This is a genomic window from Martinezella dioscoreae (genome assembly GCF_009176305.1).
Lineage (GTDB): Bacteria > Pseudomonadota > Alphaproteobacteria > Rhizobiales > Rhizobiaceae > Rhizobium > Rhizobium dioscoreae.
On record NZ_BLAJ01000003.1, the window covers coordinates 1,012,637 to 1,104,264 of the forward strand.

Below are 91,628 nucleotides of genomic sequence, written 5' to 3' on the forward strand. Positions count from 1 at the left end.
CCATTCCTTCTCCGGCATGATCGTCACCGAAGCCGGTGTGCATCCGAAGGTTTCCGCGCTCGTCTATGTCGCCGCCCGCGCACCGGATGCCGGCGAAGACTATACGGCGCTCGCCAAGACATATCCGACACCGCCGGCATCAGCCGGCATCGTCTTTGATGGCGACGAAGGACGGCTGACCGAGGAAGCGTTCCTGCGCGACTTCGCCGGCGACTTGCCTAAGGCCAAGGCCGAGGTGCTCTATGCCGTGCAGCAGCCCTTCCAGAAGGCGCTTCTGTCCGGCAAGACCACGCAGGCCGCCTGGCGCAGCAAGCCCAGCTGGTATGCGGTTTCCACCGAAGACAGGACGATCAATCCGGATCTGGAACGCTTCATGGCCAAGCGGATGGGCGCGACGACGATCGAGATGAAGGCCAGCCATCTCTCGTTGATCTCGCATCCCGATACAATCGCCCATCTGATCCTGGAAGCTGCTGGGCATTGACCGGTTCGCCGGCCTTAGCCTCTTCCCGCAAATTCCACCTGCTCCGCCGTGACCGCTGCGGCCGCCGCCTTGGCGGCCACACGCAGCCAATCGGCATTGCGCGCATCGACATCGGCCAGAATACCGGGAACGAGCGAAGCATCGTTGGCGTGACAATTGGCGATTTCAAACCCCATCAGATTGAGCATGTCAGGCGACAGCAGCACCTCGGCATCACCGTCGACTTCGATCTTGCGGCTGTTGGGCGAGAGCCGGCGCACCAGCAAGCCTCCGTCCACCTGATAGCGCGGATCGGGTGAGCGCGCCCGCCCGCCGGCGATAATACCCGTCCGGATCGTTCTGTCCGACGGATCGTGCTTCAGCGACCAGCCGGATTGCAGAAGCGCCTTGACCTCGCGCAATACCGGGCCGCCGCGCCATTCGACATAGGCGATGAAGCGCGGACGGCCCAGGCTGCCGGTGCCGGCCAGACGCGGTTTCGGCTCGAATGTCGTCGCTGGTTCGGGCAATGCCTTGCGCAGTGCCTTGAGGTAGCGGTCCGCCACGGGATCCGTCGCCGGCGGCAGGTTGCGGTATTTCTCCCAAAAGGCCTTGCGCTCGGCATTCGGCAGCAAGACGGCATTGCGCAGCCATTTGTAATCGCGCTCGAGAATGACGGGAGACGGCTCGCGCAGTCCGCGGCGATAGCCGGCGAGGATGCTGTCGGCAACAACACGCAGCGTCGGGCCGTCCTCGCCGCGCGCCAGCATGGCACTCGTGGCAAGGCGCACGAGATCGAGCGCATAGGGCATGACGGCCGCCTCGTCGAAATCATTGGCGCCCCAGACGAGGCGGCCTTCTTCATCGCGCCAGGTGCCGAAATTTTCCAGATGCGTATCGCCGATCGCCAGCAATTGCGGCGCGCTCTTGAGCTCGGGGCAGACGTCGAGGATGGTTTCCGCCCAACGCCAATAGGTGCCGCGCAGGAAGGAGAAGCTGTCGGCCTTCATCAGCTTGTGCTTCTTTGCCAGACCCGCCTCGACCAGATCGGCGCCGAGCTGCGCCCGCATCCAGGTCTCGTAGGCATCCACCGATTGCCGGATCGTCGTCATCTGCGCCCTCGCCACAAGCATCATCGCTTCGATAGCATGGCGATCCGATCGTGGAAATTCGATGTCGGGAGTGGAGGCTGGAACGCCTCCGCTTTTCCACCGGATAACCCTTGTCCAAACCGCCTCCCCGTGCCAATTTCGCACCCGCGAAAGGGGACGGCATGACAGGCGCAGACGACACGGGGACCATCGGCGATTTTCGGAGCCGTATCAGGACCAGCTTCGAGCGGCAGGCCGCCATGGCGACAATCGGCGCAGAGCTGACGCGCGTCGAGCACGGAACGGTCGAGATCGAGCTGCCCTTCGATATCAAGCTGACGCAGCAGCATGGCATATTGCACGCCGGCATCATCGCCGCGGCGCTGGATTCGGCCTGCGGCTTTGCCGCCTATAGCGTCATCGACCCTTCCGCATCGATCCTGACGATCGAATTCAAGATCAATCTGATGTCGCCGGGGCGCGGCGAGCGCTTCCTGTTTCGCGGCGATGTCACCAAGCCCGGCACGACGATCATCGTCGCCGACGGTCGCGGCTATGCCATCGGCGATGGGCCAGCCAAGCTGATCGCCTCGATGACGGGAACGATGATGGTCATCCGGGGCAGAGAGGGAATTAGCGGATGAAATTCGAACTGAAGCGGGTATCGGGCAAATCGATCCTGTTCGTCATGGCGGCCGAGGCCGAGTATGGCCCGTTCCTGCGCTCGCGCATCGATCCGCTGATGACCGGCGTCGGGCCGGTGGAGGCGGCCATCGCGCTTACCCGCGCCTTCGCGCAGCTCGAAGCCCAGGGCGATCTTCCCGATCTCGTGGTGTCGCTCGGCTCGGCTGGTTCCGCCAGGCTGGAACAGACGGAAGTCTACCAAGTCACCTCGGTTTCCTACCGCGACATGGATGCCTCGCCGCTCGGCTTCGAGAAAGGCCGTACGCCCTTTCTCGATCTGCCCGCGACGATCGAACTGCCGCTGCGCATCCCGACCATTGCGGAGGGCAGCCTTTCGACCGGCGCCAATATCGTCTCCGGCGCGGAGGCCTATGAGCGCATCGGCACCGACATGGTCGACATGGAAACCTTCGCGGTGCTGCGCGCCTGCCAGACCTATGGCCTGCCGCTGATCGGCCTGCGGGGCATTTCCGACGGGAAGGTCGATCTGCAGCACATTTCCGACTGGACGGAATATCTGCATGTGATCGACCGCAAACTCTCCTATGCCGTCGACGGCCTGTTTACGGCGCTGGAAGACGGCGTATTCTGGTTCTGAGGGGCCAGAAACTAAGCGAAGTAAGGACAATCGGGACAATAAAATCGGCTCTCGCGTGATTTGCCCGATTGCCAGGGAAAGCGCTTTTCATTAAAGGCTCGTCATGACCCAGACAGCACATCCCGATACCGTTCTCATCGTCGATTTTGGCAGCCAGGTGACGCAGCTCATCGCACGGCGTGTGCGCGAAGCGGGCGTCTACTGCGAAATCGTTCCCTTCCAATCCGCCGAAGCCGGCTTCAAGCGGCTGCAGCCGAAGGCCGTGATCCTGTCGGGCAGTCCGGCCTCGACCGTGGACGAAGGCTCGCCGCGGGCGCCGCAGATCATCTTCGACAGCGGCATCCCGGTCTTCGGCATCTGCTACGGCCAGCAGACCATGTGCATGCAGCTCGGCGGCAAGGTCGAGAGCGGCCATCACCGTGAATTCGGCCGCGCCTTCCTGGAAGTTGACAAGGATTGCGCTCTCTTCGAAGGATTGTGGTCCAACGGTTCGCGCCATCAGGTCTGGATGAGCCACGGCGACCGCGTCACCGCGCTGCCGGAAGGTTTCGAAGTGGTCGCGACGTCCTCGAATGCGCCTTACGCCTTTATCGCCGACGAGAAGCGCAAATATTACGGCGTGCAGTTCCATCCGGAAGTCGTGCATACGCCCGATGGCGCCAAGCTGATCGGCAACTTCATCCACAATATCGCCGGCATCAAGGGCGACTGGTCGATGTCGGCCTATCGCGCCAAGGCGGTTCAGGCGATCCGCGATCAGGTCGGCGACAAGCGCGTCATCTGCGCTCTTTCCGGTGGTGTCGATTCCTCCGTTGCCGCGCTGCTGATCCACGAAGCAGTCGGCGACCAGCTGACCTGCATTCTCGTCGATCACGGCCTGATGCGCAAGGACGAGGCGGCAAACGTCGTCGCCATGTTCCGCGAGCACTACAACCTGCATTTGATCCATGTCGATGCTTCCGACCGCTTCATCGGCGAGCTCGAGGGTGTTTCCGACCCCGAAACCAAGCGCAAGATCATCGGCCGCCTCTTCATCGAGACCTTCGAGGATGAGGCCAAGAAGCTCGGCGGTGCCGATTTCCTTGGCCAGGGCACGCTCTATCCCGACGTCATCGAGAGCGTTTCCTTCACCGGCGGTCCCTCGGTCACCATCAAGTCGCACCACAATGTGGGCGGCCTGCCGGAGCGCATGAAGATGCAGCTCGTCGAGCCGCTGCGCGAACTCTTCAAGGACGAAGTGCGCGTGCTCGGCAAAGAGCTCGGCCTGCCCGACAGCTTCATCGGCCGCCATCCCTTCCCCGGTCCCGGCCTCGCAATTCGCTGCCCCGGCGGCATCACCCGCGAGAAGCTGGAAATCCTGCGCGAAGCCGATGCCATCTATCTCGACGAGATCCGCAAGGCCGGCCTCTACGACGCCATCTGGCAGGCCTTCGCCGTACTCTTGCCGGTCCAGACCGTGGGCGTCATGGGCGACGGCCGCACCTACGAATTCGTCTGCGCGCTGCGCGCCGTCACCTCCGTCGACGGCATGACGGCGGATTTCTATCACTACGACATGGAATTCCTCGGCCGCGCCGCGACCCGCATCATCAACGAAGTCCGCGGCATCAACCGCGTGGTCTACGACGTCACTTCGAAGCCGCCCGGCACGATCGAGTGGGAGTGACGGGGGATACAGCCGGATAGTTTTGGCTATTGTAGCGTAAGTTGCTCCGTCGGTAGCACGGAATAGCAATTGAGCGACAGCCAGGCCCTTCGCTAACCTTTTGACGCAGGCGCGCACCGGCTGGATTTCTCTTCAACGTTACAATTGCGCCGGCTACGTTTGGGACCTTGGAGGTCAATCGGCTTCTGGCTGTGAGCGACGAGTAAGCTGCCAATCGTCCGAGTTACCGGCAGCCTCAGTGATCCTCACTTCGCTCCAGCCCGTGGAAGGCTAGCTTTAGCAGGCGCTCGCTGCGTGCTGTGCCTTCCGCTGTAGGCGGTAGTTGGGTGAGCAAGGCGAGCAACTGCAGAAAGTCCTCGGCATCGACCGGCTTCGAAACTTCGCCCGCATCGACGCAAGCGTCCATCAGAAGCCTGACGGCGTCGACCATGGGCCAATAGGTTTCCCGGAAGTCCTGGTCGGTCATAGCGGCCCGCAGCATATCCGCGACACCCTGCTTCTTGCGGCCGTAATCGACGAACCGCTCCGCCCATCTTCGGAAGGCTTCGAGTGGCTTGAACGCCTCGAGGAGCGATGGTGCGAGGCTCACCAGCTCGTCGATACTATCGCGATAGATGCCGAGGACGAGCGATTCCCGGGTCGGGAAGTGGCGGTACAGCGTGCCCTGCCCCACGCCCGCCGCCTTGGCGATGGAATGCAGCGAGGCCGCTGGATCGATTGCAAGGGCGTCTCGTGCGACAGCCAGGATGCGGTCGCGATTGGTGCGGGCGTCGGCGCGACGCTTATGGGTTTGGGTCATGAGCCTTGACTAAACGGACAATTGTCCATATCCATATCGAGAAATCGGACATATGTCCGTTTCTATACGGTGGAGGCGTTTATGCAATATGTAAAGCTCGGCAATTCGGGACTCGACGTGTCGCCCGTCTGCATCGGTTGCATGGGGTTCGGCGATCCGGCCAAGGGCCATCCGGCCTGGTCAGTGGAAGAAAGCTCGAGCCGGGAGTTGATCCATCACGCCCTCAGGACCGGGATCAACTTCTTCGACACAGCCAACATGTACTCTACCGGCACAAGCGAGGAATTCCTCGGGCGCGCGATCAAGGGTTTCGTGAACAGAGATGCCATCGTCATCGCCACCAAGGTTGCGGGCGCGACACGCAATGGCCCCAATGCGATCGGGCTATCGCGCAAGGCCATCATGGCTGAACTTGATCACAGCCTGCGGCGGCTCGGCACGGACTATATCGATCTCTACCAGATACACCGCCGCGACCAGCTGACCCCGTGGGAGGAAACGCTCGAAGCGCTTCACGACGCAGTGAAAGCAGGCAAGGTACGCTATCTCGGCGCCTCGTCGATGAAGGCGTGGGAGTTTGCCAAAGCGTTGCACACCCAGAAGTCCAACGGCTGGATGCGCTTCATCTCTATGCAGCACAATTACAATCTGGTCGCGCGCGAAGAAGAACGCGAGATGATCCCGCTCTGTGCCGATGAGGGTGTGTCGACCCTGATCTACAGTCCGCTCGCGCGCGGGAAATTGGCCCGCCCATGGGGGATGACGACGACGCGGACGGAGACCGAACCGTCCGGCGCTCAGCAAAACCCGGATACGGCGGCCAGCGATCGGGCAATCGTCGAGGCGGTAAACGCCATCGCCGCGGAACGTGATGTCGGCGCCGCCGAGATTTCCCTGGCGTGGTTACGTCGAAATCGCGTGGTCGCCGCGCCGATCGTGGGCGCACTGAAGACCAAGTGTTGGTTTCCACGCGGAACTGAGCCGGTTTTTCCACCGAGAAGTGAGCCACCTTTGAATATGGTTTTCTGATCAGGCTTTGGTCAAGGGATTGGTTTTTTCTCCTCTCTTTTGGGCTGCTGCGGCCGAGCTGGCTTTGAAGCGGAAGCTGTCGTTTCCGGTTTCCAGGATATGACAACGGTGGGTCAGGCGGTCGAGGAGAGCGGTTGTCATCTTGGCATCACCGAAGACCGAGGCCCATTCGCTGAAGCTAAGATTGGTGGTGATGACGACGCTGGTGCGCTCGTAGAGCTTGCTCAATAGATGGAAGAGCAGCGCTCCGCCGGAGGCGCTGAACGGGAGGTATCCCAACTCGTCCAGGATGAGCAGATCGAGGCGAACGAGGGTCTCGGCGATCTGGCCCGCCTTGCCTTTGGCTTTCTCCTGCTCGAGCGCATTGACCAGTTCGATTGTGGAGAAGAAGCGGACCTTTCGGCGATGATGCTCGATCGCCTGAACGCCAAGAGCCGTCGCCACATGTGTTTTTCCTGTGCCCGGCCCGCCGACGAGAACGATATTCTGCGCCCCGTCCATGAACTCGCATCGGTGCAATTGGCGCACGGTCGCCTCGTTGATCTCGCTGGCGGCGAAGTCGAAGCCTGAGATGTCCTTGTAGGCCGGGAAGCGAGCAGCTTTCATGTGATAGGCGATGGAGCGAACCTCGCGCTCGGCCATCTCGGCCTTCAGCAACTGGGACAGAATGGGCACGGCCGCATCAAAAGCTGGAGCCCCTTGCTCGATCAGGTCCGTGACGGCCTGGGCCATGCCATACATCTTCAGGCTACGCAGCATGATGACGACGGCCGCACTGGCAGGATCATGACGCATGGCGACCTCCTGCGATCCGGAGACGCAGACCATCATAGCGTTCGACATTCGCCTTGGGTTCGTGAAGCAGGGCCAGCGCCTGTGGCGTGTCGATATCGGGACCGTCGGTCGTCTTGCCGTCGATCAGCCGGTGCAGCAGGTTCAGCACATGCGTTTTCGTTGCCACGCCCGCATCCAGGGCAAATTCCACGGCTCTGACAACGACCTGCTCATCGTGATGAAGGACAAGAGCGAGGATATCGGCCATCTCACGATCACCGCCGGGGCGGCGAAGCATCTGGTCCTGCAGTTGTCGGAAGGCCAACGGCAATTCCACAAAGGGTGCACCGTTGCGAAGGGCACCGGGCTTGCGCTGGATGACGGCAAGATAGTGTCGCCAGTCGTAAATCGTTCGTGGCGGTTTGTCGTGGCTGCGTTCTATGATCCGCGGATGTTCGCAGAGGATATTGCCTTCGGCTGCCACGACCAGTCGCTCCGGATAAATCCGCAGGCTGACAGGCCGGTTCGCAAATGATGCAGGTACACTGTAACGATTACGCTCGAAGGTGATCAGGCATGTCGGCGAGACGCGCTTGCTCTGCTCGACGAAGCCGTCAAACGCGGCAGGCAGCGCCATCAATACCGGGCGTTCTGTCGACCAGACGTCCGCGATCGTACCCGGCAAGGTGCCATGCGCTGTCTCGCGCCACAGGTCCTGGCAATGCTGTTCCAGCCAGGCATTTAATGTCGCCAAATCCGGAAAGTCCGGCATCTGCTGCCACAGACGAGGTCGGGCATCCTGGACGTTCTTCTCGACCTGACCCTTCTCCCAACCCGCTGCGGGATTGCAAAACTCAGGCGCAAAGACGTAGTGGTTCGTCATCGCCAGGAAACGGATATTGACCTGCCGTTCTTTGCCACGGCCGACGCGATCGACCGCCGTCTTCATGTTATCGTAAATGCCGCGACCAGGCACACCACCGAACACCCGGAACCCGTGCCAGTGGGCGTCGAAGAGCATCTCGTGCGTTTGCAGCAGGTAAGCCCTGATCAGAAACGCCCGGCTGTGCGACAACTTGATATGGGCGACCTGCAGCTTCGTGCGTTCGCCGCCTATCACAGCATAGTCTTCACTCCAGTCGAACTGGAATGCTTCGCCCGGACGGAAAGACAGAGGAACGAATATGCCGCGGCCCGCTGTCTGCTGCTCAGTCCGCCAGTCACGGGCGAACGCGGCGACCCGACCATAGGAGCCGGTAAAGCCGAGAGCCGTCAGATCAGCATGAAGCTGCTTCAGCGTTCGGCGCTGCTTGCGCGACTTCCCGGCCTCAGTCTTCAGCCAGCCCGCCAGTTTGTCGGCAAAAGGATCGAGCTTGCTCGGTCGTTCCGGTACCGCAAACTTCGGCTCGATCATGCCGGCGCTCAAATACTTCGCGATCGTATTGCGTGACAATCCGGTTCGTCGGCTGATCTCGCGCACCGACAACTTCTCGCGCAGTGCCATCCGACGGATGATGTTTAAAAGTCCCATGTGGATCACTCCGTTGCCCCTGTCGCTCACCGCGTTGGGGGAAGGTTCACATGGCTCAATTCTCAATGGAAATTATGCGCCTAATCGGCTCAGTTCCGCGTGGAAACCAACAGACCAAGCACATAGACGATGCCGTGGCTTCGCTGTCGGTCGTGTTGAGCGACGAGGAGGCGGAGCGGCTTGAGAAGGCTTACACGGCCCGCCTGGATCAGCAGGGGGTATCTATCCCGGCTTTGTTGCATCGCTCCATCGAGGCATCGACTGGCTTCAAAAGGGATGCTCCTCTCGTTTAGGTCCGTCCGCTCCTGGTCCCCTGTATTTGTGCACGATGCCGAAAAGTATGAGGGGATTTCGGACGACATCACGCTCTACTTCTTTGGTTCTGGAACGGATTTCAGATTTTAGGTCGGCTCGACCTAAAATCATCCGGCTCTAGGTGCGCGTGCGCCTGGAACGGTGGCTGGCTCGGGACAATTGCTATCGAGGGCACATGTTCACGACGGGGCTTGGCGCTCCCGCGCGGCGAACGTCTTGGGCGAGACGCCGACAAATCGGGTGAAGGCGGTGCTAAAGGCGCTTGGTGACAGGAAGCCTATGGCGAGCCCGATCTCGCCAATAGTTTTGTCACCGCGACGCAACGCATCCTTCGCAACGGCCATGCGCCAGTGCTGAAGATAGCCGATCGGCGCCATGCCGACCACGCTGCGGAACCGGCTCGAAAGGCTGGATCGGGAAACACCGCAGAGCCGCGCCAAGTCTGCCAGCGTCCAGTCTTTCGCGGCGTCTTCGTGCAGTGCCGTCAGCGCCCGGGCTGTCACGGGGTCATTCAATCCGGCGAGCAAGCCCCTGTGCTCCCGGGTTGCGTCAGGGACGGCGCCGCGAAGAATCTCGACAAATGTCAATTCCATCAAGCGCGTAATGACGAAGTCGCTACCGGCTCTCGGTTGCGATGACTCCGACAGGTTCAAGCTCAGCAAACTGCGAACACGCCAAGAGGAGACGTCATCACGCATGACATGGACAAAGGATGGCATGAGCCAAGTGAGGAGGCCCTCATTCGCCGTATCGAAGACGAACCGCCCGCCACGTAATACCACAGGCGCTTCCGAGCCTGCACCCATCCTCAGAAGCGTTTTACCTGTGGCTGCGACCATCGCCTCGCTGTCCTGAGCGACAGCTTGCGCGTCCGAGGCAAGGACAAAGCTCTTGTCGGTTCTGATGAGGACGAAGTCGCCTTCCTGCAGCAGGAGCGGTTCCTTGTCGGCTCGGATCAGCTGGCAGGCGCCGCGCTCCAGCCAGCAGAACAGCAGGTCGTCCCGATTGCGGAACGACACGGCCCATCGGCCATAGCCCTCGATCCCGCCCCAGAGCGTGGCGCGTGGGCGAAGCAAATGGATGAGGTCGAGAAAAGGATCCAAATTTCGGCCGATTGATAAATTAATATGGCAGATACATTATCGATCGAATGATTAGATCGAAGTAGTCTTTCCTTCAAGAGGCGGGCCGCACTCAACGGATAACCCATCCACATCTGCGAAAGGAAAAGTCATGTTGCATAACAAGCGGGTCGCGATCCTTGGCGGATCTCGTGGTATCGGCTTTGCGGTGGCTCAAGGAGCCGTCCATGAAGGGGCTCATGTTATCATCGCTTCCAGCCAACAAGAGAATGTCGCGGGCGCCATCACGCGTTTACCGGAAGGAACCGCCACAGGTGCGGTCGTCGATGTAAGGTCGATGGAGTCCCTCTCGGCATTCTTCACGACGCTCGGCGCGTTCGACCACCTGGTCTTCACTGCCGGCGAGCCTTTGCCGTTCGGCAAGCCCGTCGCCGAAATCGATCTGGCGGCTGCACGCAGCTTTTTTGAATTGCGCTATTGGGGTGCGGTCGCTGCCGTGAAGGCGGCACAGCCACACATGCGCGATGGCGGGTCCATCGTGTTGACGAGCGGAACCTCGGCCCGGCGGCCGCCGGCAGGTTTTGCCTTCGCGGCAAGCATTTGCGGCGCAATCGAATCCCTGACCCGCGCGCTTGCCCTCGATCTCGCGCCTCTGCGCGTCAATGTTGTGACGCCCGGGATGGTCGCCACCGATCTGTGGTCCGGAGTCCCATCCGATGCGCGGGAGCAAATCTTCCGCTCGACGGCCGGCAAACTGCCCGTGGGACGTATCGGCGAGCCGTCGGATATCGCTGAAGCATACCTGTCGTTCATGCGCAATGCCTATGTCACCGGCCAATCCGTAATCGTGGATGGCGGTGCCGTGCTCGTCTAGAGCCTTTTGTTTTTAGCAATACCGGGAGCAGCAATCGTTCTCCCCGTGCCAGGCCGACAACGTCATCGTGGCCCGTTCCAATGACCAGCGCAATACTGGTGCCAGCGGGCTGGCTTGATACTTCGTCAAGGGTGGCGGCTATACGACATCTCACGCCGACGGAGAAGCTGTTCATCGCGCGCTTCCGAGGCATGGAAAGAAGGAGGAAACCATACCTTCTCCTGAAAAGCCCGAACGCTAATTCCGCCGATCGGGCTCTTCTGCACCATAGGCTTGGACTGGTGACCTTACTTCACGGTGATGCTCAGGCCACTGAGATCGGCGTTGACCTGCAGGCCGACCTGCCTGCCTGTCAGTTCGAGCTGGGCGCCCTTGTCATTGGTCATGACGATCATCTGAGCACCCTTGCCGATCGCGCCGCCGCCGCCGGCGGCACCGTAGACACCGCCTACATCGCGGGCGCGGCGAATATTGCGCACTGTGCCCTGGAAATAGGTCTTGGAGGCACCAAAGGCGAGGCCGCCCGATATGCCGCCGATCGAAATGGGATATTTGCGGCCATGGAAGGTCAGTGTGCCCTCGCCTCCGGAGCCGCCGACGAAGAAAGCCGCCTTATAGACAGAAAAGCGGATCGTGCCGCTATCGGCATGCGCGACGCCGGCAAAGCCGATCCCCGCGGCAGCAATAGCGGCAACCGCAACCGAACGAAATCCAGATGAAATCCTCATATTAAGACACTCCTCAAAAGCGCCGCTTACCCAGCCGGCCGGTCACGACGTCAGCGCCGTGTCAAAGTCAGAGATAAACGGTCTCGCACGACCTTTAGTTCCAAAACACATTAAAACAAAGCGTTAGAATACATCCAGACAACCGAATGGAAATGAGGAGATGGTAGCGCTGAATGAAACAGATCAGCGCGGTGTATCAGATGCAATGGCGCCCTTGCAACCGCAGTCGAGACCTCGCATCCTGGCCCGCAGCACCTGGTAACTTCAATACAATCCGGTTCAAGCCGGTCAACGCCTCCGACATCAGCGCTTTTTCGGCTCGCGTGTTCGTTTGTCATCGATGCGTCTTTGTGTTTTGCTGATAGCGCCCGAATGGCTTTTTACGTGATCGATAAAAGCACGCAGCTTCGGCATCATTTGATGGCGGTTGGGATAGTATAGAAACACTCCCGGCGCCAACGGCGCGAATGACTCCAGAACCTGCACGAGCTTGCCTGCTTTCATCAGGCTCAGGGCAATCGGCTCAGGCACTTGTGCAAGTCCCATATCCTCCCCGGCCGCACCAAGAATGGTGGGAAAATCACGAGCAATCAGCGGGCCTGAGACGATTGCCTCGATCGGCCTGTTGCCATCGACAAAGGACCATGGTGCGATCGACGCGTCCGAGCGGCGCATGCGCAAACAGGCGTGCTGGCGCAGATCATCGATACGTTCGGGCCTTCCCCGCCGGCGAAGATACTCGGGGGTACCAACGACCACCAGCGGAAAGGGCGGGGTAAGCCGAACCGCAACCATGTCAGCGGCAATGAACTGCCCCAGCCGGATGCCGGCGTCAAATCCCTCGGCAGCGATATCGACCAGATCTGCGCTTGCGGCGATCTCCACCTCGACCTGAGGATAAGCTTGGCAGAAGGATGCGATCAGCGGCTCCAGCAGGATTGGCATCACTGCCCGCGGTACGGTGAGGCGCAGCAGTCCCGCAGGCCGCTGCCCAAGGTCACGCGCGACCTCGCTTGCCGCGACAAGCTCCTCGAAAGCAGGCTTTGCGCGCAAGTGAAATCGTTCGCCGGCTTCGCTCAGGCTGACACTGCGCGTCGTGCGAATAAAAAGTGCGGCGCCGACGCGCGCCTCAAGTGAGCGTACCGCCTGGCTGATTGCCGATGGCGTTACCCCCAGCTCGGCCGCTGCTTTGCGAAAACTACGATGCTGGGCGACGCTCAGAAAGGCTTCCACGCCATCGAGTGCACCCTGCCTGACTGTGAAGTTCTGCTTCATAACTCGTCGACATTATCGAGAATAGTCGCTCATGGAAAGTGGCCTTATACGTGAGTTGCAAATCGGGAGCATCGCAAACGCCAAGCCCGAACGTTTGTGACGTCCCGGCTCTGCAACCTCTTCCTGGTCTTTACTCTCACAGGAGCTACTTCCATGAACGATCACGCAACCCCTGCTCAAGCGCAAGCCGTCTCACCCGTAGTCACCGGAGTGATGGTCATCCTCACCGTGAAGGCGGGCGTCACACGCGAGCGGGTGATGGCTATCATGCCAGATGAAATCCGGCGGACCGCGCAGCTCTATCTCGATGGAAAAATACGCGAATGGTATTCGCGAGGCGATGGCCGGGGAGCCGTGTTCCTGCTGGATTCGAGAGATGTCGCCGACGCTCACGCAATCATGGAAGGCTTGCCGTTGGCCAAGCAAAATCTCATGGATCACGAATATATCGCGATCGGTCCGCTTTTGCCGCTCCGCCTGCTCTTGGCCAATGCCTAAACGCCCGAAGGCAGCGAAATACACTTATTGATTTCGATGCCGTCAGACCAGAAAGATAAACACGAAGGAAACCGAGATGCCACCGGAACTCAATCTCCCATTCGTTCTAAGTGTCGCCGGCGCCTTCCTGACAAGTTCGGTGATAGCCTATGTCTATGTCTGGCCAGCGCTTCGCACAATGCGGCGTTATGAGGCTCTAAGACTTCTTGCTGCTTTCCATGCGTTCCGGTTCTTGGGGATGAATTTTCTGGTATCCGGATTCGTATCTCCGCAGTTGAGCTCGGATTTTGCCAACAAGGTCGGATGGGGCGATCTCATCTCGGCTATACTCGCGCTCGCTTCCATGGCCGCCCTTTCCTGGCGGTCGCCGATCGCCATTCCGGCTGTCTGGATATTCAACATTTGGGGAACTCTGGATCTTCTGAATGCCTATTACATGGGCGTAACGAAAATCGGAAATCCCGGTCTCTTCGGCGCAGGCATTTATATACCGACGCTTTACGTGCCGCTGCTCCTTGTCAGTCACGTTCTCGCCTTCATCGTCCTATTGCGGATGAGATCACCAGATCAAGTGATATGACGCAGCGGCGATAACGCGTTAGGCTAGGATTTGGCTCCGATCTCCGAAAAAGAATTGCGGATATCAATGAAGCATAAGGATGGTGACTGACGCCTTGAAACCACTATCAACTTAGAGCAACAACAAACAACCTTTCCCTCGATGGAATGCAAAGTCGAACCAGCATGTACACCGTCAAAGAATTCTCCGGCCGAAAAGTCGTTATCGGCGATGACGACGGTCCCCTCCTCGCCAGCGAAAGGGATGTGAATGACTGGGTCAGCGCTGCATGGGACGCTGAAGCACAGCTGGTGGTCGTTCCGACATCACGGCTGAGCCAGGAGTTTTTCCGGCTCTCAACCCGCATTGCCGGCGCAATCATCCAGAAATTCGTCAACTATCGTTCGCAGCTCGTCATTCTCGGCGACGTCTCCGGATGGATCGCGAGCAGTAATGCCCTGCGCGATTTCGTGTATGAATCCAATAGGGGTCGCGAGGTCTGGTTTCTGCCCGATCTGGATGCGCTTGCGGAGCGCCTGCAGCAGAATGCCCAAAGCTAACTCAAAGGTCTGCCTTTATGGAAGTAACGCTTTCTCCGCCGCGACTTGAGACCGAACGGCTTATCCTGACGGGACATACGGTCGATGATTTCGAGCCGCTTGCGGGCATGTGGAGCGATCCTCTGGTCGTGAGGCATATTTTCGGCAATGTGGTCTCCACTTCCAGGGAGTCGTGGATGCGGATGCTGTCCTATCATGGTCTGTGGCCGCTGCTCGGGCATGGCTATTGGGCAATCCGCGAAAAATCCTCCGGCCGCTACGTCGGCGATCTCGGCTTTGCCGACTTTCACAGGGTGATGGAACCGCCAATCAGGGGTATTCCGGAGGCCGGCTGGGCACTGGCCGCGTGGGCGCATGGCAAAGGCTTTGCGACGGAAGCCCTGGCGGCCGCCGTCGCCTGGCTCGACCAGCAGCCGCGATTTGATCGCAGCGTCTGCCTGATCTCGCCCGACAATGCGGCCTCGATCCGTGTTGCCGAAAAAGCCGGCTATGGCGATCCGAAGCCAATGCGCCTCAATGACAAGCAGACACTGTTGTTCTCCCGCGCCCGTCAGCCGAAGGAATAGGGGGCGGGCAGCTTTAGCCGCACACCCGGATCGACTGGCTCAAAACGCCAGCGACTGCTGCACCGGCTTCGGCGGCGCCAGCTGAACGCCTTCCAGCTCCAGCATGCGAGCCTTGGAGTTGGAGCCGCCCGGCGCGGAAAAGCCGCCGATCTTGCCGCCAGCCGCCAGAACGCGATGGCAGGGAATGATCAGCGCCACCGGGTTCTTCGCCATGGCCTGCCCGACATCGCGCGCGGCTTCCGGCCCTGCTCCAAGCTGCTTGGCCAATGTGCCGTAGGTCGTCGTATGGCCCCAAGCGACCTGACGGGCGGCATCGTAGATCTGTCTGAAGAAGGCGTCCTGCTCGCCGAGATCGAGCGTGACGTCGGAAAAGTCGATCTCCTCACCGGCAAAATAGCGTTTCACCTTGGCGACCACTCCCGCAATCTCCGTGCTCGGCGCGCCGGGCTGCGCGTTCGGCAAACGCCGCAGAAGCAGGCGTTCGGTCGCGCCCGCATCCTTGGTCGGCAATTGAAAGCGCAGCACGCCGACATCATTCCAGGCGATGCCGCAGAAGCCGCCGGCGGTTTCGAAAATCAGATAATTTTGCCTTGTCTCGTTCATGACGAAAGCTCCCGTGTTTCCACTTGTCATCAAAATCGTCCTCGGGAGCCTCGAATTCAACCCGATTCTTGCAAAGATCGGGAATTGCCACCGTTTTGACGGCCGCCGAGCGGATTCAGGGCGATTGACAGAACGGGATCAATATCCGCCGCCAGTCGGAGGCGCGTTCAGCGTCATGCCGCCGCCGGAATTGTGATCTCCCGACGTAGAGCAAGCGGAAATGCTGAGCCCGATGAGGACGAGAAATACGGCTGAAAAGATGGCCCTGGTAAACATAGACGGTCATTCCTTGTTGGAGAGAATGGAGAGCAAGCCTCGCTTGGAATGAACAGATCAGACAGGACTTTTATTCGATCGCATTTTTGAAACGAGGATGTCGGTATTCTGATTTATGAATCTGCCATTTGTTCTCGTTTTGTTCTTGAAATCCTTGTCGTTGAGTCATATGCTTTAGAGATCAGGGAAAAAGGAGGCAAAGCCAAGCCGGTTTTGAATGAAGCCATCCAGCACATCGATCAATTATCATTTGATCTCGGCAAACCGCCAATTAATCGCAAGGACAAAAGCCCGCCAAAACGTCGGCAAGCTCTCTACTTTGCGGCGTTGCCGGACCCGGAAATCGCTAAATTGGCTGCAGAAATGACCGTCGACCAAAGTCGGCGAAATGGATTGATGCGCACAGCCAGAAAGCATGATCTCTACCATGCCACCATCTATCCCATCGACATTGTCTCTCGCTCCCAGGAGGAAGCCACCTTCGCTGCGTTAGAGGCCGGGTCAACCATCTGCTTAAAATCGTTTCCCCTGACATTCGATCGGGCAGGCACATTCGGCAACGGCAACAACCGTCAATATGTACTCTGGTGTAGGGAGGGAAACGAGGGGCTAACGACACTCCGTCGGGAATTGGATACTGCAATGCAAAGTATGGGCTTTGAAAGCGGCATATCCACTTCGTTCCAACCCCACATGACGCTGTTTTATTGCAACCACATTCTTCCCGAAGTGATTTTGGAAGAGCCGATTGCTTGGACAGTCAAAACGTTCACGCTGGTCAACAGCTTTCAGGGCGACGGCGAGCATGGCCATGTCTGGCACTGGCCATTGCTCTGAATCTGGCGCTTACGGTTTCGGAACAGGTTCAACTGCCGCCATCACCGCGGCCACGGCATCATCGACGCTGAAGCTGCAGCGCTTGTCGACGTCGACCATGCCCGCGACCGTCATGAGATCGCGAACGCGGTCATGCACACGGGCGAACTGGACGCGGAGGCCGGCTCGCTGCATCGCGCTGTCGAATTCCATCAAGGCGTCCATTGCCGTACTGTCGATATCGGAGCTTTCTTCCAGGCTGAGAATAGCTGCCTGCAACCCTGCTTCGTTGCGGCTGCCAGACAATATCTCGCCGAAGATCGTATCGGCATTGCCGAAAAACAGGGTTTCGCCGGGGCGCCAGATGGCAATGCCCGGTATCTCGGACGCATCGTCATGCCTACTGACATCGACGAAGTCATGGCCGTTGTTGAGCCGCCCCAAACGGGCGACATGCGGCGAGGCCAGACGATGCATCATGGCGGCAAGCGAGAGCGCGATCGCCAGCAGCATGCCATTGAGAACGCCGAAGGCGAGCACGCCGACAGCGGCACCCACTGCCACGTAGAAATCGCGATGCAGGCGGCGCAGGCGCAGAATGGGGCTGGGATCGAGCGCATGCGTAAGGGCCGCGATCACGACGGCGGCGAGCACCGGTTCTGGCAGAAGCGCCACCAATGGTTCCGCACAGGCAATCAGGATCGCCAGGCCGATTGCAGCGAAAACGGTCGTCGCCCGCGTCTTCGCGCCAGCCGCCTCACTGGCAAAACCAGCGGAAAAACCGGCGCCGACTGGCATGCCCTGAACGACGGCGCTGGCGATATTGGCAGCACCCAGCGCACCAAGCTCGCGATTGACCTCCAGCGTCTCGCCATAACGCAGGGCGAGCGCACGCATCGTGCCCCAAGACTCAGCAAAGAGGATGAGGACGAGAGGCACGGTGAACTGTACCAGCCGCGAATAGGCGGTCCAGTTGGCTTCCGGCAGCGACGGCCATTGCGGCAGGATCTCGATCGGGCCGACCAGCTTGACGCCATGGCCTTCCACGCCGAACAGATAGGAGGCGAAGATGCCTGCGACAAGCACGAGGAAAGCGCCGGGAATACCCGGCAATCGCTTCAAGAGCAGCAATGCCGCCAACGCGACGATGCCGACTATGACGCTGATCGGATTCCACTGCAGAATAGCGCCGAAGAGTGCCGCCGCGTAGGTCAGGATATTCGAGCCCTGCACGGGCACGCCCACCAGAATCGGCAGCTGATGCAGGATGATGGTGATCGCCAGCCCGAGCGCGAAGCCCCGCAGGACTGGCCGCGAGATGAAACCAGTGATGCCGCCCAGGCGCAAGGCACCGGCGATGACGAAGAGAATGCCGGCGAGCGCGACGGCGACCGTGGCAAGCCCCGCCTTGATCGTGGTATCACCCGGCACCACCGCCAAGGTGGCTGCGAGAATGGCTGCGGACGAGGATGTGGGAGAGACGATGGCAAAGCGGCTGCGGCCGAATATGGCATAGACGAGACATCCGGCGATGCCGGCGAGGATTGCACGATGCGGCGGCAGGCCGGCAATGCCTGCGTAAGCGACCGCTTCCGGCAGCATCAGTCCGGCAACCGATATGCCCGCGACCAGATCCGCCCTGTCCACCACGAACCAGCTGCTCAGCTTCGTCATCGATCACCGACCATAGGGATGGCGCATCCATTTATGGATAGAGATTCGCGTCCGGTCTGCAACAGGAAAATGACACGCAAAACCAGTGTGTCACGCTGCGGCATCGCTGCCGTTACGCAACGGACAGCTTCGCCCGATGGTATCGGCTACGAAATCCATGACGGCGCGGATCGCCGGAGAGCGGCGCAGATCCGGATATGTCACGAGCCAGAGGTCGCGCGCAGGCGACGGCACCGCTACCGGCAGGCGTACCAATGCCGGCTCGCCATCGCCGAGAAAGGCGGGAAGCGCCACGACGCCGAGGCCGGTTCGGGCAGCCTCCAGCTGGCCGAAGACATCGGTGGCGCGGAACACGATCGGGCGGCCTTCCAATAGGCTGCGCAGCCAGATCTGCTGCGTCAGATGCTCCATCGCCGCATCGTAACCGATGAACACCCAATCCTTCTCCGGCACCTGCGCCACGCTCGGTATGGCGTAGAGGCCGAAGCGCATGACGCCGATGCGGCGCACCAGGAGGTCACTTTCCTCCGGCCTGGTCATGCGAACGGCGATATCTGCCTCGCCGTAATTCAGCGCGGCGCGACGGGTGACACCGGCAATGGTCAGCGTGATATCCGGGTGCTCTTCACGAAAAAGCGTCGCCTTCGGAGCGAGAAGGTGGGCAGCGATCGATGGCGGCGCACTGACCTTGACCGCGGCGGAAAGGCCGGCGACGGCGCTCTTCGAATAGCGCCTGATGGCCTCGACATTTTCCTCCATCCCCGCCGCCAGTTCCGCGATGGCACGGCCGTCGGCGGTCAAGGGCGAGGTGCGCGGCCGACGGTCGATGAGGCGCAGATCGAGCGACCTTTCCAGGGCCGCAATGCGCCTTCCGACGGTTGCGTGATCGACGCCCAGCTCCCGCGCGGCAGCCGAAAGCGAGCCGGTTCTCGCCAGAGCGGCGAAGTGAAGAAGGTCCTGCCAATCAATCATCGGTGCATTATTGCACAGATATTGTGAGTTCATACCGAATTTATTCAGGTCGACGCTTATGGTCAAAGATCTCCCGAAAGGAGACTTGCCTATGCCCCTAGCGATTGCCATTACCGGTCCCGGCGGACCCGAAGCCATGAAAGCCGTCGATCTACCAGTCACTGAACCCGGCCCCGGCCAGGCGCGGATCCGCCAGAGCATTTCCGGCGTCAATTTCGTCGACATCTATGTCCGTTCCGGGCTTTATCCGCTCCCACCCGGCCAGAGCGTGCTCGGCTTCGAAGGCGCCGGCATCATCGAGGCGATCGGTCCGGAAGTCGAAGGGCTCAAGGTCGGCGACCGCGTCGCCTATATCGGCCATCCCCTCGGCAGCTATGCGGAGGTGCGCACTCTTTCCGCCGCTCGGCTGGTGAAATTGCCAGACGGCGTCAGCGAGCGGGCTGCCGGCAGCACGATGCTGCGCGGGCTGACGGCGCAAATGGTGCTGCAGAAGGTCTATCCCGTGAAAGCAGGCGAATGGGTGCTGGTGCATGCCGGCGCCGGCGGCCTCGGCCAACTCGTCATCCGCCTTGCCAAGCGGATCGGAGCAAACGTCATCGCCACGGTCGGTTCCGAAGCCAAGACCGGCTTTGCCCATGAGGCCGGAGCCGACGTGGTTCTCCTCCATACATCCGAGGATTGGGGGCAGGAAACACGTCGCATAGCCGATCGCCGCGGCGTACATCTTGCCGTCGACGGGATCGGCGGCACCATGCTCTCGCAAACGCTTGCGGTCGTCCGCCCCTTCGGCATGGTCGCAAGCCTCGGCCAGCCGGCCGGCCCCATTCCGCCGATCCAGATAGAGGAGCTGACCGCGCCTCGCGCCATCGGCCTGTCGCGCCCGAGCGTATTGACCTATGCCAGCGATCCGGATCTCTACCGCCAGGGCACAACGGCGCTGATGGCGGCGCTGCAGGACGGGCTCGTCAACCCGATCGGCGCCGAATACAAGCTGAAGGATGCCGCCCAAGCTCATGCCGACCTCGAAGCGGGCCGAACGACGGCCAGCGTCGTTCTGACGATGTGACGCCCGGTGAGCGGAGCCTCCTGGCAGGCTCCGCTCATTGCGATGAGGCGGCGGGGCGATGGGGTGTTTTAGCTTCGACGCACAATCCATTCATCCCGTCAATGGTTTTTGCTGCAAGGCAGCAATTCGTTGACCATGCCTGCTCCTGCCTGATACCGGTTGCATATGGCGACGCACGGCTCTCAGGCCACCGCCGTCATGGCTATCCGATACGAACCCGATCCTTCGTGGCAAACAGCATGGACACCGCTGCCGGTGCCCACAGGCGATATCCCGTGAACACTGCTTCCCAGACCATCCGGTCCACTTCGACCCTGTCCCTCATATCGATCGTCGCGCTGACATTCTTCGGCTACCTTGCCATCGGATTGCCGCTTGCAGTGTTGCCGACCTATGTCGACAGCAGCCTCGGCTTCGGCGTCGTCTGGGCCGGCATCGCCGTCAGCACGCAATATGTCGCAACCATCGTCAGCCGCGCCCATGTCGGGCGGCTCTGCGATCAATATGGACCCCGCCGCTCGGTCTTTCTGGGCTTCCTTGCCTACGGTCTGTCGGGTGCACTCACCATCGCTTCCACCTTTACGATCCAAGTCCCGGCAGCAAGCCTTGCCCTTCTGCTTGCGGGACGGCTGGCGCTCGGCATTGGCGAGAGCTGGGTGAGCACGGCGGCGATCACCTGGGCGATCGGCCTGATGGGATCGCGTGAAACCGTGCGCATCATCTCCTGGAACGGCATCGCCACTTACGGCGGCATTGCGCTCGCCGCCCCGATCGGCGCCTGGCTGCAAGGGCAATACGGCTTCTTCGCCATCGGCGTCGTCACCATCATCCTTGCGGTTGCCGGCTTTATGCTCGCGCAAACGCGGCCGCCGGTTCCGGGCGTAAAGGAAAAGGGCATCGGCACCGGCCAGGTGCTGAGCCGCGTTGCACCGTACGGCGTCGCGCTTGCGCTTGCCTCGAGCGGCTTCGGCGTCGTCATGGCCTTCGTCGCGCTGTTCTTCCATAGCCGCAGCTGGGACGGCGCCTCCTTTGCACTCAGCGCCTTTGGCCTTGCCTTCATGGGCGTGCGCCTGGGTCTTGCGCAAGCTGTCGCCCGCTTCGGCGGTCTGCCGCTGGTGCGCATCTCGCTTGTCATCGAGATCATCGGCCTGGCGGCGCTTGCCTTTGCGCCATCGCCGATAGTCGCCATCATCGGCGCGGCTCTCGCCGGCGCCGGCTTTGCGCCCGTCTTCCCCGCGCTCGGCAATGAGGCCATGGAACGTATCCCGCCGCAGAACCGTGGCGTCGCGCTCGGGCTCTATTCGATCTTCCTCGACGTGTCGCTTGGGAGCACCGGCCCGATCGCCGGCCTGTTCGCGGATCATCTCGGCTATGCTGCACCCTTCTCCTTCGGTGTCGGCGCGGTATTGCTCAGCCTGATCCTGAGCTTCTGCCTGCGCAGGAATGGCAGCCGCTGAAAGCTTTTTTGGCGCTGTTTGTCCCCGGTCCTGATTTCGGCATGTGGTGACAAACGGTTGCAGGCTGCCTTTAAGGCTTGATATGGGTCTCTGATCATCATCAGCAGGAGGCCCGCCCATGAACGTCACCGAAATCGTCATCGAAGGCGATACTCCGGGGATCGCCTGGCGGCTGCCGGTCCTGCATTTTGCCGGCAGCAAGGCAGACGCGCCGAAGATCTATATTCAGGCCGCATTGCATGCCGGCGAGCTGCCGGGCACGGCCTTGGTGCATTTCCTCTGCGAGCGGCTTCGGCAAGCGGAAGCCGAAGGCGCCATTCTAAGCGATATCATCGTGGTGCCGCATGCCAATCCGATCGGCGCGGCGCAATCGCATTTCGGCGAGATGCAAGGGCGCTTCGACCTGGGTTCGCGCACCAACTTCAACCGCGACTTTCCGCTGATCTCGCTGCGCGACCGCGATCTCCTGATCGAAAATCTGGAACGCTACCCGGCCGTCGATCGGCTGAAACGTCAGCTGATCCATATGGCGCTCGGTGCCGATCTGGTGATCGACCTGCATTGCGATGACGAATCCCTGCAATATGCCTATATCGACGAGGCATTCTGGCCTGAAGCCGCCGATCTTGCCGCGGCGCTCAAGATGGATGCGGTGCTGCTGTCGGATGGCGAAAGCTCGGCCTTCGAGGAGGCCGTCAGCTTCGCCTGGAAATACGAAGTGCCGGGGGAGAAGAAGGCAAGGCTGCCGGGCAAGCTTTCAGTTACGGTAGAATTGCGCGGCACCCGCGATGTCTATCCCGAAATGGCAAAGAACGATGCCGAAGGACTCTGGCGCTTCCTGGCCGCGCGCGGCGCGGTACAGGACGACGGCGTCGCGCCCGGCACCTCCTTTAGCGGACCGGCCGTGCCGCTCGACAATGTCGAGATGATCCGCGCACCACAGGCCGGCACGGTGCTTTTCCATCGCAATATCGGCGAGCGCGTTGAAGAAGGTGATCTGCTGGCGACGATCATCACCGCCCCGGGTATGCCGGCCGGCGCCATCGATATCCGCGCGCCGCAGGCAGGTCTGATCGTCACCCGTGTTTCGGACCGGCTGGTGCGCCGGCGCGGCGATCTGATGAAGATCGGTTCGGACAGACCAAGCTCCGTCGCCCGCAAACCGGGAACACTTGAGGATTGATTTCCTTTAGCGGCGATCGATCACCTTGCAGCGCATGATGAAAGCGATCGCCGCCGCCTCGCGGAGAAGCACACCGAAACGATTGACATGATGCTGCGTTCCGGCAAGCGCGGCACGCGCTTTACCCCTCAGCCGGGCAAGAATTGAACGATTTTCCATCGCGATCATGCCTCCGATCGAGTTGATGCAGGCAATGTTCAGGTCAGCGAAGGCGACAATCATCGCCCTTCGAAATATATGTATGCAGTGTGCATATATATAATGAAAATGTCAAGACGCTGTTCCGGGCCTACGTCATGAAGGCAATCGGGCAGCGATCCTGGTCGCAAACGCCTTGATCGCACACGCGGCAGACCACATCCTGGTCATCGCCGAGATCGACCAAGGCGGGCAGCAGCTTTTCGACCAAGCGGCCGAACTCGGCCGTCTCCTCCGGGCTGAGAACGCCAAAAGCCCGATGGATGACGGCCCGGCGGGCGGAGAGACTTCTATCAAAGAGCAAGTGGCCTTTTTCTGTCAGCTGCAGCGCGCGGGCTCGCTTGTCTCCCTCGACGCCGCCGTCCCGCAGCACGAGGCCGGACGCCACCAGCTGATCGACCAGGCGCACAGTGGCGGAATGGGAGAGCGCGATCATCCGCCTCAGGGTCTCGATCGTCAGGCCCGGCTCGGTGCCGATTTGAACGAGTGCGGCAATGGCGCTCGGGCCAAGGCCGGTTTCATCGGCGAAAGCCTTCTCCATCTTGTCCACCAGAGCAAGGCTCATAGCGCCAAAGAGGTTTTCCAGCCGCAATATTTCCTTGTCCGTCGCCATGCTTCCAACCCGCACTATAAATATGCATGCTGCATATTTATGCGATTATCGCTGGCAACTGCAACGGATGAGAGAACCGCTTCCCCATCCGAGCGGCCTTCATCCGCCTTTATCCGCATGCTATGCGCTATCCGACAGCAAGAGACGGATTCGCCATGACGATCACCATTTACGGCATCAAGAACTGCGACACGATGAAGAAGGCCCGGACCTGGCTCGAGCGCCACGGCATTGCCTATGACTTCCACGACTACAAGGCCGTCGGCATTGATCGGAATCACCTGGAGCGCTGGACGAAGGAAGCGGGATGGGAAGTCGTGCTCAACCGGGCCGGCACCACCTTCAAGGCCTTGCCGGAAACGGACCGCACCGATCTTTCGAAGGACAAGGCCATTCAGCTGATGTTGGCACAGCCCTCGATGATCAAGCGTCCGGTGCTGGAAGCGGACGGCAAATTGCTCATCGGCTTCAAGCCGGATATTTATGCGGCTGCATTCGGCAAGGCGACCTAGAGGCGAGCAATGTCAAAAACCACCCGCGCCACGCAAGTGCTGACCCAGGCGAAAGTCGCCTTCACCGTGCATGCCTATGACTACGATCCGAATGCGGAGCGTGTCGGCCTGCAGGCGGCGGAGGCGCTGGGCGAAGAGCTGCATCGGGTATTGAAGACCTTGATGGCCGAAGTGGACGGGAAGCCGGTGTGCGTCGTCGTGCCCTCGGATCACGAAGTCAGCATGAAGAAGCTCGCCGCAGCCTTCGGCGGCAAATCGGCTGCCATGATGAAGCCCGCGGATGCCGAGCGTCTGACGGGCTATCATGTCGGCGGCATCAGCCCCTTCGGCCAGAAGAAGCTTGTGCCGACGGCCATAGAGGCGCAGGCTATGAGCGAGGCTTACGTCTATATCAACGGCGGCCAGCGCGGGCTTCAGGTGCGCCTCAGTCCGCAGGATGCCTTGAGCGCTCTTAAAGCCAAGGCTGCACCCCTGATTGCCTGACGATCTTCAAGATCGGACATAGCGCCTTCAATTTCGCCGCAAACCGGTCTAAGTCTTTGGACCATCTTTCGATAGCAAGCACGCAGGTTTTGCCATGACATCAGCCATTCCCAACCATCATCCCGTCGATCACGCCAAGCTGGAGAAGCTTGCGGAAGTAGCCGTAAGGGTCGGGTTGCAGCTGCAGGCAGGCCAGGATCTGCTGATAACGGCGCCAGTCGCGGCGATGCCGCTGGTTCGGCTGATCACGCGCGAAGCCTACAAGGCCGGCGCAGGCCTCGTCTCCACCTTCTATTCCGACGAAGAGACGACGCTCGCCCGCTACGAATACGGCCAGGATGCGAGCTTTGACCGCGCCGCCACATGGCTTTACGAAGGCATGGCCAAGGCCTTCTCCAACAACACAGCACGCCTCGCCATTGCCGGTGACAACCCGATGCTCCTGTCCAATCAGGACCCGAACAAGGTGGCGCGTGCCAACCGCGCCAATTCGGCCGCCTATAAGCCGGCGCTGGAAAAGATCTCGAATTTCGATACCAACTGGAACATCGTCTCCTACCCGAATCCCTCCTGGGCGAAGCTGGTCTTCCCGAATGATCCGGAGGCGATCGCGGTCGCAAAACTTGCCAAGGCGATCTTCTCTGCCTCGCGCGTCGATGTCGAAGATCCGATCGCGGCTTGGACGGAGCACAATGCCAATCTGCACAAGCGCTCGGCCTGGATGAACGGCCAGCGTTTTTCCGCCCTGCATTTCCAGGGACCCGGCACCGACCTGACCGTCGGTCTGGCGGATGGCCATGAATGGCATGGCGGCGCGTCTACCGCCAAGAACGGCATCACCTGCAATCCGAACATCCCGACCGAAGAGGTCTTCACCACGCCGCATGCGTTGCGTGTCGAAGGCCATGTCTCGTCGACGAAGCCGCTGTCGCATCAGGGCACGCTGATCGACAATATCCAGGTGCGTTTCGAGGGCGGCCGCATCATCGAGGCCAAGGCGACGCGTGGTGAGGAAGTGCTGAACAAGGTGCTCGACACCGACGAAGGCGCGCGCCGGCTCGGCGAAGTCGCGCTGGTGCCGCATTCCTCGCCGATTTCGGCGAGCGGCATCCTGTTCTACAACACGCTCTTCGACGAAAACGCCTCCTGCCACATCGCGCTCGGCCAGTGCTATTCCAAGTGCTTCATCGACGGCGCCAAGCTCAGCCAGGAACAGATCAAGGCTCAGGGCGGCAATTCCAGCCTGATCCACATCGACTGGATGATCGGTTCCGACAAGGTCGATATCGACGGCATCAATGCCGATGGCTCGCGCGTACCCATCATGCGCAAGGGCGAATGGGCATAACCAAAGCTCAGACGTTCGAATGCGATCATGCCGCGGTATCTCCATCGCGGCATATTTTTCGGAAATCGTGAGATCAGATCGTCGCCAGCGCTTTCCTGACGCGTTCGAGATGCGCCTTGCGCCCGGTTTCGGTCACGCGGTCCATGTCATGCAGCGCCAGCATGCGGAAATTGAGCCGCTTGGCACAGAAGGCGGCGATGCCGCGCTTTAGCAGGCGCCGCACCGGATTGCCCATGTAGAGATGCACGATCCACCACGGCGAGCCTGTCGTCGTCAGCGCCCAGAACAGGCGGATATTGGTCAGTTCAGGCACGATACGTCCGCCGGCGGGATCATGGGTGAAGGCAACGCCGGGCGCAAAGGCGCGATCGAAGAAACCCTTGAGGATCGCCGGGAAATTGAACCACCATTGCGGAAAGACGAGGATCAGTCCCTCCGCCGCTCGCAGTCGCGCGACGATATCGCTGACACCTGAGGCATCGTAAGGCTGGTCGAAATAGCCGCGCCGCTCGGCCTCTGAAAGACGTGGGTCGAAGCCTTCACGGTAAAGATCGAGCAGATCGACCTGATGGCCGCGAGCAACGAGCGTCTCTTGCGCAAGCTTTGCCACCGCGGCAGCAAAACTATCCTCCAGCGGATGGGCCAGCACCAGCAGGATGCGCATCAGAAGAGGCTTCCCTGCTTCGGTGGCGCGGCAGGCTCGGCCGGTTTGGTAGCGCGTTTCTTCGAAGGCGCAGTGCCTGATGGCGGCGTGGATGAAGACGGTGGGGGGACATCATCGCCGGTGACTGCCCCGATGCGGCCGTCCGCAAACTCGATCGAAATCGCGGCACCCGTCGAAAGGGCTGCCGCCAGCGAAACCGGGCGGTCGTCCTCATCGCGCACGACAGCGTATCCGCGCTTCAAGACATTCTTGTAGGAAAGCGACTGCAGAATACGCTCCTGCGCCGTGAGTTCGCTGCGCGCTCGGGTCAGCTGATGGCGGATAGCCGTATCGGCATGACGGACGAGATTGCCGAGGCGATCGCGAGCCCTCCCCGTCTGTGCCTCAAGGCGCGATGGCAACGTAGCGAAGACGGCATCGGCGCGTTCGATGCGAGCGCGGGACCGGTCGAGCATGCGCTCAATGGTCCGCTCCGCGCGGGTCATCCGTTCGCCCAATTGCTGGCGGCGCTCGGCGATCCGGTTCGACAGTATATCGGGTCGGAGGTGCGAGGCCGTGCGTTCGAAGGAACGGCGTTTGTTCAGCGTGTTCAGCTCCAATCCGCGGCCAAGGCCGGCGGCGGCCTCATCGAAGCGGCGGCGTGGCAAAGCCAGGATCTGGTCGAGCGAAGGCAAAGCGCGCAGCAGCGCGCGAACCGCCTGCCGCCGCTGGTCCATCTGCCTCGTCATTCCCCCCTGCAGCCGGGCAGCAAGGCTTGCAAGCTGCGCCTCAAGTTCCGCTTTGACCGGCACGGCCATTTCCGCCGCACCCGTGGGCGTCGGGGCGCGCACGTCGGCGGCGTAGTCGATCAAGGTCCAGTCTGTCTCGTGGCCGACGGCCGAGATCAGCGGGATATCGCTACCTGCGGCGGCACGAACGACCGCCTCATCGTTAAAACTCCAGAGATCTTCGAGGCTGCCGCCGCCGCGCGCGACAATCAGCACATCGGGGCGCGGGATGGGGCCACCGGGCGCAAATTCGTTGAAGCCGCGAATGGCGTTCGCCACCTCATCGCCAGAGCCATCTCCCTGTACCTTCACCGGCCAGACCAGTACATGTACGGGGAAGCGATCAGAGATGCGATGCAGGATATCGCGGATGACGGCGCCGGTCGGCGACGTAACCACGCCGATCACCTTGGGCATGAAAGGCAGCCGGCGCTTGCGCTCGGGATCGAACAGGCCTTCGGCAGCAAGCTTGCGCTTGCGTTCCTCCAAAAGCGCCATCAAGGCACCGGCGCCGGCGGGCTCCAAGGTTTCGATGACGATCTGATATTTCGACGATCCAGGGAAGGTCGTCACCTTGCCCGTTGCAATGACCTCCATTCCCTCTTCAGGGCGGAATTTCAGCTTGGAAAATGTGCCTTTCCAGATCACCGCATCGATACGCGCGCGATCATCCTTCAGCGAGAAGTAGGCATGGCCCGAGGAATGCGGCCCACGATAGCCGGAGATTTCCCCGCGCACACGCACCTGGTCGAACGCATTCTCGACCGTGCGTTTGATCGATCCGGATAGTTCCGAGACGGAGTATTCCGTCAGGTTCGAAGGCGAATCATTCTCAAAAAAGCTGCTCATGTCCCCCTTCTACCCGATGTCGCGGTAAATTCGGAGCCTGCTTCATACCGCTTAAGTCTGAATCGATCGAAAGACGGGATTGTGCGCATACTTGAGATGCTTCCGCCTCCTTGCATGTCTCACAAAGGGCGCGGAGCCTATTGCTTCATCAAGCGTTAACCCTGCTGACAAAGGCTTTCTTAGCCATCTGCGCGTAAACCTGTGCAAAATGATTCTTGGTAAAGAGGATATGGAGCGATGATATTCGCGACCGCCACGATCATCGGAATTGCCGCCGGCCTGCAGCGCTCGACGATCGGCGCGCTGCTCGGCGTGGCACTCGTGAGCATCGCTTTCATGGCCGCCGTCGCCACATCGATCGTTCCGCCGCCGCTGACGACGCTGTTCATCGCGCTCGGCGGCTACAATCTCGGCTTCATCGGTTACCTCGTCACCATCGACATGGTGGAGCATCGCCGCGCTTAAAAGCAACGTCAGGAAGTGTCTGGCGATTTCGCCAATTTAAGTGACGCGGAGTGATTCAAAGAATCCAGGAGGAGCTGAAACGCTCCAAATCAATCCTGCGGCTTGACGCGGAAGAACCGCACATCCGATTCCGCCGGCGCCGCAATCGGCTCCAGATAGACCGGGATATGCCCGGCAGTCAGCTGCGCATAAAGCCCCTTCGGCGCCCGCTCACTCACTAACTCCACCTGGGGATCCCCCTTACAGAAGGCGACAATCGTCACCTTTGCCTCATGCAGAAGCGCTTCCGCCCGTTGCGGCTCTGCAAGACCGATATGCAGCTCGGCCAGCATCCCGTCGGGATCGCGATGATAGGGACCGGAAAGGGTACGGTGCGGCGTGAAGCGCAGAAGCGGCGCTCCCATATTGGAGGCCGCTGCGACGACGCCCGGCTCGAGACCCGCAATCGGTGCCAGAGCCTGCCTGGAGGCACAATTGGCAGTCTCTTCCGCCTTGACCGGCGCTGCGACCATAAAACCATTGACGACCCCCTTGCTTGCAAGCGCGCCGCCCACGGCCCAAACGGCTGGGACAGAGGCCAATAGCGTCCCTGCATAGAGCAGGATCGAACGCAGATTTCTGGGATCGGCCATGTAGTCTTTTCGCAATTCGGCAATCAACAACGCCAATGGCGGAATGGCCAGGAGATTGGCAAATTCGGCTCCGCGCACCTGCACCAGCGTAATCACCCAATTGATCGCGATCAGTGCCATCAGCATTGCATGGAGGCTCGCGCGGTTGCCCCGCAGGATACGAAAGCCGCAGACGAGCATCGCCAGAAGACCCGTTGCGTAGAAAACGCCGAGCGTATCGGGCTGTTGGTGGGCTACGGAGATAATCGATTGCGCCTCGCTCACTCTGCTGAGCCAGAGATCCACCAGCATGGGATCCAGATCGGAAAGCGGATTGCGCAGGCATTGCGGCGCGAGGGCTACTGTCGTAGCCAACACGAATGCGCCGTTGGCCGCGAGAATTGCAATGCGCCAGGGGCGGGAGAGATGGCTGGCAAAAAGGGACGACAGGAGAAGCCCGACGCAGCCGGCGCTGGTAATGCCATAAAAGCCGAGCGAGAGATTGTCGCATGTGACCATCGAATAAAGGCGCGGTGGCACCAGCGAAAAGAAGGCGGCGCTGACGGCAACCGTCAACGTCAGCGCAAAAGCTTTTGCAGCGGGTGCGAATATCTCGCCTTTCCAAGCCCACAAACAGGCAACAGACATGCAGGCGATGGCGACAAAGGGCGTCGTCTCTGCGCCGATACCGAGCTGGGCGGCGAGGGCGATGGCAGCGATTGCAAAGTTGCGAGGCCTGTAACTTTCGTCGACCAGCATTGCGACAGTAAGCGCGACGAGGCCGAGCTGGACATTATCGTGATCGATGGAGCCCGGCACGAAGCGCGGCGAGAGCAGGACGAAGAGTGCCGTCAGGATCAGCGAGAAGTGCATGCCCTGCAGACCGGCGATGCGCCTGCCCGCAAGACCCATGAAGAACATCAGCGGCAGGACGAGCATCAGCGGCCAGACGGTCAGTGCCGCCGCCTCGGCGCTTTCTGGTGAAAGGAACATTCGGAAGAAGAGGATGAGGCTTGCAATCGGCAGATCGATGAAGCGCGACCAATGCATCAGCGTCCCGCCCGCAAGGCCGAGACGGTACTGCACCATGTCGAACCAGCCCTGGCCTGCGAGAAAATCGCGCACTTCGACAAGACGCATGGCGTCGTCATTATCCGGCCCGACATAGTCCGTGAGGTTGCGATGAATGATGAGCTGCGCGACGATGACAATGGCGGCATAGACGAGCGCAGCGAAAGCAGGATGAGACCAGCGCAGGGGTCCCTTCTTCTCTGCCGTTCCGGCTGCCTCGGGCGGCATTGCCAGCGTTTGCGCCATCTCGGTGAACCCCATGTTGAAAGGATAGTCGGGGCGATACGCTAACGGTTGCCGATCAAAAAAAAGTAAAGCTGCTGCCTTCAGCCGCTTTCATCACGAGAATGTTTTTCGCAACGCCGGTACCCCGCCTTTTTTATTTCGCAGCCATAGGGTCTTATTAACAGCCAGCGGGATAAGCTCTCGTCCGGATCGTCAATCGGGCCTCGACTTGACTTCACACGCAGCAACCGGCCAAGACCATGTCGAATGAGAAGCTGAACATCGCTGTCCTCCTGCCCTGCTACAACGAAGCCGCAACGATCGGCGAGGTCGTGCGCGGCTTCCGCAAGGCACTGCCGCAGGCCGCGATCTATGTCTACGACAATAATTCAACCGACGGCACCGCGCTGCATGCCATGCTCGCCGGCGCAACCGTCGTGCGCGAGCGTCGGCAGGGCAAGGGACATGTGGTGCGCCGCATGTTCGCCGATATCGAAGCCGACATCTATCTGATGGCCGACGGCGACGGAACCTATGCGCCAGAGGACGGAGAAGAGCTGATCCGCACGCTGCTGACCGAGGGATCGGATATGGTCGTCGGTACGCGACGCAACGTGCATAATGATGCAGGCAGGCAGGGACACGCCTTCGGCAACCGCATTTTCAACTGGCTCTATCGCACCATATTCGGTGCCGATTTCACGGATATCTTTTCCGGCTACCGCGCCTTCTCGCGCCGCTTCGTCAAAAGTTTTCCGGCCGTTTCGGGCGGCTTTGAAATCGAGACTGAGATGTCGGTGCATGCCTCCAGGCTGAAGCTGCCTGTGAGCGAGCTGGAACTCGATTACGGACGGCGGCCGGAAGGTTCGCATTCGAAGCTTTCCACTTTCCGCGACGGTGGCAAGATCCTCTGGATGTTCGCGATGCTGATGAAGGAAACCCGGCCTTTTGCCTTCTTTGGCATCCTGAGCGCCATTGCCATGGAGCTCAGCATCGGCTTTTCCATCCCGGTCTTCATCGAGTATTTCGAAACCGGACAGGTATTGCGCATGCCGAGTTGGATGCTCTCCCTGGCACTGACAATGATCGCCTTCATGCTGTTTACGGCCGGTATCATCCTCGATTCCGTGGCACGCGCCCGCGCCGAACAGCTGCGCATCCACTATATGAGCCTGCCGAAACCGTCCTCGCGTGAAAGCGGCGATGACCGGACCGTTTACGTGGCACAGCTCGAAAAGCCGGCAAGCCGGAAGAAAAGGGCCAAGGCTGCATGAAGAAGCTCTTTCGCTTCCTGATCGCTGGCAGTGTCGGCTTCGTGGTCGATGCGGGCGTGCTGCATCTGTTGCTGTGGTTTACGCCTTTCGGACCCTTCGTCGGCCGCGCCATCTCGATCCCGAGTGCGCTGCTTGCCACCTGGGTGCTCAACCGCAACTTCACCTTCGGCCGGTCCGACCGCTCGCTTGCGGCGGAGGGCTTCCGCTACGGTTCGGTCGGATTGACCTCGGCCCTGCTGAACTACGCCCTTTTCAGCTCGTTGCTGATGACCGAGCCGTCATTGCGGCCGATCATTGCGCTGACGCTTGCATCGGCGGCGGCAACGGCGTTCAGCTTCTTCGGCTATTCACGCTTCGTCTTCCGCCACCGACAAAATTCCTGAAGCAATTCCCGGAAAAGTGCGCAGCGGTTTTCCGGGAATTGCGTCAGACAACAAGGAACGCCCTCAGACCGGCTCCCAGCCATCCTTCTCGCTGGCGCGGTAGATGGCGTCGATGACCTTCTGGTTGAGTTTCGAACTTTCCAGCGACACGACCTCTGCGCCTTGACCAAGCGCAGCAGAGGCGAAGGCCTCAGCCTCGCGCCTGTACTGGCGGCTGTCTGGGAAACGGAAAATCTGCGATTCCGAATGGCCGCGATTGGTTAGTTCCAGCTCTTCCGCGCCGTAACGGTCGGCATTGAAAGGCGACTTCACCTCGATGAAGCCTTCCGTGCCGTGGAAGACCATGACCTGACGGTTGGCCATCTGAGTCGAGATGTAGAAGGTGAGCTCGAAGGCGCCGAAATCTGCCTTGACGCTGGAATAGATGTCGGTGCCGAATTCCGAGTCGCGCTCCGTCACCGCCTGAATACGCAGGGGTTCGCGCCCCGTGACGAAGCGGGTGCTGATCGTCGGGTAGACCCCGATATCGGGCAAACCACCACCGCCAAGCGCAGGAATGTTGCGCATGTTGCCGGCGTCGCGGTTGAAATAGGTGAAAGCGCCCTGGATGTGGCGCAGGCGGCCGATGGCACCGTCCGCCAGCAGCGAGCGAACCCTGCGCCAGACCGGCGCATAGGTGACCATATAGGCTTCCGTCACCAGCACCTTGTTACGATCGCGCGCGGCGATCAGGCTGTCAATCTCATCCGCCTTGAGAGCGATCGGCTTTTCGCACAGCACATGCTTGCCGGCATCGGCAGCCTTGATCGTCCATTCGACATGCTGCGAGGTCGGCAGCGGGATATAGACGGCATCGATCGTATCGGAGGCGAGCATCTCCTCATAGGAGCCGAAGGCATGCGGCACGGAGAAGCGGTCTGCCATCTGCCGGGCGCGACCGAGATCGCGGCTGGCAATTGCCGTCACAACGCAGTTTTCCGCATCCTGAATGGCGGGCACGACCAGATCGCGGCCGATTTTGGCCGTCGACAGAATTCCGAAGCGCAGCATGATCTCTCTCCTGAAGCATTGTCCCGAAGCAGACGGCCGCATGGCGATGATCGCAACACGGGCTTTCCGGCGGGATCCTTTGTGAACACGGTGGGGTAAAGCGAAACGGGGCATTCCGCTCTGAACGAAATCGACGCCAATCTTATTCGGCCCCTGCCGAAGGCGCAACGCCCGAGACGGCCCGCAGGCGCGAACCCGAGGACATAAGGACCATCTCACCATGTCCGTATTTGTCCCTTTTCTGTCTGCCAGATGGCTTTCGAAGCTTTCAAGCGACGCCTAATCTCGGCTATCCTTCAAGCACAGGAGATACGAAAATGTCCCATGCGGATACCGCACTGCTCGTCATCGATGTCCAGGAATCCTTTCGCCAGCGTCCCTACTGGAGAACGGACGACCTGCCGGTCTTTACCGACCGCCTGCAGGCGCTGATCAATGGCGCCAAGGTGAGAGGCATTCCCGTCGTCCAGATCTTCCATGTCGAGGACAGCGACGCGCATTTCAGCCTGAAGAGCGGCTATGTGCGCAAGCTCGATGAGATCTCGCTGGAGGCCGATGCCGTCTTCCACAAACGCCGCCACTCGGCACTCGTCGGCTCCGGTCTCGATGTCTGGCTGGTGGCAAACGGCATCCGCAAGGTGATCGTCTCGGGTATCCGCACCGAGCAATGCTGCGAGACGACGACCCGGCACGCCTCCGATCTCGGCTATGAGGTCGACTATGTCACCGAGGCGACGCTGACCTTCCCGATGACGCATGCCTCGGGCACGGTCTTCAGCGTCGACGATATCAAGAAGCGCAGCGAACTGGTGCTATCGGGCCGTTTCGCCCGTATCGCAACGGTCGAAGAGGCGCTCGCCGATGCAACGATCCTGAATGCCGCATGACCCAAAGCGACCAGCGCCTCCATCGGCGGATCATTCCTGTCTACGTGCTTCTGCCGCCCTATACGCTGCTGATGGACGTGGCCGGGCCGGTGGAGGTTTTGCGCCGCGCCAATATCGAACAGGACGACGTCCTGTTCGACTATCAGTTCATCGCTGCCCAGCCGTCACAAACGACTTCGGTCGGGCTGACGCTTGCCGATCTCAGGCCGTTGCCGGATCACATTCCTGATGGCGCCTATGTCATCCTGTCCGGCAGCGTCACGCCGCCCGACGATGCCGAGGATATAGAGCCGGAGCTAGCCACGCTCGCGGCGTGGCTGAAAAGCGCGATCCGTCCGGGCATTACCCTCGTCACCATCTGCTCCGGAGCCGTGCTCGCCGCCCGCGCCGGGCTGATGGACGGCTATGCCTGCACCACACATGCCGCCTGTCTCGACGAAGTCAGGGAATTCGCTCCGACGGCCAGGGTTCTCGACAACCGGCTCTACGTCGAAGACCGCGATCGCTATTCTAGCGCCGGCATCACCACAGGCACCGATCTGATGCTGCATCTCGCCTCCAAGCTGACTTCACCGATGACAGCTCTGACCATTGCCCGGCACATGGTCGTCTATATGCGCAGGACCGGCAGCGAGCCGCAGCTCTCGCCCTGGCTCAGCGGCCGTAATCACGTCCACCCCGCCATCCATCGCGTTCAGGATGCGATCATGGCCGATCCGGCCCACGGCTGGTCGCTTGCCGAGCTTGCGGGCATCGGCGCAATGAGCGCACGGCATATTTCGCGGCTGTTTCAGGAGCATGCCGGCCTGTCGGTGACGGCCTATGTCAATCTGATGCGCGTGACGCTGGCCCGCGACGTACTTGCCAATTCGCGGCTGGATATGGAGCGCGTGGCGGAAAAATCCGGCTTCGCCTCGCCGCGGCATATGCGGCGCGTCTGGTCGAAATACAACGCGCTGCCGCCCAGCCACTATCGGCGCTCGACGACGGAATAAAGAAATTGTGTGTGGTCTTCGCCGAGAAAGGCCGATAGCCTGCCTTGTCCCTTCCTCCGGCGTCCGCTCGCCGGTTTACCTTTCAAATGACCTGGAGAAATAGCATGGACACGCGCAAGCTTGGACGAACCGATCTGTTTGTCGCCCCCATCGTTTTCGGCGGCAACGTCTTTGGCTGGACGGCCGATGAGAAAACCTCCTACGCACTGCTCGATGCTTTCTTCGATGCCGGCTTCAACACGATCGACACGGCCGATGTCTATTCCCGCTGGGTCCCCGGCAACAAGGGCGGCGATTCCGAGGAGATCATCGGCAAGTGGCTGAAGCAGGGCCGCGTTTCGCGCGACAAGGCCATCATCATCACCAAGGTCGGATCGGAGATGGGGCCGGGCAAGAAAGGCCTCAAGGCCGGCTATATCATCGAGGCGGCCGAGGCTTCTCTGAAGCGGCTGCAGACCGATCACATCGACCTTTATCTCTCGCACTGGCCGGACCCCGAGACGCCGCATGAGGAATCGCTCGCCGCCTATGCCAAGCTGAAGGAACAGGGCAAGATCCGCCATGTCGGCTGCTCGAACCTCGATGCGACGCAGCTCCAGGCTTCGCTCGATGCTGCCGCAAAGGCCGGCTTGCCTCGCTACGACGTGCTGCAGCCCGAATATAACCTCTACGCCCGCGACAGCTTCGAAGGTCCGCTTGCGGATCTCTGCGTCAAGGAAGAGATCGGCGTCATCACCTATTTCAGCCTCGCGGCCGGCTTCCTGACCGGCAAGTACCGCACCAAGGCGGATACGGAGGGACGGGCACGCGAGAACCGGGTTGCCGCCTATTTCGACGACAAGGGCCTGCGCATCCTCGCAGCCCTCGACAAGGTTTCAGCCGAAACCGGCGCCAAGCCCGCCGAGATCGCGCTTGCCTGGCTCTTGCGCAAACGCGGCGTCACCGCTCCGATCGCCAGCGCCACCAGCCTCGGCCAGCTTGACGCGCTCATCAATTCGGCAAAGCTTTCGCTTTCCGATGACGCCATGCGTCTGCTCGACGCAGCCGGCGAATAAGAAAGGCAGGCCTATGACCGTGACGATCCGCGACGCCAGACCCGAAGACGAAGCCCGTTGGCGCGCGCTTTGGGACGGCTATCTGGCCTTCTACGGCGTCACCGTCGCGCCTGATATCACCGATGCGACATGGCGGCGGGTCTTCGATCCGGCGTCGGCGATCTTCATGCGCGTGGCCGAGGTCGATGGCGAAGTGAAGGGCTTTACCCTCAGCCTCACGCATGAAGGCACATGGGTGCGCGCGCCCGACTGCTATCTGGAAGATCTATTCGTCGATGAAAGTGCCAGAGGCCACGGCGTCGGCCGGGCGCTCTTGGACGATCTCGTCGCGCTCTGCAAGACGAATGGCTGGGCACGTCTCTACTGGCATACCGAGGAAAGCAATGCGACCGCCCGCAAGCTCTACGACACCTATGTCGAGAGCGACGGGCATATTCGCTATCGCATCAGCTTCTGAGCTTAGGAAAGCCCTCGTAATGGGCGGAATGATCGCCCTCCCAATTGGCCATGCCCGGTTTGGTCAGCATGCCGCGCGGGCTGACAAAGCTTTGAATAGTCCGCTTGGGCCGCTCGTGCCACTGGATGTTGAAGGCCCAGAGCTTCGGGAAGAAGCAGAGCGATGCATAGGGCAGATGGTCGTGGATCCACCAGGCGAGCCTCTGCCAATCGCCCTCGTGACTATGGTGATCGATCAGCCAGGGCACGACGATGCAGACGGCCGCGCCCATGCAGCCATCGAGATCGCGCATATCCCAGATGTGGTGCGCGGCGGTATGGGGATTGGTCGAGCAGTTCAATCCATTCCTGTTACCGAAGGCATTGACCTCGGGTGAGCGATAGCCGGAACGGATATGTAGCCGGCCAAATGTCGCCTCCAGCGGTTCCAGCAATTCCTCGCAAAGCCGGCGTCCGGCCTCGATCGCCAGATCGGGATCTTCCGGGATGTTGGAAATGCGATAGAAATCCGCAATTTCCGAATGCAGGAAATCGCGAAAGAAGAAATTCTTCGACAGCCTGATGCGGCCGAGATCCTCAAGCCCCTTCATCGATCCCGGTTTTCTCATAGTGCGCTTCCCTCCTCGATCGGCATGGCCAACTCAGACGATTTTCGCCCTGGCTACCACCCGAATCCGTCAGCAACGGGAACAATTCATCCTGCACCGGCTTCTGTAGGGGTCGCCAAAGGCGGCTATCGCTTAGATAGGCAATCCCGAAGATGGAGAGAAACAATGCCGAAGGACAAGACGCTGGAAGATCTTTTCTACGATACGCTGAAGGACATCTACTTTGCCGAAAGGCAGATCGTCCGGGCGCTGCCCAAAATGGCGCGCGCCGCTCAATCGCCCGATCTCAAGGCCGGCTTCGAAAAGCACCTGCAGGAAACCGAGGGACATGTCGAACGCCTGCAACAGGTCTTCGAACTGATCGGCAAGCGCGCACAGGGCAAGACCTGCGAAGCCATTCAAGGAATCATCGCGGAAGGCGAGGAGATCATCGATGAATTCAAGGGAACACCGGCTCTCGATGCCGGGCTGATTTCCGCGGCGCAGGCCGTCGAACACTATGAGATCGCCCGTTACGGCACGCTGCGGACCTGGGCGAATACGCTCGGCCAGCAGCAGGTGGTCAAGCTGCTCGACCAGACGCTGCAGGAAGAGGGCAATGCCGATAAGACCCTCTCGAAGCTGGCGACGACCGCCGCCAACCAAAAAGCCGCGGCTTGACCGCCGATACCGGGCCAATCAGGGAAGAGCGGCGGGCCACGCTCGGCCGCCCTTCTCCATCCATCCCCGGTATGGCTATGGCCCGCTATATCTGAAGAAATCGATGAAAGCTCTGAGGGCCGGGCGCATCTGGCGGCGGCTCGGATAATAGATGCAGAAGCCCGGATAGGGCGGACACCAGTCCTCGAGCACGCGGATGAGCTTGCCTTCCGCCAGTTCCTGCTGCACGCGAATGTCGAAGAGATAGGCAAGGCCGGCGCCATTGAGGGCAGCCAAAACGCCGAGCCGATCCTCGATCACGATCAAGGGGCCATCGACGGGAACGACCAGTTCGCGGCCATCCTTCTCGAACTCCCAGCGATAGATCGAGCCATCGGTAAATCGCCGCTTGATGCAGCGGTGATGGACGAGATCGCGTGGATGCAGCGGCTTCGGATGCTTCTCGAAATAGGCAGGCGACCCGGCGATGACCGTGCGTATGTCAGGCGAGACCTTCACCGCGATCATATCGCCTTCGATACTCTCCGCCAGCCGGATGCCGGCATCGTAGCCTTCCTTGACGATATTGCTGAAGCCATCCTCGTTGGCGATCTCGAGCGTGATATCGGGATAGGTGTTGAGGAAATCGCCAAGCCGAGGTGCCATCAGGAGGTCAGAGGCAAAACGCGGCGCGGTGATGCGCAACGTCCCCGCGGGGCGGCCTCGGGTCGCAAGCGCATCCTCAAGCGCGATATCGATTTCCTCCAGGGCCGGCCCCAACCGTTGCAATAGCGCCTGCCCCTCCTCGGTCGGAAGCACACTGCGCGTGGTGCGGGCAAGCAGCCGCACGCCGAGGCTTTCCTCAAGGCTGGAGACGGCGTGGCTGACCGCCGATGGCGCGATCGACAATTCCTTGCCGGCAGCACGAAAGCTGCGATGGGCGGCGACGGCGGCAAAAACCGCAAGCTGAGAGAGCTGTGTTCTGTTCATTGATCTAAATTATAGAACAACCTGTAAGAATTTGCATGGATTTTCATTCATTGTCCGGAACCCTAACTTGAACTCGTAGGCAGCGGACACGAGCCCCTGTCGCTCCCATACGTCTCAAGAAGGAATACATCATGAAAACCCGCAGGCTAGGTAAGGATCTCACCGTTTCCGCCGTTGGACTGGGCTGCATGGGCATGAGCTTTGCCTATGGCGCCACTGACGAGACCGAATCCGTCAAGACGCTCCATCGCGCCGTCGATCTCGGCGTCACCTTTTTCGACACCGCCGAGGTCTACGGCCCCTTCACCAATGAAGAGCTGCTCGGCCGCACGCTGAAGTCTGTGCGTGACCGCGTTGTCATCGCCACCAAATTCGGTTTCAAGCTCGATCTCACGAAAAGTGGCCCGGCGGCGATGATCGGCGTCGACAGCCGGCCCCAGCATGTCAAGGAAGTCGCCGAAGCTTCCCTTAAGCGACTTGGCACCGATGTCATCGACCTCTTCTACCAGCATCGCGTCGACCCGAATGTGCCGATCGAAGATACGGTCGGCGCCATGGCGGAGCTTGTGAAAGAGGGCAAGGTGCGCACACTCGGCCTATCCGAAGCCGGCTCTGCCACCATCCGCCGCGCCCATGCCGTACATCCGATCGCTGCAGTGCAGAGCGAATATTCGCTCTGGAGCCGCGATCCCGAGGAAGACGTGCTCGCCACCTGCCGCGAACTTGGCATCGGCTTCGTGCCCTACAGCCCGCTTGGCCGCGGCTTCCTGACCGGAGCGATCCACAAGACGGAGGATCTCGCCGACGACGATTTCCGCCGCTCGCTGCCACGCTTCCAGAGCGAGAATTTCGATGCCAACGCGGCCTTGGTGGCAAGGCTTCAAGCTCTTGCCGAAGAAAAGAATGTCACGGCGGCACAACTGGCGCTCGCATGGGTGCTGCATCAGGGTGACGACATCGTGCCGATCCCCGGCGCACGCAAACTGCACCATCTCGAGCAGAACGCCGCCGCTGCCGATATCGCGCTGTCGCCGCAGGAGTTGAAGGAACTTGGTGGCATCATCTCGCCCGAAACGGTCGCCGGCAAACGATACACCGATGCCTCCCTGGCGATGACGAATATATGACAAACGGGCTGCTCCTTCTGCCCACACAAAGACATCGGCCGCAAAGGTCGGTGTCTTTTTGGGACCGAAAAGAAAAGTGAAGCATCGCAGAGAAGATGGCCGAACATGCGAATCGCCTGAATTGCAGGCTTTTTCAAATTCCTAGATTGATCGTCATGGACGCGAAGCTCGTTCGAAAGCTCCACGCTCGGTTGACAAACGGGTGCGAAATTTGAAGATTGCCGCCATCAAAAACGGGCAGCGTGGGGAGGACTTATGTCTAGGCGCGCGTTTATCGGCTTCTCTGCTTTTCTTCTCGCCACTTTCGCATCTCTGACCCCTTCGGTCGCCGCTGACGTCAAGCGCCAGGTGGTCACCACGAAGGATGGCGACTACTTCGGCTTCGATCTGCGCACAGAGCAGAATGTGACGCTGGATCAGTGCTCCGCCTCCTGCATCGGCGACAAGTCCTGCAAGGCCTTCACCTACAATCCCAAGGTGAAGTGGTGCTTCATGAAGTCGGACTTCAATCAGCTCAACAGTTTCCCCGGCGCGATCGCCGGCAAGATCGTCGAGACGGCCGCCACCAGCGAGCCGGATATCGGCGCTGCCCCTGCCCTTTCCTTCCTTTCCGACAATTTCGTCCAGAGCGCGCGCGATGCAAAGAACACGCTGACGCTCGGCAACGAGCTGAAGGGCCAGGGCGTCGAAAGCCTGATCGCGCTCGGCCGCATCGAACTGACTTCGGGCAATGTCAACGATGCCCTAAACGCCTTCCAGGGCGCGCTTTCAATCAATCCCGACAATGGTGATCTGTGGATCGAGATGGCGCGCGCCGCCAATACGATCACGAACGACACGTCCGTCGCCACGCGGGCCGCCTATGCCGCGCTCAACGGCTACCAACTGACCCGCACGACGAGCAGCCGCGCCGATGCGCTGGCTGTGCTCGCCGAAGCGCTGAAGAACGCGCAGAACTATCGCCCCGCGCTCAGCGCCTACAAGGCAAGCCTCAATCTCGTCAGCTCCGCCGCCGTCCAGGCAGCCTATAACGATCTTCTGGCTCGCCAGGGCTTCCGCGTGACCGGCAATACGCTCGACAACGACAATGCCTCGCCCCGCGCCTGCGTGCAGTTCTCCGAAAAGCTGGTGAAGAGCGGCGTCGACTACACGCCCTTCGTCACCCTCAACGACGCCACGCCGAAGGGTGTCGACGCCAAGGACAACCAGATCTGTGTCGAAGGCCTGGAATTCGGCCAGCACTATCGCATTTCGCTGCGCGCCGGCCTGCCCTCCTCCGTGGATGAAAACCTCGCCTCGCAGGTCAATGTCGATATCTACGTCAAGGATCGCACGGCTTCGCTGCGCTTCACCGGCGACAATTTCGTCCTGCCTTCGACTGCACGCCGCGGCATCCCGATCGTTTCGGTCAACGCCAACACGGCCAATCTCAAGCTCTATCGCATCGGCGACCGCAATATCGCGCAGCTTCTGAACAACTCGCAGTTCCTGACACAGGTGGACAGCTACAGCGCCCAGACTATCCAGGACACCAATGGCGAGCTGGTCTGGCAGGGCTCCATCGAGATCAAGCAGGAACTCAACAAGGAAGTCGCGACCAGCTTCCCTGTGGACGAGGCATTACCGAAGCGCAAGCCCGGCGTCTATGTGCTGACGGCGGTTGCGCCCGAGAGCGGCGGTCATGAATGGGACCCGCAGGCGACGCAGTGGTTCGTCGTTTCCGACATCGGCGTCACCACCTATGCCGGCACCGACGGGCTCAACGTTTTCGCCCGCTCGCTCGGCAGCGCCAAGCCGCTGGCCGGCATCCAGCTGCAGCTGCTCGCCAAGAACAATGAAATCCTCGGCACGGCGAAGACCGACGACAACGGACGCGCCGTCTTCAGCGCCGGCCTGATGCGCGGTACTGCTGGCATGACGCCGGCCGTGATTACCGCCCAAAACGGCGATCAGGATTATGTCTTCCTCGACATGACGCGCGCCGGCTTCGATCTTTCCGATCGCGGCGTCGCCGGTCGAACCGCGCCTGGTGCGATCGATCTTTTGACCTGGACGGAACGCGGCATCTACCGTGCCGGCGAGACGGTGCATGCCTCCGCCCTTGCCCGCGACGTCAGCTCGACGGCGGTCGAAAACCTGCCACTCACGTTCGTCTTCCTGCGTCCGGATGGCGTCGAGGATCGCCGCATCGTCACCGATGGCGGCAAGCTGGGCGGCTATAATGTCGATCTGCCGCTGCAGCAGACCTCGATGCGCGGCACCTGGACGATGAATATCTATACCGACCCGAAGGGTTCCTCTATCGGCTCACAGACCTTCCTCGTCGACGATTTCGTGCCGGATCGCATCGAATTCGACATGAAGAGCGACGCCAAGGAGATCGAAGTCGGCCAGCCGACGCCGATCAATGTCGACGGACGCTATCTCTATGGCGCACCGGCCGCCGGCCTCAATCTGGAAGGCGAAGTGACGCTGAAGCCGACGCGCCAGAGCGACGCCTACAAGGGCTATCAGTTCGGCCTCGCCGACGAAGGCGCCGGCAAGGCAAACGCAAACAATGACGACGAGGACAGCGACAGCGGCGACAGCAAGGCCGAGAGCACGCAGGTTCCCCTTGAAGACCTGCAGGCGCTGGATGAAAACGGCAAGACCACCTTCAACGTCACGATCAACGATACGCCCTCGACCACGCAGCTCCTGAACGCCAATATCACGGTGCGCATGCAGGAAGCCGGCGGCCGCGCCGTCGAGCGCTTGCTGACGCTGCCCGTCAAGGCAGATGGGCCGCGCATCGGCATCAAACCGGAATTCGACGGCGATCTCGGGGAAAACTCCGTCGGCAACTTCCACGTCATCGTTGTCGACGCCAATGGCCAGAAACAGGCCATGCAGGGCCTGACCTGGAAGCTGCTCAGCGTCGAGCGCAATTATCAATGGTATCGCGACGGCAGCAGCTGGAAGTTCGAGCCGATCATGTCCACCAAGCAGGTGGCGGTCGGCACGGTCAATGCCACGACGGACGGCGCGGCGATTTCCATGCCCGTTACCTGGGGCCGCTACCGGCTCGAAGTCTCTACCGCCGACGCGAACGGCCCGGAATCGAGCGTCGAGTTCAATGCCGGTTGGTATGTCGCCTCCACCTCAACGGAAACGCCTGACGCGCTCGAAATCGCGCTCGACAAGGAGAGCTACCATGTCGGTGATACGGCCAAGCTGAAGGTTACTTCGCGCTATGCCGGCCAGCTGATGGTGACGGCCGGTTCGGAGACGCTGATCTCGGTCACCAATGCCGATATCGGCGCCAACGGCGGCGAAGTGGACGTTCCCGTGACCGCCGACTGGGGCGCGGGTACATACTTGACGGCCACGCTGTTCCGCCCGGGCGAAGCCCAGGAAAGCCGGATGCCGATGCGCGCCATCGGCATCAAATGGGCTCCCGTGGATCCCGGCGAACGCAAGCTGCAGATCAAGATCGACGCGCCGCAGAAGACGCTGCCGCGCCAGCCGCTTGATATCAGCCTGCAGGTCGCCGGCGCAGGCGCCAACGAGGACGCCTACGTCACGATCGCCGCCGTCGATGTCGGCATCCTCAATCTCACGCGTTATCAGCCGCCGGCACCGGATGACTGGTATTACGGCCAGCGCCAGCTCGGCCTCGAAATCCGCGACATCTACGGTCGCCTCATCGATGGCTCGCTCGGCGCCACCGGCAAGCTACGCACCGGCGGCGACGGCGGACAGGCGGCTTTACAAGCAAGCCCGCCGAAGGAAAAGCTGATCGCGTTCTTCTCCGGTCCCATCAAGCTTGATGCGAATGGGAAGGCCAATGTCAGCTTCGACATTCCGCAATTCAACGGCACGGCGCGGCTGATGGCGGTTGCCTGGTCGAAGGCCGGCGTCGGTCACGCGACGCAGGACGTCATCATCCGCGATCCTGTCGTCGTCACCGCCAGCCTGCCGAAGTTCCTGGCGCCCGGAGACAAGGCCAACCTGCGTCTCGACGTCGCCAACACCGATTCGCCGGCCGGCGAATACACGCTCGCGGTAACAGGCAACAGCGCCGTGACGGTGGATGCAAACGCTACCCAGCAGAAGATCAACCTCGAAACCGGCGGCAAATACGCGATCACCTTGCCGCTGACCGGCGGACAGCCGGGCGACGGCACGGTTTCGATCAAGCTGTCGAATGCTTCGGGCATGTCGCTCGATCAATCGGTCGATATCCCGGTTCGTCCGTCGCAGCTGCCGGTCACCGAACGGCGCGTCATCGCGCTGGCCCCCGGCAAGAGCCTCACCGTCAATGCCGATCTTCTTGCCGATAGCGTGCTACCCGGCGCCTCTGTCAGCGTGAATGTCAGTCGCTCCAGCGCCTTCGATGTGCCGGCGCTGCTGATGAGCCTTAGCCGCTATCCCTATGGCTGCGCGGAACAGACGGCGAGCAGCGCCATGCCCCTGCTCTACTTCAGCGACATGGCCATCAAGAATGGCCTTGCCGATGACGCCGAGATCCAGAAGCGCGTGCAGGATTCGATCTATCGCGAATTGTCCTACCAGTCTTCGACCGGCAGCTTTGGTCTCTGGGGACCGGGTTCCGGCGATCTCTGGCTCGACGCCTACGTCATGGACTTCCTGACCCGCGCCCGCGAGCAGAAGTACAACGTGCCGGACCAGGCGATGGTGCAGGGCCTCGAAAACCTCCAGAATGCGCTGAGCGCCAACACCAACGTCAAGGACAACGGAAACGAAATCGCCTATGCGCTCTATGTGCTCGCGCGCAACAAGAAGGCCTCGATCAGCGATCTGCGATATTATGCGGACACGATGCTGAACGACTTTCCGACGCCGCTCTCCAAGGCGCATCTGGCTGCGGCTCTCGCGCTCTATGGGGATGCTCAGCGCTCTCGCAACATCTTCGTGGACTCGCTGCAGATGTCGCAGAAGGCGGCAGTCACAAAGGTCAGCTTCGTCCGCTCGGATTACGGCTCGTCGCTGCGCGACGGTGCGGCCGTGCTGGCGTTGGCTGCCGAAAGCCGCCCGGTGCCGCCGATCATTCCGGAACTCGCCAGCGTCGTCGCCAAGGATTGGCAGAGCCGGAAATATACCAGCACCCAGGAACAGACCTGGATGCTGCTCGCCGCCCGCGCCCTGCAGAACGGCGATGACGGCCTGACACTCGACGTCAACGGCGCCGCCCATAGCGGCACCTACATGGCACAGATGTCGGGCGATGCTCTGATGGGCCATCCGCTGACCGTGACCAACACGACGCGCCAGCCGCTGTCGGCTGCCGTAACCACGGTCGCGGCTCCGGTCGCGCAGCTGCCGGCCGGCGGCAACGGCTTCAAGATCGAGCGCAAGTACTATACGCTCGACGGCGAAGAGGCGAATGTCAGCCAGGCACAGCAGAACGAACGCTATGTCGTCGTATTGCACGTGACCGAGGACAATGATTGGCCACAGCGCATCCTCGTGACCGATCTCCTGCCGGCAGGCTTCGAGATCGATAATCCGAGCATCGTCAACAGTGCCCAGTTGTCGAACTTCGACTGGCTTAGCGAAGTTCAGCCGGCCCATGTCGAATTCCGCAACGACCGCTTCGTCGCCGCCTTCGACCAGGGTTCGGGCGCGGACCGTGACATGACCTTCGCCTATGTCGTGCGCGCCGTAACCCCCGGCGTCTACGATCATCCGGCCGCAAGCGTCGAGGACATGTACCGTCCGCAGTTCTCGGCCCGCACGGCGATGGGCCGCATGGAGGTGCTGGGCGCCCAGCAATAAGAAGCAGACATGAAGGCGCGTTGGAAGATTGCGATCGGCTTTGGAGCCACTGCCGCAATAGTGGTGGCTCTGGTCTTTGGCCTGGAAGCCGCGGACAGAGCCTATCCGCCGCCGCTGGACAATGCCCGCGTGGTTTCCGCTGAGGTGCTCGACGCCAATGGCGATCTCCTGCGCGCCTTTGCCACTCCCGATGGCCGCTGGCGGCTGAAGACCGGCGTCGCCGATGTCGATCCGCAATTTCTGCGCATGCTGGTCGCCTATGAGGACCGGCGCTTCTACGACCATCACGGCGTCGACCCGATGGCGATCGGCCGCGCCTTCCTGCAGCTCGTCACACATGGCCGCATCGTCTCCGGCGGCTCGACGCTCTCCATGCAGGTCGCGCGCCTGATCGAGCCGCGCAGCGAGCGCTCGATGACGGCAAAGCTCCTGCAGGTCGCTCGTGCCATCCAGATCGAGCGGCGGCTGACCAAGGAACAGATCCTCGATCTCTATCTGACGCACGCTCCCTATGGCGGCAATCTGGAAGGCGTGCGCGCGGCGAGCCTTGCCTATTTCGGCAAGGAGCCGCGACACCTGACAGTCGCGCAGGCTGGCCTGCTCGTGGCGCTGCCGCAGCTGCCGGAAAAGCGCCGGCCGGACCGCAATCTCGCAGCAGCCCAGGCCGCCCGCCATCGCGTGCTCGAGCGCGCGGCGGTGGCAGCCGTTATCGGCGAAGGCGAAGCGGAGCGCGCCTCGCTCTCCCCCATTCCGGCTCAGCGTCGGCAGCTCCCGGCCTATGCCGCGCATCTGGCCGAACTTGCGCTGCGCAAACAGCCCGGCATGATCAAGCACAAGACGACGCTGAGACGTGATGTGCAGCAGGGCCTCGAAGCCGTTGCCGATGTGGCGGCAAAGCGGCTCGGGCCGAAGGTGTCAGTCGCGATGATCATGGCCGATGCCAAGACCGGCGAGATCATCGGCGAGGTCGGCTCCGCCAACTACTTCGATTCCTCGCGCGCCGGTTGGGTCGATATGACCCGGGTGCTGCGCTCGCCCGGCTCTACGCTGAAGCCCTTCATCTACGGCCTTGCCTTCGAGCAGGGCTATGTGGCCCAGGAAACGATCATCGAGGATCGCCCCGCCGATTTCTACGGCTATCGTCCCCGCAATTTCGACATGAGCTACCAGGGCGATGTCAGCGTACGGCAGGCGCTGCAATTGTCGTTGAATGTGCCGGCCGTGCGGCTGCTCGATGCCGTAGGTCCCACGCGGCTGCTGGTGCGCTTCCGTCGCGCGGAGGTGAAGCCGAAGCTGCCGCCGAACGAAGCGCCCGGGCTTGCCATCGGCCTCGGCGGCGTCGGCGTGACGCTGAAGGATCTCGTGCAGCTCTATGCCGGGCTTGCCAATCGCGGCAAGGCGATGCGGATCGGCGATGGCGTGCAGGACGAGGCCGGACCGATCGACGGCGAGCCGCTGATGGAGCCGATCGCGGTGTGGAACATCACCGACATTCTCTCCGACATCATCGCGCCGCGCGGCAGCAAACAGCTCGGTATCGCCTACAAGACCGGCACCAGCTACGGCAACCGCGATGCCTGGTCGATCGGCTATGACGGCGCGCATGTACTCGGCGTCTGGGTCGGCCGTCCGGACAATGGCGCCGTGCCCGGGCTGGCGGGTTATGTTTCGGCCGCACCCGTCCTGTTCGAAGCCTTCGCCAAATCGGGCGTTGCCATAGCGCCTTTCCCTGCAGCTCCCATGGGTGCCGTACGCATCGCGCCGACCGAACTGCCGATCAGTCAGCGGCGCTTTTCCGTGACTGCTGCCGGGCTGCTGGCGGCCTCCAGCCGCGAACCCGCCCCACAGATCGTCTATCCGCCGGAAGGCGCGCGCGTCGATCTCGGCGCCAGCAGCGGCAACGACCAGATCATGCCGCTGGCGCTGAAGCTGCAGGGTGGCAGGGCGCCGTTCCGCTGGCTCGCCAACGGCAAGCCGCTACCCGACATGTCGCGCCGCCGCACCAACCAATGGACGCCCGATGGCGCCGGCTATTCGACGCTGACGGTCATCGATGCGGCAGGGCGCGCAGCAAGCGTGCGGGTTTTTGTCGAATAATATCCGTCAAAGCATTGCGATCACGCCGCCGGCATTTTTGTCAGCCGCCGGCGTCTATGATATCTTAGGCATAACTCAAACGAGGAATGACGAGATGTCGGAAGAGCAGGCAATCCGTGCGGTCGTTCATCTCTATGTCGATGGCATGGCATTTGCGAACGAGCCAGCGCTGCGCAAGGCCTTCCATCCGCGAGCAGCGATCATCGGCAACTACCAAGGCGCGGTGGAATGGATGACGCGAGATGAATTCATTGCCGCGATCGTTGAGGAAGGCAGTGCGCCGCCCGGCACCATACCGCTGATGGAGATCGAGTTGATCGACATCGAAGGCGATGCGGCCAGCGTCAAGGTCGTCGACGAATTCGCCGGCATGCGGTTTTCGGATTATCTATCGCTGGTGAAGATCGATGGGCGGTGGAGTGTGGTGAACAAGGTTTATCATCTGCATCGGTAGATGATGCGGCCCGAGGCACGCCTTTTATGCCGAGCGTCTGATACCCCCCTCTGTCGCTGTCGCGACATCTCCCCCACAAGGGGGGAGATTGTTGGGAGTATGCCTCTCTTTATCCGTAAAACAATAAGCTGCAGTTTCTACGGACTCGATATTTCCTTGAGGGACTCGAGCGCCACGAGTTACCAATCTCCCCCCTTGTGGGGGAGATGTCCCGACAGGGACAGAGGGGGGTGTTGCACTATCAGCAAACGCAAGAGCTACTGATAGTGATAAGCCGCTCTACCCTCTCAGCACCCCACCCGTCGACTTCGTGACGTTTGCCACGATCTTCTGGGTCAGTGCCTCGAAATCCTCATCAGTCAGCGTACGCTCTGCCGGCTGGATCTGCACCTCGATGGCGATGGACTTCTTGCCCTCGCCAAGCGATGCACCCTCGAAAATGTCGAAGACGTTTACACCGGTGACCAGCTTGCGGTCGGCACCGGTCGCAGCGCGGATGATCGCGCCGGCTTCCACCGACTTGTCGACCACGAAGGCGAAGTCACGCTTGACGGCCTGGAAGGGTGAAAGCTCCAGCGCCGGCTTCGTGCGGGTCGCCTTCTTCTTTGGTTCGGGCATGGCATCGATATAGACTTCGAAGCCGGCGAGAGCACCCGACACGTCGAGCGCTTCCAGCGTCTTCGGATGGAATTCGCCGAAATAGCCGAGCACGACCTTCGGCCCCATCTTGATGGTGCCGGAGCGGCCGGGGTGATACCAGGCCGGCCCGCCCTGCTCGATCTGGATATTGCCCATCGGCAGGCCGCAGGCCTCGATGACGGCCAAAGCGTCGGCCTTGGCGTCGAAGACATCGACCGGCTTGCCGCCGCCCTTGGTTGCGTTCGACCACATCCGGCCGGCGCCGGCAAGCGTTGCCGTGCCGCGGCGGATGCCGCCGGCAACACGACGCTGGCCCTCGGGCCTATCGTTCTCATAGGTGCCAGAGACTTCGAAGATCGCGACGTCGCCATAGCCTTTGTCGGCATTGCGCTGCGCGGCCGAAAGCAAACCCGGTAGCAGCGAGGGACGCATGTCGGACATATCAGCGGCGATCGGGTTCGCAAGCTTCAGCGCGTTGGAGCCGCCGCCGAAGAGCTTGGCCTGATCTTCCGAGATGAAAGACCAGGTGACCGCTTCCAGCATGCCGCGCGCAGCGAGCGCCCGCTTGGCGGTGCGCGTGCGGATCTGCAGCGTCGTCAGGATCTTGCCGTTCACGGCGGTGTGGCTCGCCAACGGCTGCGGCTTGATATTGTCGACGCCATGGATGCGCATGATCTCTTCGACGAGGTCAGCCTTACCATCGACATCCGGACGCCAGGAGGGAACGGCGACCGAGATGCGCTCGCCGGAACCGGAGACCGAGAAGCCGAGCTTGGTCAGGATGGACTTGCTCTCATCGGCCGAGACTTCGAGGCCGGTCAGGCGCTTGACTTCCGACAGCGGGAAATCGACGACCTTTGCCTCATAGCCCTTGTAACCCTCGACGCGGGCCTTGGCGGCCGTGCCACCACAGCAGGCAAGCACCAGTTCCGTCGTGCGCTCAAGGCCGGGCACCATATATTCCGGATCGACACCGCGCTCGAAACGATAGCGCGCATCGGTGATGATGCCGAGGCTGCGGCCGCTCTTGGCGATGTTCATCGGGTCCCAGAGCGCCGATTCGATCAGCACGTCCGTGGTGTTCTCGTCACAGCCGGAATGCTCGCCGCCCATGATGCCGCCGATCGATTCGACGCCGTTGTCATCGGCGATGACGACGTTACTGGGGTTGAGCTTGTATTCGCGCTCATCGAGCGCCAGCACGGTTTCGCCGTCCCTGGCGCGGCGCACGACCAGATTGCCCTTGACCTTGGCGGCGTCGAAGACGTGCATCGGCCGGCCCTGATCGAAGGTCATGTAGTTGGTGATATCGACCAGCGCGCTGATCGGACGGAGACCGATGGCGAGCAGGCGCTGCTGCATCCACTTCGGGCTCGGACCGTTCTTGACGCCGCGCACGAGGCGCAGCGAAAAGCCGGGGCACAGGCGCGCATCATCCAGCTCGATCTTGAGCTCGGTCGGCGTTTCGCCCTGGACAGGAAAGGTTGGCGTGAGGCGGGGCTTCAGGGTGCCAAGGCCGGAGGCGGCGAGATCGCGGGCGATGCCATAGACACCGGTACAGTCCGGGCGGTTCGGCGTCAGATTGATCTCGATGACCGGATCATCGAGACCGGCATAGGCGGCAAAGCTCGTGCCAACAGGTGCATCTTCCGGAAGGTCGATGATGCCGTCATGGCTGTCCGAAATTTCCAGTTCCTTTTCCGAACACATCATGCCGCGGCTCTCGACACCGCGGATGTTGCCAATGGCGAGCGTCACATCGATGCCGGGAACATAGGTGCCGGGGGCAGCGAAGGCGCCAACGAGGCCGGCGCGCGCATTCGGTGCGCCGCAGACGACCTGAACGGGCGCACCGCTGCCGGTATCGACCATCAGCACCTTGAGGCGATCGGCCTGGGGATGCTTTTCTGCCGAGAGAACCTTGGCGATGACGAAGGGCTTGAACGCCGCCTTGTCGTCGACCTCTTCCACTTCCAGCCCGATCATCGTCAGGCGGGCGCAGATCTCGTCGAGCGTGGCGTCGGTTTCCAGATGCTCTTTCAGCCAGGAGAGTGTGAATTTCATGTGCTTTATCCCTTCCTTACGCGCTCAGGCCGCCGAACAGCGTCGGCATGTCGAGCGGGCGGAAGCCATAGTGGTTCATCCAGCGGACATCGGCGTTGAAGAAGTCGCGCAGGTCGGGCATGCCGTATTTCAGCATGGCAATACGATCGAGGCCCATGCCCCAGGCAAAGCCCTGATATTCGTCCGGATCGAGACCGCCATAGCGCAGTACGTTCGGATGCACCATGCCGCAGCCGAGGATTTCCATCCAATCGGTGCCTTCGCCGAACTTGACGATCGGGCCGGAGCGGTCGCACTGGATATCCACTTCGAAGGACGGCTCCGTGAAGGGGAAGAAGGACGGGCGGAAGCGCATCGTCACATTGTCGACCTCGAAGAAGGTCTTGCAGAACTCTTCGAGCACCCAGCGGATGTTGGCGACGTTCGCCGTCTTGTCGATGACGAGGCCTTCGACCTGATGGAACATCGGTGAATGCGTGGCGTCCGAATCCTGGCGGTAGGTTTTTCCCGGGATGATGATGCGGATTGGCGGCTTCTGCGCTTCCATGGTGCGCACCTGCACCGGCGAGGTGTGCGTGCGCAGCACCTTGCGCTCACCCTTTTCATCCGGCTGGAAGAAGAAGGTGTCGTGCATTTCGCGGGCCGGATGTCCTTCCGGGAAGTTCAGCGCCGTGAAGTTATAATAATCGGTCTCGACATCGGGACCTTCGGCGATCGAGAAGCCCATGTCGCCGAAGATGGCGGTGATTTCGTCGACGATCTGGCTGATCGGGTGAATGCGGCCGCGTTCGGCCGGCGAGGAGCGAACCGGCAGGCTGACATCGACGGTCTCCGCCTTCAGCTTCGCCTCGATCGCCGCATCGCGCAACTCGCCCTTGCGGGCGTTAATGGCATCGGTGACGGAATTCTTGAGAGCATTGATGGCCGCGCCGCGTGTCTGCCGTTCTTCCGGCGACATCGAGCCCAGCGTCTTCAGCAGTTCAGAAACCGAGCCCTTCTTGCCGAGCGCAGCAACCCTGACCGCCTCGATCGCCTGCTCGTCGTTCGCCGCGGCCACCTCGGCCATGAGTTGGGTTTCAAGTGTTACGAGTTCCGTCATCTGGTCCTGCCTTGCGGACCAGGGGCCATCGGGCTCTCAGTCCACGGAATAAGTGGTGAACGCATGCATCAGAAAGCTTGTCGCAACGATGAAGCGCTGGAGATCACTACCCATGTGCACGCGGCCAATCAACCGGGCAAGGAACAAAAAACCGCCTAGAAAGCGAATCATGCGCTGAAGCTCGGCGCGCGCAGCCGCTGGTGCCTGCTCCGACCAGGCTTCATAGGCTCTGTTCTGCGTCGCAAGCCCGAGGCGAGCGCCGGTTGCGATCTGCAGGAAGAGCAGCCAAATATCACGGGCCTGCGCCACTGCAAGCGACATGACTGTCTGCGGGTCCTCCTCGAAATCCATGAAGCCAAGCCGATCGCCGGCGAAGAACATGTCGCGCGGATAGGGCCTGCCATGACAAAGCCCCTTGGCATGCAGCCGGCCGAGCTCGGCAGCGCAAGCGACCATGAGTTCATCGTGAGCAGCGGGATCGCTCTCCTTCAGCTGCGCAAGGCGGCGCTGAACCGTGATTCCGGCGTCCGCAAGAACAAGCGCGCCATTCGAAGCGTAGAGAACCTCCGGAACGGCTACACCCCGCTGCCTGAACAAGCCGATGCGCTGCATTTCCCGCTCGGCCATCTGCCGCGCAGACAGATAGGTACAGGGGCGCAGGAAGGCGAGCGGGACAATGCGTGAAAAGACCCTCTGCAGATGACGCCAGGCAGAGGGTTTCTTCGTGCCGTATCGCTTGATCCAGACCTGACAGGCAGAAAGGGCAACTCGCTCGACACGGCTGGAACCGTTCACCAGCACCGTCAGCAAGGTCTCTATGTCCTTACCGTTCAGATTGGGTATGAAGTTCAGTTCCGCAGTCTTGCCATTCAACAATTTCACCCATTCCCGATACCGGGAATCCTCAAGGTGACTATCGCAAATTGATTGTATTGCAAAAAATACAAAACCCGCGCTGGTTACACAAGCGCGGGTTTCATAAATATGACAAAAACTGTCTAGTAGACGCTCTTAGCCAACAGCGGCTTCGAACTCGTTCTTCGTGCCAGCGTCCTTGAGGTACTCAAGCGCCTTCTTGGAGGCAGCGACGAGGGCGCCGAAAGCTTCCGGCTCATGGATTGCCATGTCGGAGAGAACCTTGCGGTCGACTTCGATGCCAGCCTTGTTCAGACCGTCGATAAAGCGGCCGTAGGTCAGGCCGAACTCGCGGACGGCAGCGTTGATGCGCTGGATCCAGAGGGCGCGGAAGTTGCGCTTGTTGACCTTGCGGTCGCGGTAAGCGTACTGCTTGGAACGGTCGACGGCGGCCTTGGCGGTACGGATGGTGTTCTTGCGGCGGCCGTAGAAGCCCTTGGCTGCCTTCAGAACCTTCTTGTGCTTGGCGTGGGCGGTAACGCCTCTTTTTACGCGTGCCATTTCATGATCTCCTTAGTCTATAGCGTTACGAATAGTCTTAGAGACCGTTCGGCAAGTAGTTCTTGACAACCTTACGGCCATCCGGTTCTGCGAGAACCATGGTGCCGCGGGCATCGCGAATGAACTTGTTGCTACGCTTGATCATGCCGTGGCGCTTGCCAGCAGCGGCTGCCTTGACCTTGCCGGATGCGGTGATCTTGAACCGCTTCTTGGCAGAGGACTTCGTCTTCATCTTGGGCATTTTGCTACTCCTTCGATGCTTCCTGGCGCGCTTTGCTTAAAGCCCTTCCCACAGATCCGGACTGGCCGGGCTGCAACAAGGTGCCGGAGCGTTTGTTGTTGAACGGCGGATACGGTGACGAACCGCTCCACCAGCATTCTGAACTGCCACGGCATGCCCTGCCGGTCAGTTCGGACGCGCGCTTATAACCGCACTTGCCCCGAAGTGCAACGGTGCGAATGCGGGAATCTTTGCAGATCGATGACAGGCATCGACCCCTGCCGCAGAAAAGGAAAAAGCCGTCCAAGGGACGGCTCCGGCCTCTCTACTCCGACTTGCGCCTCACTTCGGCGCAAGCACCATCATCATCTGGCGGCCTTCGAGCTTGGGCTCGGCCTCTACCTTGGCAATCTCGATCGTATCTTCCTTGACCTGCTGAAGCAGCTTCATGCCAAGTTCCTGATGGGCCATTTCGCGGCCGCGGAACTTCAAGGTCACCTTCACCTTGTCGCCTTCTTCAAAGAAACGACCGATCGCCTTCATCTTCACCTCATAGTCATGGGTGTCGATGTTGGGACGCATCTTAATTTCTTTGACTTCGACGATCTTCTGCTTCTTGCGCGCCTCGGCGGCCTTCTTCTGGTTGGCGTATTTCAGCTTGCCCAGATCGAGGATCTTGCACACAGGCGGTTCAGCATTGGGGGAAATCTCTACCAGATCGAGACCGGCCTCCTCTGCCATTCTCAATGCCTGGTCGGTCGGGACGATGCCCATATTCTGGCCGTCAGCCGTAATGAGCTGAACTTTGGGAATGCGAATTTCCCTGTTGGAACGCGGCCCGTCCTTTACGGGCGCGTCGGCTTTAAAAGGTCTGCGAATGGTCGTATTCTCCACGAATTGTTTCGGATAGCTGCAGCCTCTCGCTCCCCGTCGGCGCAACTGACGGAAATGTCGTAAAAGCTGTGTTGAAGTCAATAGCATGACAGCAGGAAAAAAGCACCTCCCGCGTGTCAATGGAGTGTCCTGGAAGCGCGAGATGCGCGAAGGACACAGTATCCTTCTCCCTTTATATAGAAACTACAGCGAAAAGATCGAGGATTTTTCAGGTCACGCGGACGCGAATCTGTTCTATAGGGCAGAAAATCCGGGAGTTTTCCATGTCCGAGACCGCCACATCCATCCAACAGACCTTCCTTCCCGTTGGCACGGGCGAGAGCGAGCGCCAGATCGCCATCATCGAGCGCACCGCCGGCAAGGGTGCCAGGAATGTCAGCTTCGTCTGGTTGTCCGGCTATCGATCCGACATGAGCGGCACCAAGGCCGTGGAGCTGGATGCGCTGGCGGAGCGGCTTGGTGTCGGCTGTATTCGCTTCGACTATTCCGGCCACGGGCAGTCCGGCGGCAAGTTCACCAACGGCACGATTTCGCGCTGGCTGGAAGAGGCACTTGCCGTCATCGATCATACCAAACCGAAGAAGATCATTCTCGTCGGCTCGTCGATGGGCGGCTGGATCGCGCTCAGGGTCATCCAGGAACTGCGCAAACGCAAAAAGACAGCCGCCATCGCCGGCCTCGTGCTTATCGCGCCTGCTCCCGATTTCACCATCGATCTCATCGAGCCGAACCTTTCCGATGTCGAGCGGCGCTCGCTGGCGGAACGCGGCTATTTCGAGGAGCCTTCGGAATACAGCCCCGAGCCGAACATCTTCACGCGCGCCCTCATCGAGGACGGCCGCGCCAATCGCGTGCTGACCGGCATCATCGAGACTCGCTGCCCGGTACATATATTGCAGGGTATGCAGGATGCAGACGTGCCTTTCTCGCATTCGTTAAAGCTGGTCGAGCATCTGCCGGCGGACGATGTCGTGTTAACGCTTGTGCGCGACGGCGATCATCGCCTGTCGCGGCCGCAGGACATCGAGCGCATGCTCGCTGTGGCCGAGACGTTGGCGCTACATAAAGCGCCATAAAAACAAATAGATATCTGCGAAATGCTCGGTGCGCTGGCTCCTTTTGCGACCGCCTCGGGGGCGCGCTTGCGTAATCGCAGGCAGCAGGAAATTATGGCAACTATCTCCTTGATTGTGCCGAAATTAACCATAGGAGCCGGTTCCGGTGTTAACACTTAAGTAACGATTGACTTCGCGCACCCCCCTACATTAACAATTTGTTAACAAATGCAGGGACGATACAAGGATAGTGGGCGTGCGTATTAAGGGCTTGTTGATTGCCTTCGCTGCTATAGTTGCGATGTCGTCGGCGGCGATGCCGGCACCTCAGCAGGGTGTTTCGATGACCGTCGGCAACGTGACCTCCCAGCCGATCGGACACTACGACTTCTGCCAGAGACATACCGACGAATGCGGTCCGACCCGTAATGTCGGTCCCGTCGACATGAACGCGGCCGCCTGGGCTCTCGTCAACCAGATCAACCTGCGCGTCAACAAGACGATCCGCCCGGCGACCGACATGGAAGTCTACGGCCAGGAGGAATATTGGGAATATCCGAAGACCGCTGGCGACTGCGAGGATTTTGCCCTGCTGAAGCGCAAGCTCCTCATCCAGAGCGGCATTTCCGCCTCCAACCTGTTGATGACGGTCGTTCGCAAGCCTGATGGCGAAGGACATGCAGTGCTGACGCTGCGCACCAAGCAGGGCGATTTTATCCTCGACAACCTTGAGGACGAGATCAAGGTCTGGACCAAAACTCCCTATTCCTATCTGAAGCGTCAGGCGAGCTTCAATGCCGGCCGCTGGGTCACCATCGAGAACGGCAACGACGTCCTGGTTGGCGCCGTCAAGTAAGCGCGAGCTAATTTCTCGTTACACAAGAAGGCCGGCCCATCGGACCGGCCTTTTGCTTTTTCGTCTTGTAATAAGACCCGTCCTCACTCCTGTGTGCGGACGAATTTGCTACCAGCACGAGCGTCAAGAGTTCTTATGGCTCTGCTGGCCGGCCTTGACGTGCTGCTCGTGGGTGCCGCCGCGTGAGCTGGCAGAGTGCTGCTCACGGGAGCCGGTGGACGAAGCATTCCTGGTGTTGTCGTTGTCCATGCGCTTGTGGCTTTGCTGGCCAGCCTTCACATGCTGCTCGTGGGTTCCACCTTGGTTTGCCATTGGATCATCTCCTTTGGTTTGCAGACGAGGCCAAGAGCGGCCTCGTGTTGCTAACCGGTGGCGGCGGAAGGCGTTCCGAAATTTAACATTTCGTGATCTCGGAGTGTCTTTGCCCTTTCGGGGGCGACAAAACCACAAAACATTGCCCGTCCCTCACCGCCGGCTCTTCGCCTGGGCTCGGGGCGTTCGGCGCTCGAAACGATTCACCGGATCGTTTCGTCGGCTATGCCGAACGCGTCTCACCCATTTCCGATCAGAATGCCGGCACCCAGCACCAGCGAGCCGCCGAGGACGACCTGGAAGGCAGCCCGCAGGAACGGCGTCTCCATATATTTGTTCTGGATGAAGGCGATGGCCCAAAGCTCGAAGAAGACGACGATTGCGGCCGTAATCGTCGCGGTCCAGAAATGCGGGATAAGGTAGGGCAGCGCATGGCCAAGGCCGCCGAGCGCGGTCATGATGCCGCAGGCAAGGCCGCGCTTGATCGGCGAACCGCGACCGGAGATCTTGCCGTCGTCATGGGCTGCCTCGGTGAAACCCATGGAGATACCGGCGCCGACCGAAGCCGAAAGGCCGACGAGAAAGGTCTGCCAGGTCTGCTGCGTGGCGAAGGCGGCGGCAAAGATCGGCGCGAGCGTGGAGACAGAGCCATCCATCAGCCCGGCGAGACCCGGCTGCACATAGGTCAGCACGAACTGGCGGCGCGCCTGCGCATCTTCCTCGTGCTTGACCTCTTCCGGCGTATGCTTCTCGCCAAGCAGGCGGGCAACATCTTCATGACCCTGCTCGGCAAGTGCGAGATCGCCGAGAAGCTGGCGCGTCGAGGCATCGGATACCTGCTTGGCTGCTTCGACATAGAAATTATAGGCCTGCTGCTCCATCGCCTCGGCCTCGTCGCGCATGGCATCGAGGGAGAGGTTCTTGCGCAGCCAATCGGGTTTGCGCTCGTAAAAGCCGCGCACATGCTCACGCCTGATCAGCGGGATACGCTCGCCGAAGCGGCGGCGGTGCATGTCGATCAATGTCTTGCGATGCGTATCCTCGACCTCGGCCATATCCTCGAAAACCTTGGCGGACTCGGGATAATGCGGGCGGAGCGTATCGGCATAGGCGAGATAAATGCGTGAATCGTCTTCCTCTGCCGCAATGGCAATCGCCAAAATCTCCTGTTCGGAAAGAGAGGTGAAGGGACGTTTCGACGGGCGAAATAAGCCTAGCAGCATCGGGGCAACCTCATAACTTTAGAATTATTCTAATTCTAAAGTCGGCAATTGCGCTGGTCAAGCACGGAGACGTCATTGCGGAGGGAAAATCGTGCCGGAAAATTTGTGGCCCGCCGAACGAGGCCGCGGAAATAGCAGCGCGACTTTGACAGATTGCCGCAACATCTCCATGACGTCTTGGTCGCGCTGAGAAATTGCATACATAGGGACCTGAAAGACGTCGGAGCAGCGGTTCTCCACGCGCCGGCACCCGGAGAATATTATGGAAAACGAGATACAGGCTCGCGCCGCCCATCTTGCCGGCATCCGCGAAAGGGCCGAGGCGGAGATGGCGCGGATGGGCATCGATCCCGCCTTCATCGACAGGCTGGTCGACACGTTCTATGGGCGCGTTCAGGCGCATCCCCGGCTCGGACCGGTCTTCGACGGGCGCCTTGCCGGGCGCTGGCCCGACCACATGGAAAAGATGAAGCGCTTCTGGTCCTCCGTTGCCTTCAAGAACGGCGCCTATGGCGGCAAACCGGTCCAGGCGCATCTCGGCGTCGAGGGCATCGCCGCCGACCTCTTTCCAGAATGGCTGGCGCTTTTCTCCGAAACCCTTACCGATATCGCGCCTTCCAAAGAGGCAAGAGACTGGTTCATGGCGACGGCCGAGCGCATCGCCAAGAGTCTGACGCTCTCACTCTTCTATAATCCAGCGCTGGACGATCCCGCGAGAACGACGGCTTAAGGCAGGCCGCGCGAAAATACGGCGGCAAGTCACTTCAAACTCGCCGCCACAAGATCACGCAGCGCCTATGCATGTGCTTTGCGATAGGCCGTGACCGCAAGCCAGATTGCGGAAAGCAGGAAATAGAAGGCTCCGAACGCCGCGTAGGGGACGATATCCAGAATGGTCGGCTCGACCGTGCCGAGGGATCGGCTGAGCATGAAACCGCCAGCAAGCGCCGACTGCGCGCCGCTCAGGATCATTACCCATTGAGCGCCGTAGATACGCCAGCGCCTCACGCCGGTGTAGAGTTGCAGCAAGCCCGAGAGGATCGCCCAAGCCCCAAACACGGCCAGGACGGCATAGGTGCTATTGTAGGCGGCCACGACAACGGCGAGCGCCGTGACGATGCTGACGACAACATTCAACGCCTGGGACGGATTGACCTTCAGGCCGCCGTTAACCCGGGCGTCGACCAGATTGGCGAGGGCATCCCAGACAGGATAGATCACCAGCAGAAACGCGGCGGATGGCGGTTTTGCGCTGAGGAAGATCGCGGCTGCAATCCAGACGATCGAGAACAGGGCACGTGTAAAATAGTAGGATTGCAGCCAGTTGGGCTGCGATGAAATGCGACTTTGCATCGGGAGGCTCCTTGTATTTACCTACCTACTAGTAGGAAGATACACTCAGTAAGTCAACACAGGCTCGAACACCGTTTCGTGAGAGCCAGAAGTGGTGCGGCAATCTTGACAACCAGCCTACCAAAAGGTAGGCAGCGATATGAAATCAATAACTTCCACTTCAGAAAAAATTCTCGACATCGCACAGGCTCTTATCGTGGCCGGAGGCTACAACGGCTTCAGCTATGCCGACATCTCCGCTGCGATCGGCATCCGGAAGGCAAGCATCCACCATCACTTTCCGACAAAGGCCGAACTGGTTTCGGTGCTGGTGAACCGTTACAGGCAGCAGACGGAAGCGGGTTTGAAGTCTTTGCGCGAAGGCATCTCGAGCCCCGCGGAACAGCTGCAGGCCTATGTGAGCTACTGGCACTCATGCATTCGGGACGCCTCGCTGCCCTTCTGCGTCTGTGCGATGCTCGCCAGCGAGATGCAGATGCTGCCGGAGGAGGTCGCATCCCAGGTGCGAGGCCATTTTCATAGCCTCGCCGGGTGGCTTACGTCAGTGCTGCAGGCGGGAACCGAGAATGGCCTCTTCCGGCTGAACAAACGGCCCGAGGAAGAGGCACAAATCCTGATGGCCTCGGTTCATGGAGCAATGCTCTCGGCGAGAGCTTTCGGCGATCCAGAACTGTTCATTGCAATCGTTGCACCCCAGATCGCCAGGCTTCAAGCCGCGGATTGACGGAGAGTTGCCGGGCCAAACTCAAAGCAACGACGGCTTACCCCCCGCCAGTCTTAGCCTTTCGCAGCGAAGATCGTCGCCCCGATACTGGCTGCAACAACAAGCGCGGTGCCGAACATCTGAGACGGCGTCATCGGCTGCGACAGGATGACGAAGCCGGCAAAGGCGCCGATGGCAGGCTCGAGGCTCATGAGGATGCCGAAGGACGAGGTGGGCATGCGCCGCAGCGCCACCATTTCCAGCACATAGGGCATCAGCGGAACGAGCAGCGCAAGCCCGGCTATTTCGAGCAGGCCGAAGGCCGTCAGATGCGGGACGGCCGAGGCAAAGCCGAAGGGGGTGGAAACGACCGCTGCAACCAGCAGCGACATGGAAAGCCCCTCGAGGCCCTGAAAGGCATTGCCAACCTTCTTCGTCAAAAGAATGTAGCAGGCCCAGCCCGCGCCTGCGCCGATGGCAAAGAGAATGCCGGGGAGATTGCCGACCCATTCTTCGCCATCATAGGCCAGGAGCAGAACGCCGATTGCCGCAAGGATTGGCCAGAGAAGTTGGCGGCTGAGTCCGAAGCCGAGGGTCGCAACCAGCAGCGGCCCGAGAAATTCGATGGCGACGGCAAGCCCTAGGGGAATGCGCGCGATTGCCGAAAAGAAAGAAGTCGTCATCAGCGCCGAGACTGTGCCGAGCGCCAGCACGCCGAGCCATTGCGAGCGGCTGTAGCTCGTGATCTTCGGGCGAACGATGATCGCCAGCGCGATGGAGGCGAAGACGAGCCGCAGCCACGTTGCGCCCGCCGGCCCATAGGCGTTGATGATCGGAGCCGACAGGGCCGAGCCGAACTGGATTGACGACATCGACATCACGCACATCAGCACGCCGGCGGCAATGCCGCCGGTCGATGGCGCGACATCCGGATGCGGCATCAGCCCCGCGCCGCCATCCGATCCACTGTCGACAAGCTTCTGTTCCATAAACACCCCCAACTAGGCGGCGTTTTAGAGGCGTGGCCATGCAGTGGCAAATTCAAACTTTTCATCCTGCGATCAGGCACTTTGATGCAAGGCGCCTCAGGCTTCGAGACCCTTCAGCACATTGGCGACGTTCAGTCCGATCTCGGGCACGCCATAGCCACCCTCCATGCAGACGAGGACGGGCAGGCCTGCGGCAGCAACCCGCTCGCCCATGCGGATGAAGTCCTGCGATGTCAGCCTGAAGAAGGAGATCGGATCGCGCTCGAACGTATCGACACCGAGTGAAAGCACGATCGCCTCCGCACCGAAGGCCTTGATGCGGGCAAGCGCATCGTCGAGCGCCGCCGACCAGACCTCCCATGGCGTGCCGCGCGGCATGGGGTAATTGCGGTTGGCGCCCAAGCCATCACCCTCGCCTTCCTCATCAGCATGGCCAAGGAAATAGGGAAAGGCGTGGATGGGGTCGCCATGGAGTGAGGTGGTGAAAACATCGCCGCGTCGGTAGAAAAGGTCCTGCGTGCCGTTGCCGTGATGGAAATCGACATCGAGCACCGCCACCTTGGCCGCGCCGTGATCACGCAGCCGCTGCGCTGCGACGCCGGCATTGTTGATGAAGCAATAACCGCCGAAGAGATCGATGCCGGCATGATGGCCGGGCGGGCGGCAAAGTGCGAAGGCGAAGCGGTTGCCGGCGTTGAGCCAGTCGGCGCCTGTCAGAGCGCAGCGCATGGAAGCGAGCGCCGCCTCATAGGACCCTTTCGTGATCGAGGTATCGGCGGCATTGGCATAATGGCCGATCATGCCGACGATATTGTCAGGCACGCGCTGGCTGGTGCGCCTAACGGGAAAGGAATTGGCGATCGCCTCACCCTTGTAGCCGGCGGCGACCCAGCGCTCCCAGACCACGCCAAGAAAATCGAGATAGGCCGGATCATGCACCTTTTGCGCCGTTTCCAGCCCGTGGGCATGAGGTGCAATCACATCGGCAAAGCCGGCTTCCTTCACGGCGGCGAGGATCCATTCGGCGCGGAAGGGCGCCTCGAAGGGTGTGACGAGCTGGCCATCATGCAGCTCGGTCTTCGCGTCTCTGAGCTTGTGATCCTCCGAATAGATGACCCGCATGTTCGCCTCCCCATCGCCCACTTAGTTCTGCTGATAACACGAAGGCTTACATGCATCGCGTCCGAGAAAAAAGGGTGACATGCAATCTTGAATGCTGCTGCAAACAACTGCACCTTCCGCCTGCGTTTGAGGAATTGGAGGCGGCCGCATGAAACTCCTGATGGTCGATGTCGACGGCGTGTTGGTGCACGGCCGGCCAAGCGACGGATTGCCGCTGTTCACCTATCTGGAGCGCGATCTGGGCTTGCGGCTGGATGTGCTTCAACAGGCGTTCTTCAAAACCTATTGGGTCGATATCGTCACCGGCCGCGATGCGCTGGAGCCGAAGCTTGCAGAAGTTCTCGGCAAAATCGCTCCTCATCTCAGTGCCCGAACGCTGATCGACTACTGGTTCGAGAATGATTCCCGCCTGGACCACGTCCTGCTCGACGATCTCGCCGCCCTGCGGGCCGGGGGAACGAGGATGTTCCTTGCCACCAATCAGGAGCATATGCGCGCCGCCTATCTGATGGGCGAACTCGGGCTCTCCTCCCGCTTCGACGGCATCTTCTATTCCGCCGCCCTCGGCCATCAGAAGCCAGCCGCCGAATTCTTCCGGCTGGCAACCGAACGTGTCGGGATATCCGCAAGCGAGATCGGCTTCATTGATGATGTGGAGACCAATATCGAGGCCGCACGGCACTTCGGCTGGAAGGCGATGCAATGGACAGCGGGATCGACATTGCAGGACGCCATTGCCGCCTTCTCAGCCTGAATAGCCTTCTCAGGCTGCAATGCGCTTATAGAAAATGGTCGTGTCGCAAAGGCCGCCCTCCGGCCACATCGCATAGTCCGGCACGACGCCGACGCGCTGCCAGCCCAGGCGCGGATAGATCGCCTCGGCATCGCTGCCGGTTGCCGTATCGAGCACAAGCAGGGTCTTGCCGATACGGGCTGCCTCGCGCTCAGCCGCCTCCATCAAGAGGCGGGCAAGGCCCTTACCCCGCGCGGATCGGTGCACCAGCAACTTCTTGAGATCGCCGCGATGGGGCTGGTTCGGCATCTGGGCTGCGCCCACCTGCACCGTGCCTACGACCCTGTCCTCGATCACGGCGACAAAAAGCAATGTCCCGCCGCTTTCGACGCTATCGGCGACGCTCTGCCAATAAGGCAATGCATCGGCAGGTCCATAAGGCTGCATGAAGCCGACGGAAGCGCCGCCATTGACGCAATCGGCAAGCACATCGCAGAGATCCCGCAGGACAGTGCGAGCCTCAACGGCGGAGAGAAGACGAATATCGGGCATGAGAAGGTCCTTGGGTGTTATGAACGGCCGCGATCGAGGATGACGCTGTAGCGCGCCGGCACCTCGCCCGGATTGTGGAAGGCGTGGCCATCTCCGACGCCCATGAAGAGGCAATCGCCAGGCATGAGGCGATGGGCGACATCGCGATGCGTCACCTCCATCTCGCCCCCGAACAGCCAGACATGCTGGGTCATGCCGGCACTTGCCGAATTCGGCGGGAAGATGACGCGCGCGCCGGCGGGGAAGATGACTTCGACGACATCGACCTTCGAGTCGGTTCCCGGCGGCGAGACGGCGCGTCTGACATAGCCGGTTCCCGGGTCGCGCCAGATGGCCTGCTGATCGCGGCGGGCAAGCGGCGACACCTCCTTGTCCTCCTCGGCAAAGAAGGCCGAGAGCGAAAGACCGAGCGCTGCGCAGAGCCGCGACAGCAGCGAGGCCGTCGGGCTCGCCTCCGCCCGCTCGATGCGCGAGATCATGGCACGGCTGACGGCCGAGGCATTGGCGAGCTCATCCAGCGTCAGGCCGCGGGCGATGCGTAGCTCCTTGATGCGCGCACCGATCGCCAATTCCAGATCATCATCCGCCATGACTCATGTCTCACGCTTCGTTATTCTACTATATGAGAAATACATGATCGCATGATGGAATCAAGAGCGTTGTGACACTCGGCAGCGGCGAGCCAGAAAAGGCTAACATAACGTGAAGATACCAGCCAAAGCCCCGCTTTTCCGCTTTGCGGCGCGGGGCGGCGCTGCTATATGGCGCGCATGAGCACCAATTCCACCACTCCGCTTTCGCATATCCGCAACTTCTCGATCGTGGCCCATATCGACCACGGCAAATCGACGCTGGCCGACCGCCTGATCCAGACGACGGGCGGCCTTGCCGAGCGCGAGATGTCGGAGCAGGTGCTTGATAATATGGAGATCGAGCGCGAGCGCGGCATCACCATCAAGGCCCAGACCGTGCGCCTGCACTACAAGGCTCAGAACGGCGAAACCTACATCCTCAACCTGATCGACACGCCCGGACATGTCGACTTCGCCTATGAAGTCTCGCGCTCGCTGTCGGCCTGCGAGGGATCGCTGCTTGTCGTCGACGCCTCTCAGGGTGTTGAAGCGCAGACGCTTGCCAACGTCTATCAGGCGATCGACAACAATCACGAGCTCGTCACCGTCCTCAACAAGATCGACCTGCCGGCGGCCGAACCCGACCGCATCAAGGAACAGATTGAGGAAGTGATCGGCATCGACGCCTCCGACGCCGTGCTGATTTCGGCCAAGACCGGCCTCGGCATTCCCGACGTTCTCGAAGCCATCGTGCACAAGCTGCCGGCGCCGAAAAGCGCGGGCGGCGAGAAGGCGCCGCTGAAGGCGCTGCTGGTCGACAGCTGGTACGACACCTATCTCGGCGTCATGGTTCTCGTGCGCATCATCGACGGCACGCTGACCAAGGGCCAGACCATCCGCATGATGGGCACGGACGCGAAGTACCAGATCGAGCGTGTCGGCGTTCTCACGCCGAAGATGGTCGCCGTCGACAGCCTTGGCCCCGGCGAGATCGGCTTCATCACCGCTTCGATCAAGGAAGTGGCCGATACCCGCGTCGGCGATACCATCACCGAAGACAAGCGCCCGACCGCCGAGCCGCTGCCGGGCTTCAAGCCGGCGCAGCCTGTCGTCTTCTGCGGTCTCTTCCCGGTCGATGCCGCTGATTTCGAAGATCTGCGCTCCGCCATGGGCAAGCTGCGCCTCAACGACGCCAGCTTCTCCTTCGAAATGGAATCGTCTGCCGCTCTTGGTTTCGGCTTCCGCTGCGGCTTCCTCGGCCTTCTGCATCTGGAAATCATCCAGGAGCGCCTGGAGCGCGAATTCAATCTCGACCTGATCGCGACGGCTCCCTCGGTCGTCTATCAGCTCACCATGACCGACGGCACCGAGATCGAGCTGCATAACCCGGCCGACATGCCCGACGTGGTCAAGATTTCCGAATTCCGCGAGCCTTGGATCAAGGCGACGATCCTGACGCCGGACGACTATCTCGGCTCGATCCTGAAGCTCTGCCAGGACCGCCGCGGTATCCAGACCGAACTGACCTATGTCGGCAACCGCGCCATGATCACCTATGACCTGCCGCTCAACGAAGTCGTCTTCGACTTCTACGACCGCCTTAAGTCGATCTCCAAGGGCTATGCCTCCTTCGACTACAGCCTGACAGACTATCGCGAGAGCGACCTCGTCAAGATGTCGATCCTCGTCAATGCCGAGCCGGTGGATGCGCTCTCCATGCTCGTGCACCGCTCGGCGGCTGAAAAGCGCGGCCGCGTCATGTGCGAGAAGCTGAAAGACCTGATCCCGCAGCACATGTTCCAGATCCCGATCCAGGCCGCCATCGGCGGGCGCATTATCGCACGCGAGACGGTGAAGGCGCTGCGCAAGGACGTGACCGCCAAGTGCTACGGCGGCGACGCCACCCGCAAGCGCAAGCTGCTCGACAAGCAGAAGGAAGGCAAGAAGCGCATGCGGCAGTTCGGCAAGGTCGAAATCCCGCAGGAAGCGTTCATTGCCGCGCTGAAGATGGGGGATGAGTGAGGCTCTTCCCAATAACACATTATGCGCATATAGTATGCGCATAATGTGAGGAATGCCTTATGACCCAAGCGACGCGAAAAGCTGCAAATTTGTCTCTCGACGAAGGGCTGGTTTCAGACGCACGCGAGTTGAAAATCAATATCTCACGTGCTGCCGAAGACGGCATAGCGCGCGCCATCAAGGCTGAGCGCGAGCGCCTATGGCTTTTGGAAAATGCCGAAGCAATCGACCAGGCCAATGCCTATGTTGAAAAACATGGCCTGCCCTTTGGAAAATACCGACAGTTCTGATGGCGAGATTTCATGTCTATCGCCTGAAACAAAGTCGAATTCTCGCGTTGGATCTTCAGTCTGATTTGCTGGAAAGATTAAATACGCGAATGGTGGCGCCACTACTCCGCGCAGAGGAGGTGTCTATGCCAATGGCACGGCTCAACCCACAATTTACTCTCGCTGGCGAGCCCTACATCATGGCGACCCAGCTGATGACAGCTATATCGCTTACCGAAATAGGAGAATTGGTTACCGATCTGAGTCCGCACGGCGATCAGATTACCGCCGCGACCGACTTTCTTTTCCAAGGCTTTTGACCTCAGTTTCCTGCCATATATTCCTTCGTCAGGCCCTCATACTCCTCCATCGCCGGCAGTGCGGCATAGCTGTGCTTGGCCGGCGTCGTCACCCAGGGCAGCTTTTCGCTCGTCCAGGTCTCGATGAAGGGCGTGAACCAGCTGGTGTCGTCGAGCATGGTGGCGCGGACATTGACGAACCAGTCGACGCCTTCGAGCTTCGTGAACATCCAGCTCATGCAATGCGGGCAAAAATAGTGATGGATGACATCGCCGTGCAGACCGCCGATGACAGGCTCGCCCTGCGTTACCTCGAAACCCTGCGTGGGGATGGCGGCGCTCAGCGAATAGGGGCCTGCCGTCATGCGCTGGCAGCCGGTGCAGTGGCAGGCCATGGTGAGTATCGGCTTGGCGCTGATCTTCAGCCGCACCTGCCCGCAACGGCAGCTGCCTTCGCTCGGTAATTCCAGCGTGCTCATGATGTCATTTACTCCTATTTCAAAATCGTCGGTGTACGGCATGTCGCCATCGGATTGATCGGACGTGTCCGATCATCAGCCACCCTCAAGCCTCGGCCGCCTCAGGACGCTCCACCTGCACTCTTATGGTTCTCACCCAGGCTCTGGCGATCGCAAGGCCGGCCGTCTCAGCCGCTGCTGCATGCTTGGCCACAAGTTCCGGATACCGCTCGAGCCATCCCGGCTCCTTGCGTTCGATCGTTTCCCTGAATTCGTCGCGCCAGCGCTCGACCACGGCGGCATTGGCTTCGAAGTGAAACTGCGTGCCATAGGTGGCGCGGCCGATGCGGAAGGCTTGGTTCGGCGTGACGCCGTTGGCGGCCAGGCGCGTGGCGCCAGCAGGCAAGGTAAAGGTGTCGCCATGCCATTCGAAGATGGTGAATTCGTCGCCGAGATCGGCGAGCAGCGGGTCCTTCCTTCCCTCGTCGGTCAGGCCGACCGTCTTCCAGCCGAATTCATGGGCGGTGCCGAGCAGATTTTCGGCCTCATAGGCGCGCGCCAGGATCTGGCTGCCGAGGCAGATGCCGAGCACGGCCTTATCCTCGCTTTCGAAGCGGCGCATGAGCCGCGCCAGCTCCGGCAGATAGGGATGGGTGTCGTCGTCGCGGGCGCTCTGCTCGCCACCGAGCACGGCCAGCGCATCCAAGGACGAGGTGTCCTTCGGCAAAGCCTCCCCGCTCCAGGGGCGAAACCAGTCAAGCTCGGCTCCGGCCTCCTCCAGCGCGATACCGAGAGCGCCAAGCGGGGTGTTCTTCATATTCTCGATGATGGCGACGCGCATACCGTTGATTCCCGAGCAATGTGACCACCGGAGATGAGCATGAGGCGGCGGGAGAGGCAAGTGGCCAGAGCGTTTCAACAGTCAACGGAAATGTCGAACCACTCCGGCCGTCTTTCCTTGCGCAATCCCGGACGGAAAACCGCCTGGCACTTTTCCTGGAATTGCTTTGGCTTGCAGCGGACTAAAGTTGAGCCTAGATCTCAGCAAACAACGAAGGATCAGGACGATGAGCGACAAGCCGCGGATCACCATTCTCTACTGCACGCAATGCAACTGGCTGCTTCGCTCCGGCTGGATGGCGCAGGAGCTGCTGCAGACCTTTACCGACAGTCTTGGCGAAGTGGCGCTGATCCCCGGCACCGGCGGGGTCTTCGAAATCCGCATCGACGGCGAGCTGCTCTGGGAGCGCAAGCGGGATGGCGGCTTTCCCGGGCCGAAGGAGCTGAAGCAGCGGGTGCGGGATGTCATCGACCCCGAACGCGATCTCGGCCATACCGACCGCGCATCGCTGGAGAGCTAGGCCCCGCTGCGCGGGGCATCAGTCGAAGGGCGAACGACAGGGCCTGGTACCGTTGTTGATCGTCGTATAGCTGTCGGTGCCGGGATTGTAGGTCCGGTAGCGCTCGGCGCACCAGGTCTGATGTCGCTTGAGCTGCTGGGCCGGCGAGGGATGGACTGTTCTCGGCGGTGGCGTAAAGGTTTCGCGCGGAGGAACCTGAACTCGCGGGCTGCCAAAGCGATTGAGGCCCCCGTTATAGGGCGGCGTGATCGGAAGCGGTTGACCTGGGCGGGTGTAGAACTGCCGCTCGCCGAAACCGAAGCAGCCGCGGGAATCGCAGATGACCGTATTGGTGCGCGGCGGAGTGATGAGCTTCCGGGAGTCCGAGGCGGCTGTCGCGAAATCCACCTGCGACAGCGAGGCAAGCGCGAGGACGCAGCCAAATGCGATCCTATGAAAAACAGCCATGACATACTCCTGTTCCGGACGCTGCGAACCTATGGCGGGCCGCCGCACCTCTTATCTTAGTTGGGGTCATGACGACGGCAAAACCAGTGCTGCCGCAACCGGAACCTATCGATCCACGATGAGTTGATCGCCGCCACCGCTTGCGCCATAACAGCCCAACCATTGCAAGGGAGATTGCCCGTGACCAGCTTGAAATTCGGCACCAGCGGCCTTCGCGGCCTATCCGCAGACCTTACCGGACGGGCATCGGCGCTCTACGCGACGGCCTTTGCCCGTCATCTGCTGAAAAACGGCCATGCCAAACCGGGCGACCTCATCCTCGTCGGCCGCGATTTCCGCGAATCGAGCCCGGCGATCTCGGCCACCTGCATCGGCGCGCTGAAGCGGGCCGGCCTGAAGCCGATCGACTGCGGCACATTGCCGACGCCGGCGCTGGCGCTTTACGGCCTGCAGCTGAAGGCCGCCTCGCTGATGATCACCGGCTCGCATATCCCCGCCGACCGCAACGGCATCAAATTCTATCGCCCTGATGGCGAAATCGACAAGCGTGACGAGGTGGCGATCAGCGAAGAGGCGCTTGCGATTGGCGATTCAGTGCTCGACGAGACCCCTGCCGAGGCGGAAAACCGCACGGCCGAGACGGAGGCGCTGTTCCTGGAGCGCAACAAGGGCCTGCTGCCTCCAGGCAGCCTCGCCGGCCTCACCATCGGCGTCTATCAGCACAGCACGGTGGCACGTGATCTCTTCGGTCAGGTGCTTACCCATTACGGCGCCCGCGTCGTGCCGCTCGGCCGCTCCGAGAGCTTCATTCCGGTCGATACCGAAGCGGTCTCGGCCGAAACCATCCGCCTCATGAAGGCCTGGGCGCCCGAGCACGGCCTGGATGCCATTGTCTCGGCCGATGGCGACGGTGACCGGCCGCTGGTCGCGGACGAAACCGGCGAGCCCCTGCGCGGCGATCTGCTTGGCCTCATCGCGGCAAATTTCCTCGGCGCCGATGTTGTGGTGACGCCGGTTACCTCCAATTCCGGCATCGAGGCTGCCGGTTCCTATGCCGTCACCCGCACCCGCGTCGGCTCGCCCTATGTGATCGCCGGCATGGACGAGGCCATCGCGGCCGGCAAGGCCAATGTCATGGGCTTCGAGGCCAATGGTGGCACGTTGACTGCCAGCCGCTTCACCGTCGAGGGAGAACCTTTCGAGCCGCTGCCGACGCGCGACAGCTTTCTGCCGATTCTCGCGACGCTCTATGCCGCCGCCAAGGCACGCAAACCGCTTTCGGCGGTTGCCAGCAGCTACCGCCTGCCCTTTGCCGCCGCCGACCGTCTGGAGAATTTTCCCGTGGAAACCAGTGCCGCGCTGATGGCCTATCTGCGCGCCTCCGACGCCAATCTTTCGGATTTCCTGAAGCCGATCGCGACGGTCGCTTCCAAGAGCGATATCGACGGCCTGCGGGTGACACTTGTGGATAACCGAATCATCCATTTCCGCCCTTCCGGCAACGCGCCGGAAATGCGCTGCTACGTGGAAGCATCGAGCGAAAGCGAGGCAAAGGCCCTGCTGGAACAGGGACTTGGCCTGATCAGCGCATGGGCCGCAACCCGGGTTTGACCCGGGCTCCACCCGCTTTTTTCACGATTGCCACGAAAACTTCAAAAACCCTGTTGACACCGGACGGCCACCCCCTTACATGCGTGTCCGTCGCCCAGATGGCGGAATTGGTAGACGCGCAGGTTTCAGGTACCTGTGCCGCGAGGCGTGGAGGTTCGAGTCCTCTTCTGGGCACCATTTCCTTTCTTGAGAAACACGGATTTCTTAAAGATTTCAAGATTTAGCGAGCTTTTACAATGCCGCTTCCGGTTCGCCGGGAGTTCATAAGGACTTGTCTTGAAATCGGCTATCCGGATGAAAGCCGGCCTTTCGGCATCCCTGAATAATCGTCCTTTGAACGGATCCCTGATGCCCGCCGCTGGCAGGCGATGAATGCCTGGTCAACAGCTGCCGCCCAGTGTCTTTAAATCATTGACTATCGAAGAAGAGATCGACCTAATGGGGCAAACCCTGAGGGACGTTTGATGGACCACAAGAGCGACTGGTACGACCTGATTGTTGGCAACGGCAATGTCAACGAAGGACTAGGGAGGATGATAGGGTTCATCCTCGCCGTCATCATAATCCTCAGCCTTATCTTCTGGGCAATCTGAGCGCCTCTCGCCGAGGGAGGCTGTCGCCCCTGTCTTACATCAACTAGTGAAGGCTTCCCGAATCCGGCCTGACGCTAAGTCCGGCCTCACGCACCGCCTCCAGAAAAGCCTTTCGCGACCGCTCGGCGGAAACCTTGCCAAGAACGGCATCGAGGCAAACCAGCACGGCCTCATCCATTGCCGGGCCGCCATTGACCGGCCATTCCTCGCTCATGCAGTTTGCCGCGTCCAGCGCGTTGGTGATGATCGCGAAATGGCCGATGCCGTCGAGATCGACTATGACGGGATTGTTCCAATCACCATATTCCATGGCAGCCCTCCTCGCCTTTACGCTACAAGCCCATAACGGGGAGCAGCGGCGAGATGTTCCTGGGCTCTGCGCAGGGCGTTAAGATTTTCTTGCGGCGCCTCATCGGATGTGACCGGATACGAGACACTCTGTATGGAAACCGCGATGGACAACCAGTCAAATACCCCAATCAGGGCGGAGGCCGAGATCCGCGCTTCCCGCTGTGTGCAAACCTCCATCCCGTTATGGCGCTACCTCGCGCACCGTTATCTCGTTAGCTTTTGCCGAAGGGAGGAAAAAGACGAATAAGGGGAACAATAAATGGACCACGTCTGCAACCTGCTCTGGCTCGCCTTCAGTGTCGCTCTTCTCTTTGCCGCGTTGAACCGGCGGCTCGTCGGTGATTACGTCGCCATGTGGTATCTGCTCGTTATCACCGTGGTGACCGTGATGGCCTGGGCGGGTTTCTTCCCGACCGACATGGCGACGCTGCGCGCCGGTTAGCGCGCTCCGGCGCCACAACCATGCAATCCTGCCTACCTTTGCTCGATAACAGTCAGGCACGAAAAAGGCGCCGAAAACCTATTTCGGCAGCCTGAAGCATGAATAAAGGTCCAGCCGGCGCTCCAAAGCACCCATGTCAGCCGACCATACTCCCGCGCTCGCGAGACCAGGTGTTTTGGGGATGAGAGGGGACGGCTGTATTCCATTCCCCTTCGGCGTAGCCCGTCAGTAATGCTCGGACTGGGAGAAAGTATGGGCGAGCTCCGCCTGCCCCGCCGTCAGGCCGCAATCGACAGGCAGGCAAACGCCTGTTATCGCGGAAGCAAGCGGGCTTGCGAGGAAGGAGACCGCATTGGCGACGTCGACGGGATCGACGACGCGTTGTAGCGCATACCAGCGCTTCGCCTCCTCAAAGACGTTTGGATTGGCAGCGGCGCGGACTTCCCAGGCTTGCGTGCGCACTGTGCCGGGCGCGACTGCATTCGAGCGGATGCCGAACTTGCCGTATTCGACCGCGACCAGCCGGGTGAAATGCAGAAGCCCCGCCTTGGCGGCGCTGTAGGCCGGATGACCAAAGACGGCCATACCGTTGACGGAGGCGATATTGATCACCGACCCTTTCGACGCCTTCAGCATGTCCTCGACGGCGCGGAAGCAGAGAAAAGCCGCTTCGAGATTGAGGGCATTGTCGGCACGCCAGATGGCCGGCGTGGTATCATGAAGGCTGACGGCGCGTGCGGCACCGGCATTGTTGACGAGAGTCTTCACCCCGCCGAGATCCGATGCGGCCTTTGCCATGGCGGCAACATCGGCATCGCTGGTGATATCCGCCTTGAACGTGACGAAACGCTCCGCCGGGCTGAGTTCTCCAACAGCCTTCAGCATGGCAGCCTCGTCGATATCGACGAGCAGGATGATGTCGTGGTCATCCGCCAGGCGTTTTGCGATGGCACGGCCGATATCGCCGGCAGCCCCCGTGACGATGGCGACGGATTTGCTCATATCATATTCCTTCGATCGATTCCCCGAGCGGCCTGATCCGCCACCCTATGTTGTTGTTTCGGCGGAGCCCAATGTGATGAGCGTCGCCGACTTCGCGAAACTGCTCTAATCTCCAAGAAGCTGACGGTCGTCGCCATCGCGATGGGTGACGAGCTGCTGCTTGATACGGCGCAGCGTCATCGTTGCCTGCGGCTGAATGCGATAGGCGACCAGGCTGGCGAGAATGTCCACCACGGCCAGATAGGCGATGCGGGTCGATGTCGGCCGATAGATATTGTCTCCTTCCGGCAGGTCGACGGGCACCGTAATCTCGGCGGCGCGGGCCACCGGGCTTTCACTCTGCGTCAGGGCGATGGTCGGCACCTTGGCTTCGCGTGCCAGCGCAAAAGCGCGCACCAGCTCGGCGTTGCGGCCGGAGAAGGAGGAGCCGATCAGCACGTCCGTCGGCTTGGCGGCGGCAGCCATCATCAGCTGCATGCTGTGGTCGGAGCTCGCGGTAATGCGAAGGCCTAGCCGGAACAGGCGGTTCTGCAGCTCGGTCGCGATCATAGAGGAATTGCCGCCGGAGCCGAAGGCATAGATCATCTCCGCACTGGCGAGGCGGTTCGCCGCCCGCTCGATGGCGGCAACATCCAGCCCGCGATGCAGCAGGAAGAGTGCGTTCTGCGCCTTGGTAATAATATCCTGCGCAACGTCGGCCGGTGCGATGCTCTTCGGCTCGGGCTTCAGATAGCGCATGCCGACATAGGCTGTCCGCGCAAGCTGCACCTTGAAATCGGAAAAGCTTTCGCAGCCCAGACGTCGGCAGAAACGCGTCACCGTCGGCGGCGAGACATCCGCCTTGCCCGCAAGCTCGATAATGGAAGCATTGACGGCGAATTCGAAATCATTGAGGACGATGTCGGCGATACGGATTTCCGATTGCGAAAGCCGGCCTCTCTCTTCCTGCATGGTCGTGAAGATATCCATCAGCCCCCCTTCGTCGCTGCTTCACCCACGTTTGACACGTAGTCAGCGACACGATCCATCTCAATCTTCCCGATCCCGCCGGCGCCTGTGGACAGGCGTGTGCGCAGAAGCGGCTTGTCATTCGTTCCCGTTTCGCCGGAACCGTGACATGTGATGGCCACCATGCGGTTCCTGCAAATTATTTTCTTGATACGTTGACAAATGACCATAGAAAGCGGAATTTGGCCAGTGAAAATCGCAAATTATGAAAAGAATTTAAATGACGGCGGATGCTATGCGTGATCCTTTCAAGAATCCCTTCCCTGCCAGCGATACCGCCAGGCATTCGATCTGGGAGATGCTCGTCCCGCGCGATATCGATGCTTTTCTTGCCGCCGACTGGTCGATGGTCGCGGGCGATTTCGTCGAAGAGGGCTTTATCGGCATCGATGGCAAGCGCGCGGTCAGCCCGGACAAATGGCGCCTCGCCTTCCCGACGCTGTCCGCCTATCGCGACGAGTGGCTGCGCCAGGCACGCGACTTCGCCACGCAATCCTTCGCCGAAGATCCGCGCACGGCCATCTTCACGACAACGACCCTCGAAGACATCGAGATCGAAGGCGATATGGCACTGGTGCGCAAGAAGTTCGACGGCAGCCTGAAGAAGTCGGATGGCGGCATCGACGTGATGAAGTGGCAGACACTTTATTACTGCCGCCTGCATGAAGGAAGCTGGAAGATCTGCGGCTTCACCGGCTATCTGCCGAACCCCATGGAATAGAGGCGACAGCATTGCGCATTTTCACGGCGGCCCTTGCGACCGAGACGAATACCTTCTCCCCTATCTGCGTCGACCGGCGCGCCTTCGAAGCCTCTCTTTATGCGCCGCCGGGCACACATCCGGAAACGCCGACGCTATGTTCCGCACCGATCACTGTGGGACGTCGTATCGCGGTGGAAAAGGGCTGGGAGGTGATCGAGGGCACCGCCACCTGGGCCGATCCGGCCGGTTTGGTCAATCGCCGTACCTATGAGGAACTGCGCGACGAAATTCTTGAGCAATTGCGCGCGGCAATGCCTGTCGATGCTGTCGTTCTCGGACTGCACGGCGCCATGGTTGCGGATGGTTACGAGGATACGGAAGGTGATTTCCTATCGCGCGTGCGCGGGATCGTCGGGCCGGATATCCTGGTCTGCGCCGAACTCGATCCGCACAGCCACCTTACGGCGAAGCGCCTCGCGGCCGCTGATTTCTTCGTCTATTTCAAGGAATTCCCGCATACGGATTTCGTCGATCGTGCCGAGGACCTCTGGCGGATCGCAATCGATACGCTAGAAGGCCGCGTGAAGCCGGTCATGTCGGTCTTCGACTGCCGCATGATCGATGTTTTTCCGACCTCGCGCGACCCCATGCGCTCTTTCGTCGACAAGATCATGGCAATGGAAAGGGCCGATGCCGATATCCTGTCGATTTCGGTCATTCATGGCTTTATGGCAGGCGATGTGCCGGAGATGGGTACGAAGCTGCTCGTCGTCACAGATAATAAGTCGGATAAAGGTTCTGCAATCGCCCGCGATCTCGGCGTGGAACTCTTCTCAAAGCGCGGCACCTTCATCATGCCGCAGATCGACGAGAAGCAGGCGGTAAGCGAGGCCATGGCCGCAGCTTCAGGTCCGGTCGTCATAGCCGATCTCTGGGACAATCCCGGCGGCGGCACGGCAGGCGACGCAACGGTCATCCTACAGGAATTGCTCGATTGCGGCGCTACCGACACGGCGATCGGCACGATCTGGGACCCGATGGCCGTACAGATCTGCATGGCGGCCGGCGAAGGCGCGAAAATCCCCCTGCGTTTCGGCGCCAAATCGGCACCGGGCACGGGCAATCCGATCGACGGTCTCGTCAAGATCGTTCGCCTGGTTCCGAATGCCGAAATGCGTTTCGGTGAGAGCTTCGCTCCCTTCGGCGATGCCGCACATATTCAGCTCGATGGCATCGATATCATCCTGAACTCGACGCGCGCGCAGAGCTTCGATCCGAGCCTGTTTTCCGTCATGGGCATCGACCCGACAACGAAGAAAATCCTGGTCATCAAATCGACCAATCATTTCTATGCGTCTTTCTCGAAGATCGCATCGCAGATCCTTTACTGCTCCGCAGGAACGCCTTATCCCAACAATCCGGCGCGCACGCCCTACCGCCGCGCGCGAAAGGATATCTGGCCGATGGTGGCGGACCCCTTTGCAGAAGAACGGAAAGACGCCTGACATGGCTCCGAGTATCGCTCACGACATCGCCTTGGAAATCAGCCCCAAGCCGGGCGACACGATCGACAGCCTCTCCACGCCACGCCCGATCATCGACGAAGACCGGCTGGCTGCGAATATTGCGCGCGTGCAGTCCTACATGGATGCGCACGGACTGAATTTCCGCCCGCACATTAAGACGCACAAGATTCCGGCCCTCGCACGCGCCCAGGTCGCCGCCGGCGCCAAGGGCATCAACTGCCAGAAGATCACAGAGGCGGAAGTCTTCGCCAATGCAGGTTTCGAAGATATCCTGATCACCTTCAATATCCTAGGGGCTGAGAAGCTCGCACGGCTTTCGGCTTTGAACGACCGTATATCCGGCCTCAAGGTCGTGGCCGACAGCACCGTGACGGTTGATGGACTTTCCGGCTGGTTCGCCGCCCGCAAGCCGCTGACCGTGCTGGTCGAATGCGATACCGGCGGCGCGCGCTGCGGCGTGCAATCGCCAGAGCAGGCGGCCGCTCTCGGCAAGCATATCGCCAGCAAGCCCGGTCTCGTCTTCGGTGGCTTGATGAGCTATCCGAAGCCGAGCAACGCCGCCGCGACGCAGGCTTTCCTCGTCGAAGCAGTAGCGCAGCTGAAGAATGATGGCATCGAATGCCCGATCGTCAGCAATGGCGGCACCCCAAGCCTTTTTGAGGCCCACCTCGTGACGGCCGCTACCGAGCATCGCGCCGGAACCTACATCTATAATGACCGCTCGATGGTGCGTGCGGGCCATTGCCGGGAAGAGGATTGCGCCATGCACATCCTTGCGACCGTCGTTTCCCGACCAACCGAAGACCGCGCCGTCATCGATGCCGGCTCGAAGGCTTTGACTTCCGACCTTCTCGGTTTTGCCGATTACGGTCAGGTGGTCGACTATCCCGATGCCGTCATCAAGGGGCTATCGGAAGAGCATGGTGTCATCGATCTGTCGAACTGCGCAGGCGCTCGTCCTGAGATCGGCGACAAGATCCGCATCATCCCGAACCACACCTGCGTCGTTTCCAATCTCTTCGACCAGATGGTGTTCCATCGCGATGGCGTCGTCACCCGCGTCGAAGAGGTAGCAGCTCGCGGTTTGGTCTGGTAGGACGATCCCTCACCCGCCTTCGTGGTTCGAGACGACCCTTTGGGCCTCCTCACCAAGGGGGCAGACTCTCCGCGCTGTAGCCCAGAACGGTAAGCCGTATCGAGGACCAGGTTTGCTCCATCCTCACCCTGAGCTTGTCGAAGGGCGAGGATAGCCAGCAACCACCTCTCCGTCAGGAAGCGGCCTGGTTCAGCAAGTCCATGTCGATTTCGGTCAGCTCCACCCGCCGCTCGAAAGCCTGGCCGTTTTCATCGAAGAGATGGCAATCGCCGAGGCGGATACCAGTCTTCAGGGGTGCGTCCATGCGGATGGCGGCGCTGCCGGGCAGCGTCGCACAGAAATTCTCGTCGATGCCATCAGCCGTGGCATAGGCGACCGTTTGGGCGCCGAGCCGCTCCACGACCGTCGGTACGATCGTGAGGGTCAGATCACCATCGCCAAGCTGGACATGCTCCGGCCGGATGCCGAGGGTCAATACCCTGCCGGCAAAGCCTGGACGCGGCGTGACGGGCAGCAAGGCCTTCTGGCCCTTGTAGTCCACCTCCACACCGGCATCGCTGACATTGGTACAAGTGACGGGCAGGAAGTTCATCTTGGGATTGCCGATGAAGCGGGCAACGAAGGTATTTGCCGGCTTGTGATAAAGCTCCAGCGGCGCACCGACCTGCGATATCTCGCCGGCGTTCAGCACAACGATGCGGTCGGCCATGGTCATGGCCTCGACCTGATCGTGTGTCACATAGATCATTGTTGCCTGCAACTGGCGGTGCAGCTTGGCGAGCTCGATGCGCATATCGGCACGCAGAGCTGCATCGAGGTTGGACAGCGGCTCGTCAAAGAGGAAGATCTTCGGCTCGCGCACGATCGCACGGCCGATGGCGACGCGCTGGCGCTGGCCGCCGGACAACTGACCCGGCTTTTCCTGAAGGCGTTTATCGAGGTGCAGGATGCGGGCGGCATTCTCGACCTTGGCCTTGAGCTTGTCCTCCGCCATCTTCTCCACCCGCAGCGGGAAGGCGATGTTTTCGAACACCGACATATGCGGATAGAGAGCATAGGACTGGAAGACCATGGCGATGCCGCGCTTGACGGGCGGCAGATCATTGACGCGCGCGCCATCGATCTTGATGTCGCCGCTGGTCACATCGTCGAGACCTGCGATCATGCGCAGCAAGGTCGACTTGCCACAGCCGGACGGACCGACAAAGACGATGAATTCACCGTCATTAACGTCGAGCTCGACGCCCTTGATGACCTCAAAATGACCGTAAGATTTTTTGACCTGATTAAGGTGCAGCTTTCCCAAACTCTGTCTCCGCGCGGCGCCGCCATGGGGCGGGCAGGGCTCCAAAGGCCGCGCGCATTGCGCGCGGCCCGGTGACTTGCAGGCTTACTTGTACTGCTCGAGATCGGCAGCGGCCTTCTTCAGCGCATCTGCCGGCTGAGCCTGACCGGTGACGACCGACTGGACCATGGAGATCATCACGTTCTGGAAGCCCTTGTAGTCCTTGAAGAGCGGCTCGGGACCACCATAGGCGATGCCGTCGATGAACGGCTTCCAGGAAGCATCCTTCTTGACGAACTCGTCAACCATCGGAGACGGGCGCAGTGGTGTGAGGCCTGCGCCACCCTGGAGTTCGTATTCTCCCTGCGGGCCGGGAGACGTGATGAACTTGGCGAATTCGATCGCCTTGTCCTCAACGCCGCTGCCCTTGAAGACGGCAAGGCTGTCGGTGATGAGCAGCGTGCCCTGACCCTTGGCCGAAGGACCGAGCGGCAGCGGTGCCACGCCCCAATTGATCTTTGTTTCCTTCAGACGAGCGGCGGCACCGGAGCCGGCCTGGATCATGCCGACCTTGCCATCGAGGAAGATGGCGCGCATTTCGTTCTGTTCGTAAGCGGTCGGCCCTTCGACCGAGTAGGGCGTGATGTCCTTGTAGGCCTGGAGAGCTGCCAGAACCTCGGGGCTATCGAGAACGATCTTATCGCCGTCGATGACCTTGCCGTTGTTGGTGTAAACCCAATGCAGGAACTGGTGCATGGTGTTATCGAAGGTCTTGGCCGAGAGGCCATAGCCCGGAATGCCGGTCTTTTCCTTGATCGCCTTGGCGTCGGCGATTTCTTCAGCCCAGGTGGTCGGCGGCTTTTCCGGATCAAGACCTGCCTTCTTGAAGAGATCCTTGTTCCAGTAGAGCGCCTTTGTCGAGAAGGCGATCGGTGTGCCCCACTGCTGCCCATCGAAGGTAACCGTCCCAACGATGCCCGGATAATAAGCCTTCTTCTCTTCGTCCGTCATCGGGATCGGAACGATCAGGTCGTTGTCAGCGAACTGCTTCAGCGTGCGCGAGCCGACATAAGCCATGGCAACCGGCGTGCCGGCTGCGGCGAGCGTGGTTGCCTTGTCCTGGCACTGCTCCCAACCGACGACCTCAGGCTTGACGGCCCAGCCCGGATTCTTGTCTTCCCACTGCTTGATGTACTTCACATGGATCGGATCGATGCTGTCGCCGCAATAGATCCAGCTGATTTCCTTGTCGGCGGCCTGGGCGTTTACGGCGCCAAGCACGGTGGAGCCGAGCAAAGCAAGGGCGAGAAGCCCCGTCTTGAAATGGAATGTCACGTTTAAGCTCCCGTTCTCTCTGGTGGTTGATTGATTTTATTGCTTCACCGCGCCAGCGGTCAAACCGCTGACGAGATACCGTTGCAGGAAGAAGATCACGACCAGAGCCGGCGCGATGCCGACGAAACTTGCGGCCATGAGTTCATTCCAGACGACCTCCTGCCGGCCGAAATAGGCAAAGAGCCCAACCGGCAGCGGCATGTATTCCGTCTTCGAATTGAAAGTAAGAGCATAGATGAACTGCTGCGCGTAAGCCTCGATGAACGAGGAAATCGCAACAACGACGATGCCGGGCATGGCGATCGGCAGGATGACGCGGCGGAGCGTATAGAACTGGCTCGCACCATCCACATAGGCTGCCTCATCCAGCTCGCGCGGGATGCGGCGGATATAGGTGTGCAGCAGCCAGATTCCCGTTGGAATGATGAAGGCCACTCCCGGCACGATCATGGCGAAATAGGTGTTCAGCACGCCGAAGGAACGCATGAGCCGGAACAGCGGGATCAGCAATACGGCACCGGAAAACATCTTGACCGCGAGAAACGCGCCAAGCAGCAGGCCGGAACCCTTGAACTCGAAACGCGCGAAGGCATAGGCGGCCGGCACGACCAGGATCAGGACGATGATGGTGATCGTGCCGGAAACGAGGAATGAGTTGAAGATATACCAGCCGAAACCCGGCACGCTCGTCCACATCGTGCGATAGGCCGTGAACGAACCGTTCTCGGGGATGAAGCGGTAAGGCGACGAGAAGAGCTGGCTCAGCGGCTTCAGCGAAACCAGGAACCCTTCGATGAAAGGCGCCAGCACGAAAGTGAGAAACAGCAGGATTCCGGCATAGATGCCGATCAGCTCATACCATTTGTAGCGATGGATCATCGAAGGGTGGCTCATCGCTGCTTGGCTCCCGTTGAAAAGCGGCTCGTCAGGCGGAAATAGGCAAGGCAGAAGAGCGACAGGAAGATGCAGATCAGCACCGCACGCGCAGCACCCTCGCCATATTTGTAAGACCCGATCGCCGTTCGGTAGGTGTCGATGATCATCGTCGTCGTTTCGCCGTTCGGACCGCCGCGGGTCAAAATCCAGATGATGTCGAAGGAATTGAAGGTCGAGATCAGCGAGAGCATCGACATGGTGACCAGAGACGGCACCAGCAGCGGCAGCGTGATGCGGCGAAAGCGATAGAAGCGGCCGGCGCCATCCGTCCACGCCGCCTCATAAAGATCATGCGGAATTGCCTGCATGGCCGCCAGCATGTAAAGAGTGACCATCGGCACGCCGATCCAGACGTCGGTGACGATCGTCGCCCAGAAGGCCGAGCTTCCATAGGCAAGGAACGCGACGGGACCATCGACGATGCCGAAGCGCTGCAGCAGGCCAGATATCATGCCGAACTGGCCATTATACATCCAGCCCCACATGAAGATGCCGATCGCCATCGGCACGATCCAGGGCGGCATGGTCAGCACTCGGAAGAGCGCGCGGCCCGGAACGGCCGAGTTCAAGAGTGCGGCGCCGAGAGTGCCGATGATCATCTTGATCGACACAGAGAAGAAGGTCCAGATGAAGGTGCGGACGATGACGCTTGCGAAAGTGTCGTTGAAGATCTTCGCATAGTTCTCGAAGCCAACCCAATTCGTCACCTTCTTCAACGATGCATCGGTGAAGGACAGGATTATGGTGTCGACCAGCGGATAGGCGACGATGACGGTGACGTAAAGGAGAGCCGGAAAAAGAAGGAGCCAGGCGAAGATGACCGTGCCGCGTTGAACACCCATCCTGCGCCCCTCCCTAGGCGGCTCTTGAATGAAGCGCTTCGTCGAACTCGTCCCAGATCGGCCGGAGATCGACGACGGTCTTCTTCATGCGGGCCTCGTCCATTGAGAGCGCGAGAATGCCGGCTTCCAGCGCATTCTGGGTCGACACCGGCAGATGCAGGCCCGTCTTGACGTGCGCGATAATATCGGCGGCCATCTGTTCGTCGGCCCCATAGTGCTGCGAAAGCGTGGTGGCCGCGTAGGTCTTCTCGATCACCTTCTTGCCGGTCAGCATCTCATGGACATTGAAATAACCGCGGATGAAATCGCCCTCGGCCATGCCGCGCGAGCCCATGATGGCGAAACGGCGGAACTGGTCAGGCACGTTGAGATTGGTGTGGAAGTTCATGCCGACACCATTGGCATACTCAATGATCGCGACCTGATAGTCTATGATGTCACCGTCGCTGTCGAAGACCTTGTCAGACCCCATCCAACCGCTCGGCTTGCGATGGAAGAGCTCGAGATCGTTGATGCCTTCCCGCGCGGGATCGTTTTCCGGAATGAAGCTCTTGCGGCCGCCAAAGCTTGCGACCCGCTCCGGCCGCGCGCCAACCACGCCATTATAGAGATCGAGGTCGTGGCAGCATTTTTCCAGCATGAAGCTGCCGGAATAATGTTCGTATCGGCGCCAGTCACGCATGAAGAAGGCGCCGTGATAGGGTTCGATATGCTCGGCAGCCTCGATGGAAACGACATGGCCGAGCTTCCCCTCGGCCTGGGCGGCCAGGAGATCGCGATACATCGGCGAATAGCGCAGCACGAGGCCGACATTCAGGCGCTCATGGCCGAATTTGGCCATAAGGCGGGCAAGCTCGATGCTATCCTTGATGGTCGTGACGATCGGCTTTTCGCAGAAGATTTTGAGGCCGGCCTCGAGGCCGATGCGGATGTGATCGAGATGCATGTGGTTCGGCGAACCGATCATCAAGAGGTCGATCTTTTCGTTGGCGATCAGATCCTGGGGTGTTGCATAGGCCTTTCCGGCTGAGATGCCCTTTTCGAGCAAACCGGGCAGGCCCGCGGGTTCCGGATCGACATATCCTGCAATCTCGAAGCTCTCGTCGATCGCCTTGAAGACATAGCCCAGATAGCCTAGGCGGAATCCCAGCCCAATGATTCCAACGCGCATGCTTTTATGTTCCCATTACGTAATTTATTTTCGTAACCTTGGGGCAAATTTTCGCATTCGTCAACGACGTTCGCGCATTTAACCAAAAACATGAAATTTATTTTCAGACCACCAACAAAACCTACCGACGCGAACATCAAGCCACGCTCGCCTTGATTGCGCTGCTGCTTAATTCGGCAGAATGCCTACGACTTATCTATCCGGCCCGTTATATTGCCAATATTGGTAGTTCGGCTTTCTGGTGCTGCTGGAAATGACGCCATTCTGATCGCAAACGTAACCGAGGCGCGGCAAGCCGCGGTAGAACGGACCTTCGTGAAAATAATCGGCGTACACGGTGGCGGTGCGACATTGAAACTTCTCGTCATCAGCCATTTTCGGCGCAGTAACTCCCGGAAGGTCCTTGTAAGGATAGACGGGAGCTACATATGGCTTGGGGAGGAGCGGATTGTCGGCAAGTGCGGCCGCCGGCATCAAGACCGCAAGGGACAGGGCAGCAATGGCGATTTTCGACTTGATCCACATATACTGCTACGCTCCTTTACAAATGCGAGCGCAACGACCACACGCCGCATATCACAGATATAATGGGGCTGGGGTCATGCGCCAACGGGTTCCCCGATCAAAATCATGCGCACGGGATGGTTTCCGCATCGCCGACGCGGGCCATTCACGCTACGTTACACCAAAAAAAATGCTTTTATCTGCAAATACAATGCAGGCGTGTGCAAGCGATTTGCGACAAGTCATAAGCATGTTATATAGTATGAAAATTGTCATCCTGGTTGTTGTCGGCGCGATTTCTGTTTGAAGGAGTAACAGTCATTCTCGAACAGATTAATCGTATCCCGCCTCTTGTTGACCCGGAGATTGCTGACGATGCCGCTCAGCAGGTTTCCATTTATGTCATCAATCTTGATCGCTCGCGTGATCGCTGGGAACGACTGTGCAACCAGGCCGTCGAATATGATCTGCATATCACGCGCGTTCCTGCCGTCGACGGACGTGTCGTCGCGGAGGCAGACCGCGTCGATTTTTATCCGCATTCGTTCATCTATCACAACGGCCGCAAGCTCCTGCCGGGAGAGTACGGATGCTACCGCAGCCATCTGATTGCGCTGGAGCAATTCGTCGCAAGCGGCGACAAGATGGCGATCATCATGGAAGACGACGTCGAGCTCAACGAGAAGCTTATCCCGCGTGCAATCGCAGCGATGGAAAGCGTCCAGGGGGCGCGTCTCGTCAAGCTCGTCAACCATCGCCTTGTCGGCTTCAAGCCGATCTGCGAAACCAGCGAAAACGATGTCGTCGGTCGCTGCATGCATGGTCCGCAGGGATCGGCTGCCTGTTATATCGTCAACCGCAAGGCGGCCAAGAAGCTGCTGACGACGCTGAGGCCCATGCTTCTTCCCTACGACGTCGCCTTGGAACGCGGCTGGTCAACCGGCGTCGAGACATTCACGACCTTTGAAAATCTGGTCGATTTCAGCCCGCACCGCGCCCACACCACGATCGGCAAACGCGTGCATTACCGCGCGGTAAAGCGGCATCCGCTGTTGCGGCTCACGGCACATTGGTTCCGCACCTGCGATCAAGTGCGCCGCTGGTACTACGCCGTCGCGATGAAGCAGTAGCTGCGGCAAAGCTGCGAGGCCAAGCCCGAAAGCATTAAAAGACGCCGGTGTCGTGACAGGACATGCGCCTATAGCTGTGCAACGTTATCAAGGTTGGGCTGATCGACCGTCAGATCCGTCTCGCGCTCGCGATAGACCAGATCAACCACTTCGCTGCTCGGCGCATAGCCGGAAACGAGCTTCTGCAGCAGGGCTTTCGCCAAGGGAATGTCGTTTTCATCCAGTGCCGCCTCGAGTGCGGCGAGCCGCTTCGACAGCTCCGGCCAGGGCAGGAAATCCTCCTTGGCCTGCATGATGCGCGGATGGCTGGTCGGCTGCGGGTTGTCGCCGATCAACAGTTCCTCAAAAAGCTTCTCGCCCGGTCGAAGGCCGGTGATTTCAAGCTCGATATCGCCATCCGGCTCGTCCTGGTCCCGCACAGTCAGACCGGACAATTCCACCATTCGCCGCGCGAGATCGGCAATGCGTACCGGTTCGCCCATGTCGAGCAGGAAGACATCGCCGCCGCCCGACATCGCGCCCGCCTGGATCACAAGCTGCGACGCCTCGGGAATGGTCATGAAATAGCGGGTGATATCGGGATGCGTCAGCGTGATCGGGCCGCCGTCGCGGATCTGCTGGCGAAAAAGCGGCACGACCGAACCGGATGAGCCGAGCACGTTGCCAAAACGCACCATGGCGAAATTGGTACTGTCGGTGCCGGGCTTGCGATCTGCATCCATCGCCTGCAGCACCATTTCCGCCAACCGCTTGCTGGCGCCCATGATGTTGGTCGGACGCACGGCCTTATCGGTGCTGATGAGGACGAAATTTTCGACACCATGATCGCGCGCAGCTTCGGCCGCTATCTGCGTTCCCTGCACATTGTTGCGAATGCCTTCGACGGGATTGTATTCGACGAGCGGCACATGCTTGTACGCAGCGGCATGATAGACGGTCTTCGGCCGCCAGGCCTGCATGATCTGCCTGATTCGCTGGCCATCGCGGACGGAAGCCAGGAAGGGAATGATGCGCACATCGGCGGCGTGGCCGGCGGAGGCGGCCGCCTTCTCCAGCTCGCCATGAATGGCATAAAGGGCGAACTCGCTCTGTTCGATCAGCAACAGGGAGGACGGACCGTTCTTCAGGATCTGGCGGCAGAGTTCGCTGCCGATCGAGCCGCCGGCACCGGTGACCATGACGACCTTGCCGCGAATGTTCTTCTCGATCAGACCGCGATCGGGAGCGATCACGTTGCGGCCGAGCAGATCCTCGATATCAAGCTCGCGCAGATCCGAAACCGCGACGCGGCCCTGCGCGAGCGCCGTCAGATCTGGCATGGTCCGTACGGTGACGCGAGCTTTGCGCATGTCTTCGAGGATTTCGTTGCGCCGCTGTCGCGTGGCATTCGGCAGAGCGAGCAAGACGCCCTTGATCTCGCCTGAGACTACGAGCGCCGGCAGATCGGCCGGATCGTAGATCGGCAGCCCGCCCATAATGCTGCCATGCAGGTTGCGATCGTCATCGAGATAGCCGACGACGTTCAGCTCCGCGCTGTTGGCAAGCGCACCCGCAAGCTGACGCCCTGAAGCACCGGCGCCGTAGACCAGCACCTTGGCAAGCTGATTGCGATTGAGAAGGCGCTGATAGGCGTTGCCAAGCCAGTAGCGTGTCCACATGCGCGACAGGCCGATCGCGATCAGCAGCAGCAAGGGCTGCAATATGCCGACGGTGCGCGGCACGCCCGGCACGCTGATGGCGGTAAAGATCGTCATGAAGGCGAGCGCATAGATCGCCACCGCCTTGACGACCGTCACGAACGCCGAAAGGCCGGCATAGCGGAAGATGGCGCGGTAAAGGCCGAGGACGATGAAGATCGGAATGGCGAGCAGAAGGGAGACGATCGCCGGCAGCCACTCGACGCCTTCGAGGATGACCCAATCGTCAAGGCGAAGACAATAGGCAAACCAGACCGTCAGCACACACAAGCTGGCATCGACCAGCAGCGCAAGCGCGCGCTTGGTGGAGCGCGGCAACGCCAGAAACGGCAGAACGAGTTTATCCGCGGGCACCATCGATCAGCTTTCCCTGGCGCCAGTCATCGGAGCAACGCACCGCTTTTCTCGCATAGATTGTCTCACAAAGTATCGCACAACGCTTAATGACCGTATCGCGCTTCCATTAGCAAGACCCAATCATCCCCAGCGCCGATTTACATTTAGAACAGTCGACGCGCAATTGCATCCTCAATGCTGAAAAAGGCGGCCGATGCGAAAGGGTAAGACGATGGTCACTTGCCGAAATAGCCGCGGATGACGGGATGCCGAAACAGGCCGAGGAGAACGGCAAACGCCATGCCAAGACCGGCACCAAAGATTGCGCCGGCGATCAGCCCGGCCACCATCATCACCTTGCGGCTCGGCCCATCCGCCTTCAGTGGCGGTTCCGCCTCCGAGATCACGCGAATATTGCTCTGCGAGAGGTCCTGGGCATCGCTCGCCTGGCCGGACCGTTTCAGCAGTGATTCATAGAGATTGCGAGCCGCGGTCGCCTTGCGCTGCAGCTCGTTCAGGCCGACAAGCTTGCCTGAGGTATTGACCTGCGAGGCCTTCTGTACTGCCAGTTCCTTGGCGATATCCTGCTCGGCCTTCTGTGCCTGCTCATAATCGGCGCGGGCCGAGGTCATCTGCCGCTGCAGCTCCGCGCGGATTTCGGCGGCGAGGCTATCCAGTGACGATTTCGCGGCGAGCAGGCGCGGATGGCGGGCGCCGAGCTGGCTTTGAAGGCTGCCGACATTGGCGGCCATCGTCGCATATTGCTGCCGCAGGCTGCTCAATGCCGTCGATGTCACCCCTGCGGACGGATTGTTGGAGACCACATCTTCAAAGCTGAGCTTGCCGGCAGCGTCCGCGCGGGCTCTTGCCTCGATCGTTTTCTGCTGGGCCGTTACCAATAGGTCGTTCAGAGCGGTCAGACGTTTGTCGGAGATCAGATTGCCCTCGACGGCCACCATGTCGTTGTCGGCGCGATAGGTTTCGACGGCCTTTTCGGCTGACAGTACCTGCTGGCGCAGATCCTCCAGGCGGGAATCGAGCGCCGTATTGCTGTTCTTGTAGGTGCTCGCAGCCGCCTTGCTCTCTTCCTCCATGAAGGAGGTCACAAGCTGGTTGGCGATCTCGGCCGATTTTTGAGGATCGCTCGTCGTCACCTTGGCATTGACGACGTAGGTGCTGGATTCGCGGGCGATCTGCACGGCTTTCGCCAAGGCGGCGGTGGCCACATATTTTGCCGCCTCGCCAGTGGCGCCACCATTGAATTTCGGATCCTGATCGAGCTTCAGCGCATCGACGACGCGCCCTAGCACCTTGCCGGAAGACAGGATCTGCGTCTGGCTGTCGATCATCGTCGTGATCAATTCCGGTGGCGTCGGCGCCTGCTGGGCGGAATCGGAGCCTCCGACCGGCCGAGGGTCGAAATAGAGGCTGGTCTCGGCGGTGAATTTCTGCGGAATAAGGGGAATGACCGCTCCGCCCAGAACGGCGCCGGCGCCTGCCAGGGCAAGAACAACGAACTTCTTCGCCCAGATCGAAGCGATGGCCGATCGAAGATCAAGCAAAGGCAATTTTGCCGCCGGTATCGATGCCGTCGGAGCAGCGACAGATGCCGGTACAACCGCAACCTGCTCGACAGTAGGCACCGCAGCGGTGACAACCGGCTCGGAAACGGAGCGGGGGGCCACCGGCTCCTCAACATCGGATCGCTTCGGCGGACTTTGCGGAACGGCGGCATCCGGAATGGGCGCCTCAAGCTCTTCGGAATGTGCCATGGGCTCAGCAGCGGCGACGAAATCCCGAGGGCGCAAGACAGGACTGCGCAAGCGCATACCGTCGCGCCGTATGTCAGACGGCTCGGTATCGCGCCAACCCGCAAGTCGGTCCGATCTCTTGCTTCGTTCCATTGAGCTCATGGCAGACTTTCAATGCTCCGCAGACGCATTCCACGCAGCAGGTGCCGGAAGTTTAGAAACGTTTGGCTAACGGAACATTAAGGACGCTCTCAGGAAATCGCGGGGCGGGCGCTCGCATGATCCATCCCTTCATCATTGCTCAACACCATCATCCCTATGAAAAGCCACACGCGCACGGAAGGCAGGGCCATGCAATGACCGCATCGATGACGAAAACTCTGCGACGCCTGCTGGCCGCCACAGTCATGCTCGCTTTCACGGCGCAGGCGGAGAGCCCCCTCGCGGCGCAGCAACTATGCTATCGCGGCGTCAATCTGTCCGGCGCGGAATATGGCGAGCGCGGCGGGGTCGTGAATGTGAATTACACCTATCCGTCCGAACAGACCGTGCGCTATTTCGCAGAAAAAGGCATGAATACGATCCGCCTTCCCTTCCGGTGGGAACGGCTGCAGCCCGTGCTCGGAGCACCTCTCGATGGCGACGAACTGCAGCGGCTGAAGGATGCCGTCGATCTCATCCAGAAGCATGGAATGACAGTCGTTCTCGATCCCCACAATTACGCCTATTACGACAAGACGCAGCTCAAGCAGGCTCCCGCGACCGATCTTGCTTTCGGCGATTTCTGGGCGCGGCTTGCGGTGGAGTTCTCCAATCGAAAGGGCGTCGCCTTCGGCCTGATGAACGAGCCCCACGATATCAAGGCTCCCGATTGGCTCGAACTTGCCAACACCGCCATCCGCAGCATCCGAACCATCGGCGCGCGCAATCTCATTCTCGTGCCCGGCACGAACTGGACGGGGGCGCATAGCTGGTCGGCCGACGTTCTGGGCGGCGGCGCCAATGGCACGGTCATGCTCGGCGTCAAGGACCCGATCGATTTCTACGCCTTCGAATTCCACCAATATCTGGATTCGGACAGTTCGGGCACGCACCCGGTCTGCGACGGCACCGACAAAGCCGTGAAGGGCATGAACGACGTTACCGACTGGCTGCGCAAGAACGGGAAGCGCGGATTCCTCGGTGAATTCGGCGTCGCCGCCAATGATGGTTGCCTCTACGGTCTCAAGCAGGTTCTCGACATCATGAACGCCAACAGCGACGTGTGGCTCGGCTGGACCTATTGGGCCGCCGGCGACTGGTGGCCGCCAGAGGAGCCGCTCAACGTCCAGCCGCACAACGGCCGCGAAAAGCCGCAGATGAAGGTTCTTACTGAAGGGCTTAATCGAAAAGTGTCACTGGCGGCCTCATGCGCGTTGGTCAAGCCGGCGAAATGACCATTGACGGGCAGCCGGCTCTTTGTCGCGAATCATCAGCCTGATATGCTGCCGCCGCCAGTGAAGACGTCACCACTCCGGATATCTGATGCAACGTTCAGGCGAAAAGCAGCCGATCAATTTCGTCATTCTCACGATTTCGCTGCTGGCGGTCTGCTATAACTGCATCCTTGCCTTTATCAATCACAATATTACGCCGCTGACGCCAAGTTCCGTCGTGCTGTCCGAGGTGCTGCTGCAGGTCGCCGCCTTCACCTACCTGCTGACGAAGGGCATATATGAAGAGGACATAGCACCGCTCCTTTATCTGCTGCTGACCATCGTACTGACGGTTTTCGTCATCGCCATCAACAAGCAGGCCTATATCGATCATCTCCGCAACGTGATGATCATCTTCGCTTTTTCGATCATGGGGCGGCTTGCCAACGAGCGCACCGTCAAGCTTGCCTTCAAGATTTCATGCTTCATCGTGCTTGCCGTGCTTGTCCTGGAAATCGTGTCGGTCAAGGAATATGTCGCGCTGTTCCATCCGGCCGAATATTTCCAGAATACGCGTGGGGTGCCGCCGGCGACCTATAGCGATATCGGCCTGTTTCGCGGCGCGCTTGGATTCGAGGGCCGGTTCTCTTTCGGCCTGATCGACCACCGATCGTCCTCCATCTTCCTGGAGCAGGTCTCGCTTGCCAATTTCTGCGGCGTGATGGTGCTGTATCTGATCAGCTTCTCCAATCGTCTCGGTTTGCTGGACCGGCTGCTGTTTTTCTCGACGGTCGTGCTGATCCTGCTGACGAACGACACACGCACGATGCTGATCTTCAGCCTCATCTGCGTTGCGGGCTATTTCATCTATCCATGGCTCCCGAAGACGCTCGACCTGCTGACGATGCCCGGCATCATCGTTGTCGGCTTCGTCATTCACGCGCTCGAGCCGAGCGTGACGGGCGATAATTTCGTCGGGCGCATCAATGGCACGGTCAAAGCCTTCCTCGGCATGGACCTGCAGAGCACGATCGGGCTGCAGCTCGATCAGGTCGGCATCTTTTTCGACAGCGGATATGTCTACATCATCTATGGCGCCACCATCTTCGGCCTGATTCTGTTCTGGCTCTACGCCTCGCTCTATCCGGGCGGCGAAACGGTCAATCAGCGACGCCTTGGCCATGCGCTTTCCCTCTTCCTGTTCCTCAATCTGATGATCGGCTCCACAGCCATCTTCTCCATGAAGACGGCCGGACTGGTCTGGCTTCTTGTGGGATTCCTGAAATTCAACGAGGGAAGTCTGGCGAAACCACCGCAAAAGCTTTCGCTGGCAACCGGCGGCTGAGGCGGGGATACGCCGTTCGAAGACGCAACGGGAACGACTTTTTGCCCGTCATCCTGCCTAAATATCCGTCGAAACATGGCTGGGGGGAGGTATTTCCCAGACCTCCGATTTCATCTAAGCAGGCGGACATCCTCGGGATAGAAGAGATAAAGA

Annotated in this window: 93 protein-coding genes and 1 tRNA gene (1 of these 94 cut by a window edge); 49 read left to right on the top strand and 45 right to left on the bottom strand. The window is 60.5% G+C overall.

Going from position 1 to position 91,628, the window contains the following annotated elements; translation table 11 throughout:
- Window positions 1–484: the 3' portion of an alpha/beta fold hydrolase gene (locus GDN47_RS16830; RefSeq protein WP_152093823.1), read on the top strand. It extends 320 nt beyond the left edge of the window; 484 of the gene's 804 nt are visible here — the last part of the coding sequence; the start codon falls outside the window, past its left edge; it ends in the stop codon at window positions 482–484.
- Between the two features lie 14 nt (window positions 485–498).
- On the opposite strand, the gene GDN47_RS16835 is transcribed toward GDN47_RS16830, so the two are convergent.
- Window positions 499–1,575 carry a DUF2252 family protein gene (locus GDN47_RS16835; RefSeq protein ID WP_152093824.1) on the bottom strand — a complete coding sequence of 359 codons (1,077 nt, stop codon included), beginning with the start codon at window positions 1,573–1,575 and terminating at the stop codon, window positions 499–501.
- Window positions 1,576–1,736: 161 nt separating this feature from the next.
- Between GDN47_RS16835 and GDN47_RS16840 the strand changes: the two genes are divergently transcribed.
- The 3 genes from GDN47_RS16840 to guaA all read left to right on the top strand — a co-directional run bounded on the left by GDN47_RS16840 (window position 1,737) and on the right by guaA (window position 4,502).
- A complete protein-coding gene (locus GDN47_RS16840) occupies window positions 1,737–2,198 on the top strand; it encodes a PaaI family thioesterase (protein WP_152093825.1) in 462 nt (153 codons plus the stop codon).
- Complete coding sequence (locus GDN47_RS16845) at window positions 2,195–2,836, top strand: 5'-methylthioadenosine/S-adenosylhomocysteine nucleosidase (protein WP_069611064.1); 642 nt, start codon at window positions 2,195–2,197, stop codon at window positions 2,834–2,836. The genes GDN47_RS16840 and GDN47_RS16845 overlap by 4 nt, the downstream gene beginning before the upstream one ends.
- 103 nt (window positions 2,837–2,939) lie before the next feature.
- Window positions 2,940–4,502: a glutamine-hydrolyzing GMP synthase gene (guaA, locus tag GDN47_RS16850; protein ID WP_069611063.1), complete on the top strand. Its 1,563-nt coding sequence runs from the start codon at window positions 2,940–2,942 to the stop codon at window positions 4,500–4,502.
- Between the two features lie 235 nt (window positions 4,503–4,737).
- Here guaA and GDN47_RS16855 read toward each other — a convergent pair whose 3' ends face one another.
- The gene (locus tag GDN47_RS16855; RefSeq protein ID WP_152093826.1) at window positions 4,738–5,301 is read right to left on the bottom strand and encodes a TetR/AcrR family transcriptional regulator; all 564 of its coding nucleotides are present in this window, start codon (window positions 5,299–5,301) and stop codon (window positions 4,738–4,740) included.
- A gap of 81 nt (window positions 5,302–5,382) precedes the next feature.
- On the opposite strand from GDN47_RS16855, the gene GDN47_RS16860 reads away from it, so the two are divergent.
- Complete coding sequence (locus GDN47_RS16860) at window positions 5,383–6,330, top strand: aldo/keto reductase (RefSeq protein WP_152093827.1); 948 nt, start codon at window positions 5,383–5,385, stop codon at window positions 6,328–6,330.
- Here GDN47_RS16860 and istB read toward each other — a convergent pair whose 3' ends face one another.
- Window positions 6,331–7,125, bottom strand: a complete 795-nt coding sequence (istB, locus tag GDN47_RS16865; RefSeq protein WP_152093828.1) for an IS21-like element helper ATPase IstB — start codon at window positions 7,123–7,125, stop codon at window positions 6,331–6,333. It lies immediately after the preceding gene.
- Window positions 7,115–8,635 (bottom strand): IS21 family transposase, encoded by a 1,521-nt coding sequence (gene istA, locus GDN47_RS16870; RefSeq protein WP_152093829.1) that lies wholly within the window; start codon window positions 8,633–8,635, stop codon window positions 7,115–7,117. The genes istB and istA overlap by 11 nt, the downstream gene beginning before the upstream one ends.
- A gap of 50 nt (window positions 8,636–8,685) precedes the next feature.
- Here istA and GDN47_RS16875 point away from each other — a divergent pair, with 50 nt between their 5' ends.
- Window positions 8,686–8,928, top strand: coding sequence for a hypothetical protein (locus tag GDN47_RS16875; protein ID WP_152093830.1), 243 nt, complete (start codon window positions 8,686–8,688; stop codon window positions 8,926–8,928).
- 201 nt (window positions 8,929–9,129) lie between these two features.
- On the opposite strand, the gene GDN47_RS16880 is transcribed toward GDN47_RS16875, so the two are convergent.
- A complete protein-coding gene (locus GDN47_RS16880; protein ID WP_113329904.1) occupies window positions 9,130–10,053 on the bottom strand; it encodes an AraC family transcriptional regulator in 924 nt (307 codons plus the stop codon).
- 130 nt (window positions 10,054–10,183) lie between these two features.
- On the opposite strand from GDN47_RS16880, the gene GDN47_RS16885 reads away from it, so the two are divergent.
- The gene (locus GDN47_RS16885) at window positions 10,184–10,906 is read left to right on the top strand and encodes an SDR family oxidoreductase (protein WP_152093831.1); all 723 of its coding nucleotides are present in this window, start codon (window positions 10,184–10,186) and stop codon (window positions 10,904–10,906) included.
- A gap of 287 nt (window positions 10,907–11,193) precedes the next feature.
- On the opposite strand, the gene GDN47_RS16890 is transcribed toward GDN47_RS16885, so the two are convergent.
- Window positions 11,194–11,634 (bottom strand): lipid-binding SYLF domain-containing protein, encoded by a 441-nt coding sequence (locus GDN47_RS16890; protein ID WP_069611058.1) that lies wholly within the window; start codon window positions 11,632–11,634, stop codon window positions 11,194–11,196.
- A 303-nt stretch (window positions 11,635–11,937) separates the two neighbouring features.
- The gene (locus GDN47_RS16895; RefSeq protein ID WP_152093832.1) at window positions 11,938–12,909 is read right to left on the bottom strand and encodes a LysR substrate-binding domain-containing protein; all 972 of its coding nucleotides are present in this window, start codon (window positions 12,907–12,909) and stop codon (window positions 11,938–11,940) included.
- A 153-nt stretch (window positions 12,910–13,062) separates the two neighbouring features.
- Here GDN47_RS16895 and GDN47_RS16900 point away from each other — a divergent pair, with 153 nt between their 5' ends.
- The 4 genes from GDN47_RS16900 (at window position 13,063) to GDN47_RS16915 (ending at window position 15,092) form a co-directional block, all read left to right on the top strand.
- Window positions 13,063–13,407 (top strand): hypothetical protein, encoded by a 345-nt coding sequence (locus tag GDN47_RS16900; protein ID WP_233788606.1) that lies wholly within the window; start codon window positions 13,063–13,065, stop codon window positions 13,405–13,407.
- A gap of 76 nt (window positions 13,408–13,483) precedes the next feature.
- Complete coding sequence (locus tag GDN47_RS16905) at window positions 13,484–13,987, top strand: DUF8737 domain-containing protein (protein ID WP_152093833.1); 504 nt, start codon at window positions 13,484–13,486, stop codon at window positions 13,985–13,987.
- A gap of 164 nt (window positions 13,988–14,151) precedes the next feature.
- Window positions 14,152–14,526 carry a DUF4180 domain-containing protein gene (locus tag GDN47_RS16910; protein WP_113351389.1) on the top strand — a complete coding sequence of 125 codons (375 nt, stop codon included), beginning with the start codon at window positions 14,152–14,154 and terminating at the stop codon, window positions 14,524–14,526.
- Window positions 14,527–14,543: 17 nt separating this feature from the next.
- Window positions 14,544–15,092, top strand: coding sequence for a GNAT family N-acetyltransferase (locus GDN47_RS16915; RefSeq protein ID WP_113351390.1), 549 nt, complete (start codon window positions 14,544–14,546; stop codon window positions 15,090–15,092).
- Window positions 15,093–15,131: 39 nt separating this feature from the next.
- Here the strand turns inward: GDN47_RS16915 and GDN47_RS16920 are convergent, their stop codons facing one another.
- The gene (locus tag GDN47_RS16920) at window positions 15,132–15,695 is read right to left on the bottom strand and encodes a methylated-DNA--[protein]-cysteine S-methyltransferase (protein WP_113351391.1); all 564 of its coding nucleotides are present in this window, start codon (window positions 15,693–15,695) and stop codon (window positions 15,132–15,134) included.
- A gap of 489 nt (window positions 15,696–16,184) precedes the next feature.
- On the opposite strand from GDN47_RS16920, the gene GDN47_RS16925 reads away from it, so the two are divergent.
- Window positions 16,185–16,808: a 2'-5' RNA ligase family protein gene (locus GDN47_RS16925; protein WP_152093834.1), complete on the top strand. Its 624-nt coding sequence runs from the start codon at window positions 16,185–16,187 to the stop codon at window positions 16,806–16,808.
- A gap of 9 nt (window positions 16,809–16,817) precedes the next feature.
- On the opposite strand, the gene GDN47_RS16930 is transcribed toward GDN47_RS16925, so the two are convergent.
- Both GDN47_RS16930 and GDN47_RS16935 read right to left on the bottom strand, forming a co-directional pair.
- Window positions 16,818–18,461: a SulP family inorganic anion transporter gene (locus GDN47_RS16930; protein WP_152093835.1), complete on the bottom strand. Its 1,644-nt coding sequence runs from the start codon at window positions 18,459–18,461 to the stop codon at window positions 16,818–16,820.
- Window positions 18,462–18,551: 90 nt separating this feature from the next.
- A complete protein-coding gene (locus tag GDN47_RS16935) occupies window positions 18,552–19,433 on the bottom strand; it encodes a LysR family transcriptional regulator (RefSeq protein WP_152093836.1) in 882 nt (293 codons plus the stop codon).
- Between the two features lie 91 nt (window positions 19,434–19,524).
- On the opposite strand from GDN47_RS16935, the gene GDN47_RS16940 reads away from it, so the two are divergent.
- From GDN47_RS16940 to GDN47_RS16950, 3 genes are all read left to right on the top strand, one after another.
- Complete coding sequence (locus GDN47_RS16940) at window positions 19,525–20,499, top strand: quinone oxidoreductase family protein (RefSeq protein WP_152093837.1); 975 nt, start codon at window positions 19,525–19,527, stop codon at window positions 20,497–20,499.
- Window positions 20,500–20,774: 275 nt separating this feature from the next.
- On the top strand, window positions 20,775–21,956 hold the full coding sequence (locus tag GDN47_RS16945) for an MFS transporter (protein WP_152093838.1): 1,182 nt from the start codon (window positions 20,775–20,777) through the stop codon (window positions 21,954–21,956).
- Between the two features lie 118 nt (window positions 21,957–22,074).
- Complete coding sequence (locus tag GDN47_RS16950; RefSeq protein WP_113329893.1) at window positions 22,075–23,139, top strand: M14 family zinc carboxypeptidase; 1,065 nt, start codon at window positions 22,075–22,077, stop codon at window positions 23,137–23,139.
- A gap of 6 nt (window positions 23,140–23,145) precedes the next feature.
- On the opposite strand, the gene GDN47_RS32035 is transcribed toward GDN47_RS16950, so the two are convergent.
- Complete coding sequence (locus GDN47_RS32035) at window positions 23,146–23,298, bottom strand: hypothetical protein (protein ID WP_162746315.1); 153 nt, start codon at window positions 23,296–23,298, stop codon at window positions 23,146–23,148.
- Between the two features lie 130 nt (window positions 23,299–23,428).
- Window positions 23,429–23,950, bottom strand: a complete 522-nt coding sequence (locus tag GDN47_RS16955) for a MarR family winged helix-turn-helix transcriptional regulator (RefSeq protein WP_113329891.1) — start codon at window positions 23,948–23,950, stop codon at window positions 23,429–23,431.
- 155 nt (window positions 23,951–24,105) lie between these two features.
- Between GDN47_RS16955 and GDN47_RS16960 the strand changes: the two genes are divergently transcribed.
- From GDN47_RS16960 to GDN47_RS16970, 3 genes are all read left to right on the top strand, one after another.
- Window positions 24,106–24,462, top strand: a complete 357-nt coding sequence (locus tag GDN47_RS16960; RefSeq protein ID WP_113330039.1) for an ArsC family reductase — start codon at window positions 24,106–24,108, stop codon at window positions 24,460–24,462.
- Window positions 24,463–24,471: 9 nt separating this feature from the next.
- Window positions 24,472–24,945 carry a Cys-tRNA(Pro) deacylase gene (gene ybaK, locus GDN47_RS16965; protein ID WP_152093839.1) on the top strand — a complete coding sequence of 158 codons (474 nt, stop codon included), beginning with the start codon at window positions 24,472–24,474 and terminating at the stop codon, window positions 24,943–24,945.
- Between the two features lie 94 nt (window positions 24,946–25,039).
- Window positions 25,040–26,293: an aminopeptidase gene (locus GDN47_RS16970; RefSeq protein WP_113329889.1), complete on the top strand. Its 1,254-nt coding sequence runs from the start codon at window positions 25,040–25,042 to the stop codon at window positions 26,291–26,293.
- A gap of 73 nt (window positions 26,294–26,366) precedes the next feature.
- Here the strand turns inward: GDN47_RS16970 and GDN47_RS16975 are convergent, their stop codons facing one another.
- Entirely contained in the window at window positions 26,367–26,957 is a 591-nt protein-coding gene (locus GDN47_RS16975) for an NAD(P)H-dependent oxidoreductase (protein WP_113329888.1), read from the bottom strand.
- Complete coding sequence (gene xseA / locus GDN47_RS16980; RefSeq protein ID WP_152093840.1) at window positions 26,957–28,573, bottom strand: exodeoxyribonuclease VII large subunit; 1,617 nt, start codon at window positions 28,571–28,573, stop codon at window positions 26,957–26,959. Before xseA ends, GDN47_RS16975 begins: the two co-directional genes overlap by 1 nt.
- A gap of 237 nt (window positions 28,574–28,810) precedes the next feature.
- On the opposite strand from xseA, the gene GDN47_RS16985 reads away from it, so the two are divergent.
- Window positions 28,811–29,038 (top strand): homogentisate export protein, encoded by a 228-nt coding sequence (locus tag GDN47_RS16985; protein ID WP_069611044.1) that lies wholly within the window; start codon window positions 28,811–28,813, stop codon window positions 29,036–29,038.
- A gap of 89 nt (window positions 29,039–29,127) precedes the next feature.
- Here the strand turns inward: GDN47_RS16985 and GDN47_RS16990 are convergent, their stop codons facing one another.
- Complete coding sequence (locus GDN47_RS16990; protein ID WP_113390844.1) at window positions 29,128–30,966, bottom strand: hypothetical protein; 1,839 nt, start codon at window positions 30,964–30,966, stop codon at window positions 29,128–29,130.
- Between the two features lie 239 nt (window positions 30,967–31,205).
- On the opposite strand from GDN47_RS16990, the gene GDN47_RS16995 reads away from it, so the two are divergent.
- Together GDN47_RS16995 and GDN47_RS17000 are read left to right on the top strand one after the other, a co-directional pair.
- Window positions 31,206–32,219 carry a glycosyltransferase gene (locus GDN47_RS16995; RefSeq protein WP_113390834.1) on the top strand — a complete coding sequence of 338 codons (1,014 nt, stop codon included), beginning with the start codon at window positions 31,206–31,208 and terminating at the stop codon, window positions 32,217–32,219.
- Entirely contained in the window at window positions 32,216–32,602 is a 387-nt protein-coding gene (locus tag GDN47_RS17000; protein ID WP_113390833.1) for a GtrA family protein, read from the top strand. Before GDN47_RS16995 ends, GDN47_RS17000 begins: the two co-directional genes overlap by 4 nt.
- Window positions 32,603–32,665: 63 nt before the next feature.
- On the opposite strand, the gene GDN47_RS17005 is transcribed toward GDN47_RS17000, so the two are convergent.
- Entirely contained in the window at window positions 32,666–33,652 is a 987-nt protein-coding gene (locus GDN47_RS17005) for a Gfo/Idh/MocA family protein (RefSeq protein WP_152093841.1), read from the bottom strand.
- A 317-nt stretch (window positions 33,653–33,969) separates the two neighbouring features.
- On the opposite strand from GDN47_RS17005, the gene GDN47_RS17010 reads away from it, so the two are divergent.
- The 4 genes from GDN47_RS17010 (at window position 33,970) to GDN47_RS17025 (ending at window position 37,046) form a co-directional block, all read left to right on the top strand.
- Complete coding sequence (locus tag GDN47_RS17010) at window positions 33,970–34,539, top strand: isochorismatase family protein (RefSeq protein ID WP_152093842.1); 570 nt, start codon at window positions 33,970–33,972, stop codon at window positions 34,537–34,539.
- Window positions 34,536–35,534 (top strand): GlxA family transcriptional regulator, encoded by a 999-nt coding sequence (locus GDN47_RS17015; RefSeq protein ID WP_113329881.1) that lies wholly within the window; start codon window positions 34,536–34,538, stop codon window positions 35,532–35,534. The genes GDN47_RS17010 and GDN47_RS17015 overlap by 4 nt, the downstream gene beginning before the upstream one ends.
- A gap of 104 nt (window positions 35,535–35,638) precedes the next feature.
- Entirely contained in the window at window positions 35,639–36,589 is a 951-nt protein-coding gene (locus tag GDN47_RS17020) for an aldo/keto reductase (protein WP_113329880.1), read from the top strand.
- Between the two features lie 13 nt (window positions 36,590–36,602).
- Window positions 36,603–37,046 carry a GNAT family N-acetyltransferase gene (locus GDN47_RS17025; RefSeq protein WP_113329879.1) on the top strand — a complete coding sequence of 148 codons (444 nt, stop codon included), beginning with the start codon at window positions 36,603–36,605 and terminating at the stop codon, window positions 37,044–37,046.
- Here the strand turns inward: GDN47_RS17025 and GDN47_RS17030 are convergent.
- On the bottom strand, window positions 37,036–37,653 hold the full coding sequence (locus tag GDN47_RS17030; RefSeq protein WP_113329878.1) for a hypothetical protein: 618 nt from the start codon (window positions 37,651–37,653) through the stop codon (window positions 37,036–37,038). The genes GDN47_RS17025 and GDN47_RS17030 overlap by 11 nt on opposite strands.
- Before the next feature lie 165 nt (window positions 37,654–37,818).
- Here GDN47_RS17030 and GDN47_RS17035 point away from each other — a divergent pair, with 165 nt between their 5' ends.
- Window positions 37,819–38,313, top strand: coding sequence for a YciE/YciF ferroxidase family protein (locus GDN47_RS17035; protein ID WP_113329877.1), 495 nt, complete (start codon window positions 37,819–37,821; stop codon window positions 38,311–38,313).
- Between the two features lie 75 nt (window positions 38,314–38,388).
- Here GDN47_RS17035 and GDN47_RS17040 read toward each other — a convergent pair whose 3' ends face one another.
- Window positions 38,389–39,282, bottom strand: a complete 894-nt coding sequence (locus GDN47_RS17040; protein WP_113329876.1) for a LysR family transcriptional regulator — start codon at window positions 39,280–39,282, stop codon at window positions 38,389–38,391.
- 131 nt (window positions 39,283–39,413) lie between these two features.
- On the opposite strand from GDN47_RS17040, the gene GDN47_RS17045 reads away from it, so the two are divergent.
- The 4 genes from GDN47_RS17045 to GDN47_RS17060 all read left to right on the top strand — a co-directional run bounded on the left by GDN47_RS17045 (window position 39,414) and on the right by GDN47_RS17060 (window position 48,738).
- Window positions 39,414–40,409 carry an aldo/keto reductase gene (locus GDN47_RS17045; RefSeq protein WP_152093843.1) on the top strand — a complete coding sequence of 332 codons (996 nt, stop codon included), beginning with the start codon at window positions 39,414–39,416 and terminating at the stop codon, window positions 40,407–40,409.
- Between the two features lie 255 nt (window positions 40,410–40,664).
- The gene (locus GDN47_RS17050) at window positions 40,665–46,187 is read left to right on the top strand and encodes an alpha-2-macroglobulin family protein (RefSeq protein ID WP_152093844.1); all 5,523 of its coding nucleotides are present in this window, start codon (window positions 40,665–40,667) and stop codon (window positions 46,185–46,187) included.
- 9 nt (window positions 46,188–46,196) lie between these two features.
- Window positions 46,197–48,284 carry a penicillin-binding protein 1C gene (gene pbpC, locus GDN47_RS17055; protein ID WP_152093845.1) on the top strand — a complete coding sequence of 696 codons (2,088 nt, stop codon included), beginning with the start codon at window positions 46,197–46,199 and terminating at the stop codon, window positions 48,282–48,284.
- 94 nt (window positions 48,285–48,378) lie between these two features.
- Window positions 48,379–48,738: a nuclear transport factor 2 family protein gene (locus GDN47_RS17060; RefSeq protein ID WP_015338486.1), complete on the top strand. Its 360-nt coding sequence runs from the start codon at window positions 48,379–48,381 to the stop codon at window positions 48,736–48,738.
- A 279-nt stretch (window positions 48,739–49,017) separates the two neighbouring features.
- Here GDN47_RS17060 and pheT read toward each other — a convergent pair whose 3' ends face one another.
- From pheT to infC, 6 genes are all read right to left on the bottom strand, one after another.
- Window positions 49,018–51,441, bottom strand: a complete 2,424-nt coding sequence (pheT, locus tag GDN47_RS17065) for a phenylalanine--tRNA ligase subunit beta (RefSeq protein WP_152093846.1) — start codon at window positions 51,439–51,441, stop codon at window positions 49,018–49,020.
- Between the two features lie 16 nt (window positions 51,442–51,457).
- Complete coding sequence (pheS, locus tag GDN47_RS17070) at window positions 51,458–52,540, bottom strand: phenylalanine--tRNA ligase subunit alpha (RefSeq protein WP_112722780.1); 1,083 nt, start codon at window positions 52,538–52,540, stop codon at window positions 51,458–51,460.
- A 36-nt stretch (window positions 52,541–52,576) separates the two neighbouring features.
- Window positions 52,577–53,413: a BUD32 family EKC/KEOPS complex subunit gene (locus GDN47_RS17075; RefSeq protein ID WP_233789948.1), complete on the bottom strand. Its 837-nt coding sequence runs from the start codon at window positions 53,411–53,413 to the stop codon at window positions 52,577–52,579.
- A gap of 138 nt (window positions 53,414–53,551) precedes the next feature.
- Window positions 53,552–53,956, bottom strand: a complete 405-nt coding sequence (rplT, locus tag GDN47_RS17080; protein WP_069611027.1) for a 50S ribosomal protein L20 — start codon at window positions 53,954–53,956, stop codon at window positions 53,552–53,554.
- A 37-nt stretch (window positions 53,957–53,993) separates the two neighbouring features.
- Window positions 53,994–54,197 (bottom strand): 50S ribosomal protein L35, encoded by a 204-nt coding sequence (gene rpmI, locus GDN47_RS17085; RefSeq protein WP_069611026.1) that lies wholly within the window; start codon window positions 54,195–54,197, stop codon window positions 53,994–53,996.
- 321 nt (window positions 54,198–54,518) lie between these two features.
- Window positions 54,519–55,055: a translation initiation factor IF-3 gene (infC, locus tag GDN47_RS17090; RefSeq protein WP_173002511.1), complete on the bottom strand. Its 537-nt coding sequence runs from the start codon at window positions 55,053–55,055 to the stop codon at window positions 54,519–54,521.
- 278 nt (window positions 55,056–55,333) lie between these two features.
- Here infC and GDN47_RS17095 point away from each other — a divergent pair, with 278 nt between their 5' ends.
- Both GDN47_RS17095 and GDN47_RS17100 read left to right on the top strand, forming a co-directional pair.
- A complete protein-coding gene (locus tag GDN47_RS17095) occupies window positions 55,334–56,146 on the top strand; it encodes an alpha/beta hydrolase (protein WP_113351414.1) in 813 nt (270 codons plus the stop codon).
- Between the two features lie 235 nt (window positions 56,147–56,381).
- The gene (locus GDN47_RS17100; protein ID WP_113329868.1) at window positions 56,382–56,981 is read left to right on the top strand and encodes a transglutaminase-like cysteine peptidase; all 600 of its coding nucleotides are present in this window, start codon (window positions 56,382–56,384) and stop codon (window positions 56,979–56,981) included.
- A 123-nt stretch (window positions 56,982–57,104) separates the two neighbouring features.
- Here GDN47_RS17100 and GDN47_RS17105 read toward each other — a convergent pair whose 3' ends face one another.
- Together GDN47_RS17105 and mbfA are read right to left on the bottom strand one after the other, a co-directional pair.
- Entirely contained in the window at window positions 57,105–57,293 is a 189-nt protein-coding gene (locus GDN47_RS17105; protein WP_069611022.1) for a hypothetical protein, read from the bottom strand.
- Between the two features lie 239 nt (window positions 57,294–57,532).
- Window positions 57,533–58,516: an iron exporter MbfA gene (gene mbfA / locus GDN47_RS17110; protein ID WP_113329866.1), complete on the bottom strand. Its 984-nt coding sequence runs from the start codon at window positions 58,514–58,516 to the stop codon at window positions 57,533–57,535.
- 262 nt (window positions 58,517–58,778) lie between these two features.
- On the opposite strand from mbfA, the gene GDN47_RS17115 reads away from it, so the two are divergent.
- Complete coding sequence (locus GDN47_RS17115) at window positions 58,779–59,246, top strand: group III truncated hemoglobin (RefSeq protein ID WP_113329865.1); 468 nt, start codon at window positions 58,779–58,781, stop codon at window positions 59,244–59,246.
- A 65-nt stretch (window positions 59,247–59,311) separates the two neighbouring features.
- Here GDN47_RS17115 and GDN47_RS17120 read toward each other — a convergent pair whose 3' ends face one another.
- Window positions 59,312–59,869: a DUF308 domain-containing protein gene (locus GDN47_RS17120; protein WP_113329864.1), complete on the bottom strand. Its 558-nt coding sequence runs from the start codon at window positions 59,867–59,869 to the stop codon at window positions 59,312–59,314.
- Window positions 59,870–60,008: 139 nt separating this feature from the next.
- Between GDN47_RS17120 and GDN47_RS17125 the strand changes: the two genes are divergently transcribed.
- Complete coding sequence (locus tag GDN47_RS17125; RefSeq protein WP_145323408.1) at window positions 60,009–60,593, top strand: TetR/AcrR family transcriptional regulator; 585 nt, start codon at window positions 60,009–60,011, stop codon at window positions 60,591–60,593.
- Between the two features lie 53 nt (window positions 60,594–60,646).
- On the opposite strand, the gene GDN47_RS17130 is transcribed toward GDN47_RS17125, so the two are convergent.
- Complete coding sequence (locus GDN47_RS17130) at window positions 60,647–61,561, bottom strand: EamA family transporter (protein ID WP_173002502.1); 915 nt, start codon at window positions 61,559–61,561, stop codon at window positions 60,647–60,649.
- A gap of 96 nt (window positions 61,562–61,657) precedes the next feature.
- Entirely contained in the window at window positions 61,658–62,683 is a 1,026-nt protein-coding gene (locus GDN47_RS17135; protein WP_152093848.1) for a histone deacetylase family protein, read from the bottom strand.
- A gap of 148 nt (window positions 62,684–62,831) precedes the next feature.
- On the opposite strand from GDN47_RS17135, the gene GDN47_RS17140 reads away from it, so the two are divergent.
- Window positions 62,832–63,437, top strand: a complete 606-nt coding sequence (locus tag GDN47_RS17140; protein ID WP_152093849.1) for an HAD-IA family hydrolase — start codon at window positions 62,832–62,834, stop codon at window positions 63,435–63,437.
- 9 nt (window positions 63,438–63,446) lie between these two features.
- Here the strand turns inward: GDN47_RS17140 and GDN47_RS17145 are convergent, their stop codons facing one another.
- Together GDN47_RS17145 and GDN47_RS17150 are read right to left on the bottom strand one after the other, a co-directional pair.
- Entirely contained in the window at window positions 63,447–63,968 is a 522-nt protein-coding gene (locus GDN47_RS17145; protein WP_152093850.1) for a GNAT family N-acetyltransferase, read from the bottom strand.
- A gap of 17 nt (window positions 63,969–63,985) precedes the next feature.
- On the bottom strand, window positions 63,986–64,558 hold the full coding sequence (locus GDN47_RS17150) for a helix-turn-helix domain-containing protein (RefSeq protein ID WP_152093851.1): 573 nt from the start codon (window positions 64,556–64,558) through the stop codon (window positions 63,986–63,988).
- 171 nt (window positions 64,559–64,729) lie between these two features.
- Between GDN47_RS17150 and lepA the strand changes: the two genes are divergently transcribed.
- Genes lepA through GDN47_RS17165 form a run of 3 tightly spaced genes read left to right on the top strand, consistent with a single transcriptional unit; the run spans window position 64,730 to window position 67,151 of the window.
- Window positions 64,730–66,562: a translation elongation factor 4 gene (gene lepA, locus GDN47_RS17155; RefSeq protein ID WP_113329859.1), complete on the top strand. Its 1,833-nt coding sequence runs from the start codon at window positions 64,730–64,732 to the stop codon at window positions 66,560–66,562.
- A gap of 59 nt (window positions 66,563–66,621) precedes the next feature.
- Window positions 66,622–66,852 (top strand): type II toxin-antitoxin system CcdA family antitoxin, encoded by a 231-nt coding sequence (locus tag GDN47_RS17160; protein WP_112508970.1) that lies wholly within the window; start codon window positions 66,622–66,624, stop codon window positions 66,850–66,852.
- Entirely contained in the window at window positions 66,852–67,151 is a 300-nt protein-coding gene (locus GDN47_RS17165) for a CcdB family protein (RefSeq protein WP_113329858.1), read from the top strand. Before GDN47_RS17160 ends, GDN47_RS17165 begins: the two co-directional genes overlap by 1 nt.
- A gap of 2 nt (window positions 67,152–67,153) precedes the next feature.
- Here the strand turns inward: GDN47_RS17165 and GDN47_RS17170 are convergent, their stop codons facing one another.
- Both GDN47_RS17170 and GDN47_RS17175 read right to left on the bottom strand, forming a co-directional pair.
- On the bottom strand, window positions 67,154–67,609 hold the full coding sequence (locus tag GDN47_RS17170; RefSeq protein WP_113329857.1) for a GFA family protein: 456 nt from the start codon (window positions 67,607–67,609) through the stop codon (window positions 67,154–67,156).
- A gap of 85 nt (window positions 67,610–67,694) precedes the next feature.
- Entirely contained in the window at window positions 67,695–68,429 is a 735-nt protein-coding gene (locus GDN47_RS17175) for a type 1 glutamine amidotransferase (protein WP_145633720.1), read from the bottom strand.
- 226 nt (window positions 68,430–68,655) lie between these two features.
- On the opposite strand from GDN47_RS17175, the gene GDN47_RS17180 reads away from it, so the two are divergent.
- A complete protein-coding gene (locus tag GDN47_RS17180; RefSeq protein WP_034514177.1) occupies window positions 68,656–68,949 on the top strand; it encodes an Rdx family protein in 294 nt (97 codons plus the stop codon).
- Window positions 68,950–68,967: 18 nt separating this feature from the next.
- On the opposite strand, the gene GDN47_RS17185 is transcribed toward GDN47_RS17180, so the two are convergent.
- Window positions 68,968–69,396, bottom strand: coding sequence for a BA14K family protein (locus tag GDN47_RS17185; RefSeq protein ID WP_152093852.1), 429 nt, complete (start codon window positions 69,394–69,396; stop codon window positions 68,968–68,970).
- A gap of 189 nt (window positions 69,397–69,585) precedes the next feature.
- Between GDN47_RS17185 and GDN47_RS17190 the strand changes: the two genes are divergently transcribed.
- From GDN47_RS17190 to GDN47_RS32585, 3 genes are all read left to right on the top strand, one after another.
- Window positions 69,586–71,007, top strand: coding sequence for a phosphomannomutase (locus GDN47_RS17190; protein ID WP_173002512.1), 1,422 nt, complete (start codon window positions 69,586–69,588; stop codon window positions 71,005–71,007).
- A gap of 92 nt (window positions 71,008–71,099) precedes the next feature.
- Window positions 71,100–71,184 (top strand) — tRNA-Leu (locus tag GDN47_RS17195).
- A gap of 287 nt (window positions 71,185–71,471) precedes the next feature.
- Complete coding sequence (locus GDN47_RS32585) at window positions 71,472–71,600, top strand: hypothetical protein (protein ID WP_257714003.1); 129 nt, start codon at window positions 71,472–71,474, stop codon at window positions 71,598–71,600.
- A 43-nt stretch (window positions 71,601–71,643) separates the two neighbouring features.
- Here GDN47_RS32585 and GDN47_RS17200 read toward each other — a convergent pair whose 3' ends face one another.
- On the bottom strand, window positions 71,644–71,910 hold the full coding sequence (locus tag GDN47_RS17200) for a DUF982 domain-containing protein (protein WP_113390827.1): 267 nt from the start codon (window positions 71,908–71,910) through the stop codon (window positions 71,644–71,646).
- A 300-nt stretch (window positions 71,911–72,210) separates the two neighbouring features.
- Between GDN47_RS17200 and GDN47_RS17205 the strand changes: the two genes are divergently transcribed.
- Window positions 72,211–72,393 carry a hypothetical protein gene (locus GDN47_RS17205; RefSeq protein ID WP_069611006.1) on the top strand — a complete coding sequence of 61 codons (183 nt, stop codon included), beginning with the start codon at window positions 72,211–72,213 and terminating at the stop codon, window positions 72,391–72,393.
- Window positions 72,394–72,618: 225 nt separating this feature from the next.
- Here GDN47_RS17205 and GDN47_RS17210 read toward each other — a convergent pair whose 3' ends face one another.
- The gene (locus GDN47_RS17210) at window positions 72,619–73,395 is read right to left on the bottom strand and encodes an SDR family oxidoreductase (RefSeq protein WP_152093854.1); all 777 of its coding nucleotides are present in this window, start codon (window positions 73,393–73,395) and stop codon (window positions 72,619–72,621) included.
- Window positions 73,396–73,500: 105 nt separating this feature from the next.
- On the bottom strand, window positions 73,501–74,364 hold the full coding sequence (locus tag GDN47_RS17215) for a MurR/RpiR family transcriptional regulator (protein WP_152093855.1): 864 nt from the start codon (window positions 74,362–74,364) through the stop codon (window positions 73,501–73,503).
- 274 nt (window positions 74,365–74,638) lie between these two features.
- Here GDN47_RS17215 and GDN47_RS17220 point away from each other — a divergent pair, with 274 nt between their 5' ends.
- Genes GDN47_RS17220 through GDN47_RS17230 form a run of 3 tightly spaced genes read left to right on the top strand, consistent with a single transcriptional unit; the run spans window position 74,639 to window position 77,728 of the window.
- A complete protein-coding gene (locus GDN47_RS17220; RefSeq protein WP_113395731.1) occupies window positions 74,639–75,124 on the top strand; it encodes a hypothetical protein in 486 nt (161 codons plus the stop codon).
- A gap of 11 nt (window positions 75,125–75,135) precedes the next feature.
- Window positions 75,136–76,611, top strand: coding sequence for a M81 family metallopeptidase (locus GDN47_RS17225; RefSeq protein WP_152093856.1), 1,476 nt, complete (start codon window positions 75,136–75,138; stop codon window positions 76,609–76,611).
- A gap of 1 nt (window position 76,612) precedes the next feature.
- Complete coding sequence (locus GDN47_RS17230) at window positions 76,613–77,728, top strand: D-TA family PLP-dependent enzyme (RefSeq protein WP_233789950.1); 1,116 nt, start codon at window positions 76,613–76,615, stop codon at window positions 77,726–77,728.
- A gap of 172 nt (window positions 77,729–77,900) precedes the next feature.
- Here the strand turns inward: GDN47_RS17230 and GDN47_RS17235 are convergent, their stop codons facing one another.
- The 6 genes from GDN47_RS17235 to GDN47_RS17260 all read right to left on the bottom strand — a co-directional run bounded on the left by GDN47_RS17235 (window position 77,901) and on the right by GDN47_RS17260 (window position 83,822).
- A complete protein-coding gene (locus GDN47_RS17235; protein WP_152093857.1) occupies window positions 77,901–79,034 on the bottom strand; it encodes an ABC transporter ATP-binding protein in 1,134 nt (377 codons plus the stop codon).
- Window positions 79,035–79,118: 84 nt separating this feature from the next.
- Window positions 79,119–80,348 carry an ABC transporter substrate-binding protein gene (locus GDN47_RS17240; protein WP_113329836.1) on the bottom strand — a complete coding sequence of 410 codons (1,230 nt, stop codon included), beginning with the start codon at window positions 80,346–80,348 and terminating at the stop codon, window positions 79,119–79,121.
- Window positions 80,349–80,384: 36 nt separating this feature from the next.
- The gene (locus GDN47_RS17245; protein ID WP_152093858.1) at window positions 80,385–81,242 is read right to left on the bottom strand and encodes a carbohydrate ABC transporter permease; all 858 of its coding nucleotides are present in this window, start codon (window positions 81,240–81,242) and stop codon (window positions 80,385–80,387) included.
- A complete protein-coding gene (locus GDN47_RS17250; RefSeq protein ID WP_113366517.1) occupies window positions 81,239–82,126 on the bottom strand; it encodes a carbohydrate ABC transporter permease in 888 nt (295 codons plus the stop codon). The genes GDN47_RS17245 and GDN47_RS17250 overlap by 4 nt, the downstream gene beginning before the upstream one ends.
- Window positions 82,127–82,139: 13 nt before the next feature.
- Window positions 82,140–83,297 carry a Gfo/Idh/MocA family protein gene (locus tag GDN47_RS17255; RefSeq protein ID WP_152093859.1) on the bottom strand — a complete coding sequence of 386 codons (1,158 nt, stop codon included), beginning with the start codon at window positions 83,295–83,297 and terminating at the stop codon, window positions 82,140–82,142.
- Window positions 83,298–83,489: 192 nt separating this feature from the next.
- Window positions 83,490–83,822, bottom strand: coding sequence for a hypothetical protein (locus tag GDN47_RS17260; protein WP_113329833.1), 333 nt, complete (start codon window positions 83,820–83,822; stop codon window positions 83,490–83,492).
- Window positions 83,823–84,070: 248 nt separating this feature from the next.
- Here GDN47_RS17260 and GDN47_RS17265 point away from each other — a divergent pair, with 248 nt between their 5' ends.
- Window positions 84,071–84,931, top strand: coding sequence for a glycosyltransferase family 25 protein (locus GDN47_RS17265; RefSeq protein ID WP_233789952.1), 861 nt, complete (start codon window positions 84,071–84,073; stop codon window positions 84,929–84,931).
- Window positions 84,932–84,999: 68 nt separating this feature from the next.
- Here GDN47_RS17265 and GDN47_RS17270 read toward each other — a convergent pair whose 3' ends face one another.
- Window positions 85,000–86,985, bottom strand: a complete 1,986-nt coding sequence (locus GDN47_RS17270; protein WP_152093860.1) for a polysaccharide biosynthesis protein — start codon at window positions 86,983–86,985, stop codon at window positions 85,000–85,002.
- A gap of 215 nt (window positions 86,986–87,200) precedes the next feature.
- Window positions 87,201–88,877 carry a GumC family protein gene (locus GDN47_RS17275; RefSeq protein WP_152093861.1) on the bottom strand — a complete coding sequence of 559 codons (1,677 nt, stop codon included), beginning with the start codon at window positions 88,875–88,877 and terminating at the stop codon, window positions 87,201–87,203.
- A 194-nt stretch (window positions 88,878–89,071) separates the two neighbouring features.
- On the opposite strand from GDN47_RS17275, the gene GDN47_RS17280 reads away from it, so the two are divergent.
- Entirely contained in the window at window positions 89,072–90,151 is a 1,080-nt protein-coding gene (locus GDN47_RS17280) for a glycoside hydrolase family 5 protein (RefSeq protein WP_152093862.1), read from the top strand.
- Between the two features lie 88 nt (window positions 90,152–90,239).
- A complete protein-coding gene (locus tag GDN47_RS17285) occupies window positions 90,240–91,475 on the top strand; it encodes a hypothetical protein (RefSeq protein ID WP_112722803.1) in 1,236 nt (411 codons plus the stop codon).
- Window positions 91,476–91,628: the final 153 nt, after the last annotated feature.

Bases quoted from the DNA above. Each gene is read 5' to 3' on its own strand.
- GDN47_RS16835 (WP_152093824.1), bottom strand. From the start codon at position 1,575: ATGACGACGATCCGGCAATCGGTGGATGCCTACGAGACCTGGATGCGG.
- GDN47_RS16840 (WP_152093825.1), top strand. From the start codon at position 1,737: ATGACAGGCGCAGACGACACGGGGACCATCGGCGATTTTCGGAGCCGT.
- GDN47_RS16845 (WP_069611064.1), top strand. From the start codon at position 2,195: ATGAAATTCGAACTGAAGCGGGTATCGGGCAAATCGATCCTGTTCGTC.
- guaA (WP_069611063.1), top strand. From the start codon at position 2,940: ATGACCCAGACAGCACATCCCGATACCGTTCTCATCGTCGATTTTGGC.
- GDN47_RS16855 (WP_152093826.1), bottom strand. From the start codon at position 5,301: ATGACCCAAACCCATAAGCGTCGCGCCGACGCCCGCACCAATCGCGAC.
- GDN47_RS16860 (WP_152093827.1), top strand. From the start codon at position 5,383: ATGCAATATGTAAAGCTCGGCAATTCGGGACTCGACGTGTCGCCCGTC.
- istB (WP_152093828.1), bottom strand. From the start codon at position 7,125: ATGCGTCATGATCCTGCCAGTGCGGCCGTCGTCATCATGCTGCGTAGC.
- istA (WP_152093829.1), bottom strand. From the start codon at position 8,635: ATGGGACTTTTAAACATCATCCGTCGGATGGCACTGCGCGAGAAGTTG.
- GDN47_RS16875 (WP_152093830.1), top strand. From the start codon at position 8,686: ATGGCTCAATTCTCAATGGAAATTATGCGCCTAATCGGCTCAGTTCCG.
- GDN47_RS16885 (WP_152093831.1), top strand. From the start codon at position 10,184: ATGTTGCATAACAAGCGGGTCGCGATCCTTGGCGGATCTCGTGGTATC.
- GDN47_RS16890 (WP_069611058.1), bottom strand. From the start codon at position 11,634: ATGAGGATTTCATCTGGATTTCGTTCGGTTGCGGTTGCCGCTATTGCT.
- GDN47_RS16895 (WP_152093832.1), bottom strand. From the start codon at position 12,909: ATGAAGCAGAACTTCACAGTCAGGCAGGGTGCACTCGATGGCGTGGAA.
- GDN47_RS16900 (WP_233788606.1), top strand. From the start codon at position 13,063: ATGAACGATCACGCAACCCCTGCTCAAGCGCAAGCCGTCTCACCCGTA.
- GDN47_RS16905 (WP_152093833.1), top strand. From the start codon at position 13,484: ATGCCACCGGAACTCAATCTCCCATTCGTTCTAAGTGTCGCCGGCGCC.
- GDN47_RS16910 (WP_113351389.1), top strand. From the start codon at position 14,152: ATGTACACCGTCAAAGAATTCTCCGGCCGAAAAGTCGTTATCGGCGAT.
- GDN47_RS16915 (WP_113351390.1), top strand. From the start codon at position 14,544: ATGGAAGTAACGCTTTCTCCGCCGCGACTTGAGACCGAACGGCTTATC.
- GDN47_RS16920 (WP_113351391.1), bottom strand. From the start codon at position 15,695: ATGAACGAGACAAGGCAAAATTATCTGATTTTCGAAACCGCCGGCGGC.
- GDN47_RS16930 (WP_152093835.1), bottom strand. From the start codon at position 18,461: ATGACGAAGCTGAGCAGCTGGTTCGTGGTGGACAGGGCGGATCTGGTC.
- GDN47_RS16935 (WP_152093836.1), bottom strand. From the start codon at position 19,433: ATGATTGATTGGCAGGACCTTCTTCACTTCGCCGCTCTGGCGAGAACC.
- GDN47_RS16940 (WP_152093837.1), top strand. From the start codon at position 19,525: ATGCCCCTAGCGATTGCCATTACCGGTCCCGGCGGACCCGAAGCCATG.
- GDN47_RS16950 (WP_113329893.1), top strand. From the start codon at position 22,075: ATGAACGTCACCGAAATCGTCATCGAAGGCGATACTCCGGGGATCGCC.
- GDN47_RS32035 (WP_162746315.1), bottom strand. From the start codon at position 23,298: ATGGAAAATCGTTCAATTCTTGCCCGGCTGAGGGGTAAAGCGCGTGCC.
- GDN47_RS16955 (WP_113329891.1), bottom strand. From the start codon at position 23,950: ATGGCGACGGACAAGGAAATATTGCGGCTGGAAAACCTCTTTGGCGCT.
- GDN47_RS16960 (WP_113330039.1), top strand. From the start codon at position 24,106: ATGACGATCACCATTTACGGCATCAAGAACTGCGACACGATGAAGAAG.
- ybaK (WP_152093839.1), top strand. From the start codon at position 24,472: ATGTCAAAAACCACCCGCGCCACGCAAGTGCTGACCCAGGCGAAAGTC.
- GDN47_RS16970 (WP_113329889.1), top strand. From the start codon at position 25,040: ATGACATCAGCCATTCCCAACCATCATCCCGTCGATCACGCCAAGCTG.
- GDN47_RS16975 (WP_113329888.1), bottom strand. From the start codon at position 26,957: ATGCGCATCCTGCTGGTGCTGGCCCATCCGCTGGAGGATAGTTTTGCT.
- xseA (WP_152093840.1), bottom strand. From the start codon at position 28,573: ATGAGCAGCTTTTTTGAGAATGATTCGCCTTCGAACCTGACGGAATAC.
- GDN47_RS16985 (WP_069611044.1), top strand. From the start codon at position 28,811: ATGATATTCGCGACCGCCACGATCATCGGAATTGCCGCCGGCCTGCAG.
- GDN47_RS16990 (WP_113390844.1), bottom strand. From the start codon at position 30,966: ATGGCGCAAACGCTGGCAATGCCGCCCGAGGCAGCCGGAACGGCAGAG.
- GDN47_RS16995 (WP_113390834.1), top strand. From the start codon at position 31,206: ATGTCGAATGAGAAGCTGAACATCGCTGTCCTCCTGCCCTGCTACAAC.
- GDN47_RS17000 (WP_113390833.1), top strand. From the start codon at position 32,216: ATGAAGAAGCTCTTTCGCTTCCTGATCGCTGGCAGTGTCGGCTTCGTG.
- GDN47_RS17005 (WP_152093841.1), bottom strand. From the start codon at position 33,652: ATGCTGCGCTTCGGAATTCTGTCGACGGCCAAAATCGGCCGCGATCTG.
- GDN47_RS17010 (WP_152093842.1), top strand. From the start codon at position 33,970: ATGTCCCATGCGGATACCGCACTGCTCGTCATCGATGTCCAGGAATCC.
- GDN47_RS17015 (WP_113329881.1), top strand. From the start codon at position 34,536: ATGACCCAAAGCGACCAGCGCCTCCATCGGCGGATCATTCCTGTCTAC.
- GDN47_RS17020 (WP_113329880.1), top strand. From the start codon at position 35,639: ATGGACACGCGCAAGCTTGGACGAACCGATCTGTTTGTCGCCCCCATC.
- GDN47_RS17025 (WP_113329879.1), top strand. From the start codon at position 36,603: ATGACCGTGACGATCCGCGACGCCAGACCCGAAGACGAAGCCCGTTGG.
- GDN47_RS17030 (WP_113329878.1), bottom strand. From the start codon at position 37,653: ATGAGAAAACCGGGATCGATGAAGGGGCTTGAGGATCTCGGCCGCATC.
- GDN47_RS17035 (WP_113329877.1), top strand. From the start codon at position 37,819: ATGCCGAAGGACAAGACGCTGGAAGATCTTTTCTACGATACGCTGAAG.
- GDN47_RS17040 (WP_113329876.1), bottom strand. From the start codon at position 39,282: ATGAACAGAACACAGCTCTCTCAGCTTGCGGTTTTTGCCGCCGTCGCC.
- GDN47_RS17045 (WP_152093843.1), top strand. From the start codon at position 39,414: ATGAAAACCCGCAGGCTAGGTAAGGATCTCACCGTTTCCGCCGTTGGA.
- GDN47_RS17050 (WP_152093844.1), top strand. From the start codon at position 40,665: ATGTCTAGGCGCGCGTTTATCGGCTTCTCTGCTTTTCTTCTCGCCACT.
- pbpC (WP_152093845.1), top strand. From the start codon at position 46,197: ATGAAGGCGCGTTGGAAGATTGCGATCGGCTTTGGAGCCACTGCCGCA.
- GDN47_RS17060 (WP_015338486.1), top strand. From the start codon at position 48,379: ATGTCGGAAGAGCAGGCAATCCGTGCGGTCGTTCATCTCTATGTCGAT.
- pheT (WP_152093846.1), bottom strand. From the start codon at position 51,441: ATGAAATTCACACTCTCCTGGCTGAAAGAGCATCTGGAAACCGACGCC.
- pheS (WP_112722780.1), bottom strand. From the start codon at position 52,540: ATGACGGAACTCGTAACACTTGAAACCCAACTCATGGCCGAGGTGGCC.
- rplT (WP_069611027.1), bottom strand. From the start codon at position 53,956: ATGGCACGCGTAAAAAGAGGCGTTACCGCCCACGCCAAGCACAAGAAG.
- rpmI (WP_069611026.1), bottom strand. From the start codon at position 54,197: ATGCCCAAGATGAAGACGAAGTCCTCTGCCAAGAAGCGGTTCAAGATC.
- GDN47_RS17095 (WP_113351414.1), top strand. From the start codon at position 55,334: ATGTCCGAGACCGCCACATCCATCCAACAGACCTTCCTTCCCGTTGGC.
- GDN47_RS17105 (WP_069611022.1), bottom strand. From the start codon at position 57,293: ATGGCAAACCAAGGTGGAACCCACGAGCAGCATGTGAAGGCTGGCCAG.
- mbfA (WP_113329866.1), bottom strand. From the start codon at position 58,516: ATGCTGCTAGGCTTATTTCGCCCGTCGAAACGTCCCTTCACCTCTCTT.
- GDN47_RS17115 (WP_113329865.1), top strand. From the start codon at position 58,779: ATGGAAAACGAGATACAGGCTCGCGCCGCCCATCTTGCCGGCATCCGC.
- GDN47_RS17120 (WP_113329864.1), bottom strand. From the start codon at position 59,869: ATGCAAAGTCGCATTTCATCGCAGCCCAACTGGCTGCAATCCTACTAT.
- GDN47_RS17125 (WP_145323408.1), top strand. From the start codon at position 60,009: ATGAAATCAATAACTTCCACTTCAGAAAAAATTCTCGACATCGCACAG.
- GDN47_RS17130 (WP_173002502.1), bottom strand. From the start codon at position 61,561: ATGGAACAGAAGCTTGTCGACAGTGGATCGGATGGCGGCGCGGGGCTG.
- GDN47_RS17135 (WP_152093848.1), bottom strand. From the start codon at position 62,683: ATGCGGGTCATCTATTCGGAGGATCACAAGCTCAGAGACGCGAAGACC.
- GDN47_RS17140 (WP_152093849.1), top strand. From the start codon at position 62,832: ATGAAACTCCTGATGGTCGATGTCGACGGCGTGTTGGTGCACGGCCGG.
- GDN47_RS17145 (WP_152093850.1), bottom strand. From the start codon at position 63,968: ATGCCCGATATTCGTCTTCTCTCCGCCGTTGAGGCTCGCACTGTCCTG.
- GDN47_RS17150 (WP_152093851.1), bottom strand. From the start codon at position 64,558: ATGGCGGATGATGATCTGGAATTGGCGATCGGTGCGCGCATCAAGGAG.
- lepA (WP_113329859.1), top strand. From the start codon at position 64,730: ATGGCGCGCATGAGCACCAATTCCACCACTCCGCTTTCGCATATCCGC.
- GDN47_RS17160 (WP_112508970.1), top strand. From the start codon at position 66,622: ATGACCCAAGCGACGCGAAAAGCTGCAAATTTGTCTCTCGACGAAGGG.
- GDN47_RS17165 (WP_113329858.1), top strand. From the start codon at position 66,852: ATGGCGAGATTTCATGTCTATCGCCTGAAACAAAGTCGAATTCTCGCG.
- GDN47_RS17170 (WP_113329857.1), bottom strand. From the start codon at position 67,609: ATGAGCACGCTGGAATTACCGAGCGAAGGCAGCTGCCGTTGCGGGCAG.
- GDN47_RS17175 (WP_145633720.1), bottom strand. From the start codon at position 68,429: ATGCGCGTCGCCATCATCGAGAATATGAAGAACACCCCGCTTGGCGCT.
- GDN47_RS17180 (WP_034514177.1), top strand. From the start codon at position 68,656: ATGAGCGACAAGCCGCGGATCACCATTCTCTACTGCACGCAATGCAAC.
- GDN47_RS17185 (WP_152093852.1), bottom strand. From the start codon at position 69,396: ATGGCTGTTTTTCATAGGATCGCATTTGGCTGCGTCCTCGCGCTTGCC.
- GDN47_RS32585 (WP_257714003.1), top strand. From the start codon at position 71,472: ATGGACCACAAGAGCGACTGGTACGACCTGATTGTTGGCAACGGCAAT.
- GDN47_RS17200 (WP_113390827.1), bottom strand. From the start codon at position 71,910: ATGGAATATGGTGATTGGAACAATCCCGTCATAGTCGATCTCGACGGC.
- GDN47_RS17205 (WP_069611006.1), top strand. From the start codon at position 72,211: ATGGACCACGTCTGCAACCTGCTCTGGCTCGCCTTCAGTGTCGCTCTT.
- GDN47_RS17210 (WP_152093854.1), bottom strand. From the start codon at position 73,395: ATGAGCAAATCCGTCGCCATCGTCACGGGGGCTGCCGGCGATATCGGC.
- GDN47_RS17215 (WP_152093855.1), bottom strand. From the start codon at position 74,364: ATGGATATCTTCACGACCATGCAGGAAGAGAGAGGCCGGCTTTCGCAA.
- GDN47_RS17220 (WP_113395731.1), top strand. From the start codon at position 74,639: ATGCGTGATCCTTTCAAGAATCCCTTCCCTGCCAGCGATACCGCCAGG.
- GDN47_RS17230 (WP_233789950.1), top strand. From the start codon at position 76,613: ATGGCTCCGAGTATCGCTCACGACATCGCCTTGGAAATCAGCCCCAAG.
- GDN47_RS17245 (WP_152093858.1), bottom strand. From the start codon at position 81,242: ATGAGCCACCCTTCGATGATCCATCGCTACAAATGGTATGAGCTGATC.
- GDN47_RS17250 (WP_113366517.1), bottom strand. From the start codon at position 82,126: ATGGGTGTTCAACGCGGCACGGTCATCTTCGCCTGGCTCCTTCTTTTT.
- GDN47_RS17255 (WP_152093859.1), bottom strand. From the start codon at position 83,297: ATGCGCGTTGGAATCATTGGGCTGGGATTCCGCCTAGGCTATCTGGGC.
- GDN47_RS17260 (WP_113329833.1), bottom strand. From the start codon at position 83,822: ATGTGGATCAAGTCGAAAATCGCCATTGCTGCCCTGTCCCTTGCGGTC.
- GDN47_RS17270 (WP_152093860.1), bottom strand. From the start codon at position 86,985: ATGGTGCCCGCGGATAAACTCGTTCTGCCGTTTCTGGCGTTGCCGCGC.
- GDN47_RS17275 (WP_152093861.1), bottom strand. From the start codon at position 88,877: ATGAGCTCAATGGAACGAAGCAAGAGATCGGACCGACTTGCGGGTTGG.
- GDN47_RS17280 (WP_152093862.1), top strand. From the start codon at position 89,072: ATGACCGCATCGATGACGAAAACTCTGCGACGCCTGCTGGCCGCCACA.
- GDN47_RS17285 (WP_112722803.1), top strand. From the start codon at position 90,240: ATGCAACGTTCAGGCGAAAAGCAGCCGATCAATTTCGTCATTCTCACG.